A 112,478-nucleotide genomic window follows, 5' to 3' on the forward strand; every position below is an offset into this window, starting at 1 on the left:
TGGACCGGGACAGTGACAACGATGGGCTGTCAGATACCTTTGATAATCGATTACCGTCTGCATTGGGTTTAGATTCCGACCTGGATGGAATCGATGATGCCTGGGATATTGATGCTGTCGGGGGCCTTGATGATGATAACGATGGTATCGCAGATAGATTTAAGCCCCAGGATACAAATGAAAACGGTACATCAAATCAGAGAGATATCGATACAGATGGCGACACCATTCCTGACTCAGTCGAACAGTTGCTGGCGGATTTAGCTGGTATCGACGCTAATTTGAACGGAGTGGATGACGCAATCGATGTTCTGATAACCCTGGGGGAGGACGTTGATCAGGATGGAATAGATGATGATGCCGTTGCTGCAGGGACTATCAGCGATATGGGAGACGTTGATCAGGATGGGATCCTGAACTTTATGGATCTGGATAGCGATGGCGACTGTATCCCTGATCAGATTGAAGGCATCGACGATACGGACCGTGATGGGATCCCAAACTTTCTAGATCCGGACTCTGATAATGATGGAATTCCTGATGAGGATGAGAATGACGATGCCAACAATGATGGTATTAATGACAGGTTGCAAGTGTATCGTTATCCCCCGCATGAACTTAGAGTTGACTACGGCTCTGGCTCCTTGAATTGGTCCTGGGTAGTGGGAATATTTGTACTGATAGGGTGGAGACGGCGCCAAATAACGCTTCGATAACACGCAAAAACTAAATCAATTCTTTATCTATGGCATCGAGCCAAAGACTCTGTACCTGTTTCAAGGAAGAGGCTTTACCCAAAGAGCTAAATGGATTGAAAAAGCGGGTGAGCAGGCGCCAGTAAAAGCCCAGGGTATCGCCCTTGCGTCTCGGAATTATATGCACATGAACGTGAGCGATATGCTGACCTGACGCGGGTCCATTGTTGATGATGATATTGGTATCTGTGATATCCGGCATGACGCGGGTAATCACGGTGCTTAACTGGTTGGTGAGCGCCAACAGCTCGCGGCTTTCTTCCGGTGGAAGGCTACCCAGATGAGCCTGATGGCTGCGACTGATAATCAACAGATGCCCTGCGGTGATGGGATTGATATCCAGCACCACTTTAAAGCCTGAGCCGGTTAACAGCTCATGGTGAGGCAAATCATCACTGTTGATTTGGCACAGGATACAGGGCTTTTCAGATGTCATGGGTTTGATCCATCTCCCGGGCAATTGTCAGCAGGGCGTGGCGATCGGTTTTGCCATTGGCATTGAGGGGAAACTCTGCCAGACAAGATGCTCTGTCAGGGACCATGTAGTCCGGCAGTTGTTGGCGACAGCAATTCAATACCTCCAGTTCAGTTAACCCTGTATCCAGATAAAAGGCAATCAAGCCCAACACTTCTCCGTCTTCTCCCAGTGGATAAGGTGTCACAGTTATCCTGGCAATATCAGTAATTCTGGAAATTGCTGTTTCAATCTCCTGCAGTTCAACCCGGTAGCCCCTGATTTTGATTTGATGATCCATTCTGCCGTGGAAATGCAGGTCTCCAACTTTGTCTTTGTGTACCAGATCCCCTGTCAGGTACGCTGTGCATGGGTTCTGGTTTGCTGCCTGCAATTTGATAAAACTCTTTGCTGTGGTGGTGTCATCTTGCCAATAGCCGGTTGCAATCTGAGGGCCGATTAACGCCAGCTGCCCCGTTTCCCCATTTGCCACTGGCCGGTTATTGTCGTCGACAACCTCAACCCTGTTGGCACCGAAGGGTTTGCCGATAGGTACAATTTGAAGCTGACTGTGGGCCACCGGATTCACCCTCTGACGGGTGAAGGCAATGGTGGCTTCAGTCGGACCATACAAATTATCCATCAGAGTATTGGGCGCCAGCGTCAGCCAATCGAGCGCCAGGCGCGCAGGCAGAGCCTCGCCACACAGCAGGGTGTAACGCAGGGACGGCAGTGACAGCTGGTGGAACTGTTGTTTCAATACTGCCTGAGCATGACTTATCAGCGAGGGGACAGAGAACCAGACTGTCAGTCGGTGTTTGCGGGCGAAATGGATTGGCATTAAACGGGCGAACTCATCAGCAGCGTACAAGCATCCGCCGGAGGTCCAGCACACCAGTAAGTCATGGATGGACAGATCGAAGGTGAACTCGAAAAACTGACTGTGTCTGTCGTACTCGTTGAAGTCATAAAGTCTGTGGATATGGTTCAGATAGCTCAGCAGGTTCTGCTCAGATACAGGCACTCCCTTGGGTTGACCTGTGCTGCCGGAGGTAAACATCAGGTATGCAGGGCTGGCCTCAGGTGCAGGGCCTGAGCCTGAGTGGGAGGGGAAACCTGCTGCTGAGAGGCTGCTTCGGGTTATCAGGCTGTGATTCCCGGTATCCAGCTCAATATGTTCACTGCACATTATCTTAAGCTGTGTATCTATATGGGGCAGCAGACTCTTCAGCCTGTCGGCACACTCTGGGTCGACCAGCAGCATAGTACTGCCACTGCGTTGTACTATGCTGGCCAGTTTGCTGTCGGGGAAACTGTCATTGAGGGGGATGTATGTTGCACCCGATAGAAAGCAGGCCAGTATGGCGCTGAAACCTTCAAAGCTCTTTTTCGCCAGTACCAGTACGCCGTTTTCCGGTTGCATCCGCTGCAGTCTCGAGGCCGTGCTTTCTGCACTGGAAAACAGGTCGCTGTAACTGTAGTGACGACTGCTTGCCCACAGCGCTGGCCGCTCGGCATAGCGCTGGGCACAGAGTCGAAGCGCCTGGATCAGTTCTGACATAATATCGGCTCGTCGTGGGGCTGACTGCGTATGGCAAACTCCGCCAGCATCTCAGCGATTCCGGCATCATAGTATTGGGCGAAGTGGCCGGCGTCGCTGAGCATAACCAGCTCTCCTCTGGGCAGACGGTTGGCCAGCGCTCTGGCAAGTTCGGGATGAGTGACTTCATCCTGTTCACAGCCCAGTACCATCACCGGGGCCTTGATACCCCGGGTAAAGGCATCTTCCCGCTCGTTGAACATGGTGTGCATCATATTGGCATACCGATACAAAGACTCTGCATTGCGAAACGGCATACTGGTCATATAGAGCAGATGAGGATCTGTACTTGTGAGCACTGAATCGATGGCCTTTTCATCTGCTTTATCAGCATCGAGGTTGCCGTAGATTAACTGGCAATAGAACTCTGCCATTCGGCGGTTGGCGCTGATTTTGGGCAGCAGAGACTTAAGGTTCTCTTCAAATTGACTCACAGGCAGGTCTGGCTGACGAAGTGAAACGCCGCCATTGAGTAAGATTCCGCAGCTTAATCTGTGGGGATATTCATGCAGGGCTCGCAGACAGGTCTGGACGCCACTGCTCCACCCTGTGATAGCGGCCGTTGGCAGACTGAACTCATCCATAATGGCAATCACATCTTTGGCGTGGGTCAGTGAGTTGCATTTATCCGCTTCAAACTCTCTGGTCAGTGCCGGTACCCAGCGGGTATCCCAGGTGAGTACGAAGTGGGATTTGCTGAGTCTGCGTGCCAAAGGGGTAACAAAATCCACCGGCATACCATAGGCGTTGGCGATAATGATGGCGGGATTGTCCGGCGATCCCAGGCTGTGAACCGTCAGTACCTCATCATCCCAACTGCTGATTTGATGACGACGCATTTGTTGGCCTTTGGCCTGGGCGTCCAGCTCATCGGCGAACAGGCGAATAAAGTTCTCTATGCTGGACAATGTCATGGGTTTATGGGGAGGAAGCGCCCGGTCAAACCGTTTGATGGTGCCGTAATAGCCCTCATAAAAGCGGGTTTTACTGTCGAACAGAGATTCAAAGGATGAGACTTTCCCCTCACGCTCGACAACCAGTTCCATACAGTCGAGGCCATTGTGCTGCTCACACAGTTTGATGACATCAAACACCTTGATATCCCGGGAGTTCACCGAGTGATAAACCTGCTGATCACCAAAGTTGATTGATCTGAGATAGAGCAAATCCAGCACTACCTGATCCACAGGAATAAAGTTGCCTACAGCCTCTGGATGTCCGACTAATCTGAGCTTGCGCTTTACCTGAGACAGGGTGTCGCGCATCTGGTGCATTTCCTGGAACAGACCATAGAGACCAAAGCGGGTGCCGCCACTGCACTGGGTTAATTCGGGCCCCAGAATAATGGCGGGGCGAACTATGGTGCAGTCAATACCTCTGGCTTGGGTGTAGCTGCTGATCAGTTGCTCCGCTGCCCATTTACTCTGTTCGTAATAATTGGTGAATCCCAGGCTGTCACTGTGCAGTGCCTCCGGAATGATTCCGCTCTGCTTACCGGCTGTGTAGGCGGTGGAGATGTAAATAAAACGCCTGGCCGCGATTTGACTGCAGAGGGTGAGCAGATGCTCTGTGCCCCGGATATTGGTCGCGTCTATTTTGTCCTTGTCTTCCCAGCGAAAAGACAGGCTGGCAGCAAAGTGCCAAATTTCACCGATCCCGGCTTGCCTCAGGTTCTGCAACTGGGATGGCTCCAGACCCAGTCCGGGTTGTTTCAGATCCCCCCGCACGCAGATCAGGCGTTCATTCAGTATTGATTCGGGAATATCTGGCAGATTGTAGCTGTGGGCGCAGGCTGACAGGTTGGCACAGACTCTGGCTCGGGCCTGAGCATCATCTTCCCCTCTGGCAAGCACGTACACTTTGCCCTGGGTATGGAGTTTCCAATAGAGGTAATGGCCGCCGAGAAACCCTGTGGCACCGGTTATAAAAATGGCATCAGCCTTGTCATAAAGGGGAAGTTTCAGAATATCCAGCATACCCCTGGGTTGATTTGCATTGTCCATAATTCTGCTCACAGATTAAAAAAATGAGTTTTGACTGCAGCCAGAGAAGCGACCTTGGGTTGCAGCGTGTCATCAATGATGATTTCCAGGCCGGTGCTTTCTTCCAGCATCATTAGAAACTCCACGAAAATAAGGGAGTTAACGACCTTGTTCTCAATCAGATCCAGCTCGAGTGGGATATTGTCCTGCCACTTCACTTTTAATCTGAGCCACTCGCACAGCTCAGAAAATTTCTGCTCTTCTGTGTTCATTAGTCAGCCTTTAAATAATCAGGAAAGGGGGATGCTAAGACGTTCCATCAGGCGCTTGAAATTGCCCAGCAATTTGGTCTCATGGAAGTCGATTCGTGCAGGATCGCTCAGCAGGACATCACGGATCTGCATCCCTTTTTGAATACCAGCGTCGCGATAGGCTGCTGGGTTATAGAGCGCACCGATATTAATGGCGATCGACTTGTCCAGCTGCGCCGCCAGTAACCGGTCGCTGCCTTCCTCTGCCAGTGCGTCTGCTGCCAGGTGCTCCAGTACCTGTCTGCCGTAGGCTATATGGCGGGACTCATCACGGTAGTGTTCCTGATTGATCTCCCGGATAAAGGGATGGACTCTGTCATCTCTGGCGTTCTGAACGTTAAAGTAATGGCCAACTTCTTCGAAGATGAGGATCCGGGCAAACACCAGAAAATGGTCCTGAGCAGGAGTGAGGCTGGCTTTTTCCAGTTGGAATTTTTTGTTGGGGTAGACCTTTCCCGCGTAGTCCAGACAAAACTTGCGGAAGTACCACATGTGCTGGTTTTCTTCGTCGATAAGATGAAACAGATACTCTCTGGCCTCATCCAGCTTCACCTTATCCAGAATACGGCTTACCTCCTGAATGAGTTCCAGCTCGCCAGTGTAATTCAGGCTGAATGAATTAATACACTCCCAACGGGAGAGTTCCATCAACTCTTGTTGGCTGTAATTCTGAATTTGATCAGTCAGTGCAGGTGTGAGCAGTTCAGGCGATTGCCACCAGGTATCATGGGGGATAGAGTCGGGCCAATCAAAATGCGCAAAAGCCACATTATGTTTTTTAACTGATAATTTGGATAAATTATCCGCGCGCAACAGCAAGGTATTCATAACAAGTCCCTGTGAAAGACAAATCCGAATTAATTTACGCCCGGAATATGCCAATAGGCATTGAAATAAAATATTGCTGTTTGTTTTTTATTTGAACTTACCTGAGCTGGTTGGTGTTTTCAATCAAACGTTTAAATTTATTTTCAATCTGCACTTAATTGTTTGATTATTATTGGTTTGCATCTTCTTTGGGGGCGGCGTGGTTGGTTTTGGAATACTGGTTTATATTTTTATGGGTATTTAAAAATAAGTAGCTCTTTACTGTTAATCTATTTTTTAGTCTTAGTAGATAGTGATAATTAAATAATACAAGTCTGAAAAGCAAAAGGCCGGATAACCGGCCTTTTATTCAGTAGATATCATATCAGCTAATATCTTCTTCCCAGACAATGGACTGTTTTAATCCTGTAGTCAGAAAGTGCCCATATTTCTTTTCAAGTTGATCACGCTTTAACTTGAGCGTTGGCGTCAGCATTTCATTTTCTATGGTCCAGGGCTCGCGAGTCACGATAAGGTGATCCAGTTTTTGGTGGGATTCCAGCTCGGTGTTAACGGATGCCAGGGTTGCTGATAGTTGATTTTGCAGCTCCTGCCTGTTAGTGGATGCGCCTTCACCCAGCACAATCAGGGCGATAGGTTGCTTGCGACCCGAGCCCATTACACAAACCTGCTCTATGTCTGCGTCGCGTCCTAAACTGGACTCGATGGGAACGGGAGCGACATACTTCCCCTTGCTGGTTTTAAATTGCTCTTTGACTCTGCCAACAATTTTCCAGGCGCCATCGGCTGTGATTTCCCCTTTATCCCCGGTTTTAAACCAGCCGTCTTCAAATGCTTCGGCTGTGGCTTCCGGGTTGTTGTAGTAAGAGGTAAACACTGCGTCCCCCTTAATCAGTACTTCACCCGCTTCAGACAAGCGCATCTCCACGCAGCTTTGTGGCGTGCCGATAGTTCCCACATGGGCGAGTTCAAAGGGAATGTTGCAGCAGGAGAGGCCAGATGTTTCTGTCATGCCCCAACCTTCCCCTATGCTGATCCCCAAGCCATTGAACCAGTGCAGCACGTCAGGAGAGATGGGTGCGCTACCTGAGCCAAACAGGTCGGCTTCCTGAAGACCCAGTGCGGTTCGGATTTTTTTGGCGACCAACTTGCCGATCAGCGGCAGCTTGAGCAGGAGCTGCAGCTTTTTGTTGGGAACCCGGGACAGAATTTGCGACTGAAACTTGGTCCATAATCTGGGAACCGAGATAAAGCTGGTGGGCCTGGCGTATTGAACGTCTTCGATAAAGGTATCCAGCGACTCGGTAAAGTAAATCCCGCTGGGGCTGTAGACAGATGGCAGCTCTACTACACAACGCTCGGTGATGTGTGCCAGTGGCAGGTAGGACATGAATCTGCCCTCCTTACGGGTGACCAGTAAATTAGCGGCAGCTTTGGCGGAGGAAGCTACATTTTTCTGGGTCAGAAGTACGCCTTTCGCCAGACCTGTGCTGCCGGAGGTGTAGATAATGGAAAACAGGTCATCTGGTCCTGGGGTAGGGAGATCTTCAATGGGAGGATATTGCTCCAGCCACTCTAACCAGTTGGCTTTGCAAGGCAGAGTAGGGTAAGGGAAGGCGATGCTGAGAAGCTCCTGTGGCAATGCCTCTTCCAGAGCCTGAATATTATCCATTTTGCCCACAAAAATTGCCTTGGCACCACTGTGCTCAAGCACATAGCGGATATTATCGGCTCCGGCTGTAGGGTAAATCGGAACACTGATAAGGCCTGCCATCATGATGGCAAAATCACAGATAAACCACTCGGCGGAGTTTTTGCCTATGATGGCGACCTTGTCACCGGGTTGCAGTCCATTGGCATGCAAAGCGCTGGCTATTATGCGGGCCTGAGTATCGGCCTGTTTCCATGTGTAACTGGTCCATTGGCGGTTAACGGGTTGATTCAACCAAACTTTGTCAGGGTGGGACGCGACATTTTGCTGCATCTGTTCCAGAGGGAGACGATATTCCATATTTTTCTTCATCTGTTCGCTTGTTGGAATTCCGGATAAAGCATCAGGGCTTTGCAATGCCTGAAGGTTTACCTGTGAATGTCCGGTTTGGATTGAAGCTGGAACAGGGAGGTCAGCTGTCAGCCATTCCGGACATGGGTAAAGCGGCTATGAATCAAGCTCATAGCCGATACCCCTGCCGGGAACGTCAAACAGTTCAAACCGTGATGGACCCAGGCTTTCAGGAAGTGAGAAACCCGGGAAAATCATCTGTTGATAACTGTTATCGCAGCAGATTAATGCTTAAACCTAACGGCTCATGGGGAAATCTGCAATTTATCTCTGGTGCCTGAGTGCTGGCACGAGCGAGATTATTTTCCATCTTGCTCGTTATCCGCATCGGCCTCTGTGACTTCAGTGACCACTTTTTGCACCAGCTTTACCCGGCCACTTTTGACCAAAGCATCCCTCAGGACATATTCAATCTGGGCATTGACACTGCGCAGTTCGTCATCAGCCCAACGTTGCATGGCTGCCAGGACATCTGCGTTGATGCGCAGTGGATAGGCCTTTTTGCTACTCATAGGTACCTCAGTACAGGCTGCCGGCATTTACCACGGGCTGGGTGCTCTTATCGCCACACAGTACCACCAGTAGATTGCTGACCATCACGGCTTTACGCTCTTCATCCAGCTCTACCACGCCTTTATCGTGCAAACGTTCCAGTGCCATTTCTACCATGCCTACAGCCCCCTCAACTATCTTGGCGCGGGCTGCGATAATTGCCGTCGCCTGTTGACGTTGCAGCATGGCACTGGCGATCTCCTGCGCGTAGGCAAGGTGACTGATCCTGGCTTCATGGACGGTGACACCGGCGCGGCCAAGGCGATCCTGGATCTCCTCTTTCAACTTTTCAGAAATTTGCTGGGGGTGACTGCGCAGGGCGATACCATCTTCATCCTGGGGATCATAGGCATAGCTGCTGGCCATGTTTCTCAGTGCGGCTTCACTCTGAATGTTGACATAGCTTTCGTAACTGTCGACTTCAAACACAGCTTCGGCACTGTCTGTAACTGACCAGACTACAATACTGGCTATCTCGATAGGATTACCCAGATTGTCGTTAACCTTGATTTTGGCACTTTCAAAGTTGCGGATCCGCAGTGAGATGGTTTTGCGAATAAACAGAGGGATGGTCCAGCGTAGGCCGGTTTCACGCACTGAGCCGACATAGCTGCCAAACAGTGTCATCACCTTGGCCTGATTGGGTTGCACCATAAAGAAACCGGGCCAACATAAACCTGTAAGCACAGTACCCACAATGCCTGCCAGTTCACTGCCACTGTCGATCACCAGCAAAAAGCTGATGTGCAGGGCGATCAGTATGACAAAGATCAGATAACCGTTAAGGGAAAATCCACGTCGCTCTTGAATCATAACCAACTCCTGTTGATATCACTTTGATATCAAATTAGTGTCATGCGGTTAAAAGATCAACAGTTGGACATAAAATGTCACACTTTGATTGGGAGTTTGATAAGAAGAGAAGGTAATGGAAAATGCCGGTACCCCAAAAAGGCACCGGCTGAGCGGGAGTTAGTTACACAGGCTTTGGCTGCTTCCTTCATCCAGTGGCAGTGATGCTCCTGATATGGATGCAACACAGAACTGCACACTGACTTTGCCTTTCAGGGAAGAAGAGGTTGTCAGCACGGCGACACCATTGGCATCGGTTGTAGCTATTTGGCTCTCATTCCAGCTGCCGCTGAAGTTACCTGCAACAGTGACACCAACAATGGGTTGCTGCAGATTGTTAAGCACTGTGACCTGGCTTTGACCGAACTTCTGGCCACCACCGGCTCCAATCGCTTCAGTGACTACGTTGCTGACGTATATGCTGTCGGCTACCGCATCCGGGTCTGTCACTGTGACATTCTGGGTGATTTGTGCAGACGCGCCCTGATCGTCAGTCACTGTGAGGGTAACCTGATAGCTCCCCGCGGCGCTGTAATTGTGGCTGGCATTGATACCTGAGCCTGTTGCACCATCACCAAACTCCCATTGGAAACCGGTAACCGAGCCATCACTGTCGCTGCTTGAGCTGGCGTCAAAGCTACAGCCAAGTCCGTTACAGTCACTGGTAAAGTTTGCCACCGGTGCCTGATTTTCTCCGCTTTGCCCCAACTGCTTTATGTTATCAATTACATAGGTATCGGCAGTGAAGGCATTGGGATCAATCAGCAGGATAAAGCTGTTGACCTGATCATGACCTACCAGGCTGTCGATTCTGTCGGTTAAACGAAAGCGCAGTGTTTGCCAGCCATTGGCGTGTTCAACTTGTGCTTCATATTTGCTGTGGCGTCCATTGGGGTAGTTATCCGGCGTGGCGACACTGCTGTCTTCCAATTGGATCAGCAGGGTTTTTCCAACCAAGCTGGAATCAGTATTGTTGACGTCGATGGTGAAGGCTGAATCACCTGTTATCAGTTGCTCTACACCACTGATTGCATTGGTATCCGCTGCGATCACATCATACTGACTGGCACCATCACGGGTATAAACCAGAGTTCCATTCTGGATGCTGAAATCCCCATTGCTGGAGGTGTAGTTAAGCACTCTTTGCTGATCAAAGTCATCCAGCATAGTCTTGGTTGGCAATTGTGGTTCAACGAAGACACCTGTGGTCAGTTGACGGGTGCCACAACTGTTGGTGACGGAAACAGATACGTCACCGGACTGAGCATTACTGAAATCAATATCTACCCGGGAACCTGAGCCACTGATCACGGCACCCTGAGGTACCTGCCACTGATATTGCCCTCCGGTCCCTGTCTCACCGGCAACTTCAAAGCTGACAACTTCATTCGCGCTCACAATATTACTGCCGATCAGATAGGGTTGGCCTGAATCAAACACCCTGACATGGTCGACTTCCATGGATACCGGGAAGATACTGTCATCCGGAGTTCCTCCCCAGGTGCCACCTACGGCGAGGTTAAGGATAAGGTGGAAGTTATTTTCGTCGAAACGCCACCAGGCCGCGTTGCCTATGTCATCAGGGGTTTTCACCGAATACAGTAAATCGTCCAGATACCAGCGCATTTCACCTGGCTCCCACTCTACGGCAAAGGTATGGAAATCGTCTGACCATGGCCCTGGCTGGCTGAGAATATGTCCGCCGGAAAAGGCATTATTGGGCCAGGGCTCACCATAGTGGATTGTGCCGTGGGCAAACATGGAGGCCTGACCTGTTGATTCTACTATGTCTATCTCACCACTCATGGGCCAGCCTTCGGCTGGATCAGTCGGCAGCATCCAGAATGCAGGCCAGAGCCCCTGTCCTGCGGGCAGTTTGATTTTCGCTTCAAACCTTCCGTGCAGCCATTCGCCGCTGCCAGGCATGTTGGCGGTTCTCAATCGCGCCGACGAATATTTGCTGCCTCTGTTTCTTTGCTGTTTGGCGGTGATTGAGAGAACCCCATTACTGACAGTGGCATTTTCTGCCAGATACCACTGCTCTTCGTTGTTGCCCCAGCCACAGATACCTTCGGCGCAGCCATCACCGAGCATCGCCTCCCAACTATTGGTATCAAGGCTATTGCCGTTAAAATCGTCACTCCAGACCAGTTGTTGACACTGCTCTGCCTGAAGTTGAGTTGAAACTGCTGCCAGTACTGCCAAACCCGCCAACTTATACCTGGTATTGATCATAGACCCACCCCTTAGTGTAAGCGCTTACATTTTTTGGTTATAAAAATTCACAGCTGCGGATTAACCTACGCATCTATGTAAGCGCTTACAAGTGTTTTGTGATGGAGACAAAATCTATAGATGAAAAGAGGGGGGAGCCATCCCTGGGCTCCCTGTCGTTTACTCTTTGTTTTCAAGGCTTTTAAGCGCCTTGCCCTGGTCTTTGGTTAACGGGTAGATCTTGCTGATTTGGCAGGGGATACCTGGACTATTGCCGGGAGTAATAGAGTCAAACCTGGCCGACAGTGAAGTCGATGTCGATTGATCCGTTAAAATGGCGTTGGCAAAGTCGAGGCCTGGACAGCGGGCATTAAGCTCAATCAAATAGGGCTTGAACGGACTGGTACTAATGATCAGGAACCTGTCTCCCAGCGAAGACCAGCTGTCCAGCGTAAAAGTGGTGATACTGGGAATAGACTGAAGTTGCCACTCCTTCACTTTGGCTTCTACCTGATTTTTCCATTCATCATTGCTGAGACGATTGCTACAGGCCGTTGTCAACAAAGCCAAAATTGCCACAATTAGAAACTTTTTCATAAGCGCTCCTATGGGTTGGTGTTTGAAAAACACTCAGTCCAATCTGGAGCGCATTTGTCGAAGTGTCAACCAGCCTGGGCTGGGCAGTTTCAGTGGCTGCTTTTATCTGCCCTGGAGGCGTAGAGTACTGCCGCGGCTGCTATGACCATCAGCACAAAGGGCACCGGGGCTGCCAGCATTCCCAGGGAGTGAAACTCCAGCATAAAGGCCATGGCGATATGACCCACTAGTGTGATAACCAGGGCAATGGTTGTCAGGGTCAGTACGATTAACTCGGGTTTCATGCCAGCTCTCATTATCAAGCTCCTGTTAATGCTGTATTACTGAAATAAGATGTAATCAGTATGTAATTAAGAGCTGTTGATGTTTTGACCTGGCTCAATTTTTGAGCTGTGTATCTGTGGCAGGTGACAAAAGTTTGTTTCAGGCCAATTTTTAGCCTGTTTAATTTCAGGCACTTGGGTTTCATGGGAGAAATCCTCCCCGATACCCGTTTGCAGACTGAATATGAGCTTCTACACTTTGCTTATGGCCATCCTTTCGACCTGAACTGTTCGTCCTGGAGCAAATTCTATGGTGGGGGGATGGCCGGCAAACTTCCACCGGATATCGGCCAAAGTCAGTTATCCAGCTGAATCGGCACTGTCTGTACTTCTGACTCAGTATAATTCTCCCCTGTCATCCCCGCCTTACAGGGCGTCTGGCATCTGCTGCAGTTCAGTTTGTTTTTACAGGCCCACAGACAGGTATGCCACAGGAAGGTCTTAGTATCCCGGTCAAGGCAACGCAGATCGGCGGCGCATATCACGCCATCAGCGATCAGCTTTGCCAGCTTATCTTTATCTATTCCCACATAGGCTAAATGACTCATTACTGCTCCTCCTTACAGTTTACTTGATAATAGTTCTCAATTGCGTTTTGGTAAATCCTGTTGAAGGGCTTCTGTGATGACGAGCTGAATGAGCGGGTTGGAGTCTCCGGGCAAAGTTCCTGTAGGATGAGGTTTCAATTCAGCTTGATAGGCCCTTGGTGATAATGAGAACCGAGGACAACTGACAAGGAGAGAAGATGAAAAGTTACCTCGCAATTGTTCCACTATTGGCTGTACTCGCCGCTCCCACCAGTGCTCAGACTATGTCACGTGCTCAAACTATTTCACCTGCTCAGGAGTTTGGCGCCTGCATGACGGATTCATTGAGTGGCAAGGAGCGCAAAGAGCTGGCCAAATGGATTTACTTTGGTATGTCACACCACAGCACGATCAAGCAGTACTCCAATGCCACCGCTAAGGATACGGACAATTCGGATCGCTATGTTGGTCAATTGATTACACGGTTACTGACCAAGGATTGTCCTGAGGCTGCCAAACTCGCTTTTGAAACCGGCGGGGCTCAGGCCTTTGAAATGGCATTTGGGTTTGTTGGCGAAGTAGCCATGCAGGAGTTGATGACAGAGGCGAGTGTTGCCGAGGCGTTGGGGGCATTTGAAAAGTACCTGGATCAGGCTGAGTTCGGTCGGGTATTTAACTGATGATCAGGCTTATTGATTGAAGTTGAACTCTTTGAGCGCAAAGTAATCTGCTGTCGTTTGATGCTAATTTAGGTGTTTGCTCTGTACAAATAGTGAACTGATGTTAGCTTGGTGATTGGTCATTGTGTGGCGCGATGGCCAGATCAAGCTGATCCAGGAGCTAATTATGCAGAACAAATACCTGATGTCAGCCATGCTGGCAATGTCAGCGCTGGGGCTATCTTCAGCTCACAGCGCTCCGAACTTAAAAGGAAAGGAATTCCAGCTAACCAAACCTAAAGCGTCGAAATCAAAAGAAAAGAACGCTTATATCGTCGTATTTAAAACACCGGCTATCCTCAATACCCGTTCAGTCGGTGCCGTATCAGACTACGCCAGACTTCAGGCCAGAGTGCTTGAAAACCGTTATGGGGTCAGTTCATCCAGTGATTTCGGCGATATTCTTAATGGTGTTGAAATCAGAGCTTCTCCCCGAAAGGTTCGTAAACTGCGCAGGGATCCCAATGTGCGGTATATCGAACCGGTCAGAATCACCCGGGCGGCACCGGTTTCTGTTGCCTCGGCGACCTCCTCTTGGGGACTGGACAGGATAGATCAGCGTGACCGGCCTTTAGATGGTAATTATCACTACAATTTTGATGGCAGCGGCGTGACCGCGTATGTCATCGATACGGGTGTCATGAATTCGCACAATGACTTCGGTGGCAGGGCGACCAGTGGCTATGACTTTTATGACAATGACAGTGATGCTACTGACTGTCACGGTCACGGAACTCATGTTGCAGGAACCATTGGAGGCAGTACCTGGGGAGTCGCCAAAAATATCAATATTGTTGGCCTGAAGGTGCTCAGCTGTGGCGGCTATGGTACGACTACTCAGGTTATTCAGGCATTGAACTGGATAAGGAACAATCGCACCGGGCCTTCAGTGGCCAATATCAGTCTGCAGTTCAGGTCTTCACAGTCTTTGAATGATGCGGTTAATGCTGCGGTAGATGCGGGTATCAATGTGGTCGTGGCTGCCGGTAACTGGTCAACCAATGCATGCAATGTGTCGCCCGCAGGGGCAACCAAGGCGATTACCGTGGCGGCCAGTGATCGAAATGATACCCGTGCCAGTTGGTCCAACTATGGCAGTTGTATCGATATTTTTGCTCCGGGAGTGGATATCACCTCAGCCATGATAGGTTCCAATGACAGAACGGCAACCTGGAGTGGAACCTCAATGGCTTCCCCTCATGTGGCAGGGGCCGTGGCGCTGACTCTCAATGCTCACCCTGAACTGAATCCCGTTGAGCTGAGAGATGGGCTTATTGAACGGGCTTCGGAGAATAAGATTTCAAATCCCAATGGCTCCCTGAATCGCCTTCTCTACTCTCTGGAGGAGATCGTTTGCGCCGCCTGCCCACCTCCTCCCTGCACCAGTGATTGTCCACCTGGCGGCACCTATTCCAATGAAACGACGATGACATTGGAGACGAATTCAAGAATCTTTAGTTCTGTTCAGGTTCCCGGTGCGGAGGCTGTAAAGAAAATGGAAGTCAGGGTTGAACTGGAACATCAGGCCATTGATGACCTTGAACTGACACTGTTCAGCCCTGGCGGTAACCGCTATGTACTGCAGGATAGAGTGGGTAATGGTGGCGTTGCGTCAATGAGCAAAACCTATGTGGTGACTATCTCGGAAGGCTCAGATGTTGCCAATCAGGGGCAGTGGCGTCTGGAAGTTGCCAACCACAATGTGCAAACTCAGGGGCAGCTGAAGCGATGGCAGCTGACTTTGTTTGATGAATTCAGGATCCTGTACGGCAACCGCAGTGAATATCCGATTTCTGACGTGAACCCGGTTTGGGACAATTGGCTGGTCAGTCATGCTTCGGTGTGGGATATAGATCGCGGTGCCTATTCTGCGTTGGTGGAGGTGGCCGTTGACCACCCCAACCCAGATAATCTGGAGCTGGATTTAATTGGGCCTTCTGGCAGAGTATATCGGCTCAAACACAGTGGCCAGGCGTTTTATGGCGATGGGCCTACCCGTACCTTTCCAGTTGGCACAAGAGAGACCAGCCGGGCCGGGATCTGGCAGTTGAAAGTCAGAGATCCCGTCAACAATGAAGCCGGCACGCTCAAATCCTGGTTGTTGGAGTTTTAACGCGAGCTCTGCCTGCCTACGGCGATGCGGGCTCCTCCACCTATCAGCAGCCATAGGGCTCCAAAGCCGAGAAAGAAGTAACTTAACCCCCAAAGATGCAGAGTTGAACGTATCTTAGCGGTTGAGGGGGCGTCTTCTGCTGATGGGTCATAAAGCACCAGAACAGTTTCGCCCTCTTCATGGGATGGCGGCTTGGAGCTGGTATTGGATTTGAATATGTGTTGCTGGCCCGCCTCGTCCCGATACTCCACTACGGGGGCCATACTGCCTTCACCTGTGTCGACCAATTCGATAACGACTCCCTGCACCGGAACGGCTCTGTCGATAAATTCCTGGGTTTTTGTAAACAGATAAATGCCCAGCGCCATCAGTAAAATGCCTATCACAATAAATATATTCAGCATTCCGGTTACTTTCATTATCGATCCCTCTGGTGAAAAACAGCTGTTATGACACATCTTCTACGGTACGGACAATTACCCGTAAGTCTGGATTACCAACCTGATTTTCCAGCAAAACATCTTTTATGACAGTGGCTAAAAGGCAAGAGGTGGCCGGCTGCGCACTGCAAGAATCGCGGCCTGCGCTTTCAGGCGGCTAAAATTGTTATCAGGTGCACATTAAACAAACAATCACTTTAGCTTTGCGTCTGCTTAAGCCAAAGTGACTGGCGAAAGTTATCCCACTTGGAAGTCCCTATGGATCTACTTATTCTGCTGCTGTTAATCCTGCTCAATGGCGCCTTTGCCATGTCTGAAATAGCCCTGGTTTCAGCGAGAAAGGGCCGGCTTCAAAAGCTGGCGGATAAAGGTGATGCAGGAGCAGCCGCTGCTATGGCGCTGGGGCAGGAGCCAACCCGGTTTCTGTCAACGGTACAAATAGGTATTACAGCCATAGGACTGCTCAATGGTATCTATGGTGAAGCGGCATTGGCGGCTCCCCTCGCAGACCAAATGGTGCAGTGGGGCATGGCAGAAAAAACGGCATCCATGGCATCCACTGCCGTAGTGGTGTTGGGTATTACTTATCTGTCTATTGTCGTCGGTGAACTGGTTCCCAAGCGTCTGGCGCAGCTCAACCCTGAGTTCTTTGCCCGTTTGATGGCAAGGCCCCTGACCTTGTTGTCGACCCTGTCGAAACCCTTTGTCTCTCTGTTGGCCTGGTCTACAGATTTAGCCCTCAGAATATTGGGGAAAGGTGACGCCGCGCAGGAGGGGGTCACCGAAGAAGATATCTTTGCTCTGGTGAATGAAGGCTCCCAGGCCGGTGCAATTGATGCCGGAGAGCGAGATATGGTTCGCAATGTATTTCACCTGGATGACCGCAGGGTATCGTCTTTGATGACCCCGAGAAGCGAGATGCTGGCATTCGATATGAGTAAAGGGCTTGATGATAACTTCAGTAAACTGCTCTCCTGTGAACATGAACGTTTCCCTGTGATTGAAGGGGATATAGATAACCCCATTGGGGTGCTATCTGCCAAGCAGTTGCTGAGTTTTAAGTTGAACGGTGGTAATGACACCCGTGAACTTGGGGCTTTTGTCCGCAAGTCTGTCTTTATCCCTGAAAGCTGGACGGGTACTCAGCTGCTTGAGTTCTTCCGACACAGTGGTGAGCACTTGGTGTTTGTTGTGGATGAATATGGCGATCTGCAGGGGATAGTGACCCATAAGGATTTGCTAGAAGCCCTGGCCGGGGAGTTTAAAGATAAGTCATCGACCAGTGCATGGTCTGAGCGAAATGCTGATGGCAGTTGGACCATGAGCAGCATGATCCCGGTTTTGGTATTGAAGGACTTATTGGAGTTGGAGTCTTTACCCGATGAGCAGGAGCATGGATACCACACCCTGAGCGGCATGTTGATGTGGTGTTTCGGAGGCATGCCTGAGGTGGGGGATACCTATACCTGGCAAAACTGGCAGTTCACTATCCTGTCGCTGGAGGGAAATCGGCCTGATAAGATTGAGGTCAGGCCGACTCCTGTCAACATACCTGATTAACTTCCGGCTCTGCGCAGCGTCACGGTATTGCCCGTACCCGGAAGTTGATTTTGAGAAGCGGTTCTGAAGAAGGCTACTCGCTCAAGCAGGCTCTCAGCTTGTTCCTTCAGCGACTGACTGGCGACTGAGGCTTGCTCCACCATGGAGACATTCTGCTGCACCATACTGTCCATATTTGAAACCGCGGTGTTGATCTCATTGATCCCCTTCGCCTGTTCCTGGCTGCCTTCGTCTATGTTGTTGACCATGACAGTAATGTTTTCAACTGCAGCAACCAGCTGAGCGAAAGTTTCTCCGGAACGGGCGACCAATACGCTGCCGTTGTCGACTGCGTCGACGCTCTTGTTGATCAGTTCCTTGATCTCCTTGGCTGAGTTGGCGCTGCGCTGGGCAAGGTTACGGACCTCAGAGGCTACCACGGCAAATCCCCGTCCCAGCTCGCCCGCCCGGGCAGCTTCGACTGAAGCGTTCAAGGCCAGCAAATTGGTCTGGAACGCAATCTCATCAATCACAGCAATGATGTCAGCAATGCTCTTGCTGGAGGACTGAATATTGTCCATGGCCTGGATGGTATTACCCACAACCAATTGGCCCTCTTTGGCGCGTTTGGCTATTTCGTCAGACTCCCGGGTTGCTTCAGATGCCTGTCCGGCATTGCCTGACACCAGCTTGGTCAGACTTTCCATTGCCGCAGCAGTTTGTTGCAGACCAGCGGCCTGGGCTTCGGTTCTTTGACTCAGATCCGTGTTGGCCTGAGTGATCTCTCCGGACGCCTGCATAACATTCTCGGACGCTTCGCGGATTTGAGTCACCATGGTGGAAAGCTCATCCAGCAGGGTGTTCATAGAGATGGCCAGTTTGCCAAACTCGCCTTCCAGGTCAGTGGGGAGTTTGCAGGTAAGGTCGCCACGGGACATGGCCATGACAGAGTGCATAATGCTCTTCACCGCTTGCTTTTGAGCGGTAATATCAGAAGCATATTTTACGACTTTCAGCACTTTCCCCTGATTGTCCAGGATTGGATTATAAGAAGCCTGAATCCAGATTTCATTGCCCTGTTTATCCACCCGCATAAACTCGCCACTGGCGAACTTGCCCTTGCCCAAATCGGCCCAGAATTGCTTGTACTCATCGCTGTTCCGTTCGGTTTCGCTGACAAAGGTCCTGTGATGCTTACCTTTGATCTCATCGAGCCGGTAGCCCAGAGCGGCCAGGAAGTTATCGTTGGCGTCGAGTATGGTGCCATCCGGTGTAAATTCAATAACGGCCTGGGACCTGCCAATAGCCTTGATTTGACCTTCAAAGTCGGCATTTTTCAGCTTTTGGGCGGTAATGTCAGTGGCAAACTTGACCACTTTCACCACTCTGCCCTGGTTGTCCAGGATGGGATTGTAGGATGCCTGAATCCAGATATCCTGGCCCCGACTGTTAACTCTGCGAAATTCACCCTGTTGGAAGTTGCCGCTGGCCAGATCCTCCCAAAACTTCTGGTATTCGGGGGATGCGGCAGCTTCTGCGGGCATAAAGGTTCTGTGGTGTTTGCCTTTAATCTGCTCCATTGAGTAGCCCATGGCGCCAAGAAAATTGTCATTGGCGGTGAGGATCAGCCCCTCCGGGGTGAACTCAATCACCGCCTGAGAGCGATTGATGGCGTCGATTTTGCCCTGATAGTCGACGCTCTTCTGTTTTTGCTCTGTAATATCCGCAGCGAACTTGATCACTTTGACGACCTGTCCGTCGTCATTTTTGATGGGGTTATAGGAGGCCTGTATCCAGACATCTCTTCCCTGACTGTCTTTGCGGCGAAATTCACCGGAGAAATACTGGCCTCTGGCAAGGTTCGCCCAGAAGTTCTGGTAGTCGGGTTTGGCCGCATCTTCCGCTGGCATAAAGATTCTGTGGTGTTGCCCCTGAATCTCGGTCAGCTGATATCCCATAGTGCTGAGAAAATTGCTGTTGGCGGTAAGAATATTGCCCTTGGTATCAAACTCAATGACGGCCTGTGACTGGGAAATGGCGCCCAGTTGCCAACCCGCCTCCTGTTGGCTTTCCACCATCTGTGTTATATCGCTGACAAATTGGCGAACCCGGACAATATTGAGGTTATCGTCGACATCCGGGATCAGGCTGGATTGTACCCAGATGCAATTGCCATCAGGAGTTTGCCATTGCAGCAGATCCAGGTGAGCTTCACCTGGAACAAGGGATGCCCAGAGCTGTGACATAGCTTCCTGCTGGGGCTGGCTACTGAATGCGACAAAATTGCAGCGGTTTGATTGCGTGTCCCTGCCGGTAATCTGCTCAAATCCTCGGTTGGCTGAAATCAGGGTGCCATCCGGGGCATAGTGTGCCACACCAAAACAGGCGTTGACCGCGTCTTCAAGGCTGTCGTCCTGCTTTTCCTCTGCATAGCTTTTACGGGTGAGCACCCCCAGATAGTGGCCTTTTAATGGGTCGCTGCTGATATCCAGTTGGTATGAGGCATTGTTGCGGCTGACTTCAAAGGAGGCCGGCAATTTACGGGTCATTGCAATCCAGCTGGTGTCTTTTTGCGATTCAAGCTTGTCCAGCAGGGAAACGCCGCTCAGCTTGTCGGTACGGGTTTGCAGGTAGGACGCCATAAGGTCTGTGGTGGCGATAATGCGGCCCTGTGCATCAAGGCTACAAAGGGCAACAGATGACTGAATCTCAGTAGGTAATGATTTGATTTGTGATGTTAAATCCTGAGTTTTATTTCCAAACCACATCATGTTTGGCTCCTGTCCCTGATATAAATGAATTCACAAGCTTTCTGATGAGCGCAAGCACACGGCCATGTTCAATGCCGATGCCAACCTAAAGTGTAGTCAAGGCTGGAAAAAGAAAGGGCTGCAATTGCAGCCCTTTAAACAGAATTTTTGCCGATGGCGGCAGGTGGAGTTACAGCATTACTAGATAAGCAATAAAGATCAGGCTAAGGGCATAGATGATTGGGTGAACCTGACGTCCCTTGCCTGCCACAAGCATGGCGAAGGCATAGCTGATAAAGCCCATGGCCATGCCGTTGGCAGGGGAGAAGCTGAGAATAGTGAACATTATGGTGAAGAAGGCCGCGACACAGGACTCCTTTTGGTGCCATTGGATCTGGCCCAGGCGGCCCACCATGTAAATCCCCACTACTATCATGGCCGGTGCCACAATCGCGGTAGAGAACATGGAGAATACCGGGTAGCAGAACAGCGCCAGCAGGAATAAGGCTGCCGTGGCTACCGCTGCCAGTCCAGTTCTTGCCCCCTGAGCTGAAGCAATGCCTGACTCAGAGAAGCAGGTGATGGAGGTCGTACCCAGCACACTGCCAATCACTGTACCACCGGCGTCGGCAACCAGGGCTGCGCGGGCGTTGGGCACCTTACCGTCTTTGTCGATAATACCCGCGTCCTTGCCAACACCCACTATGGTGGACAGGCCATCAAAGAAGTCGACGATAAAGAAAATAATCACGATAAACAGCAGGTCAAACAGCTTGTCAGCGGTCAGAAACTCAAAGTTAAATACGGCTCCAAAGCTGGGGGCCATGCTTGGTGGTGCCGAGAACCACTGGTCCGGGATGGGCGCATAGTTGGTACCCAGTACTGCGTCACTGGCCAGAGTCAGCAAAATCGAGGTCATAAAGGCGATAAAGGTCGCCAGCTTAACATTGCGCACCATACAGCCCACTGCGACAAATAAGCTGATAAAGGCGATGGCCACCTGCGGGGTTTTGATATCCCCCATGCTCACCAGAATAATGGGATTGGAGACAATGATGCCGGCATTCTTCAACCCCAGGAACGCGATAAACAGGCCCAGAGATACGGTAATTGCCAGCTTGAGATCTTCGGGGATCGACTCGATCATCTGCTTGCGTATACGGGTCAGCGAAAAGATCAGGTAGATCACGCCGGAGAGAAAGATGCCAAACAGAGCTTCGTGCCACAGCAAAGCGACAGAACTGGACAGCAGCATACCTTTGAAAAAGCCATTCATACTCATGCCGGGAGCCAGCATCACAGGATAGTTACCCCAGATCCCCATAATCAGAGTCGCTATGGCTGCCGCGATGGCTGTGGCGGTAAATATCGCCCCCTTATCCATCCCGGGAATCCCACCCAATATGGCTGGGTTAACCGCCAGAATGTAGCTCATGGCCAGAAAAGTGATAAAGCCGGCGTAGAGCTCTGTGCCTACTTTGGCTTTGCGCTCGGTGAGTTTAAAGGTGGAGTCCAGAACCGGATTGGAGCCGGCGCGATTGAGGAGAGTTTCCAGTGCCACAGTAATGCCCATATCTGTCATTGATGGAGTAATTTATTGGCAGATAACACTGGAGTTCAGATCGAAAAACGATCTGAACAGGACTGTGCTGTAGTCACAAGATTAGGTCTTGTGGTAGAGACTTCTGGACCAGATTTCCAGGGTTATACAGCGCAATAAATTTTGTTGGCGCGGATTCTACCCTTGAGAAATTGTGAGGCAAGTCTCCCGAAAAAATGTGTGCTTTATGTCTGTTTTTTTACCCAAAACAATGATTTCACACTAGTGAACGCAGGCTGATTTTCCCCTGAATAGTGGCACATCTTATTGACTTGATTGTTTATTCCATTATTTATTTGTGGTTATTTGTTTCGCGTTCACCCTATACCTTGGTGTTATCTGTTGTTTCTGGGTGTTTTTCTGTGCAAAGATCTCTGTTGCTTAAATGTAAACAGGAGGCCGGATGACAATGTTTAAAAACACAATAAAAAGAATATCCCTGATGGCAGTGATTGGTGCGCTTGGATTTGCCGGTACCGCCAATGCCAACTCTTATATCTTGCCCAACACAGTTGTTGTGGATGCCAAGATTACCGGGACTGAATTGACTGAAGCCAATAATGGCCGGATTAAGGTGGTGGAGTACAACCGCGCTGACATCAATGTGAATTACTCATTTGACCCCAATTCTCATATGTTCACCGCTCCTCAGACAGGTTTGTACAGCATTGATGCCAGATACTCTCAACGTGCCTGTGGCTATAACTATCTACTAAGAATTGGCATCTCATTGCCCAATGCCGCCGCACCAGGTGGAAATAACGCTATTGGACCTGTGACATTCGCCGATATTGCCAATTATGGCTGCGCGATTCCTGGCATTGCTGCGGTTAACAGCATTATGGAGCTGGAGCAGGGGGATACTATCTTTATTCAGGCGCGTTACCAGCGTGCTCCCTATAGCATTGCGGCCTGGAACTACAACGATGAGTACCAGAACAGATTGCTTATCACCTATCTGGGTGGTCTGTTTCAATAACAAAAACAGGGCCATTTGGCCCTGTTTTTCTTTTATCTTACCCTTCTTCAATCCAGGCCTCTATTGCCCGGGAACCCGCTTGATGGCCAAGTTCATACGCTGCTTTAACATCTTCTGCAGTATTCCCCAGACGTTTTACTTTGAAGCCTTCCGGTGGGCAGATCTGAACTATGTTGACCCCGGCAGGCGGATTGGCTATCAGCTCCAGTGTTTTGTTGTAGCGGATATGCCGGGTTTGCATCAGGGGGATCAGTGCCGGGGCGTCTTTCAGCATTGGTTTCATCAGTCCCGGTATCGCTGGCGCACTCTTACGGTATGACGCTGGACGACTGCGCAGCACCATAATTTGAGTGGCGCCACGTCTGATAGCTTCGGCGACGGGAATGGCATCACTGACGCCGCCATCCACGTATCTGTACTGTCCCAGTTGGACGCCATTTCTGTAGGCGATAGGAACCGCGCTCGATGCTTTCATGGTTTCCGCCAGCTTGTCCGGTGACGGCGTGATATATTCACTCTCGCCAGTGTCCCTGCGGGTGACGCCGAGAAAGAAAGGACGTTTTTCCTGTGCCAGCACCTGTTTATCTATACCCAGATCTTTGAGGGTAATCTGCCACATCCAATCCAGATCCATCAGGTCTCCACCCAACAGAAATTTGCCCGGGGTTAGAAACTCTTTACGACAGCTGTAGTCGGCATACACCTTCAGGTTACGGCCCGGCATTTGTGCGAGGAAGGCGGCAAGATTACTGGCCCCGGCCGATACGCCCCAAAAGCTATCGAAGGGGTTGAAATCCTGATGCATGAAGTAATCCAGAATGCCACATGACCATATACCACGGGTGGCGCCTCCTTCGACAATCAATGCTGATTTCCCTACTGACTCCATTTAGTCCCTCTCCTTTGTCCCATTCTTGTTTGGCTGGATGGGTGTCTGTACAGGGATTGTATATCGGTGCTGATGAAAATGCTGCGCCCAATAACGTTAAACAGCACCGCACCTTGGTGCCTCACTCAAACTGGAGTTATCATCAGTGAGTATTTTAATAACTTTGAGTTATGGCTTGGCTGATGCTGAATATCCAATGGTTGACCACATTTAAAGTGCTGGTGGAGCAGAAGCACTTCACCCGTACGGCTGAACTCCTGTACATGACGCAACCCGGTGTCAGTCAGCATATTAAAAAGCTTGAGCAAGCCTGCGGCTACCCATTGTTAAACCGTATCAACAAAGGCTTTGAGCTGACAGAGCAGGGCCTGGCGGTATACCAATATGCTCTGTCTCTGGAGGAGCAGGAGGCCAGGTTACTGGACGCTCTGGGTGTGAATGACCCAGGCAAGGGCGATATTCGACTTGCCTGCTCAGGCTCACAGGCATTGGTGCTTTACCCCAGACTGCTGGAGCTACAGCAAGCCTGGCCCGGTTTGAATGTGATGGTGGAAGCTGCACCCAACCACAGAATATTCAGTAATATTATCGCCGGTGAGATGGATCTTGGCATAGTGACTCAGCAACCGGATCCCAATCAGTTCGACGTTATCCCCCTGGGGCGCGAGCCTCTGTGCATGGTGTTTCCCGCAGGTATCCCCCTGTCGTCTCCGTGGCAAAGTATGCAGAGATTAGGGCTGATTGAGCACCCGGATGTCAGGCACTATCTGGATATTTTTACCGGGCGTTGCGGTGAGCCTGAACTTCAACAGGCGGACCTCAGAGTGCTGCCAGTTTCCGGGTATATCAATCAGATCTCACAGATATTATTGCCGGTTTCACAGGGGCTGGGATTTACTTTGCTGCCTCTCGCTGCGGTAAAGGCGTTCAGTGACAGTGATAAATTGCAGCTGCTCGAGACCCCTAATGCGGTGGCGGAGTCACTTTATCTGGTGGTGAAACGACAGCGTCAGCTGCCCGCGAGATTTGATGCTGTGATAGAGCTGTTGCAAAACGAAAGAGTGATAGCAGACTGAACAAAGCTGCCACAAGGCGAAGAAAAAAACACGGCATCAGGCCGTGGTTTTTCAATTTTTATCGCTGTAACAACTCAGATAAAGAACTGCATGGAGAACTGCACATAGTTGGAGCTGCCCCTGATATCCTCAGGACGCCCAACAGTACTGCCATCATCTACGTCATAGCGTCCCACTTCCACACCCACCACCAACTCACGGGTCAGATTGCCGAACAGGTTGACCGCATACTGGCGACGATTGTTGTTCTCTATTTCCGTGGTGGTTTGACCGTAGAAAATGGATGAACGCAGGTTGTCGTTCCAGAAGTGACGATAAGCCACTGTGCCCCCCAGAGTGGTTTCAAGCTCGCCGTGGAAGATATCCAGTGCAGCACCGGTTCCGACATAACGACCCAGATTGCCGTAATGCAGTTGAATTCGAAGGTCATCCCTGCCGGGCATATTGAACTTACCCGCGATGGAGCCGCCCAGAGCAGCTTCATAGCTGTCTACCGGCTTCAGGCCTCTGACCAAAGCTGCCACTGACACATTGCCCCAGTCTCCACTGAAGTTGCGACGAACAATCAGGTCGGGGATGTAGTCATCCTCCTTCGGATAGCTTTCCAGCTGGTCGTCCTGATTGATGTATTTGCCATAGGTGGTTGGATTTTCCAGTGCGACCTGCCAGGCGTTGTTGTCGAATGAGTAACGCACCAATGCCTGACGAACCATGGCTTCACCGACCAAAGGACCGCCCAGGTTGGCTGATTCCGGGAAGGTGGAGGTGTTGACCATGGTGGACCAGGTCTGCCCCACCGTCAGGCCTTCATAGCTGATATAGGCGTGGCGCAGGCGGGGACTGTAGGAGTTGGACACTATGCTGTTGCCCTGTGCAGAGTTGGCAAAGTCGATCTCGATAAAGCCTTTAACCTCTCCTTTGGTCACTGTGGCGTTGAGCCGACTTTCCTGAGCGCTGAACTGGGTTTTCCTGGTCGTGTCGCCGGGAGGCATAATCCCATCGTAAATCTCTTTAAATGGCAGATCACCATCAGCGAATTTTACGTTGGTTTTGAGGAAGCCGCCGACACTGAAATCTGCAGCATAAGTCGGCGTCACCAACATGACCCCCAGGGGTAAAAGATATTTGACCTTCATAAACCATCCTTGTGTTATCGCCATTGTCTGGCTTTTTATCTGATGGAGAAGGCTAAGGGACTGAATATTAAAGTGTTGAGAGCTTGGTCACTGGGATGTGCCGGTGGAAACTTTATTCGTGAGTCCGGCTGTGAAATTTGTTTTTAATCGGTATCCATCTCAGTTGTTGTAGCGGTGCGACTAAGATCGCTGAATTCATTGAAAAAAACCTCCATTTGGGGTGCAACTATCCGACGGCAAAAAGGCAGCCCTGGGTATCGAAGAAACAGGTGTTGATAGCGCTCATCAGCTGCAATCAACTCACGGGTTGCTGCCACATGCAGATGCGATGCTTGTGGGTTTTGTTCGAGCAGACCTCTGGCCTCTGCGATTGTGTCGGGATTGTCGAAATAGATACCATGGGGGTAGCGACTTCTCAGGGCGTGAGCAGAGCCCTGACAGAACATGCATAAATGTACTCTCAGCAGTTCGGCAAGGGGAAGTTGCCGGGGATCCCAGTCGGCAGTAACCACTTCAAACTTGTCGGACTCATGCTGATACCAGCCGATGCGGGTATTGCTGATCCCTTTCATATGGTCCAGTACCGCTTGAAGGCACCAGTAGCAGGTTCCGGAAAGTGCGATTTTTGCGGGCATATGAGACTCCTTGGTGGGGAGTAAGCTGACCGGCCTGAGCCTGTAAAGATTTCAAAGGTTGTTTTGTAAGCTATGGGGCCGTGGTCGACGCCTGAGATTACGCAGTTGTCTGGCCTTGAGCAGACGCCCCGCTTTGACCATCAGGTGCACCATCAACAAGCCGCTGAAGGCACAGCAGAATAATCCCAGCGCAATGGCATTAACCTGGGTGGGGGAGTCAGCATAGAGATAGAGCCAAAGTGGCCAGCCGATGATTGACAGCAGAGTGAGTTGCAACATACAAGCCCTGCACCGTCCCAGCTTGCGTTTGAAGATATTGTCATTACAGGAGTTGCAGGGCATAAGATTATGTTTTTAGTAGTTATTAGTTTTGCCTGAGTCTAGCCTAATTTAACAGCGGATGCTCCGTTGGCAGCTTATGGCTGATCCACATCACCAGCCTGTGGCGCATATTGGGGCCATCTTCTTTATCTTCCGGCAGGGGGCCGATTAACTGGTCCTGCACCAACAGACGGTAGACACACTCCACCTTGTCTTTCTCAGAAAATCCCTTCTTGTTCGGGATGCTGAATCCCCGCTTGTGGGCATAGGCGAGGCCGATTTCCAGAGCCATCTTTAGCAGCTGAGCTTCATTCTTGTGTTTCTTCACTGGCGCTTCCCTCTTGATGACTGATATTCACAAGCTAGCGAATAATTCAGTCGAGGAGAAGTGTGCAGATCAATATGGGTACAACAATCCTGATTAACCTACAAATTGATTGGCTTATCTCCGTTAACCAAAGAACAGGTTGCGGATGCCGTTAACATATTTGGAGTGGCGGGATGGTCGCAACGGACAGCTTGAGATGATATCTGACAGCTGGGTCTCAAAGGTCTCATCGGCCTTCAGTTCAAGCAGGACATAGTCGCCCAGCGACCTGGCTTTTGAGAGATTGGCCCTGCGCTGATACCTCTGGTCAAACACCTGCATCTCTCTGTCCAGAGTCGCACGAATATGCCCATCAGCAGAGCAGAAGTACTCCCTTTGATAGCGGCAGATAAGGACTGGGTTTAACTCAGGCCCCCATAGCTGACGGCCGTTTTCATCCAGGGTGCGGTAACAGGTTTGCAGTACCCTGTGCCAGCTGAAGTCGGGCTGGGACAGGGGCAGGGAAGTGGGAAAGCTGACTTTATATCCTTTACCGGCTTCCCTGTGCTTAAACTCCAGGGTGGCGCGATCAGCAGCGGTTAACTCCTGATACCAGCGGATCCTGACTTTTCGTCTGTGGCTGATACCGCTGAGGTTTTCTTCAAACCTGTCCAGATCTGCAGTATCCAGATACAGGCTGTTGACGTATCTGGGGGCATGCTGGCACTTAAACAGAGCCGGGTGACTGCGCAGCCAAACCAGTACCTCTGACAGCCGATTGAGTGGGATAGGAATTTTTACCTCAAAGCGTCTGCTGTGTGTCATTGGGGCTTATCCGATTTCATCACTGTGCGGTACAACTCTTTGACATTCAGTTTCTTTGGCGGCACAGGGATGCCATCCAGCAAGAGCTGACTTTCCAGCGCGACTCTGGCCTTGTCCAGGCAGGAAAAACCGTCACACTCAAGAGTTTCAACCGCCATGGTTGCGGGGCCAAAGAAAGGTTTCTTGCTGTAACTCATCAGCCCATAGTGGGTGACAGAGCCTATCTCAATATTATCGGCCTGTATGTGGGATGCATCCTTGGAGACCAGCGCAAAGTTAACGTCATCAAAACGGCAGTGACTGACATCGAGACGGCTGTTTTCACCGGCTGAGATCGCCTTGTCACGGACTGTGTTAAAACTGATATCCCGGATGCTGAGATTGGAACCGCTGACATCGATACCATCGCCGCCTGAGCGTTTCCCTATATTACTGAAGCTGCCTCCCTCAATGGTGCCGGTGCAGAAATCACAGTCAAAGGCGTCAGACAGGGCATTGCTGATTTGCAGCTGCTTAATCTCCACCTGACTGTTGATAATATTGAGGGCGTCTTCAGAGCTGTTATCGGTAATGCTTAAATGGGCTATATCGAGCTTGGAGTTAACCAGATAGACAGCCCCTCTGGGGCGCCAGTTTCCCTGTTTGGGACTGGCAGCATGACTGACATTAAGGTGGCGTATTCTGGAGGAGCTTATTCCCTCTGTTCCCATCAGTGTCAGTCCCTGCCACCCCTGTTTGGGGTTGCTGGCGTTTAACTGCACAGGCTTGTTTCCGGTACCGGCTATATGCAATTCGCCAAATATCATGAGTCCGGCTCCGGGAGCGAAGGAGAGTGTGGTGCCTGCCGGGATAAGCAGCTTCCAGTCCGGCGGCGATACCAGATAGTCATCTATCTGCCAATTGCCGGGACGAATTTGCCAGGCGTTCTGTTGCGGCATGATGAAGTCCGGCAGCTTGTTGGCTGGCGCCTGCCCTCTGGGCAAAAAGTTCTGATTCAGGCTGTCTGACCATTCATAGGGAGCCATATTGCCGCCGACTTCAGCCGCAAACAGGGTCACAGTCGGGTACTTCAACGGAATAGCAAAGTTCAGGCTTTCACCGGGTGCCAATAAGGTGGGGAAGGTGACCGTATCACTGTCCAGTTCAGCTACTTCATTAAAACGGGTGCTTCCTGATAACTCCGCAATTTGCAGCGGCTTTGTCAGAGTGTTGGTTACGGTTAGCCGATATCCCTCAGGCGTCTTGGTAAATTGTGAGGCTCTGTCCCAGGGAATGACCGCATGAGTCCTGTCAAAGTGTTTATGCAGGGCCGGGTCCATGGCCTGAATTTCCGAGCACTCAGGTTTTTTGAAGCCAGTGTTCAAACAGGTTAACTGTGTTTGCAGTACCTTGAGGTCAAAGCTGCCCAACAGGGGGGCGCTGGTATGCAACTGACGTTTGAGTATCGTCTCGGTTTGCTGCAGGTGAGCCGTCAGTTTACCGGATATCAGGTCATGCTTCAGCTTGGCCAGAGAGGCCAGATAACTGGCGCGGACCTGGCTGTCAGCCAGCATTTGTCTGGACAGATGAAAGGACTGGCTGGGAGGACGCATTAACCAGATATGGGCGGCTGGCACGACGGCGACGTCACTCTGAATGGGCTCCAACCTGGCTGTATGGGGATTAAAATACCAGCGCCAATTGTTCCAGGTCAGGGCGTGCCAGGCGCCCCAGGCATCAACTGTCGCCAGATACTGACCAAGTCTAACGGTATCAAACACATCGCTGGCTGGGCGGGTACCAGCCAGAAAGTCACTGATCAGCCCAAGTGCCAGGGTCCGCTGACGCCTTAACGCCGGGTTCCCCATAATGGTGCCCTGTTGCAGCACTCTGGGCCTGAGTTTACGTACCAGCAGGCCCTCGTCATCCTGGTACTCGCCGTCCAGCTCCAGACGGGTGATCAGGCCTTCGGTACGGTTGTTTACCGCCAGCAACTCCTGACTGAACGCCTGCTCAAACAGCATCACCCCCCAGTCACTGCCGTTGACTATCACTCTGACAGGTTTATGGAAGGGGGCGATAACGTCGAAGCCGGCATATTTCATGGTTTCGCTGAATAGGGTTGGCCCCTGATGGATACGGACATCCGGGCTGACAATAGCAAATTTGCGGGAGGTGAAAATAGCCTGCTTCTTATCAAGTTGGACCCGGAATGACCAACGGTTTGGCCCCTTGATATGATCAAGCATATCCCCCTGCAACCTGACTTTGGCTTTGTAACTTTTGTTCAGGTATTGCAGGTTGGCTTTGACCGTTTGTCTTTGCTCTGGAATCACACCATCTGCCAGAGCCTGGTCACGATCGGCACTCAATTTCATCCACTCCTGATACTTGATGTCCAGCTGTAACAGAGGCAATTGGCTGTCGGCCCGCAACATATTGACCGGCGCTTTGAACCCGTCACTGACCAGCTGACGCACCTTATCGCCGCTGTTGTTGGACATGGCCATAAAGCCCTTTTGGATGAGGAAAGTTTTCACCCAGGCCGGGGATGGGGTGAGCGCTGCAACCAGCACCAGCAGTCCAAGTATCAGGGTGATTTTCTCCCATCGCCCCAGGCGCTTTTTACGACGATCCGGCAGTATCTCCATCACTACACCCCGGCAATATTGTGTTGCTCAAGCAGTGACAGGTTCAGTCCCTGATACTTGTCTTTAAGGGCCTGAAACAGATTATCTATCTGTCCTGGCTCCTTAACCGTGACAAAGAAGCAGGCCTCTATCTGACCATCATCATCGTCGTAACGACGTAACTCAATTCTGTCCATATGGTCAGCCAGCATGGATTTCAGCTCACCCAGTTGCATGCTTTCACTACCGCCATAGCTGAGGGTCAGAAAAATCCCTCTCTCTTCGTACTCTTTAATCGCCCTGCGTTTAACCCAGGTCACCAGCGCCAGTGTGACAAAACAGGCAAGTATTGCTGCCAGCGTTTGTCCTGCCCCCAGGGCTACCGCCACGCCAATGTTGAGAAAGAGATAAACCAGCTCTTCCGGCTCTTTAATCGGGGTTCTGAAGCGAACGATTGAGAGTGCACCAACCAGCCCAAGTGCCAGAGCCAATGATGCTTTTACTACCGTGATGATTAGAATCACGGTCAACATCAACAGGGGAAACAGGCGACTGAAATCCTGACGGTTGCAAAAGGCGCTGGCGTACTTTCTGAAGTGAGCCCCAATCAGCAGAGCCATTAGAAATCCGGTCAGCAGATTCAGTACCAGAGCGCCCAGATGGACGCTGGCGTATGGCAGGAACATAGCCCTGATATCACTGGGTAAAAATGCTGTCAGAACGGGATCGACTGTTTCCATCGTCACCTTCTCATTTGATGCTTGTTAAACCTGCTCCTCCTGCTGGATGAGCTCTCCCTGTCAAAACTCAAACTGACGTGTCGCCATATTTGCGCTTGCCACTCATAAGATTAGGTCAGCTTGGCGAAAATGCTAATTGGCCTGACGCCCCTTGGTCAGGGTTGGCTGGTGGCGTTGCAGAGCCATGAACTTCTTCTAAACTCATTAATGAAATCAATTATTTCTTAAGCGCTTACTGGGTCTGGTCAGGACGACCATGGAGGGATGGATGAAAGCAGGGAAAACCTGGTCTGCTGTGGTTTATGCCGGCCTGCTCTGTGTGTTACTGAGTGGCTGTTTGTATGAAGCTGCTGAGCCCGAAGCTGAGACGCCGACAGATGGTGGCGACGGCGGTGGTGAGGCTCCTGCACCGGAACCTGTGGAGTTGCCTGAGCTGGCCAGTTGTAATGGCCCCTGCAGTTGCGATGAGATGATCAGGCCTGCAAATGACACCGGTGTGACCTTCTCCGGCGTTTTCCCATCCGGGAACCTGGCGAGCTGCGCTGATACTGCCAACCCGCAGGATTGTGACTTTGGCCGGGACAGCAAAGCGGCACAGGGTGAGCTGAGTAAAACCGGCTCAGGGGCTGCCGGATTCGACTTTGTCAAAGTGTCTGCCAATGGCGATCTGCTGGATAAGGATGCGACATCCTGGCAGTGCGTGCTGGATGTGACCACAGGCTTAATGTGGGAGGTCAAGGCGGCTGATGATGCTCAGGGGCTGAGAGCCAGCAATCAAACCTACTCCTGGTCTGATAATACTCAGCCGGACTATACCAGCGTTAATCTGGGGGAATGCCAGCAGGAGAGCTGTGATACCCAACATATTATCGGCCTGACCAACACAGCAGGCCTTTGTGGTTTTAATGATTGGCGCTTGCCCAGCAAAACAGAGCTGCAGGATCTGGTGCATTACGGAAGCAAGCAACCCAGCATAGATACTGATCTCTTTCCAAATATTCAATCTGATATTTACTGGACCTCATCGCTGGACACAGACGATGTGGGTAGCGTGTGGTCGGTGCACTTTAATTTCGGCACAGTGGCCGGGGGCAGTAGCCGGGATCCTCACTATGTACTTCTGGTTCGCAATGCCAGTGTGCCAGAGCAGCCAGTCGCTGAGATCACCGAGCAGGAGCTGGATATCAGTCTCAGAAACCGGCTTGCTCCTTTGCAACGCTGCAGTGATGTTGGCGTTGTCAGCAGCCCCAACAGCCGCTTTAAACGGGATGATGCAGGTAATGTGTTTGACAGCTGGACAGGCTTGATTTGGCGGCGCTGTGTGGAAGGACTTAGCGGAGAGGTGTGCGATGAGGGCGAAGTGGTCCTGCTGGATTGGCAGCAGGCGATCAACCTGGCTGTCGATGCATCTGAAGCAGAGGGGCTGACAGGGGAGAGCCGCTGGCGTTTGCCCAGCATCAAGGAGTTACAACAAACGGTGGAAACTCATTGTGAGGAACCGCCGCTGAATCCATTCGCTTTTCCCAATATGCCGCTGGATCAGGTATGGAGCAGTACGCCCCATACAGGACTGGATGGACACAGCTATCAATATCAATACCAGAATGGAATTCTCTTTTATGCAGCAAGACAGCAAAGGCGGCAGCTGCATTTGGTCAGACAATGCCAACAGGGAGTGGGATTATGACAAAAACGCTAACGCTAATGGTATTTTTGCTGGGCACTCTGCTTTGCTCTCAGGCAAAGGCCGGGAGCATCGACTTCTATAACTACTATATTGGCCTGCAGCTGCAGGGAATCTCACTGGATGACCAGAGCGATCAGGGGCTGGATGACAGTGCCTGGACCGCAGGAGTCTTCTATAAAGCGAGATTAAAGGACTATTTTCAGTTCGCTGTCGGGGTTGATTACTTCTATACCGAAGATAAAGCGCCCTTTGAACAGGAGGTGAATGACAAGCTGTCGGATGAAACCCGCAGCGTCAGCTCTGATGTCACAGGCCTTTCCTGGTATCTGGAGGCTGGCGTGCAATACAAGTTTCCACCTGAGGACCGCTGGACTCTGGGCCTGCTTGCCGGGTACAGATACAGCAATATCAGCAGGGGCATCCTCGCCTGCAGCGGCTGTGAAGATCAGGAGTTACCTGATTTTAAAAACGCGGCGTATCTCAAACCGTTTGTTGAATACCAGTGGACCAAGTCGGTTATTACTCAGTTGTTCTTCACTCAATATGTTTCCGGTGACCAGTTTGAGAATGGGCTGGGGCTGCAGATTACCGTCTGGGCTATGTAGCGAAGGCGAAACCTAAAGCGACAAAACCCGGCTCAGGCCGGGTTTTGTGTTATCACCGCAGCTGTTATTGGTGGCCGGTTTTATGGTGCTCGCGGCTGTGTTCTTTATGGTCGTGCATCTTCACTTTGTGATGTTTGTGTTCATCATGTTCATGTCGGTCGTGATGGGTCTGCTGTGGGTGCTTGTGACCGACCGGGTCGCCACCGTGCTGGGTATGGGGATGACTCTGTTGGTGGTCCCGCATTTGGTGGTGGTCTTTGTTGTGTTTGTGTTCGTGACCGTCGTCGTAGCGGCGGGCCATTTTCTCATGTTCAAACTCGGCAGTATGTTGAACGCCGTGGTTATCTTGTTTGTGAGAACCTATGTGTTTATCAGTCATAACAGTGACTCCGAAAAAGTATCTGCACTCAGACTACTCCTACTGCCGGCAATGAATATGTTTCTGTTCCGGATTTAATTTTGCCTGCATATCCAGTGCATGATTCTCTTTGATGCTTGCCTGTAACTGACGATTGTTGGGAGGTGGAAGAGTTAAGACCAAAGTCTGAATCTTTAAATGTAAGTGAACACTAACTTGATTTAAGCGTTTGAACTCTTTTATATCTGGAGTCGGCAGAAGTTGAGAAGTTGCTGAACCCGTTTCCAACCTCACGGATACCAATATGAAAAGAGTCAGTTCATGGAGAGCGGCTGTTGTTACACAAGCCTTGTTCTCGATTCCACTCAGTGTATTTATCTCCCTGGCGCCTGCCGAGCAGGCTCACGCGTCTCAAGATGCTGTCGATAGCCTGGCCCAGGGGTGCTATCTCATTCAGTCTCCGACCAATGGTCAATTTATGAAGCGTTTCTACCAGGGCGGGCCGGTTGACAATGGCCTCAGCTATCGCTTCGAAAATGTGTCTCAGTCAGAGGCCAATCGTTTCTTCTTTAAACCCAGCAGTCGCTCCCACTTTATGATCACGGATGAGGATGGTCGCTATCTTGCCAGCCATCTTCCGGCTGAGGTCAGTGCCGGGCGTTATCCCGGAGAGTTCGCCGAATGGCAGGTCAGCGCCGGTGGCAATGATGCAGACCCGAGGTTCAGTTTTAAAGTCACTTCGCTTAACTACACCCTGAGGCATAACTATGGCTTTTGGGGACACTATCGCTATGGCGGGGTCTACTTTTATGATCTGCTGAATCTTGGGAACTGGAGCAGTGAGAGTGATTTCAGACTGGTTCCGGCGGATAACTGCACGCCATTCCCGGAAATTGAGGTGAATGTCGCAGGTAACACAGATGCCCTTAAAGGTGACAGCAATCAGCCGGTACGCGGACTTGCCGATCCCCATACTCATATTACTTCCTATGAGTTTATGGGGGGCAAGGTGATGCATGGCAAGCCATTCCACCGCTGGGGAGTGAGTCATGCCCTGAACGACAGCAAGGATATCCACGGCCCCGATGGCTCTCTGGATTTAATCGGTAATCTTTACGCTTATGGGGATGCTAATTATCGCTACGATACCCGCGGCTGGCCGGATTTTCCTTTCTGGCCTAACCATAAGCAGCTGACTCATTCAGGCTATTACCATAAGTGGATGGAGCGCGCCTGGCTGGGCGGCCTGAGGTTAATGGTAACTCACCTGGTGGAGAATGAGGTGCTGTGTACCGCACAGAAAACCATTAATCCGGCAGCCTGGATTAACCCCAATGACTGTAACACCATGAGCAGTATCCGATTGCAGATCCAAAGGCTCAGGGAGATGCAGGAGTATATTGATATTCAGGCTGGTGGCCCGGGCAAAGGCTTTTTCCGATTGGTGAGCAGCCCGGATGAGGCCAGAGTCGTTATCGCCGACGGCAAGCTGGCGGTGGTGATGGGGATTGAAGCTTCAGAGGTATTTAACTGCGGTATTAAAGACTCCTGCTCCATGGCGGATATTGAACGCCAGCTGATGGAGGTTTACGACGCAGGTGTCAGAGTCCTTTATCCTACTCACAAGTTTGATAACCAACTGGCGGGCTCCCGAGTTGAGAGTGGCTTTATCAATCTGGGGCAGGTGCTGAGCACTGGTCATTTCTTTGAAACCAAGGAGTGTGATGCACATACCCGTGGCAATTACTTTGAGTCCGGTTTCCCCCTGATTGGCAATGTACCTGTGCTTAGAGAGATACTCGATGGTATTGGTTACAACCCTGAATATGACGAAACCATTCAGCACTGTAATGTGCACAGCCTGACGGACAAAGGGGTCTATCTGGTGAATCGTATGATAGACATGGGCATGTTGATAGAACTTGACCATATGTCGGCAGATACCGCCACCCAGGTGATGGATATTGTGGAAGCCAGGCAATACTCCGGCGTGATTACTTCCCATAGCTGGATGAATTCAGCCAAAGACGGTGGTTTGCACAACAACACAGTGCGCCTCGCTCAGGCTGGAGGCTTTATGGGGCCCTATAACGCCAATGCCAATCGAATTGAGGGCAGTATCAACCGCTTCCTGGAAGCGATTGCAGAGACGCCTTATCTGGCGGGTGTGGGACTGGGAACCGACATGAGTGGTCTGGGTGGCCAGGCGGGCCCCAGAGACGATGCAGATACCGACCCTTTGACCTATCCATTTATCAGTGAGTTTGGCCTGGTGTTTGACCGTCAGCAGTCGGGAAATCGTACTTTCGACTTCAACCAGGATGGTATGGCGCACTACGGTATGCTGGCGGATCATCTGGAAGATCTGCGCAGACAGGCCCGCCCGCAAACCTATGAAGCGGTAATGAACTCGGCTGAAGCCTACCTGCAAATGTGGGAGCGTGCCAGTGGCCCTAGAGATATGGCCTATATTAATCCTCTTTAATCAATGGCCTGATTACTGATGAAAGCCCCCTAAAGGCCTCTTCGGAGGCCTTTGTCATCTGTATGCAAACTCGCTTTTTCAGGGGGAAAGCTGTTAAAATCAACGCTTCGTTTAGACCTTTGAGAACCAATCCGAGACTAAGATGGGAAGAGCGTATCAAAACCGCAAAGAATCCATGGCCAAGACAGCCGGTCAGAAGACCCGCCTGTACTCACGCTATGGCAAAGAGATCTATGTTTGCGCCAAGAACGGTGGTGTAGAGCCTGATGGTAACCTGGCACTGCGTCGCATGATCGACCGTGCAAAGAAGGACCAGGTACCGGCTCACGTTATTGAGCGTGCCATTGAAAAGGCCAAGGGCGGCGGCGGTGAAGATTACGAAGTAGCCCGTTATGAAGGATTTGGTCCAGGTAACTGCATGGTTATCGTTGACTGTCTGACCGACAACGTAAAGCGTACCTTTACCGAAGTGCGTCAGGCCTTTGTGAAGAATGATGCCAAGCTGGGCGGCCCGGGCACTGTTGCCCATATGTTTGATCATCAGTCTGTATTCGTGTTCAAAGGCGAAGATGATGAGGCCATTCTGGAGCTGCTGATGATGGCAGATGTAGATGTGACCGATGTTGAAGCTGAAGATGGCATGATCTCAGTATTCGCGCCTATTACCGAGTTCAACAATGTGCGCACTGCGCTGACTGAAGAAATGCCTGACATCCACTTTGAAGTGGAAGAGATCAGCTTCGTACCTCAGACCATGACTGAGGTGACAGGTGAAGATGTGGCGACCTTTGATAAGTTTATTGCGGCGTTGGAAGACTGCGACGACGTACAGAAGGTTTACCATAACGCTGAGATCAACGAGTAAGTTGTTGCTTTAAAACCTGTTGAAAGCCGCCTGCGGGCGGCTTTTCTGTGTCCTGACCCAAGAGATTAACTGCCATGACTATGAGTTCACTGGATAAGACGGATATCGCCATACTGCGTTTACTGCAAACTCAGGGGCGTATGGCCAATCAGGATCTGGCGGCCGCAGTCGGCCTTTCACCTTCCCCCTGTTCCCGTCGGGTTAAAGCGCTGGAAGAGGGAGGATATATTCAAAGTTATGCAGCCATTCTGGCTCCGGCGCATTTTGATTTGAATCTGACCGTGCATATTCAGGTGCGGATGGAGCGTCATACCCAGGAGATCCTGGCGGGATTTGAGCACCAGGTGCTGGAGTATCCCGAAGTGCTGGAGTGCAGCCTGTTAACCGGTTCCGAGTCTGATTACCTGCTGAAAGTCATGGTGAAGGATATGGATGCCTACCGAACCTTTTTGCTGGATAAGCTTACCAGCAATGCCCATATTGCCGGTGTGCACTCCAGTTTTGTGCTTAAACAGGTAAAAAGCCACTCGCCGCTGCCCATTCCGGGTCAGTAAGGCCTCCCCGGTTGCAGTTGTCGATAATAACGGCAGAGACAGATCGGCTTCACATTTTCTGATCTTGACCAGCTGTTGAAATTATTGCATCCGGGACGCTGCTGATTAAGGTCGGCGCAATAATATTTTGCAGTTAATCTTAAACCCAATCCATTAAATCCAAAATTTAACTTATTTAGATTTTTATTGCTCATTGAGTGTGGTTGTACGCAATAAAAATTCGTTGCCACCGATTTTCCTGTCGCTATGCTTGCCGCCTTTAAGTATTCGGAGGTTTCTATGGCGCAGGCCAGTTCAGCAGGGCATTTCAGCTCACGTATCGGATTTGTGTTTGCCGCCGCAGGCAGTGCGGTGGGAGTGGGCAGTATCTGGGGGTTCCCAACTCAAATTGCCAATAATGGTGGTGGTGCTTTCCTGCTGGTTTACCTGCTGCTGATGTGTCTGTTGGGGATGCCTATGTTGATGGCCGAGTTGATGATTGGCCGTCATGGTCAGAGCAACCCGGCTGATACCATGGCTGGCCTGGGCAGGGGGGCGGGTTCCCGCAAATTGGGTTGGTTGATTGGTGCTGTATCGATCGCTACTGCAGGATTGATCCTGACGTTTTACACCCTGTTGTCAGGCTGGTTTGTCAGCTTCTCACTGGCGTCTGCCATCCAATTACTGCCCGGCGTTGCTGCTGACAATGGTATGGTCAGCTGGCTGACCGACTTTTCCCTGTCCCGTAACCTGGTGTTTACTGCACTCTTTTGTGTGCTGACCTTTGCGGTTATCCGTCAGGGGGTTCAACAGGGCATTGAGAAGTGGTCCAAGCGTTTGATGCCATTATTAGTTGTCATGTTATTGACTGGCGTGGCTTATGTCATGACTCTGCCTGCGGCATCTGAGGGGCTGCGTTGGTTGTTTGTTCCTGACTTCAGTCAGATCAATGGTCAGGTGTTGATCAGTGCATTGGGCCAGACTTTCTTCTCTCTGAGCGTGGGAACCGGAGCCATGATGGTCTACGCCAGTTATCTGGGTAAAGAGCAGCATATTGGCAAGTTAACTGTGATGGTGACGGGCATGGCGACAGTAATCGCTGTGTTGGCGGCGGCCATGATAGTCCCGGCCATCTCAGTGGCTCAGCATCAGGGCGTCGAGGTATTTGATGCCAGTGGTGCCCTGAAGAATTCAGATACCTTGGTGTTTGATGTACTGCCTTCGCTTTTTGCTTCACTTGGGCCTGTGGTAGGCGCTCTGTTTGGCGCCGCCTTCTTTGGCCTGATGATTATTGCTGGCCTGACTTCAGCCATCTCTATTGCTGAAGTACCAGTCAACTATGCGGTGCAGAAGTGGCACTGGAGCCGCGACCGGGCTGTGGTTCAACTTGGTGGTGCATTGACCGCCGGTGCCTTGATGTTGGCAGTGGCCTTTGAACTCCTGTTCAGCCCCATGGTGGTGCTGACGACGCAGATCGCTCAGCCGCTGGTGGCCTTGGGGATTGCGGTTTATCTGGGCTGGATCTGGCGTCGTAAGGCCCTGGTTGAGGATATCCTGGCGCAGCAAGGTGTCACTGAGTATTCAACCGGGTGGAAGCTCTGGATCGCTTATGTTCAGTTTGTATGCCCGCTGCTGATTATCGCCATTGGCTTGTATCAGTTTGCATAACCCGAATATCAGATAAACAAAAAGGACGGCAATGCCGTCCTTTTGCTTTGTTTTACTGTCAGAATGTCCGGTTCATACGCTCGAAAAAGCCCAGCAGCAAGGCTCTTTCTTCTTCGCTGAAGTCAGCAGTCAGCTCAGAGGTCAACGCCTGATGTTGGTCACTGTGTGCCTGAAACAGCTTCTGACCTTCTGCTGTCAGCCCCACCAGAATAGAACGTCTGTCCTGTACATTGGGTATGCGCTCAACCAATTGGGCAGCTACCAACTTTTCTATCTGTACTGTCAGCGTACCTGTCGTCACCCCTATCTTTTCTGCCAGCTCTTTCATGCGCATGGCGCCGTGGAATCCCAGTGCTTCAAGAGTATGAGCGTGGGATAGACTGATCCCCTGCTCCCGGACTATGGCGTGTTCCCAGGAGGAGAGCTTTTCATAAAACTCGACGATGGCATGGTTCAGGCCTGACTCTACTTTATCTGAATTCAAAACTTTCCTCCGGGGCACTGTTCTGGCAGGCAGGTATGAGTCTCAACTGTGATATGGGCCAGCCAGGGGAGATCCGCAAGTAAGGCATGGTATTCCTCGCTGCGTTTAGGGTTGTGACTGACTAAAGACAGCATGACTGCATACTTATCGGCATTAACCCGCCAGAGGTGAAGGTCTGTGACCTTATGGTCGTCCACGCTTTCCAGCCTTTGCTGAACTGTCTCTCTGTGGTTTGAGTCCGGATCAGCATCGAGAAGCACTGGGCTGGTTTGCACTATCAGACCCCAGGCCCAGCGGCCGATAATCAGGGCGCCGACAATTCCCATCATGGGGTCGAGCCAGTTGAGGCCGAAGAATTTTGCCAGCAGCAGGGCGGCAATAGCCAGTAAAGAGGTGAGAGCATCGGCCAGAACATGCATGTAGGCTGCTCTGAGATTATGATCCTGGCTCTTCTCCTCAGAATGGCTGTGGTCATGCCCGTGACTGCACTCATGCTTATGGCTGTGGGAGTGAGCATGGCCGTGACTATGACCATGGTCATGGTGGTGATGGTCTTTCAGCAGCAGAGCGCTGACCAGGTTGACCACAAGACCGATAATGGCCACCAGAATCGACTGGTTATAGCCAATATCTGCCGGGTTAATCAGGCGGCCAATTGATTCGACTGCCATAAGCAAAGCGACCAGTCCCAGGGCGATGGCGCTGGTAAATCCGCCCAGCACACTGACCTTGCCTGTGCCGAAACTGAATGCGGGGTTATCGGCGTGCTTACGGGCGTAGTGATAGGTAAACAGGGTCAGCAGAAATGCTGCGGCATGGGTTCCCATATGCCAGCCATCGGCCAGCAATGCCATGGAGCCATAGACAGTACCGGCAACAATTTCAGCCACCATGGTGACAAGGGTCAGCAGCAGAACGATTTTGGTGTTCCGCTCTCCACTGTGGTTGAGGGCAGAAAAATTATGGGCATGCTGCCATCTGTCTATGGGATGGGGAGACTGACTCATAACGACTCCAATTTAATTTGATGTTCAAACTATTTGTTTTTCAAATTATTCGTATTTCCAAATAAAATCGCAAGCGATAACGCTGTTTTTTTGTATAATTTCGCCCGCGAAGTAGATTCAAGAGTATCCAAATCATGAAGCATGTTGAGTTGCAGCTGACGGCAGATGGCTCCCACACCCTGTTTAATGCCGAGATCAATGAAACCTACCATAACCCTAAAGGTGCAATTGCCGAGGCAAGGTACATCTTTATCCACGCCGGGATGGATGCCATGCTGGAGCGAACCAACAGCCTGTCGATACTGGAAGTGGGTTTTGGTACCGGACTCAATGCATTGCTGACCATGTTGCGCTTCAGAGAGTTCTTCAAGCTGCAGCATGTGCGTATCCGGTATGTCACCATAGAGCCCTATCCCCTGAGCCGGGAAATGATTGAGTCATTGAACTATAAGTCTCTGTTGCCCGAAGGGTCAGCCGAACGCTTTTTTGATGCCTTGCATGACGCTCCCTGGGATACAGATGTCGAAGTGCTGCCCTGGTTTGTACTGCACAAGAGAACAGGCAAATTAGAGGATTATCAGGCAGCTGAAAACTCAGTTAATTTGATCTATTTCGATGCTTTTGCGCCCAGTAAACAGGCTGAAGTGTGGGCTCGGGACAATTTGCAAAAGTGCCATCAGTTGCTGCAAACCGATGGCATGCTGGTGTCTTATTGTGCCAGTGGCCAATTCAAGCGTGACCTGAAGGCGGTGGGCTTTAGCGCAACCCCTTATCCCGGTGCGCTGGGAACGCGGGAGATGACCCGGGCTTTTAAAAAGCAAAAGCCGGATTGAATCCGGCTTTTTCAGTTTTCAGTGCATGGCTTTGCGACGCTTGTACCAGGGCAGAGCCTCGAGGGTACAGATAAGCAAACCGGCCCAGATCAGAGAGAAGCTGACCAGCTTGACCTCATCAAAGGCTTCGCCGAACAGCAGCACTGCCAGCAGGAACTGCACGCTGGGCTCAATATACTGCATCAGGCCGATATTGGTCAGGGTTGTGCGCATAATCGCCATGGCGAAAAAAACCAGAGGTGCCAAAGTCACAGGCGCTGCACCTATATACAGGGCGATATTCTGCCAGCTTGAACCCGACTGGCTTTGACCCGTGGCAAACAGGTAGATCAAGTAGACCAGTGCCAAAGGTGCCAGCCACATGGCTTCAATGGTTACCGAAGTCAGCGCATCGAAACGGATAAACTTCTTGGCCAGACCGTACAGGGCGAAGAAGCTTCCCATCAGCAGTGCCAGCACAGGCAGCTCACCGTAGGAAACCACCTGATAAACAATGCCTGACAGGCCCAGCAACACAGCAATGGCCTGACCATGTGTCAGTTTGTCTTTTAAGAAGAGCACGCCCAGCGCGATGGCAAACAAAGGGTTGATAAAGAACCCCAGACTGGCCGCCAGTACCTGACCATGGGTCAGGGCTATGGTAAATGCGCACCAGGAAACACACATGATACAACTGGCCAGTAATGCCATGATCATGGAACGTTTGTCAGCCAATACTGCTTGCCAGTTCAGCTTACGCCCCAGCAGCGCCAGAATAATCAGCATAACCGGGACAGAGAACAGGAGTCTGTATGCCAGCAGCTCATAGATATCTGCCCCTGGCAGATACTGGTAATACAAAGGCAGTATCCCCCACAGCAAAAATGAGAATGCCGCGAGCAGATTGCCCTTAGTTTGGGTCTTCATATTCGGAATAACAGGAAAATAGGGAGAGTGATAAATTATCCCACTCTTGCGTTCCGGTAAGAAGCACAATAGTCATTAATCCCTGTGATCGGGATCGTGATTTGAGTGAAATTTATACGCAGACCAATCCACCCTCGAAGCGTCTGGCTCAGGAAGATTGGCATGGGCGAGCTAAAGTCTATCGCCTCCGAGCAAACGTCTATCGGCGGCGACAGGGAAGGTTGTCAGCTGCCCTGGGTGCGGGGCAGACCGCGCTGCACCGTGACACAGTTACGGCCCTGATCTTTGGACTGGTACAACATATGATCCGCTTCGTTGAGTATCTGTTCCAGTTTCTGGTGTCTGGGGTTGAGCCCGGCAACACCTATGCTGACCGTCACATTCAATATGCCGTGAGCCGTAGTGACATTTATCGCTTCGGCATTGGCCCTTAGCCGTTCTGCTATCTGACCGGCCTGCTCCAGTGTGGCGTCCGGCAGGGCCAGCATAAACTCTTCGCCGCCAAAACGCCCGAGTATGTCACAGGGCCTGAGCTGAGCAGAGACAGACTCGACAAACCGCGATAACACCATATCTCCTGTCCCATGGCCATAGGTGTCATTGACCCGCTTGAAGTAATCCAGGTCCATCGCCAACACGGCAAAAGGCTGTTTGTGCTCTTTGGCATGTTCCAGCGCCTCCTGGGTTTTCTCAGAAAAGGCGCGACGATTATTGGTGCCCGTGAGGGGATCTGTCTGGGCCTGCTCCCTGAGTTGCTGCTCCAGTGCTTTGCGCTCACTGATATCATTGAAGACCTGGGTGACCATGGTTCGTCCGTCCAGGGTAATGGTATTGAATGCCATCTCTGCGGCGAAGACATCACCGGCATCGGGGCATAGATGCACATCCATCCTGCCGGGTTGAGGAGTACTCTGGCTCAGCTGTTCATCTATATGATCCAGATATTCACCCCTGTGGCTTTCTTCAACAAATTGTATTGGCTCTTGCCCGATTAACTCTGTCAGGCTTTGTCCAAGCCGTTCGATGGCATAGTTATTTATCATCACCAGCTGGTGGGCTTCGTCAGTAATCAAAATGCCGACAGGGGCTGAGTTCATCAGTTCCTGAAGCTGTTTATTGGCTTTCTGGGACTCCTCCAGTGCGGTGTTGTTCATTTGAGAGACCAGCTTATCCATGGTGATATCTTTGATAGCCACCATGACCTCACTCTCGTCCAGAGGGTAGAACCTGGCCTCCAGATACAGTTCTTTGGTACGGGTTTTTAGCAGCAGTTCGCGGCGACTACTGTAGTTTTGAGCTCTGACCTGATCCAAAGTAGAGGTAAACAAATGCAGGCTCTGCCCCAACTTCATGGCACTGATTTCCTCGCCGATAAGGCGATCTGAAAAGATCCGGGCAAGAGATTTTCCCACCCGGATATCGCGGATCTGATTAAACCCATCGAGCCAGATACAGGTGTCTGCCACCACGTCAGTCAGCACATTCAGTGACATCTCCTTGCTGTGCAGCATGGCCTGACATTCAGCCAGTTGCTGTTGTAGCCTGTCCAACTGTTTGTAGCTTTGCTCTACATAGGGTTGCAGGGGATTGATTTCACGGGGTAAGCCATTGGGAAATACCTGCGCTAGTTGTTGCTCGAGTAATTTATGCATCCTTGGAAACCGTGTTCAGCTTATTGTCAGCTTGATTGGATCAAAATCCTCATCAAATCAGAATATTGAATGCTCCCTCCGGGGATGCAAAACACTCCCGGAAGTTGGAGTAATCTGTTTAAGTGTAGTCAATGACGGGCGAACGCTTGCCACTGTATTGGGATATCCGTTATTGTCGTCGGCCTCCGGTGTTGCCGGATGTCACTTTTTTATTTGAGAGGTTAGGTTTATGAAGTTGAAACAAGCCGCATTAATGCTGGTATTGCCTGTAACTGTCAGTTTGGTGACTGGCTGTCAGACAACCAATCCCTATACCAATGAGCAGCAAACTGCCAAGTCCACCAATGGTGCATTGATCGGTGCCATTGCCGGGGCCGCAATTGGTGTAGCCTCATCAAGTAAAAGTGACAGAGGTAAAGGCGCTTTGATCGGTGCTGCGTCCGGTGCTGCTCTGGGTGGCGGTATCGGCTACTACATGGATGTGCAGGAAGCCAAGTTGCGTGAGCAGCTGCAGGCCACCGGTGTGAGTGTGACCCGTGATGGCAACAACATCATTTTGAATATGCCCAATGAAGTGACTTTTGGTGTGGATCAAAGCCACCTGAGCACGCCAGCCAAGCAGGTGCTGAACTCAGTTGGTCTGGTGGCCAAAGAGTATCCAAAGACACGCTTGAATATTCTGGGTTACACCGACAGCACAGGTTCTGAATCCTATAATCTGCGTCTGTCTCAGGTGCGTGCGGCCGAGGTAAGCAACTATCTGGCTCAGAATGGTGTTCAGGTAAACCGTCTGAGTGCATCAGGTATGGGTGAAGCCAACCCTATTGCTTCAAACGGCACAAAAGAGGGCCGTGCCCAGAACCGTCGGGTTGAGATTATTCTGACGCCAATTCAGGGCTAACCCTCAGCAAGCTCAATAAAAAGCGCCCAGTCAGGGCGCTTTTTTCTGCTCTATTCAAATTGTTTGAAGCTCAACACGGCTTCTGAACCCGCCCCGGCCTGGGATATCAGCTCAAATTGCCAGCCATATCTGTGACAAAGACTGTCCACAATCAGTAGACCGAGACCATGTCCGGATTGGTTATCTTCAGGTTTGTCGGGGTTGGAGCCGGGGTCCTGCACTCTTATCTCGCCTTTGGAGATCCGGATCTGGATCTCCCCCTGCTCAGAGGCATTGATGGCATTGTTGAGCAGGTTATTCAGCAGAATCCTTAATACTGCCGGTTCGGGAGTCACCTTTATCGGCTCAGGAAAATCCAGCTTCATGGTTAATTGGCGGGTTTCCGCTCTGGCCTGCAATGGCTCCATAATCTGTTGCACTTCATCCGCGACCAACTCACGGACATTGGTTTTTTGCAGTTTCTCGTGTTTTACCAGGCTCAACAGTGCATCAATCATATTTTGCATATCGTCCGCACTGCGCTTAATTCTCTGTCGCTGCTTTTGTTGAAATACTTCATCCTGATTGCATTCAAGCAGCTTAACCGCGCCCTGAATGACAGTGAGTGGGGTGCGCAGTTCATGACTGGCATAGCGGGCAAAAGCCTGCTCCTGCTTGAGCAATTTCTGGTTGGCTTCCCGGTACTGATTGATGCTGTCCGCCAGCAGTTGAAACTCCATAACCGCGCCCGAGGGAACTTTAAACTGCTGCTCTTTGCCCATTTTGAGCTGATTACTGAGTTGGAATACAGGTTGGATAAGGCGTTTGGACAGGCGGAAAATACCGAATATTTGCAGAGCGATAGTTAGTGCGATAACGGCCAGTAAAAAAGCGAGTAGCTTATGCCATTCCTGCCGGGTCAGCTCGACCGGGTCTGCTTTTTTGGTCAGGTAGAGTTGATGGATATGACCCTTGTACTCAAACTCACTGCGCGTAAAGAAGATTTCCGGGTCGTCGATATCAATAAGCTCACCGACAAAGCCAAGAGGATAGCCAATAATCAGACTGTACTCAGGCGGAACCTGCATACTATCCACATAGGCGATGGAATCAGGGCCAAAGCTCAGCGGAAACTTCGCTCCCTGGCGATACTGCTCTATGACATAGGGCTCCATCGCCTTGAGGTTGCGCAGGTTGATCTCGTCTTCCAGCCAAAAGTTAAGGGCAACGATCAGCCAGCCGGTCAAAAACCCAACTAACATTGCCACACTGGTGAAATAGATAATCAGTTTTAGCGTCAGAGTTTGTGCGCTGGAATTAAGCCGCTTCACTGGGAGCTATCCTCTTGTGTCTGGAGTCTGAAGCCCTGTTTGGGCACTGTCACCAACATGGGGTAGGCGAAGGGTTTATCCAATTGATTTCTCAGCTGATACATATGGCTTCTCAAAATATCCTTATCAGGCGCAGCCTCACCCCACAGCGAATCTACCAGATGTTCGCGCCGAACCATCGCCGGGTGTTGGCGCATCAGCAGTTCCAGTATTTGATAGCAGGTAGGGGTTAACACCAGTCGTTGTCCATTTCTTCGAACCTGATGACGGCGGGGATCCAATTCCAGCTCACCAATCTGAATGGTTTGCGCTGCCGTGGTGCCTCGGGCACGTCGCAACATGGCGCTTAACCTGGCTTCCAGTTCATCAAAGTCGAAAGGCTTACTCAAGTAATCATCGGTGCCGGATTTAAAGCCCTCCAGCAACTCCTGTTTACCGTCCAGTGCGGTCAGCATAAGCACCGGGGTCGCGATTCCTGACTCTCTCAGTTGGCGGCACACGCTGAGGCCATCCAGCTTTGGCAACATAAGGTCCAGAATTATCAGGTCAAATTCTCCACTGCTTGCCAGTTTCAGCCCCAACAAACCGTTGGCGGCGAAGTCCACTTCCGCTCCTTTGGCTTCAAGAAAGTCGCCGAGTATACCTGCCACATCATGATTATCTTCAACGACCAGGATTCGGGATTGCTGCATTGATTACTCCACTGAATGAAGCCGGATGTTAGCGCCGGAAATGTGAAAGAAATGTCGCTGACATTTCATCGACACCTGCTGGTTATGGTAGGTGAAAAAACAATGGCAAGGAAACTAAACCATGACCAACTCCTCATCTCAATTTGGCGTCGCAGAGCAGGGTGTTTGCCTGTCAGTGCTGGTGCCTATGTACAACGAAGCTGCCATGGTGCAGCCCCTGTTTGAACGTTTATTGCCGGTACTGCTGGGGCTGCGGGAGCGGTGCGAAATCGTGGTAGTGGATGATGGCAGTCAGGACAATACCTGGGATGAGTTGCAGGCCGCTACCGCCAACCAGCTCGAATTGAGATGCGTCCGGTTGAGCCGCAATTTTGGTAAAGAGGCCGCCATGAGTGCGGGGCTTAAATATTGCCGGGGTTTGGCGGTCATTATTCTGGATGCGGATCTGCAGGATCCCCCTGAGCTGATCCCGGATATGCTGGATGCCTGGCGTGAAGGTTACGACGTGGTCAATATGCGCCGCAGCAAACGCCTGGGTGAAACCTGGTTTAAACGCTTTTCAGCGCACTGCTTTTACCGGGTGATCAACTGGGTAGCCGATGCTGAGATCCCGGAGAATGTCGGGGATTTCAGGTTGCTCAGCAGACAGGTAGTGGACAGCATTAACAGTCTGCCGGAACGAAACCGCTTTATGAAAGGGCTGTTCAGTTGGCCGGGCTTTAAGCAGACCTGCATCGAGTTTGAACGGGACCCAAGACATACGGGCGACAGTAAATGGCCGTGGCGCAAGCTGTTCGGGCTGGCAATGGATGGCATCACCTCATTCAGTTTCAAGCCTCTGCGCTTTGCGACCTGGTGTGGTTTGCTGACGGCGCTGGCGGCATTTGGATACGGCGGATGGGTGGTGCTTAAGACCCTGGTTATGGGGGAAGTGGTTGCCGGTTACCCCTCGCTGATGGTGGTTCAACTGGCGCTGGCGGGCATTCAGTTATTGTCCCTGGGTTTGATTGGTGAGTATTTGGGGAGGGTGTTTGTCGAAGTTAAGCAAAGACCCCTGTATCTCATTGGTGAAGTGAGTGATACCGGTATGCATCACTCCAGGGAGAGCCACCCTGGTGAAGCAGAAGCCGAATCTCTGCCGCAGGCCAACCCAACAATAGCCAGACTGGAGATAGTTAAGTGATGTTGAAATCTGCTGTCTTCCGCATCTGGTGGTGCATTGCTTTACTGCTTGTGATTCGTTTGGTCTCTCTTGGCGCTTATCCTCTGATGGACACCACAGAGGCCAGGTATGGCGAAATGGTGCGGCTGATGTTGGATACCGGCAACTGGCTGACGCCGCAGTTTGATATTGGCGTGCCTTTCTGGGGCAAGCCTCCAATGTTTGTGTGGATGAGCGCTGCGGCCAGCGCGGTGCTGGGTGTTGGCGAGTTTGCACTGCGTTTACCGCATTTTCTGGCCGGTGTGGGAGTGTTGGGCTGCATTTACTGGCTGGCTGGTCAACTGAGTATTCGCCGGGAGCTAAGCCTACTGGTATTGGCGTCGACCGTGGTTTTTATTGTCTCAGCGGGTGCCATCATGACGGATATGGCTCTGACCTTTGGTCTGACACTGGCCATGCTGGGGTTTATCTCGGCCTGGCAGGCGAACGAAACTTCTCAGGAATCATCTCAAGCCAAAGGCAAGCTTTTTGGGTATCTGGGGTTTGTTGGATTAGCCATAGGTTTGCTGTCCAAGGGCCCATTGATACTGGTACTGATGGGAATTAGCGTGGTGCTGTTTCTAGTTTGGCAGTATGGCCCGATTTCCGGGTGGCAAAGACTTTGGCGTAATGTTCCCTGGTTTTCCGGTTTGCTGCTGATGCTGGCTATTGCTCTGCCCTGGTATTGGATGGCAGAGCAGGCGACACCGGGGTTTATCAATTACTTTATTGTTGGTGAACACTTCCTCAGGTTTGTTGATGGGGGCTGGCAGGGTGACCTGTATGGCTCAGCCCATGAAGAGGTTCGCGGGACTATCTGGCTGTTTTTCGTGATTGCCGCTATGCCCTGGAGCTTGTTACTACCTATGGCCTTGTGGCGTCTGTGGCAGGTTGAAGGAAGGCGGTTTAGCTGGCAGTCAAAAGTTCTTATCTGCTGGATGTTATCGCCATTGCTGCTGTTTACTCTGGCGGGCAACATCCTGCCTGCTTATGTACTCCCGGGTATTCCCGCCATGGCGCTGCTCATTGCCAGAGGCATGGCAGAGGAGCTTGACCTGTGGGCTAAGCGCCTGGCTCTGGGAGTATGTTTACTCCTGGTCGGCGCGGTTGCTGTGGTCAAGCTGCAGACAGCCAAAGATAAAAGTGAAAAATGGCTGCTGGCTCAACGAGAGCAGCCTTTGCCGACTTTCTATTGGCAGTCAGAACCGTTCTCGTCACGTTTTTACACCTCAGGTCAGGCCCAGTTACTGACCTCTGACGACCAGCTCAGAGCACTGTTTGCCAAACCAGGAACGGACAATACAGATGACTGGTACCTTGTCGCAGACAAGCAGGTGCTGGCGACGACTGAGTTGTTCCAGAGCTGCGATTTCGAAGCGGAGAATCGCAAGCGTGTACTTATGTTGTGTCAGAGGGAAGGAACGTGAAGTTGCCTGCTGAATTTGTCCGTTTTGTGCTGGTGGGTGGCCTTGTTTTTTGTTTGGATATGCTGATTTGCCTGCTACTTTGGCAAGTACTGGGATGGCCTGTTGTGGCTGCGAGAGTGGCGGCGTTTGCACTGGCGGCTTTGGCGCAGTGGACTGGCCATCGTTGGTTCAGCTTCAGAGACAGGCAGCAACAAAGCCGGGGAGCGCAGTTGCTGCAAAGCCTGTTACTGGCGAGCAGTGCGGCTTTGGTTAATCTCGGTCTGTTCAGCCTGCTAATTATGTTGCTGCCTGATGAATTGCTTTATTGGGCACTGTCTATGGCGATTGGCGTGTTGGCCGGCATGCTGCTTAATTGGGTGGGCGCTAACAGCTGGGTGTTTGCAAGGGTTGAAGCCGATACTGGCTATGTGCGATAAAAATGGAAACGGCAGCTCAGGGCTGCCGTTTTATTTTCACGATTACATTGCGTGGTTCATTAAGAATAAGGTTGCCAGTCCCAGGAAGGCAAACAGACCAATGACGTCTGTGACTGTGGTCAGTACCATGCCTCCGGCGAGAGCGGGATCGATATTAAAGCGTTTGAGGATGAGAGGGATGCTGGCACCGGCAAGGCCTGCGACCGTCATATTGATTAGCATGGCGCCACCAATCAAACCGCCCAGCGCCATATCGCCCTTCCAGGCCCAGACAGCCAGAAATACCAGGATTGACCACATCATCCCATTGAGGAAACCAATGGCCAGCTCTTTGCCGATAAGCCAGCGGGAGTTACTTTGGCCCACATGACCCAGAGCGATACCGCGAATCACCAAAGCCAGTGTCTGGTTACCGGCGACGCCACCCATGCTGGGCACAATCGTCATCAGTACGGCAATGGTCGCAAACTTTTCCAGCGTGCCTTCAAACATATTACTGACCGATGCGGCCAGCAGTGCAGCAAACAGGTTGATAGTCAGCCAGACGGAGCGACGCAGGGTACTTTTGACCACAGGGCCAAAGGTGTCTTCGTCATCATCCATACCCGCCATACCCATCATTGAGTGTTCGGCATCTTCACGAATAACGTCTACCACGTCATCAATGGTGATACGGCCAAGCAGTTTACCCTCTTCATCCACCACGGGGGCGGATACCCAGTCGTGGCGTTCGAACAGTTGAGACACTTCGGTATCTGACATGTTGACCGGGATGCCTTCCAGCTCGGCATCCATAATTTCACGTACCGATGCATTGGGATTACAGGTCAGCAGATCGGTAATGCGAATACCGCCCAGCAGGTGGTCACGCTTGTCGACAACATAGAGAGTATCAGTCGCTTCGGGCAGTTCCCCCCTTAATCTGAGGTAGCGCAGGATCACATCGATATTGACGTCTGGCCTCAGGGTCACGGTATCCGTATTCATGATACCGCCGGCGGTTTCCTCGGGGTAAGACAGTGCCTGTTCAACCCGGGATCTGTCCTGGGCACTCATGGATTGCAGTACCTGGCGGAACATGGCATCGGGTAGGCTTCGCAGAATATAGGCCAGGTCGTCTGTGTCCATGCCCGCCGTGGCTTTGGCCAGGCGCTCCGGGGTCATCAGACGGATCAGGTGGTCTTTCATATCCTCAGGCAGTTCTTCGAGGATCTCACCGGCCTGCTCCTGATCAATAAGCTGCCACAGGATCTGACGGGTTTGCGGGGGCGATGACTCCAGCACGTGGGCGATATCAGACGCCGCCATGTCGTGCAGCATATTACGTACGTGCACAAACATACCACTGCCAAGGGCATGGTTTAGCTGATTAAGACGCTGTTCGGTCAGATCATTATCCAGAACTTCGATCGGCATGTGATTCCCCCTGATACCGATTCCTTTGACAGAGATTTTTTCTGGTCTGGCAGAAGCCAGCCATGGGCCGGGAGCCCGGAAAGGCTATGCATAATAGCTCAGATGTTGAAATTATACAGAAAAAATCGCTGTGTCAGGCTTATCTGACAGCTTGGGTTCAGCTTGAGAGCTTGATTGGAGGGTTATTTATCTTCTTCAAATCTGGCATTAATCAAGGCGCAGATAGCATCCAGTGCGGCTTCGGCGTCATCGCCTTCGGCGCTGAGTGAGATGGTTTTGCCTTTGCCTGATTCCAGCATCAGCAGACCAAGCACACTGGCAGCACTTGCGGATTTCTCGCCATTTGAAAGGGTGACACTGGCATCAAACTGGTTCGCCAGAATTGCCAACTTGGTGGCAGCTCTGGCGTGTAATCCCAGTTTATTGCAGATGGTGACCTGACGCTCAAGCTTCATCTTGAGCCAGTTCTCTGTGACGAACTTTCACTGTGTGGTGACTTTGGCTTAAACGTTTGGCCAGCTGTTCGGCGATAAACACAGATCTGTGCTGACCGCCGGTACAGCCGATGGCTATGGTCAGATAGCTGCGATTGTTGCGCTCCAGATGAGGCAACCAGGTCTCCAGCAGGTTTTCAATCTGCCAGATAAATTTGTTCACCAGAGTCTGACGGTTCAGGAAGTCCTGCACCGGCTGATCCAAACCGGTCAAAGGTCGCAGGTCCGGCTCCCAGTGCGGGTTTGGCAGGAAGCGAACATCAAACATAAAATCCGCTTCGGTAGGCATACCATGCTTGAAACCGAAAGACTCGAAGGTGATAACCAACTCTTTCTCAACATGCCCCATCAGAATCTGTCTGACCTTATCACTCAGGTCATAAACATTCAGGGAGGAGGTATCGATAAAGTGGTCCATCATCTTGGACAGGGGCATCAGCAACTGACCTTCCAGCTTAATCGCTTCCTGCAGCGAGGAGTGATTGCGGGAAAGTGGGTGTAAACGCCGGGTTTCACTGTAGCGCTTCAGCAGGATTTCATCGGTTGAGTGCAGATAAAAACTGGTAATTTCAGTGTCTTTCAGCGAGGCAAGCTGCTGCTCCAGTATCTTGTCCTGATCTTTCAGGTTACGCACATCAACGCTGATAGCGACTTGATCTGTAGTGCTTTGCAGCTGCTCAAGCAGTGTCGCAATCATGGACAGTGGCAGATTGTCGACACAGTAGTAGCCGAGATCTTCCAGTGCCCTGAGGGCGACAGATTTTCCTGAGCCACTGCGGCCCGATACGATAACCAGTTTCATGCTGTGATAACCCGAAAGAGTTCTGCGTCGTCCTGTGCTTTACGCAGCTGTTTGACGATCTGTTTGTCACTGAGTTTTTCCGCCATAGCAGACAAAGTCGCCAAATGCTCCTGACACTGCTCCGACGGTACCAATAGCGCAAACAGCAGGTCTACTGGCTGATTATCTATGGCATCGAAGGGAACAGGCTCTGTGCATTTAACCAGAACTGCTATGGGGTGCTCTATACTGGAAAGTCTGCCATGGGGGATGGCAATACCGTTTCCGATTCCTGTGCTGCCTACTTTCTCTCTGGCCAGCAAGCTTTCAAAAACTTCCTGTGAGGAAAGGGTAGGGTACTGAGCGGCAATCAGGTTACTTACCAGCTCGAGTACCTTTTTTTTACTGCCCGGAGTGGCACAGGATGCGCACTCCGGCTGCAGGATGGTACGAAGTTCCATCGTTAGTGTTTTGTCAGCTTCTCTTTGTGTTTAATCACCTGACGATCAAGTTTATCGATCAGGGCGTCGATGGCGGCATACATATCGCTATGCTCAGAAGTTGCGAAGACTTCGCCGCCATTTAAATTCAGTTTTGCTTCTGCAATTTGTTGCAGTTTTTCAACGTTCAGCACAACGTGCACATTATTGATCTGTTCAAAATGGCGTTCAAGCTTGGTGAATTTGTTCTCAACATATTCACGCAATGAATCGGTGATCTCGATATGGTGTCCAGTCAGGTTGATTTGCATAGATAGCTACCTCCTTTGTTCCGGGTAGGGTTATAAACTCTTACGCTGGTTGGAAGGCGGAATCAGCATCGCCTCTCGATACTTGGCGATAGTCCGTCTGGCAACGTTTATTCCCTGTTCTGCCAGAAGCTGGGCCATTTTGCTGTCGCTCAACGGCTTCTTCTGGTTTTCTGCCGCCACCAGTTTCTTGATAAAGGCGCGGATGGCAGTGGACGAGCATTCTCCTCCATCTTCAGTACCGACATGACTGGAGAAGAAGTACTTCAATTCGAAAATCCCTCTGGGGGTGTGCATGTATTTTTGGGTGGTTACCCTGGAAATTGTCGATTCATGCATTTCGACAGCTTCGGCGATATCGTTGAGCACCATAGGCTTCATGGCCTCTTCACCGAATTCAAAAAAGCCCTGTTGGAACTGTACAATACAATTGGCCACTTTCAACAGTGTATCGTTGCGGCTCTCCAGGCTTTTAATAAACCATTTGGCTTCCTGCAGATGACCGCGAATAAACTGGCTGTCCGACTGGTTGCGGGTGCTGCGGGCCATGGCGGCATAATGCTGGTTTACATTCAGTTTGGGCATGCAGTCGGGGTTGAGTTCTACCACCCAGCGGCCACTTTTTTTAGCGACCGAGACATCGGGAATCACGTACTCATCATTCTCGCGGCTAACCAGCAATCCAGGTCTTGGATTCAATGTCTGGATAAGGTTGATCGCCTCTCTCAGGTCATCTTCTTTCAGTCGGGTTTTGCGCATCAGGGTACGAAAATCCCGGTTGGCGATGAGCTCCAGGTGCTCTTTAATCAGCAGTCGGGCATTGTCGATATGGGGGGTGTCCGGTGCGAAGTGATGCAACTGTATCAGCAGGCACTCGCTTAGGTCCCGCGCAGCCACACCAACAGGGTCGAAGTGCTGAATACGTTTGAGTACAGCTTCAACTTCGTCCAGCTCAATTTCGTCATCACCCAGAGCTTCCAGCACCTCTTCAGTGCTTTGTGTCAGATAACCGCGTTCATCGATGGCTTCGATAATGGCGGTGGCGATGGCGTAATCATTTTCGGAGAAAGGGGTAAGGTTCTTTTGCCATTCCAGGTGCTCGTACAGGCCTTCGCTGGTTTCTCCCTGAAAAGGCATATCGTCATCGCGCATGGCGGGGCCAGAGGAGACCGGTGCTGCGGTAAAGACCTCATCCCAGGTGGTGTCCATGGGCAGATCTTCCGGCATGGATTCCTGGGTGACGGCATCGGAGGTTTCAACGCTGGAGCTGTCCTGCGCTGTGGCTGAGTAATCTTCCTGGTCGAATTCGGCGGTGTTGTCTGTAGGGTTATCCTCTGACTCGGAGTCGTACTGCTCCTCGTCCATCTCCAGTAACGGATTGGATTCCAGTGCCTGCTGGATCTCCTGTTGGAGTTCCAGTGATGACAACTGCAACAGACGAATCGCCTGCTGCAGCTGAGGCGTCATAGTTAACTGCTGACCCAGTTTAAGCTGGAGTGACGCTTTCATGTTTACCGCAAATCCCTGTTTAGAATATTTTTAGTGGAAATTCTCGAGAGCCGGATTGTCCATTGGCCTGGGAAAGGTGCGTTTCCTTTGTACCTGATATTCAGGCCGCACCTTTCGGGGGCATTCACAGAGGCATACGCCTTAACTATAGCCTGAATTGTTCGCCCAAGTACACTGCACGCACCTGCTGGTTATCCAGGATCTCTGCCGGGGTACCTTCGGCGATCAAATTGCCGTGGCTGACGATGTAGGCATGCTCACACACGTCCAGGGTTTCCCGTACGTTATGGTCAGTGATCAGGACGCCCAGACCACGGCTTTTAAGCTGTTCAATAATCTTTTTGATGTCTATTACCGAGATAGGGTCAACACCGGCAAAAGGTTCATCCAGCAGAATGAACTTGGGGTTGGCGGCCAGGGCTCTGGCGATCTCTACCCGGCGTCTTTCACCACCAGACAGTGCCATCCCCATGGAATCACGGATATGAGTGATGTTGAACTCTTCCAGCAGGTGCTCTAACTGTTCTTCCCGCTGCTCATTGCTGAGGGCTTTACGGGTTTGCAGTACGGCCATAATGTTATCGCGAACAGACAGCTTACGGAAAATACTGGCTTCCTGAGGCAGATAACCGATACCTTTGCGGGCTCGCATGTGCATGGGATCAAGCGTCAGGTCATCATCATTGATATAGATAGCGCCCTTATCACTTTTCACCAGGCCGACAACCATATAGAAGGTTGTGGTCTTGCCCGCGCCATTGGGGCCCAGCAGGCCAACAACCTGACCGGTTTTGACCTCCAGGCTGACATCTTTTACCACCTGACGGTTTTTGTAACTTTTTGCCAGGTGTTCGGCTTTCAGCGTCAGTTCGCTCATGACTCTGGTTGCTCTTTATCTTGCTGTTGTTCGTCAGACTTCTGCCGCTCTTGCTTCACATCGTTCTGGAAGTTTTCAGGCTTAATAACAGTATGAACTCTGTCATCCGGGTTCTGGTTGCCTTCAGCTTTCATCTGTTGCAGCTGAATGTCATACACAATCCGGGGAGCGGTCACTTTACTGCCGTCCTGTTCAATTTCGGCTGCGCCTACAAGGGTCAGTACCCGCTTACTGATGTTGTAGCGGATCTCATTGGCACTGGCCGTCGCAGGGCGGTCATTGTCCAGTGTCTGGGTGTAAGTGGCAGGCTTGCCAGTGGCGATAAGAATCGTTTCGCCATCGCCCTGGCTGGCACTGAGTTCATCCGCGAGAATCTTGATGCTGCCCTGGGTAACTACTACCGGGCCGTTATAAACAACGCGCTTGTTCTTGATATCGGCTTCCTGGCTGCGGGCCGCAATGTGAACTTCCTTGGTGAGGTCGTCGGTAGCAGCAACAGCACCCAGGCTCAGGGTGCAGAGTAAGGCTGCGATAAGTCTGTTAGTTTGGTTCATAAATTCCTGTTACCTGATTCAGCAGCTCTACAGTCTGCGCATTCAGATCGGCATAGAGGCCTGTGCCTTCCACTTTGAAGTTCATTCCATCCACCTGAATCACCCGGTCGGAGCGCATGATCATGGTGTTTAGATCCAGCTGTAAGTAACTGGTTCTCAACTGCTGCAGCGGTTCATTCGGCGTTATGGCGTCGATGATAACATTATTCTGCAGGGTGACTATGTTGTCCTCTTTATCCAGTGCACCTTCGATGGCTGAAATGCGCCAATGGGCGGCGCCATCATCCGGATAAAGCAGGTACACAGGCTGAGTAAAGCGTGTCAGGTTATTGGCTTCAAAGTGCTCCATATGCTCAGCCGACACCCGGCTTTCCACATCACCTTTTTCGTTGTAGCTGACGCTTTTAAGGTTGTCTGCTACGAAATCTGGCTGGACTATGCCAGAATCTGTACTGGACTGCTGCTCACTTTTCTTCAGCTGCACCTGCCAGTAAAGACCCAGCGCAATGGAAAAGAACAGCACAATGGCCAGCGTAATGCGGTTCATATGCTCATCCCGTGGGCAGCGTCGAACTTATCCTGACTCATCAACAACAGGTCGGTCAGCTCCCTGACCGCACCAAAACCGCCGGATACATGAGTAATCATATCGGCATGTTGTTTTACATAGGGGTGGCCATCCGCCACGCAAACCGCCAGTCCCACCTGCTGCATTACCGGCAGATCAACCATATCGTCACCTATATAGGCAACCTGATCTGAGGTCAGATCATATTTGGCCAGCAGTTCGTTAAAAGGTTCCAGTTTGTCGTCTACACCCTGATAGATGTCACTGACGCCCAGGGCTGTCATTCTATCTTCTACCAATTGGGACTTGCGTCCTGTGATGATGGCGATATGGAAATCCGTGGACAGCAAAGAGCGAATGCCAAAGCCATCCCGGGTGTGGAACGCCTTGAGCTCTTCGCCGCTGTTGCTCAGATAGATTCGGCCGTCGGAGAAGACTCCGTCGACATCACAGATAAGCAGTTTGATTTTAGTGGCCTTTTGCCATACTTCGTCGGCCACCGGGCCGTACAAGCCTTGTCGCATATTCAGATTACTCCAGCCTTGACCATATCCAGCATGTTCAGTGCACCTACTGGGCGCTGCTGCTCATCGATGATTATCAGGCCATTGATATTCTTTTCGTCCATCACTTTCAGCGCCTGGGCGGCGAGGACATTGCTGCCAAGCGTAACACAGTTCCTGGTCATCACCTGAGCGATCGGGGTGTTGTGCAGATCGACTCTGGCATCGATCACCCGACGCAGATCGCCATCGGTAAATATACCCGCAAGCTTGCCATCATCGGCGATCACGGCTGTCATGCCCAGGCCTTTGCGGGTGATCTCATACAGGGCGTCAGTGATATGCATGGAGTCAGGTACCTGCGGCAGTTCGTCACCTGAGTGCATCACGTCAGCGACTTTCAGCAGCAACTTACGACCCAGGGCGCCGCCTGGGTGGGACAGGGCAAAGTCATCTTTGGTAAAGCCTTTGGCTTGCAGCAGAGCCACTGCCAGCGCGTCGCCCAGTACCAAAGTCGCTGTGGTGCTTGAGGTAGGAGCAAGTCCCAGCGGACAGGCCTCTTCCGGTACACCGATACACAGGTGCAGTTGGGCCAACTTTGCCATATTGGAAGCTGGCTTGCCTGTCACGGCTATCATCTTGATACCCCGACGTTTAATCACAGGCATCAGGGTCAGAATCTCAGAAGACTCTCCCGAGTTGGAGATAGCCAAAACCACATCGTTGTCTGAAATCATCCCCAGGTCGCCATGGCTGGCTTCACCCGGGTGGACAAAAAATGATGAGGTTCCCGTGCTGGCCAGAGTCGCGGCAATCTTATTGCCTATATGGCCTGACTTGCCCATCCCCATGACGATCACCTTGCCGGTGCAACTGAGGATCATGTCGCAGGCATCGGCAAACTCGTCGCTGTCGATAAACTGGTACAGATTGTCCAGTGCCGCTTTCTCGATATCTATTACCCGGCTACCCCATTGGCGCCAATTCTGTCTGTTTTTCATTTTGTTTTTCCGGCTGGTGTCAGGCACTTTGGAACAGCAATATCTGGTAAGCCACAAAGCTTACCAGCAGCAGAGCACCGTGCCAGCGTTGCAGTTCACGTTTGCGACCTGTTGTCAGCACCAGAATAGCCAGTGCGCTGCTGCTGGCCAGAACCATATAAAAGTCACGGGTGCTGGCCTGGGAATCTATGGCCGCCGGTGCAATCAAACCCGGGATAGCCAAAACTGCCAGTATATTAAACAGGTTGGAACCTACAATATTGCCGATGGCAAGATCGTCCTCTTTTTTAAGCACGCCGGCGACGCAGGCCGCCAACTCTGGCAGTGAGGTACCCACAGCAATAATCGTCAGACCGATAATCAGATCCGACAAGCCAAACGCCTTGGCAATGCCTACGGCGCCATCCACCATAAGGTCGGCAGAAAACGGCAGAAGTACAATACCCACCAGGACCCAGAACACGGCATTCCGGGTGGGGACATCTTTGGGCACTTCGTCATCCGCCTCAGTCTCAAGCGGATCTCTTTGTTTGTTGTTCAGCGCATGCCAAATCAGATATCCCATCACGCTGAAAAACACAGCCAGCAGTAGCAAACCGTCGTTACGGGACAAAAAGCCATCATGGATAAGGTAACCGGCCAATACAGTGGCTGCCAGCATCAAGGGAATTTCCCGCATCAGGGTCTGGGAGCTCACGGAAATACTGCCAAGCAGCGCGGTAACACCGAGAATCAAAGTAATATTGGCCACGTTGGAGCCAAGCACATTACCGATAGCAGTATCTGTCATGCCGTTCATTGCGGCGGTTCCGGCAACAAACATTTCCGGGGCGCTGCTGCCCATGGCGACAATGGTCAGGCCGATAAGCATAGGGGGCAGGCCCAGATTGCGGGCGAATGCCGCAGCGCCATAGACAAATTTGTCTGCGCTCCATACCAGCAGGGCCAATCCAGTGGCCAATAAAAAAATGTTAAATAACATGTCCAGGTCAGGTGCTGAATGAGTTCTGGGGCGCATTGTCGCTGGATTTGCGTGAAATTTAAAGTATTGTCGCTGCAGAGCCTTGATTCAGTTGTGTATACTGCAGGGTTTCCGTACAATTTTACCCTTTACTATGCGCCGGGTGGCAGTGATCTATGCCATGAAAATAGCGGCCTTGGCGTGCATTTTTGTTGAAAACCGGATACCTGCATGACGCAACATTCCACACCTCTGGTGGAGGTCCGAAATCTCGGATTCCGGCGAGGGTCAAGAGTCATTTATGACGATATCAGTCTGACGATTCCAAGAGGCAAGGTAACTGCCATCATGGGACCCAGTGGTATCGGTAAGACAACGCTGCTTAAGTTAATCGGCGGGCAACTTGTGCCCGACAGCGGCGAGGTTCTGTTTGACGGCCAGAATGTGCACAGTGCCAGCCGCAGCCAGTTATTTGAGATGCGCAAGCGTATGAGCATGCTGTTTCAAAGCGGTGCGCTCTTTACCGATATGAATGTGTTCGACAATGTGGCGTTTGCCCTGCGGGAACATACACAGTTGTCGGAAGAGATTATTCGTACTCTGGTGTTGATGAAGCTCGAGGCCGTAGGTTTGCGTGGTGCTGCGGACCTGATGCCCAACGAACTGTCTGGCGGTATGCAGCGCAGGGCCGCTCTGGCCCGTGCCATAGCTCTTGAGCCGGAAATGGTGATGTACGATGAGCCTTTTGCTGGTCAGGACCCGATTTCCATGGGGGTGTTGGTGAAGCTCATTCGCGAACTTTCCCATGCCCTGAATCTGACTTCAGTCGTGGTATCCCATGATGTCGCTGAAGTGATGAGCATTGCTGACTATGTCTATGTGATTGCCGAGAAACAGGTGATTGCCCGTGGGACGCCGGATGAACTCCGGGGCGCCACAGATAATGCTCAGCTGATGCAATTTCTTCGGGGTGAGCCCGATGGCCCTGTGCCATTTCACTTTCCCGCAAAGGACTTTTCTGAGGAGTTGGCCAATGGGGCTGGTTGATCGTATTGCCTCCCTGGGGCGCAGCGCCATAGATATGGTGGCGGGATTGGGTCGGGCCGGACTCATGTTATGGGGGGCTGTATTCCGTGTTCCCCGCATTCGCAAAGGTACTCCGCTGCTGGTGAAGCAGATCTATGTGGTTGGCGTGCAGTCCATGGTGATTGTGCTGGTATCTGGCCTGTTTATCGGCATGGTTCTGGCACTGCAGGGGTACACCATCCTGGTGGACTTTGGTACCGAAGAGAGTCTTGGTCCTATGGTAGCGCTGAGCCTGCTTCGTGAGCTTGGACCCGTAGTGACAGCTCTGCTGTTTGCCGGTCGTGCGGGCAGTGCCCTGACCGCCGAAATTGGTCTGATGAAAAGTACCGAGCAGCTGTCCAGTCTGGAGATGATGGCAATCGACCCTCTCAGACAGGTTATCGCCCCCCGATTCTGGGCCGGCGTTATCAGTATGCCGCTGCTGGCACTGATGTTTACAGCCGTGGGGATTTTTGGTGGACATCTGGTAGGCGTGGAGTGGAAAGGAATCGATCACGGTTCTTTCTGGTCTATTTTGCAGGCTTCGGTCGAATGGCGTCAGGACATAGTGAATTGCCTGATTAAGAGTACTGCGTTTGCAGTGGTGGTGACCTGGATAGCGCTGTACCGTGGATATCAGGTGATCCCCAACCCGGAAGGTATCAGTCGGGCAACGACTCAGACTGTGGTTCAGTCCAGTCTGGCCGTATTGGCATTGGATTTTCTGCTGACTGCCATCATGTTTGGCTAACAGCATTCAGAGTTTCAGGAACAACAGGTAACAGCACATGTTGACAAGGAAAATAGAGATCTTGGTGGGCAGCTTTCTGCTGGCAGGTTTAGCGGCGTTTCTGCTGTTGGTGTTCAAGGTCGCCAATGTCGACGTACAATCGTCAGACAGTAGCTACCAGTTAAAAGCAACCTTCTCCAATATTGGCGGTCTGAAAGTAAGGTCCCCGGTAAAAGTGGGTGGCGTGGTGGTAGGCCGTGTCAGTGACATCGAACTGGATCCCACTCTGCTGGAACCGGTTGTCACCATGACAATCGACAAGCGTTTTAACCAGTTCCCCGAAACCTCCAGTCTGGCCATTCTGACTTCCGGCCTGCTGGGTGAGCAGTTTCTGGGTTTAACTCCGGGCTTTGTTGATGACGATATCGCCATGCTCAAGGATGGTGATGTGATTTCCGATACCCATGGAGCCCTGGTATTGGAAGATTTGATTGGACAGTTTTTATATAGCATGGGCGAAGACAAGTAGGAGAATGAATCCATGTGGAAGCGTGTGATAACAGGTATTATGGGGCTGGTGTTTATGGCCGGCTCTTACACTGTGATGGCCGACGATAAGGTCAACACTGCAGATCCTTACGCCATGATGGAAACTGTCGCCAACCAGACATTCGACAGATTCAAGGCGGATAAGGCCAAAATCGAAGCTGATAAGAACTACCTGAAAGTGGTGGTCGAAGAAGAGTTGATGTCGCACGTGGATTATCGCTATGCGGGCCTGAAAGCCATGGGGCGTCATGTCCGTGCAGCAACCAAAGAGCAGCGTCAGCAGTTTGTGGAAGCTTTCCGAGCCTACTTGATTACCACCTATGCTGATGCGCTCGGCAGCTATACAGATCAAACCGTGGAGTTTGGTCCTTCGCGCCCTGTGGGGAGTGCCAAGGATGTGCGGGTGTATGTGAAGATTCTCGACGCCAGCCGTCCGGAAATAAATGTCGAGTTCCGCCTGCGCAAGCAGAAAGATGACAGTTGGAAGGCCTATGACCTGAAGGCTGAAGGTATCAGTATTCTGCGTTCCAAAACCGAAGAGTTTGATGGTCTGATCCGTCAGCATGGTCTGGACAAGTTTATTGAGATGCTGAATGAAAAAGCATCCGAGCCGGTAAAAGTTGATGAGAAAGCGGCGGCATGATTGAGTTCAACGCCGAAGCCAATACCTGCAGAGTCAGTGGTACTTTGGATCAGCAGGACGTCGTCAGCCTGTGGCCAGACCGGCATAAGCTGCTGAGCCCTCAGATTGACAGGCTGGACCTGTCGGCTTTGAGTTACAGTGACAGCGCAGGCATCGCATTTTTACTGGCATTGTGGCGACTGCACCGGCAGTCTGGCCACACTCTCACTCTTACGGCGCCCTCCGAGCAGGTCGCCCGACTGATTGCCCTATATGATTTACAAGCCTGCTTTGAATAGCGGGTACAAGCTCTTAAGGTAACCAATTCATGGATTGTAAAGAGATCGAAACCCTGTTGATTCAGGCTTTGTCACTGGATGAAGCCCATGTAACTTCCGATGGCAGCCACTTCAAGGTTGTTGCTGTTGGAGAATGCTTTGATGGCATGAGTCGTATCAAGCAGCAACAAGCAGTTTATGCCCCGCTGATGGAACACATTACCAGTGGCGCACTGCATGCCGTAACCATTAAAACTTTCACGCCGACTCAATGGAAACGCGAAAAAGTTTTCAACATGCCAATGTAGAGAGGCGATGTGGATAAATTAACTATTGAGGCCAATGGCGCGCTGTGTGGCGACGTGGTTATCTCCGGTGCCAAGAATGCCGCCTTGCCTATCCTGATGGCCGGTGTGCTGGCTGAAACTGAATTTGTGGTAACCAATGTGCCGCAGTTGCGTGATGTAAACACCAGCTGTGAACTGATCCGTTGTCTGGGTGCAAACGTGACCCAGTCCGGTGACGGCGAAATCCGCATCGATACCAGCACACTGAACCACTACTGTGCGCCTTATGAGCTGGTGAAAACCATGCGCGCCTCCATTCTGGTGCTGGGACCTTTGCTGGCCCGTTATGGTGAAGCCGATGTTTCTCTGCCAGGTGGCTGTGCCATCGGTGCCCGCCCGGTTAACCTGCATCTGCATGGTTTGGAGCAAATGGGTGCCAACATAGAGGTGAAAGAGGGCTACATCAAAGCCCGCGTTGATGGTCGTCTGAAGGGCGCCCACATCTTTATGGATATGGTTAGTGTCGGTGCTACTGAAAACCTGCTGATGGCTGCTGCTCTGGCTGATGGTGAGACCATTATCGATAACGCAGCCTGTGAGCCTGAAGTTGTCGACCTGGCAAACTGCTTGATTGCTATGGGCGCCAAAATTGAAGGTGTTGGCACCTCAACCATCAAGATTCAGGGCGTTGAGAAGCTTAATGGCTGTCACTACCGTGTGATGCCTGACCGTATCGAAACCGGGACCTTCCTGGTTGCCGGTGCGGTAACCCGTGGCAAAATCCGCTGTCTGAGTGCTGACCCATCTTCTCTGGATGCGGTACTGGCCAAGCTGGAAGATGCAGGTGCGAAAATCATCACAGGTAACGATTGGATCGAGCTGGACATGCAAGGCCAGCGGCCAAAGGCGGTGAATATTAAAACCGCACCTTATCCAGCCTTCCCAACCGATATGCAGGCGCAGTTCTGTGTGTTGAACGTGCTGGCTGAAGGCACGGGTACCATCACCGAGACCATCTTTGAAAACCGCTTTATGCACGTACCTGAACTGATGCGTATGGGGGCTGAGATGGAGCTGGAAGGTAATACCTGTATTATCCGCGGTGTTGAGCGTTTGAGTGGTGCCCAGGTGATGGCAACTGACCTGCGTGCTTCCGCCAGTCTGGTGATTGCCGGTTTGATGGCAGATGGTCAGACTCTGGTGGACCGCATCTACCACCTGGATCGTGGCTATGAACATATCGAAGATAAGTTCAAAGGGCTGAACGGTAGGGTAGAAAGGGTTAAATAATCCTGTTTTCGAACTGTAAGGGCATTGGTTATTACCAGTGCCCTTTTTGTTTGGGTGCTGCTTTAGACTCAAATCGGTATTGGGGGGCTGTGGAGGACTGATTTGTAACTTGGAGGATTTGGCAGTAGTCTGAAATCAAGTTCGTCGCAGATTAACAAATCTGTAACGGGCATTATCAGGAAGATCAGAGGAGGATTTATGCTGAGACTGATTTGGATACTGGTACTGCTGATGTTGGCCGCATTGACCTTTTCATCCGGTTGGATATTTTCTTCCATCGGACTCTTAATACTGGCCATTGCCACCGAAGTGGGGTTTCGCACCAAAGTACAATGGTACTCCCACCAACACTGACCCACTCAGGTGCACCAAGTCTAATACAAGTAAGAATATAAAGAAGAAACTGAGGTATGAGGCAAGCCTGATTGGCTTGCCTCAATTGTTTTATCAGTTGTAATTAATCGGCTTCTCGCCAATGGTGACAGGTAACTGTAAGGTTTCGCCTTTGCGGATAATCGTCAGGTTGATCTCTGTACCTGGCTTGGTCTCAGCGATTCTGTCCATCAACATTTCAACGCTGGGAACATCTTCATTATTGAACTGAATAATCACATCTCTGGGCTGCAGGCCGGCTTTGGCGGCGGGACCGTTGCGGTCTACACCTGTCACCAGCACGCCCCGAAGATCAGGCAGGTTCAGAATCTGCGCCATAACAGGCACGACAGGTTCACCTGAGATACCCAGAGCACCGCGAATCACGCGGCCATCTTTAATCAGCTTACCCATAATGCTGTGGGCCAGTTTGATTGGGATGGCAAAGTTGATACCGTGGCCGCCACCTTCGCCACCAATCTGGAATGCAGCGGTATTGATACCTATCAGCGAGCCCCGGGTGTTGATCAGCGCACCACCCGAGTTACCGGCATTAATAGCGGCATCGGTTTGCAGGAAGTCCTGATAACCTGAGGAGAGACCGTTACGACCCGTGGCGCTGATAATGCCCTGGGTGATGGTTTGTCCCAGGTTATAAGGATTGCCAATAGCCAACACCACATCGCCAACCTGAGCCGGGCTGTTAAGGCTCAGGGGAACCACTGGCAGATTATCTCCTTCGATTTTGATCACAGCTAAATCTGTCTCAGGATCTGAGCCCACGACTTCAGAGGTGAACTTACGACCATCTTGCAGCGCAACCACAATCTCATCGGCCTTCTTAATGACGTGATAGTTGGTGAGGATATAGCCCTCTTTGCTCATGAGTACGCCGGACCCTAGTCCCTGTAATGAACCAGAATTCAGTGGTCTTTGTCTGTCGATACTCAGGCTGTAGATATTCACTACCGCAGGCGCGGCGCGACGAACGGCACTGGCAAAGGAGAGATCGCTGCGTGATTCCTGAGAAAAATTGAGGAACTTACCCAGTTTGGTGTCGGGCTGCGTGAGGTGATTCAGCAGCAAAAACACTCCCGCCATAAACAGGCCAAAGAAGACGGCTTTGGATAAGTAAGCTAGGGTACCTTTTAAGGTCATTGAAGAGGCCTGCAGCGGAAAAAAGTCTTGTTAGATTAGCACGTTTAACATTAAGAAACATCGGGAGCCGAGGCCCCCGATCTTACTTGTTCCTAAGGCTTAGCCCCTTAACATCAGGTACATGGCCACATCGTCCCGAACTATTTTCAGGGCGACGGTACCGTTGGCATCTTTAAGGTAATCGGTCAGAGCTTTAAGGTTAGCCACCTTGCTGCGATTAATGCCGACAATCACATCGCCCTTAAGCAGCCCGGACTGGGCTGCGGGGGAGTTGGGAGTGACTTCAGTAATCTCGACACCTTTTCCTGCATTTTCCAGTGTCGCTCCCTGAAGCATAGGGTGAGCGCCACCGGCAGATGCCAGTTTGGATTGGTTTTGAGCACCCAGAGTAACTTTTACCGTCTTCTCATCTCCGTCTCTCACCAGGCCAAGCTTAACCTTGGCGCCAGCCCCAAGGGTCGCGATTTTCGCTCTCAGTTCCTGAAAAGATTTGATCTTCTTGCCATTTACACTGGTGATGATGTCACCGGCCTTAAGACCACCGTCATCAGCAGCACTGTCAGGCACCACTTCGTTGACGAAGGCGCCATGCTGGGTTTCCAGACCAAATGCCTTTGCCAGCTTGCTGTCCAGGTCCTGACCGGATATTCCCAGTACACCACGGCGAACTTCACCATGCTCAAGGATTTGATCAACCAGGCTGTGCATCATGTTGGCGGGGATAGCAAAGCCAATGCCCACGTTACCGCCTCCCGGGGCTACAATCGCGGTATTGATGCCAATAAGCTCACCGTTAAGGTTTACCAGGGCGCCCCCCGAGTTACCTGAGTTAATAGCAGCATCAGTTTGGATAAAGTTCTCCAGCATCTCTATCCCCAGGCCGCTGCGACCCAGAGCACTGACGATGCCTGACGTCACTGTTTGGCCCAACCCAAAGGGATTACCAATAGCAACGGCAAAGTCACCCACCCGAAGTGCATCGGAGTCGGCAGACTTGACCGCGGTCAAACCGTCGGCTTCGATCTGCAGCAGGGCAATATCTGAGTCTTCGTCACGCCCCACCAGTTTGGCAGTAAACTCACGACCATCATGAAGACCTATCAGAATTTCATCTGCGTTATCAATAACGTGATTATTGGTGACTATATAGCCTTCGTCGGCGTCAATGATCACCCCTGAACCCAGCCCACGGAAGGGACGCTCTCGTACCTGTTCCTGCGGTGCATTGGGGCCGAAGAAATAGCGGAACATGTCCGGTACTCTCTGGCGGGAGACATGGGTTCCGGATACGGCAACGGATACGACAGCCGGGGTAGTGCGTTCAAGCATGGGCGCCAGACTGGGGAGCTGTTGCCCTTCCACTGACATGGGCAAGGCCGCGGTAGCTGTGGCAGGCATCAGGCTGAGACTGGTGCTGAGGATAGCGGCTGAAAGTAATGTAATCTTTGTTTTCATAAATAGTTGGCTCCTCAAAAGGGGTCAATATTCAAACGCAATTATTCAATTTCACCTGGAGTATGGGTTTCCAGGTCCCTGTGTATCCTTCGACTTGGCTTTCATGGCTAAGTTTCTATTTCATTAGCAGAAAGTCGTAACTTTGTGTGTCAGGACACAATTCCTTTTGCGGTCTCATCTTTGGCTGAGTGAGACTCCTGCTCAAGCTGTGGCAGCGGTTTGCTCTCATCACCCAGATGCAGGTGACGGACTGATTCGTTCCACTGTTGATTAACCTTATTCACCTGCTCGGCCAGCAGAGATAGTTGCTCTCCCTGTTCCTGATACAAGTCCGCCACCGATTGCTTATACTGGCTCAATTCCAGCATCGCCTGTTCGGCCTTTTTTTCATTATCCTTACCCGAATCATTACGGGCAATAAGGGTTCGGGCTACATAACCCAATACCAGGCCCAAAATGAATGCGGCCAGCGCCAGTGTCCAATCCATAAAAATCTCCTGTCAACCTCCGACTGCGGGCAGTGACCCCAAAGTGGCAGGCGTGATACTATTTTTATACTCATATATGGACAATTTGACAGGAATTCAAGTGGATCGACTAACTCCCTGGGAGCATTATCAGGCGGACCTCAAACGTGACGACTTCAGTCATGACCCGGCACAGGAAAATGCCGTCAGAGCCTTGCAGAGGTTGTATGACGATCTGACCAGGCCCAGTGAGACTCAGTCGGTGCTGACACGCTTTAAGCAGGTGTTGGGATTCGCTAAGCCTGAGCCGGTTGTTGGTCTTTACCTTTGGGGTGGTGTTGGGCGCGGTAAAACCTACCTGATGGACACCTTCTATGATGCCCTGCCTTTTGACAACAAACTCAGAGCTCACTTTCATCGCTTTATGCACAGGGTGCATGGTGAACTGGAGTTGCTGAAAGGGACTCAGGATCCGCTGCCGAAAATCGCTACCAAGATGGCTGCACAATATAAGGTTATCTGTTTCGACGAGTTTTTTGTGTCAGACATTACCGATGCCATGCTGCTGGGCACCTTGTTTGAAGCCCTGTTTGCCGAAGGGGTCGTACTGGTGGCCACCTCTAATATTATCCCGGATGAGCTCTACCGTAATGGTCTGCAGCGGGCCAGGTTCCTGCCGGCCATTGCATTGATCAACAAGCACTGTGAGGTGATCAATGTGGACTCAGGAGTGGATTATCGACTCAGAACGCTTGAGCAGGCAGAGATCTATCACTTCCCTCTGGATGAGCAGGCCGATTGCAATCTGCTTAAGTATTTCGACCAGTTGGCGCCAGAGTCTGAAGTATCGACTGAACCACTGGAGATAGAAGGACGACACTTCCCTATCCGACAGCAGGCTCAGGGGGTGCTGCTGGCAGATTTTCGTGCTCTGTGTGATGGCCCGAGAAGTCAGCGGGACTATATGGAGCTGGCGCGGCTTTACCATACTGTACTGCTCAGCGGTGTTGAGCAGATGGGCGCGGCACAAACCGGAGATGACATTGCCCGGCGATTTCTTGCGCTGGTAGACGAATTTTATGAGCGCAATGTCAAACTCATTATTTCATCAGAGGTTTCTCTGGAAGCGCTGTATACCAATGGCCAGCTGGAGTTTGAGTTCCGCCGTTGCCGATCCCGCCTCACAGAGATGCAATCTCATGACTATTTGGCACTTGAACATTTGCCATAAATCACTAGACTGCGCGATCCCGGATCAATGTCCTAGAGATCCGGGATCTCCGACAGTGAAATTGACTTGATTCCACTGGGCTGGCTCCTTCTGCAAGCCAGGCGGGCCAAGGTGTGGATATTGAGTTAACAAGTGCTAAAAAAACAGGTGATTTTTAGCTCAGTGTTGGCTATAATCCGCCACCTGCCCACGTTACTACCACCGATAAGGTGGAATTTGTAAAGCTTGCTTCTTTGCTCGAAGGGGCACAGAACGGCATTTTTCGTGTTATTTGCATTTGGCAGATAACAGGTGAGACAGAATTTAACTTTGGGTTTTTCTAAATGAAAACTACTTTTACTGCTAAGCCAGAATCTGTATCTCGTGACTGGTATGTTGTTGACGCTGAGGGCAAGACCCTGGGTCGTATCGCCACTGAAATCGCACTGCGTCTGCGTGGCAAGCACAAGGCTGAGTACACTCCACACGTGGATACCGGTGATTACATCATCGTTATCAATGCTGAGAAAGTAACTGTTACTGGCAACAAGGCCAAGGGCAAGACTTACTACTCGCACTCAGGCTTCCCAGGTGGCATCAAGCAAATCAGCTTCGAGAAGCTGCAAGCTCACAAGCCAGAAATGATCATCGAGAAAGCAGTTAAGGGTATGCTGCCAAAAGGTCCTCTGGGCCGCGCCATGTTCCGTAAGCTGAAAGTTTACGCTGGTGCCGAGCACAACCACGCTGCACAACAACCTCAAGTTCTTGATATCTAATACGGGATAAAGCAAATGGCTGCAACTCAGTACTACGGCACTGGCCGTCGCAAAACCTCTACCGCTCGCGTATTCGCGAAAACTGGTACTGGTAACATCATCGTGAACAAGCGTCCTCTGGACGTTTACTTCGGTCGTGAAACTGCTCGCATGGTTGTTCGTCAGCCACTGGAGCTGGTTGAAATGACTGAAAAGCTGGACATCTATGTAACTGTTAAGGGCGGTGGTATCACCGGTCAAGCAGGTGCTATCCGTCACGGTATCACCCGTGCTCTGATGCAACTGGATGAAGCTCTGCGTCCTTCTCTGCGCGCTGCTGGTTTCGTTACCCGTGACGCTCGTCAGGTTGAACGTAAGAAAGTTGGTCTGCGTAAAGCACGTCGTAAGCCACAGTTCTCCAAGCGTTAATTTTCGCTTCACGAGTATTTTCAAAAAACCCAGCATTATGCTGGGTTTTTTATTGGCTTTTTGATACCAAAACAGAGCTTTTGATAGTAAATTTCGTTCAACCACTGAAAACACCTGGTAGGAAAGTGATATGACCTTTGAGGTATGGATGCTGGCATTGGCGTTAGTTTTGCTGATAGAGGGCGCTGGGCCGCTGTTTTTTCCAAAAAGATGGCAGGCGTATATGGCTGAACTAGCCAAGTCAGATCAAAACCTTATTCGCCGCATTGGGGGATCTTTAGTCACCGCTGGAGTGGTACTGATGATTATTTTTTCATAAATTTATTGGCTCTTGGTCCCTTAAATCTGTTAAGATTCTGCTTTAACCGCAACCTTGCAGCAAACAATGGGCAAAAACGTAGTTGTTCTCGGCACTCAATGGGGTGACGAGGGAAAAGGTAAGATTGTCGACCTTCTCACCGAACAGGCAAAATATGTAGTTCGCTACCAGGGCGGCCACAACGCTGGTCACACTCTGGTTATCGATGGTGAAAAAACCGTTCTTCATCTCATCCCGTCCGGCATCCTGCGTGATAATGTAAAATGCATTATCGGTAACGGCGTAGTGCTGGCTCCAGATGCGCTGATGAAAGAGATCAACATGCTCAAAGAGCGTGGCGTTCCTGTAGAAGAACGTCTGTTGATTTCTGAAGCGTGTCCTCTGATCCTGCCATTCCACTGTGCACTGGATATTGCTCGTGAAGCCGCCCGTGGTAATAACGCTATCGGTACTACCGGTCGCGGTATCGGCCCTGCTTACGAAGACAAGATCTCCCGTCGTGGTCTGCGTGTTGGTGACCTGTTCAACGCTGAACTGTTCGCTGAGAAGCTGAAAGAAGTGATGAAGTATCACAACTTCATGCTGACAGAGTTCTACGGTGCTGAAGCGGTTGACTACCAGAAGACTCTGGAAGATGCGCTGGCGATTGCTGACTATCTGAAGAGCATGTGCGTAGACGTAACTGAGATGCTGGATCAGGCTCGTAAGGCCGGTGAAAACATCCTGTTCGAAGGTGCACAGGGTACTTTGCTGGATATCGACCACGGTACTTATCCGTTCGTGACCTCTTCCAACACAACTGCAGGTGGCGTTGCTACCGGTAGTGGTTTTGGCCCACGTCATATCGACTATGTTTGCGGCATCATCAAAGCTTACACCACTCGTGTAGGTGCGGGCCCATTCCCAACTGAGTTGGATAACGAAATCGGCGAATACCTGGGTACCAAAGGCCATGAATTTGGTGCAACCACTGGTCGTAAGCGTCGTCCAGGCTGGTTGGATGCAGTGGCTATGCGCCGCGCGGTTCAGATCAACAGCGTAAGCGGCTTCTGCCTGACCAAGCTGGACGTTCTGGATGGTCTGGAAGAAGTTAAGATCTGTGTGGGTTACCAGTACCCAGATGGTACTGTTGCGACCACTACTCCAATGGCAGCTGAAGGTTATGAGCAGGTAACTCCTGTTTACGAATCTATGCCTGGTTGGAGCGATAACACCTTTGGTGCGACTTCTCTGGAACAACTGCCTCAGGCTGCTATCAACTATATCAAGCGCATTGAAGAGCTGCTTGAAACGCCAGTTGATATTATCTCTACCGGTCCGGATCGGAATGAAACCATGATTTTGGTTAATCCATTCAACTGATGAGATGAAAAAAGGCCGCCCAGCGGCCTTTTTTAATAGCTATACCCCGACGGTTATTTACCGTTAGCCCGGAACGACATGGTGCCCTGGGTAATCCCGAAAATTGCCCCCTTCAGAATTGGGTTATACTGCCGATGAAGTGGTATTCAATCTTCTGGGAATAAACAAGATGAAACGGATTCTGATATCGCTCTTACCTCTGATGATGCCGGTGTTTGCCCATGCCGACTCAATTGCAGTGGATATATACAGTCAGGAGCGATTACGGGATCTCATTAAACAGGACAGATACCTGGAGCAGGTCAAAGCCGATGACTGCCAGTTGGTGCAGGATATCGAAGCAAGGGCTTTGGTGCTAAAGCAGCCCCTCTATCAATATCTCTGGGGGGAGATGCTGAATTACGGTGTATGTGTCCCGGCGAATCCATCCTCGGGGATGGAGCAATTACAAAAGGCTGCCGAGCAGGGCAGCCCTGAGGCCATGGTACTATTGGCCGAGTATTATCAGGACGGTCGGTTTGTCGTACAGAACAAAGACAGGGCCGTTCAATATGTGCTTCCGGCTGCCGCCAATGGTCATCAGACCGCCCGCATGATGCTGGCTCGTTTGATGGCTCAGGGGTATGGCAGTCCAAGAGATTATGAGTTGGCCTATCACTGGCTGTTTAACGAAGTGTTCAGTGATGAGGCAACCAAATTGGAAGCGTTGACTTTATTACAGGGATTAGAGGCCAAGATGCCGGCAAGTGTGGTGAAAAGAGCCCGCAAAGCATCATTGAATGGCCGTTGATCCCGCCCTCCAAGGAGGGATCAATCTATGTGGAAAGTGAATGATAAAAGACCCTCATTTTGAGCGTGAACAAACCAAATACGAAAACCCAATTCCCAGCCGTGAGTACATATTGGAGTACTTACGCTCACAAACCTCACCTCTGACCCGGGATAAAATCGCCCAGGCCCTGAAAATTACCGACGAAGAGCAGCTTGAAGCCCTGCGCCGCAGATTGCGTGCCATGGAGCGTGATGGCGAGTTGGTGTTTACCCGTGGCCAGTGTTATGGCCTGCCAGAACGCATGGATCTTATCCCTGGCACTGTATTGGGCCATAGAGATGGTTTCGGCTTTTTCCGCCCCGACGAAGGCGGCGATGACCTGTATATCTCCAGCCGCGACATGCAGCTGTATTTCCATGGCGATAAAGTGCTGGCCCAGAAGGCTGGCAGTGATCGCAAGGGACGCCGGGATGCCCGCATTGTACGCCTGATCCAGGAACGCAGCGCGGCGCTGGTAGGGCGTTTCTATGTAGATTTCGGTATGAGTTTTGTGGTGGCTGATGACAAGCGTATCACCCAGGAGATCCTGGTGGACAGTGCCGATCGCAATGGCGCCCGTCATGGTGATGTTGTGGTGGTTGAACTGACCCGACGTCCCGGCCGATACGTGAAAGCTGCCGGTAAGGTGACCGAAGTGCTGGGTAAGCAGATGGCGCCGGGAATGGAGATAGAAATCGCCCTGCGCAATTATGATCTGCCCCATGAATGGTCTGCGGTGATCGAGAAAAAGCTGCGACGCATTCCAGACGAAGTGACCGAAGCGGACAAGAAAGACAGAATTGATCTGCGCAGTTTGCCGCTGGTAACCATCGATGGTGAAGATGCCCGCGACTTTGATGATGCCGTGTATGCCGAGCGTAAGAAAAGCGGCGGCTGGCGTTTGTGGGTGGCGATTGCCGATGTGAGCCATTATGTACGCACCGGCTCTGCCTTGGACGTTGAAGCCAGATCCCGCGGTAACTCCGTGTACTTCCCGTCGCAGGTTATTCCCATGCTGCCGGAGAAACTGTCCAACGGCCTGTGTTCTCTGAACCCAGGCGTAGACCGTCTGTGTATGGTGGCTGAAATGACCATTTCTGCCAAAGGAGGTCTGTCCGGTTACAAGTTCTATCCCGCGGTCATGCACTCTCATGCCCGTTTCACCTATACCCAGGTGGCGGCTATGTTGGAAGGTGAGCCAGGCCTGCCTGAGCACGAGGCCCTGCTGCCAAATCTTAAGGTGTTGCAGGAGCTGTATCTGACTCTGGACGAGCAACGTGCCCAACGCGGCGCTATCGGCTTTGAGACGGTAGAAACTCAATTCATCTTTAACGAGCAGCGCAAGATCGACAAAATCGTGCCGAGAATGCGCAACCAGGCACACAAAATCATCGAAGAGTGTATGATTCTTGCCAACGTGGCTTCGGCCAGGTTTGTGAAGAAGAATAAAGGTGAAGTCCTGTACCGGGTGCACGAAGCTCCATCTGAGCAGAAGCTGACTCAGTTTAAAGAGTTTCTGTCCGAGCGTGGTCTGAGCCTGGGGGGCGGCCTTGAGCCCCAGCCTATCGACTTCCAGCTGTTAATGGAGTCCATTGCAGACAGACCGGATGCAGAGCTGATCCAGGTGATGTTGCTGCGCTCCATGCGTCAGGCAATTTATACCGCAGATAATGAAGGTCACTTTGGTCTGGCGTTGGAAGCCTATTCTCACTTTACTTCGCCCATCCGTCGTTATCCGGATCTGGTACTGCACAGGGTGATTCGTTACCTGCTTGCCAAAGAGCGTGGCGACAGCGACGAGAAGTGGACTAAAGATGGCGGTTATCACTATCAGCTGGACGAGCTGGATCAGTTGGGTGAAGAATGCTCCAACACCGAGCGCCGTGCTGATGAAGCTACCCGTGATGTCAGCGATTGGCTCAAGTGTGAGTTTATGCAGGACCATGTGGGCGACACCTTCGATGCGGTAATTGCATCGGTCACCAGCTTTGGTCTGTTTGTTCGCCTTAACGATCTGTTTATCGATGGTCTGGTACATATCTCCAGTCTGGGCAGCGACTATTACCAGTTTGACCCTATGCGTCAGCGCTTGATTGGTGAAGCCTCAGGCCAGATCTATCAGGTGGGTGACCCGGTTACGGTAAAAGTGGCAGCGGTAAACCTGGATGACAGGCAGATCGACCTGCTGATGGTTGGTGACGAAGGTGGTCGCCGCAAAGGCCGAGGTCGTCGTCCTTTGACCGCCAGAGAAAGAGTTAATCTTGAAGGCGCCAAACAGCGGCGTGGTGATCGGGAAGCACCAAAAGAGGATGCTCCCCGACGTGGTGGCAGCAAAAAGGGCAGCGTGCGTGAAGAGCTGCGAGGTGCCACCAAGCCTGCCAAAAAAGCCAAGAAGAGTTCAGTGAAAAAGCGCACTTCCAAAAGCGGGCCGAAAAAGCCAGCGAAGAAGAGCGGTAAGAGAAAGTAACAGATGAAAAAGCAAGAGTTTATTTTCGGTATCCACGCAGTGGAATCAGTGCTGAAGCACAGCCCAGAGCGGATCCTGGAGCTGTTTTTAATGCAGGGACGTTTGGATGAGCGTGTAGCGCCTTTGATCCAGCTGGCCCGTGAATATGGCATCTCTATGCCTCAGACCTCCCGCAAAGTGCTGGATGAGAAAGCCGGCAGTACTCAGCATCAGGGGGTTGTTGCCCGGGTGAAACCGGCCAAGGCGCTGACTGAACATGATTTGGATGACTTGCTGGACAAACAGGACACGCCATTTTTGCTGATCCTGGATGGCGTAACTGACCCTCATAACCTGGGTGCCTGTTTGCGTAACGCAGATGCCGCTGGTGTGCATGGCATTATCGTGCCCAAAGACAACTCAGTCAGCCTGACCGCAACTGTGAGTAAGGTCGCCTGCGGTGCTGCTGAGACTGTACCTCTGTTTCAGGTGACTAACCTGGCTCGCACCATGCGTCACCTGCAGGAGAAAGGCGTGTGGATTATTGGTACTGCCGGTGAAGCCGATTGCGACCTGTATCAGGCGCAACTGAAAGGCCCTCTGGCAATAGCCATGGGCGCTGAAGGTAAGGGACTGCGTCGCCTTAGCCGCGAATGTTGCGATACTCTGGTGTCTATTCCCATGGCTGGCAGTGTATCCAGCCTGAACGTGTCAGTGGCCACAGGTATTTGTCTGTTTGAGGCTGTGCGTCAGCGACTGGGCTGATCCGACCGGTCGATAAAAAAGGTGCCTTCGGGCACCTTTTTTGGTTTTATAGGCTCTAATTGACTCTGGATTGGAATAACCATGTCTGACGGCTCTCTGAACCTGGAAACCTCACCCGAAGTCCTGCTGGCGCAGTTGGCAGGGGCCTTCCGTGGTGAAGTTTATGGTATCGCTTTTTTTACTCATATGCTGACCCATTATCAGGGATATACAGATGAAGCGGCTCAGCGGCCTGCGTTGGAGTTGTTGCTGAAGGTCGAGCAGATTACTGCGGCCATTATGGCTGCTCACCTGCCGACGCTTGAGGTGCCCTGTGATTTGGATGATCCCCTAATGCGGGCTCAGGGGATTAAAGATGCTGATGTCTGGCTCAATCTTGCCTGGCCTGAGTTGATAGACACCCTGGTCGACTGGGTTGCGCCTTATCAACAGCAGTATCGGGATCAGTCTGAGCGTGCAGGTGGGTTCTGGCCTCTGTTTTATCTGGTCGATAAGCATGAGACGGCGATCTTTGATTATTTGCAGGCTGAGCAGCAGGGAGACAAAAACGCCACAGCTGTGCTGCAGCGTTTTATTGATGCTTACCCAAACTCTGGGCTTGAATAGGGCCAACAGCCCCCAGTTTACTGGAAGGTATAAAGCAGGTTAAAGGTTGAGATGGTGTCGGTTTGCTTGGTGCCAACCGGGACTATCTCTGTGTATTTGATGTTGAAGCCTACTTTAAATGCCCAGTTCAGGAAGATGGTGTTCTTGTACGACATATCCAGAGACACAGTATTGTTGTTATCTCCCACTTCTGTGGTGATATCGGCAGTCAGGCTGGTGTACTCATGAATCCTTTGTTCGAACTTGGCTGCCAATCGCAGAATCAGATCTTTTTCGGCGATAGGGTCAGGTTGTTCATCATTCTCCTGAGGCAGGTTATATCGGTAACCCGGACCGACTTCCAGGCTCAACTTGGTATCCTCGTCTGAGATAGCGTCAAAACCATAACCGGAAGAAACAGTGAAGATCTCGGTATAGGAACCAAATTGGTCCCAGGTGAAGTCACCCCGCCCATACACATATCCACCATTGAGTTTGTAGTTTGACTGCAGCTGCAGATCATACTTCTCTGATGTGGTTTTTTCAGAATCAGACGCAAAATAGGCCTTCAGTGTACCTTCCTGTCTGGCATTACTGGTGTCATACACCAATTTGGTACGGCCGTTAAAACTGGTTGATTCAGTGTTACCCGTATTGAGCTGAAATCCGGTTTCCACTTCGGCTTTGAAGTCACTTGGGGGTTCCTGATAATCGGGGGGAACCAGTGCCATCGCCGGAGCGGCCAGCAGTGTTAAAGTCAGTAGAGAATAAGCAAGTCTTGGCATTGTTGTTCTTGTTCTGTCGGAATGCTTGGTGAATCAGATTTGACGCCCTACATCATACAAAGAATGCGGTGTAGCGCAAGGCTGTAGCGGCCTGTCACTGGGGCTGAGTTATTGAATGTTCACCAGCTTCTTGTAAAACAAAGATTTTGTTCCACACTTCCTGATGTTTTTTACCTGCTTAGATAATAGTGGGAGTGACGGATGTGGGAATCTGCGGGGAAAATGCTGCAGGCTATTGAGTTTCCTGTCGGGTTTATGTACTATCACGCGCCTTAATCAGTCACTTTCTCGTTCCTTGCCTCCATTTGGTCTGACTGAGCCAATACCGAGGCTACAAACCCGTAAGGAGCAATAAATGCGTCATTACGAAATCGTATTCATGGTTCACCCAGATCAGAGTGAACAAGTACCAGGTATGATTGAACGTTACACTGGTATCATCACTGAAGCGAATGGCACCATTCACCGTATGGAAGACTGGGGTCGTCGTCAACTGGCTTACCCAATTCAAGACCTGCACAAGGCTCACTACATTCTGATGAACGTAGAAGCTACTGCTGAGTCTATCGAAGAGCTGGAGACTGCTTTCCGTTTCAACGACGCTGTTCTGCGTAGCATGGTTATGCGCACTAAAGCTGCCATCACTGAAGCTTCTCCAATGGCTAAGGCAAAAGACGAGCGTGATTCACGTCGTGCAGCTGCCGCTGAAAAAGCTACTGAAGAAGTTAAAGAAAACGCTGAAGAATCTGCTGAGTAAGTTTATCTGTGACCACCAATCGCCTGGTGCTGTCTGGGCACATTCTTAGGTCCAGACAATTTGACAGTCCTGCGGGTATCGCGCATTGCGTACTCACAATTGAGCATAGGTCTCAACGCTTCGAAGCAGACATGCTGAGGAATGTGTACTGTCAGATTCAGGTGGTATTGAGTGGTGATCGCTTTAAAGGCGTAACAGACAAACTGAAAGCCGGTGTGGAAGTTGAAGTTGAAGGGTTTATTGCCCTGCAGCAGAGTCGAAACGGTCAAAACCGTTTGATTGTCCACGCTGAAAATGTCGAATTGAAAACTTAGGAGACTGTCAAAATGGCACGTTATTTCCGTCGTCGCAAGTTCTGCCGTTTCACCGCTGAAGGTGTTACTGAGATCGATTACAAAGATGTTGCTACTCTGAAGAACTACATCACTGAGAGTGGCAAGATCGTTCCTAGCCGCATCACTGGTACTTCTGCAAAGTATCAGCGTCAGCTGGCTCGCGCTATCAAGCGTGCTCGTTATCTGTCACTGCTGCCATACACTGATCTGCATCAGTAATCGGCACTGTTCTAGCTAGAGGAATTGATAATGAACGTTATTCTGCTTGATAAAATCGCTAACCTGGGCAACCTGGGTGACCAAGTTTCTGTTAAAGCTGGCTACGCTCGTAACTACCTGCTGCCTAAAGGCAAAGCAGTTGTAGCTAACGCTGCTAACACTGAAGTGTTCGAAGCTCGCCGCGCTGAACTGGAAGCCAAAATGGCTGCTGAACTGGGTGCTGCCAACGAGCGCGCTGAGAAGATCGCTGCTCTGGAAGCTGTTGTAATCGCTTCTAAAGCTGGTGACGAAGGCAAACTGTTTGGTTCTGTAGGTACTCGCGACATCGCTGATGCAGTTACTGCTGCTGGCGTTGAGCTGAGCAAAGCTGAAGTTCGTCTGCCACACGGTGCTCTGCGCACTACTGGTGAGTTCGAAGTTGAAGTTGCCCTGCACACTGAAGTTAAAGCTATCGTTAAAGTTTCTGTTGTTGCAGAAGCCTAATTACGATTGGTTTTGAAAAACACCGCCGACCGGCGGTGTTTTTTTATGTCTGAAATTTGAATCAGGCTATAAAAAACCAGCCCGCAGGCTGGTTTTGTCATTTGGGGGGCTTAGTCCCTGACCAGATCCAGCTCTTCAATCAGGTTCTGAGCGTTATCCACCTTGTCCATCATCCAGAGTACGTAGCGGATATCTACGTGCACTGCGCGGGTGATGGTGGGGTTAAAGAACCAGTCCTTGGTAATGGCTTCATAGGTGGAATCAAAGTTAAGACCTACAAGCTCGCCTTTACCGTTGAAAACCGGTGAGCCCGAGTTGCCACCTGTCGTATCCACGCTGGAGAGGAAGTTAACCGGCACTGAGTTGAACTCCTCCGGCTTATCCAGGCAGGAGAACAGGCGACAAATCAAGCCGCGGCCATCCGCGTACACAGACTCTACCTTATGCTCATCCATATCGCCTTTGGCAATGGCATCCAGGACCTTTTGCGGTGCATTGAAAGGCTCTACACCTGTATGCTTGGCGGTGATACCTTCAAGGCGAGTAAAGGGCTGTTTGTACAGGGCGTCACGGGACTGATAGCCATCCACCATGCCATAGGTGATACGCAGAGTGCCGTTGGCATCCGGATATACCGGCCAATCATTGGCTTTATAGTAATCGATCACTGCGGCCATATAGTCAGGGCGTGCCATGGACAGTCTGCCTGCCAGTTCTTTTTCCGCTTTCTCCAGCGCCATGTTTTCATCGTACAGGGCGACAGCCAAACGGATAAAAGGATCGGCGCTGTTTTCGAAATCTTGCGGTGACTTATCCATCCACTGCAGACGTGTGTCGGCGTCGGTTAATCCCGTCAGTGAGTACATACCAGCGATCTTGTCTTGCAGTGAAGCGTGGTTGTCGTAGGTCAGCAGTTCATCCAGTACCGCGACTTTATGGGATTGGCCCTGATAAGCCTGGATATCCTGCAACCACAGGGTTTTATCCACTGATTGCTCGAAGCTGCGATTAATACGCTTGAGGCTGGCCTCAAACAGCTTCATATCCCGCTCTTGATAACCAGACTCCCGCTGCGCATCCGGTTTCTGCTTCTCTTTCGCCAGTCGATACAGACGATTGGCAGCATTCAGCAAGGTGCTGGACTGGGCATTCTTGAAGTAGAAGCTGGTTTGAATAGCCTCCTGGTTTTCAGCAATCAGGGTCTCGAGTTCCTGTACCAGCTTAGGGTTCATTGCCGGGCTCTGTTTGAGCCAATCGACAAAGGCATCTTCTCTGGATTGCTTGATACCGGCAATGTCAGTGGCACGGAAGCCGTCCAGCAGACCATTCAGTTTCTTCATACGGTTGGCATTACCCGCCAGGGTACCTGCGTACTTGATACTGATATCTTCATTGTCGGCACCCATGGCTTCAATGGTATCTATTTGACGCTGGTATCTGTCGGCCAGAACCGGATACAGCCAATCAGAGGCAAACTCCAGCTCTGACGTCAGGCGGTAGCGGCTGGTTGAGCCCGGGTAGCCCGCGACAAACACGCCGTCACCGGCTTTGACGCCATCAGCATTTACCTTGAGGTAGCTCTTGGGCACATAGGGGACGTTGTCTTCTGAGTAAGGAGCAGGTTTGCCATCTTTGCCCACATAGGCGCGCAGGAAGGTGAAGTCACCACTGTGGCGGGGGAACTCAAAGTTATCGATATCACCGCCATAGCCGCCAACGCTTTCCGGTGGTGCGTATACCAGGCGCACGTCGCGGATGATCAACTGTTTGATCAGATAATATTCCAGGCCATTGTGGAAGCTGCGAACCGAGCAGCGATAGTTGTCATCGGCCTCGCACTCTTTGATCAAGGCTTTCTTGTTGGCTTCAATGGCTTCATAGCGGGCCAGGGGCTCTGTTGGCAGGTTGGCGGTGACTTTAGCGGTAACGTCAGTGACGGCTTCAGTCACATAGAGGCGCTCATTCGGACCTGCGCTGGGCTCCTTATCCAAAGTGCTTGCCAGGAAGCCAAGCTCCAGATAATTGTGTTCAGGTTTCGTGTTGTACTGGATGGCGCGGTAGGCACAGTGATGATTGGTGACAACTAAGCCTTTAGGAGACACAAAACTGGCGGTACAATACCCCAGTCCTACTACCGCATTCATCGGATACTGACTCAGGTCAGCCAGTTGCTGTGCCGGGATATCTATCCCTCTCTGCTTCAGTTTGTCTGCAATGGCAGGCATTTGGTAGGGTTGCCATTGTCCCTCATCGGCGAGGGCGGCGCCGGATGACAGCATCAGGGCTGCGACCAATGCGTTACGCATGTTCATTCCTTATTGTTGATTTTTATGTCAGTTTTGTAGGGCAAACGGAAAGTTTTTTGTAATCCACAGGTGTAAGGCCTGTGGGTTTATATCATATTTGTAATGCTGTTGTAATCGGGAGCGTCAATGTCTCAGCAAGGTGCATTTAAGGCCAAAAAGAAACCCAGGGATCCTCAGGTTGAAGCCCTGAAGCTGCCTCCACATTCGCTGGAGGCGGAGCAGTCTGTGTTGGGTGGTCTGATGTTGGACACTGAAGCATGGGATAAGGTCGCAGAGGCTATCGTCCGGGAAGACTTCTATTCCCGCTCCCACAGAATGATCTTCTCCTCCATGGAGAAACTGGTTGAATCTGGTCAGCCTATCGATTTGGTGACAGTGTCTGAGCAGCTGGAGCTGGAAAACGAGCTGGAAGATGCCGGTGGCTTTGCCTATTTGGGTGAGATTGCCAAGAACACCCCAAGTGCCGGCAACATTGTTTCCTACGCAGAAATCGTGCGCGAGCGTGCGGTCGTCCGCGAGCTGATCCGGGTTGCCCAGGAGATCGCTGACTCAGGTTATAACCCGGAAGGCCGCGACTCGAGCGCTTTGCTCGACTTTGCTGAAACCAAGGTATTTAAGATTGCTGAGCAAAGAGCCAACAGTGCCGAAAGCGGTCCTGAAGGTATTAAGTCGATTCTGGAAAAGACAGTCGACCGTATTGAGCAGCTGTATAACAACCCACACAATGGTGTGACCGGAGTATCCAGTGGCTTCCAGGACCTGGATGGTATGACTGCCGGTTTCCAGTCCGGTGACCTGATTATCGTGGCGGCCCGTCCTTCCATGGGTAAAACCACCTTCGCCATGAACCTGTGTGAGCAGGCTGCCATGAATGAAGACAAGCCTGTGCTTATCTTCAGTCTTGAGATGCCCTCGGAACAGATCATGATGCGTATGCTGGCCTCTCTGGGCCGGGTTGACCAAACCAAGATCCGTACCGGTCAGTTGGATGACGACGACTGGGCCCGCGTTTCCTCCACCATGGGACTCATGCTGGAGCAGGGCAAGATGTATATCGATGACAGCTCTGGTCTGACGCCAACAGAAGTGCGCAGCCGTGCCCGTCGTATTGCCCGCGAGTACGGCGGCCTGTCTATGATCATGGTCGACTACTTGCAGCTGATGCAGGTGCCGGCTCTGGCAGATAACCGTACTTTGGAGATTGCCGAAATCTCCCGCTCTCTCAAGGCGCTGGCCAAAGAGCTGGAAATTCCAGTGATTGCTCTGTCCCAGCTTAACCGCTCGCTTGAACAACGCGCCGATAAACGTCCGGTAAACTCGGATCTCCGTGAATCCGGCTCTATCGAGCAGGATGCCGACCTCATCATGTTTATTTATCGTGATGAGGTGTATAACGATGACTCTTCTGACAAGGGAACGGCTGAAATCATTATCGGTAAGCAGCGTAACGGCCCAATTGGTCGTGTGCGTTTGACCTTCCAGGGTCACTTCTCCCGCTTCGACAACTATGCCGGTCCTCTGGTATTTGAAGAAGATTAATCGCTGCAAAGCCCAATCATTTATTACAGGGTGCGTTTTTGAAACCTTTTCCCCGAGCCGAGATCCGTCTTGGCGCACTGACCCATAACCTGAGCAGACTTAAAGTCCTGGCTCCGGCAAGCAAGGTGCTTGCTGTGGTTAAAGCCAATGCCTATGGTCATGGGCTGCTTAATGTCGCTGGCCACCTGGATGGTAAAGCTGACGGCTTCGGCCTTGCCCGACTTGAAGAGGCGCTGGCGCTGCGTGAAGGCGGTGTTAAGGCCAAACTGCTTTTGTTGGAGGGCTTCTTTCGGGCCGAAGATCTGCCCTTGCTGGTGACTCATGGCATCGACACCGTTGTACACCACGAGTCTCAGCTGGAGATGCTGGAGCAGGCACAACTGGATAAGCCGGTCACAGTGTGGATGAAAGTAGACTCGGGTATGCACAGGCTTGGCTTTGTGGCTGAGCAGTTTGAATCTGTGTATCAGCGTCTGTTGGCTTGTCCAAATGTGGCTAAACCTGTGCATCTGATGACACATTTTTCCCGCGCTGATGAGCCAGAGCAGGATTACACAGGGTATCAGCTCAAGGTGTTCGATACGCTGACGTCAGGCTTGATTGGCGAGCGCTCTATTGCCAATTCCGCCGGTGCTCTGTTCTGGCCGGACAGTCGCAGAGACTGGATCCGTCCGGGCATAGCCCTTTACGGTATCTCTCCTGTGACCGGCGACCTGGGTACCAACCATGGTTTGAAACCTGCGATGGATCTCAAGTCGCGCCTGATCTCAGTTCGGGAGCACAAATCTGGTCAGCCCGTGGGCTATGGCGGATACTGGCATGCGGACCGCGATACCCGTCTGGGCGTAGTCGCTATTGGCTATGGTGATGGTTACCCGCGCAATGCGCCGGAAGGCACACCTGTTTGGATCAATGGCCGCAGGGTACCTGTGGTGGGCCGGGTGTCCATGGATATGCTGACTGTGGATTTGGGCCCGGATGCCACTGATGTTGTGGGCGATGATGTGCTGCTGTGGGGCGAAGCTCTACCGGTAGAGGAGGTCGCTGAACATATTGGCACTATTGCCTATGAGTTAATGACCAAGCTAACCCCCAGAGTGGCAGTGTGTCTTGAACTCTGATTAAGCTGCCAGTCAGGCAGCGACAGATAGAATCATGAAACGGCAGAGAGTCTCTGCCGTTTTTTTGTGTGTGGAAGTTGGAAATAATGATAATAAAAACCAGAGTTCTCTTAACCGTGTTGGCGTTTGTCAGCGCGGGAGTCGTGGCTGGGCAGTCGTCCCAGTCCAAAATGCCTGAGCCGGAATTTGCGGCCGTTCCCTTTGTTTTCTCCAGTGAGAATCTGAGCACAGCCTTTGGTGGTGCAGCTGTCCTTAAGCATGCCGGTCAGCCGCAGGCCAGCCTGTTTGGTTTTGGTTTGTATACCACCAATGAGAGTTGGGTGGGGTACCTGGGCGTTAACAACTACCAATTGCCCGGACTGGAGCAATGGCTGTTCAGTGGCGAATACTATCAGGGCCTGTTTCAGGAAGGGGTTTACTACTTACCGGATGCCGTTGGCAATGATGCCAAAACCATTACCCGGGGCGAAGAGCGATTTGCCAAGTTTCATGCTGAGTATGTGTTGCCAATAGGCTGGGGAAGCCAGGGCGCTGTGGCATCGATGCGGCCACGTCAGGACGTTAGCTGGAATCCGCTGGAGTCGGGAACGACTAGTATCCGCTTTACGCCTTTTATGCAGTCCCGACACCTACAGCAAACTGACTCATTGCCCCAATATGCCAGAGGTGTAGAGCTGCTGCTGGACTGGGACAACAGGGATAATGGCCGTAACAGTACCCAGGGTGGACAAACCATGTTGAAGCTGCGTCACGGCGTTGAAGCTGACGGCAGTCAGGATTGGAATACCTGGGAGTTTGAGCAGAGCCTGTTCTTCTCTGTGGGTAAGAATGACCTGTTCCGGCAACAGATTATTGCGGCCAACTTCTATTTGGCTGATACGCCGGGCTGGAATAGCCAGACTGACGGCGAATATCACAGGCCGCCGGACTTTGCCGGTATCTCTCTTGGCGGTTTTGAACGGCTGAGGGGCTACAGCGCAAGGCGCTTTAACGGTCGCAGCGCAGTGCTTTACACTCTGGAGTATCGTGTACAGCCTCACTGGCAACCCCTGCAGGAACTGCCTGTATTCAATCTTTATGATGTGCCCTGGTGGCAATGGGTGGTATTTGCCGAAGCGGGCAAGGTTGCCGATCATTTCTCTGCTTCGGCTTTACATGAAGAGATGGAATGGTCTGTTGGGGCCGGCGCCCGGTTTGAGGTCGAAAGCGTCGTGGTAAGGGCAGAGTTTGGAGTTAGCGCCGAGTCCAGCCAGTTCTGGGTGATGGTCAGTCAGCCCTTCTAAACAGGCTATTCTTCGAAGCAGATCTCTATAAAGGCTCTGCCGTAGAGGCTATTGAAGGGAATGATAATCTTCTTGCCGCTGCTGACATGGGAAATATGATGCTCTGGGCCGGCCACCACAACCGGGGTGGCCATATCAAATTCAAAACCTTGCTCTCCAAGAGACTTCTTCGCGCCGCCTGACACCATATTGGTGAGCTCGCCCACCATATCCGTCACCTCTTCGTCGATTGAGTTGGGGGCCTCTCCCAGCATATTTTCCATCACTTTGAGTGCCAGTCGCTTCTCAAAGGTCAAAGACAGAGAGCCTTTCGCCTGCTCGCCTACCATGCCTATCAACCCTGATACATCCCCTTTGGCCAATTCATCCTCTTTCAGCATAGGTTTTCCCGGCGTCAGGGTGATGGTGGCCATAGTGCCGATAACATTAAGAAAAGAATCAAGAAATGGATTGATAAATTGAACGTTCATAGAGCGTGAAATTTCCCCTTTCCGGATCCAGGCATTAGTCCTGAACCTGCAGCAACGAGTATTGATAAGCTTAGGCGAAAATATTCAAACTTACTGAATAGTTTCAAAACCTCATGGGGCCTATGTCGTGACATGGCACTGAGCCCCTGTGGCAGTGTATAATTCCGCCTTTGTTCCGACACCCAGTGTCCTGTCCAACCCAAGGTTTACCTGAATGTCTGTTTCTGAACTGAGTCAGTCCCAAAAGATTACAGCGACCAATCGCCGCTTTTCTGTTGCTCCAATGCTGGATTGGACTGATCGTCATTACCGTTACTTTGCCCGACTCATGTCTTCTGAGGCGTTGCTGTATACCGAAATGGTAACTACTGGGGCAATTCTGCACGGTAAGGGGGACTACCTGGCTTATAACAGTGAAGAACACCCATTGGCTTTGCAGCTGGGCGGTTCAAACCCCGCAGACCTGGCGGCCTGTGCCAAAAAAGCGCAGGAGTACGGCTATGATGAGGTCAACCTGAATGTGGGCTGTCCCTCAGATCGGGTGCAAAACGGCATGTTCGGTGCCTGTTTGATGGGCGAGGCTGCGTTGGTGGCAAACTGTGTCGATGCAATGCGTCAGGTGGTAGATATTCCGGTCACTGTGAAAACCCGTATTGGTATCGATGATCAGGACAGCTATGAGTTCCTGACCCAATTTATCGATACCGTTAAAGGTGTTGGCTGTGACACCTTTATTGTGCATGCGCGTAAAGCCTGGCTGCAGGGGTTGAGTCCAAAAGAAAACCGTGAGATCCCACCGCTGGATTATCCTCGTGTGTATCAGTTGAAGCAGGATTACCCGGATCTGCATATTTCCATCAATGGTGGTGTTACCAGTATTGAGCAGGCCCAGGAACATCTGCTGCACCTGGATGGAGTCATGGTGGGACGTGAGGCATATCAGAATCCCTATATTCTGTCCCGGGTGGACAACGAGCTCTGTGGTCACTCTCTGCCTGTATTGAGCAGGGAGGAGGTTATCGGGAAAATGATTCCTTATATCGAGAAACATCTGGCTGATGGCGGGCGTTTGAACCATATCACCCGTCATATCATAGGCTTGTACCAGGGACTGCCGGGGTCGAGAGCCTGGCGACGTCACCTGAGTGAAAATGCTCATAAGCCAGGTGCGACGGTACAGGTAGTGCTGGATGCGCTGGAAAAGATGCAGCAGCAAGCGGCTTTGCAGGCCGTATAATCGTCAGCGTTATCTGTTGGTGAAAAATACAACATCTGTAGTGTTTTTCACCAACTGCCGATTTACCTTCTCCTTTCAGTTTTTTCCTTACCCCTCCTTTTAAAAGTAGATAAGTTTTTATAAAACAGTATCTTGTATTTATTTTTTAAAAGTTGGCACAAGCCTTGAAATACCCTCTGTGTCATTCAACACAATCAGAGGGATTTATTATGTTTACCACTCAATTCAAATCTATCATCGTTGCCGCTGCCCTGACTTCAACTGCAACTATGGCAACCACTTCAGAAGCACAGGCTGTTGAGCTGTCAGACCTTACCGGTCAGATTGAACAGGTCATCAGCACTCAGACTCAACAAATGCTGCAATCTGCACGTCAGGAACTGGTTTTATCTCTGCGTCTGCAGGTAGCTGAAGCGATGACTGACCTTGAAGGCCAGGTAGCTGCTACCAAGTCCGAAGAAGACACAGAAGAGGCTGTCATCCTGACAACTCAGAAGCCGGAGTAACAGATGTGGATCTCAATGCAGACCATAGCACTGCTTTGGTTACTTCCGGTCATCAGCTTTGTTATCGCGGCCTTCCTGGTATGTCACTGGCAGGCACCATGGCGAAGACATCTGTAAGGTACAGGGCATGAAGTTAAAGAAGAACAATCATAAGTGGATTGTCATAATGACGGCATTGGTGCTTTGCACCTGGTGGGGAATCTCAGACAGTCATTGGACGTGGACAATCCACCTGGATCAGGATTGGCAGCTTGGTGGATACCTGGGGCAGAGCGTTATACTGCTGGCAGGCATAGCACTGGCGTTACTGCTGGCCCTGGTCATCGCCGTCAGCATGACGCTGATAGTCCCTTGCCTGGCGATATTGGCCACCCTGGCTATTTTATATTGGGGATTATCCCTGCTCTGGCTTCCCCTGGTATTGGTACTTGCTGTATTGGTATTAGCTGCCCATACTGAGCAGCAAAGTCACTAAGCCACTATTGGCTCTTTCCTAAAAAGGCCTGAAATCTTTCTCTGGCTTCTTCACTCTTTAACTGACTGCTGAAATGTTCCAATTCGAGGTACATCTGATGCTGCAGCTTATTTCGATTTACCTTCATCAGTTTTTTAGTCAACTGCACGGCACTGGCCGGTTTGTCAGCGAGTTTGAGGCTCACTGCCAGGGCATGTTCAAACAACTCCCTCTGAGCAATGACACCATTGATCATGCCCAACTGTTTGGCTGTGTTGGCGTCGAATGGTTCGCCCAACAACAAAAGTTCTGCAGCTTTCTGATAACCCACCAATTGCGGCAACAGCATGCTGGCACCGGCCTCCGGGACCAAAGCCAGATTAACAAAGGGAAGTTGGAACTGGGCGCTTTCGTCTGCATAGACAAGGTCGCAGTGCAGCAACAAAGTGGTACCTATACCTACAGCAGCACCACTGACGGCGGCGACCATGGGCTTTTTCAGCTCAAGCAGACAAAACAGAAAACGGACCGCGGGGTGGGTTGCACCCAGCTCACCATTGGAGAGGAAATCCTTAATGTCGTTTCCAGAAGTAAAACAGTGGTTTTCACCACAAATCAGAAAAGCCCTGATGCCGTTGTCTGCCTCACCTTCGATAAGGTATTCTGTCAACTGCCGATACATATCAAGCGTCAGAGCATTGCGCTTGTCCGGCCGATTAAAGCGGATGATGCGAACACCTTTGTCATCCTTTACCTCGATATTGCTCATGGGTTGATCCTTGTATCGACTTTGGGCTCTCAATGGAGTTTATGACATTGAAGTTAATATTCAAACAGCTGTTTGGTGCCATTTTGGCCTGTTTTTCGGCCTTTTCACTGGCGCAAGAGGTGCAGGTTGACGATGGATTTGTCAGAGCCATGCCTCCCACGGTTCCAAACAGCGCCGCCTATATGACCCTGAAAAACCCGGGTAAAGCCAAAGTTTTGGTGGGTGTCCGGACCCAGGCCGCACAAGAAGCCCAGCTGCATACCCTGATAGAAGAGCAGGGTATGGTAAAGATGCGCCAGGTGTCAGAGTTCAGCTTGCCTGCAGAGGGCGAGTTAGTGCTGGCTCCATCGGGCGACCATATTATGTTGTTGGGGCTGACCCAGCCATTGAAAGAGGGTGAAGAGGTTGGGCTGACACTGATTTTTGCCGATGAAAGTGAACAGCTTATCTCCCTGCCGGTTCGTAAGGGGGCCAGCCAGAATCATCACCATCATCACCATCACTGAGGAAAACCAAGATGAAAATTGCCTGGAAACCGGTGGCCGGTGTACTGGTCGGTGTCGCACTGCTGCTTTATATCGTCAGCATCTGGTGGAGTATTGAGCCGGATGCACTGGAGCCACAAACCCTGACCAATAACTCGGGTAAGCCTGTTGTCGGTTACGCTACCACTACCGCGCTGATTGACACAATGGATACCCTGATGAATAAGCCCGGAGGCTGGCAATCCAATGATGTCATGCCGCCGACACTCTTCATGGATAATATGAAAGCATTTGAGTTCGGAGCCCTTGAGCAGGCCAGAGATTTAGCCTTGGTTATGCGTAAAGAGTTCAGCCGTTCTCAGTCTCAAAGTGCGGCAGATAAGGACCTGCTGGATGCTCATTCCAAGCTGAATATCGACCACACCAGTTGGTTGGTGCCAAAAGCTGAAAGTGAATACGCGGATGCGGTCGTCTTATTGGAGATGTACAGAGCCAGGATTGCTGATCCCGCCAATACAGACGCCCAGTTTTATGCCCGTGCAGATAATCTGAATGAGTGGCTGAAAGAGGTGCAAAAGCGTCTTGGCAGTATGTCACAACAGTTGTCAGCCAGCGTAGGGCAGGAGCGAATTAACACAGATTTGGCAGGCGACTCAGCTGCCCGTCAATCGACCCCAGGTTTGTCTCAGCAGTCGGTGAAGACCAGTTGGTGGAAGATTGATGATGTGTTCTACGAAGCCCGGGGCGCGTCCTGGGCTCTGTTGAATTTTATGAAGGCGATTGAAGTAGATTTCGCCGATGTACTGGAAAAGAAGAACGCCGAGGTTAGTTTGCGGCAGATTATCCGTGAGCTGGAAGCGACCCAGCAACCGGTATGGAGCCCAATGATCCTCAATGGCAGTGGATTTGGTTTGGTAGCCAATCACTCTTTGGTGATGGCGAACTACATCTCCCGAGCCAATGCGGCGGTAATTGACTTAACTAACTTGTTATCTCAGGGATAATTATGAAAAAGACATGGTTGGCTGGCTCCGTGCTGATGGGGCTGATGGCGTCGTCTGCTCAGGCAGATACTCTGCTGGGTTTTAAGCTGGGAGCTGATTTCTGGGCTGCTGATACTTCCGGCACTTTTGCCCAAAGTGGTAATCCACAACAGGAGTTTGATTATGACTCTTCTACTCAGGGCAGCATCTGGGTATCGCTTGAACACCCAATCCCTTTTGTGCCTAATGTGGCAATTCGTGAAAACCGTTTGAAGGAAAACGGCTCCATGACAGGGGCTGATTTCACTTTTGGTGGCAAGCAGTTCACTGGGGATGTGTTTTCAGAAGCTGATTTGAGCAACACTGACTTTATCCTTTACTACGAGCTGCTGGACAATGATCTGGTGTCTCTGGACGTGGGTGGCGCATACAAGCAGATGCATGGCAGCTACATGGTCAGCATGAACAACCTGCCTACCGAGATCGATCTGGATGATGGTGTAGTGATGGGTTATGCCAGCGCTATGGTTGGCATTCCAGGTCTTGGTCTGTTCGGTTTTGCCGATGTGATGGCTGGTCTGGATGAGTCCAAGGTGTATGACTATCAGCTGGGCCTCGGCTGGCAGTTTGACGGCATTGCGCTGGACACCAGGGTTCGCGCCGGTTATCGCGAGTTTAACTTCGATGCCAACAACTTCTCCGGCCTGACTTCCAATATGAAGTTTGATGGCTTCTTTGCCGGTGTGGAAATCGATTTTTAATTGTCGGTTTTCAGACATAAAAAAACCGCCCTGGAGGCGGTTTTTTTGTACTTGCTAAACCTGGGTTATGGCTGCTGAGATGCAGCGGCTTCGGTCAGACCCTGGTTAATCATAACGACATCTTCTTCGGTCAGTGTGCCGGCAGCCTGCTTCAGTGCCATTACTGACTGGATGTAAGCATAGCGGGCATCAGACAGCTGACGCTTGGAGTTGTACAGGTTACGGGTGCTGTTCAGTACATCAACAATGGTACGGGTACCTACTTCAAAACCAGCCTGGGTTGCTTTCAGTGCACTCTCGGAGGAGATTACAGTCTGCTCATAGGCTTTAATAGAGCTGATAGATGCAGCTACATTGTTGAAGTTATTGCGGATATCCTTGGATACGCCTCTGTGTGTCTGTTCCAGTTTCTCACTGGCAGCCACATAGTCATACTGGGCCTGATTAACCTGAGAGCTGACTTTGAAGCCCTGAAAAATTGGGATGCTCACATTCAGCGCTACATTACCAGTGCCCACATCGTTCAGATTGTCACTGCGCTCAAACTGAGAAGTGTAACCTGCCTGCAGACCTACAGATGGCATGTGTCCGGCTTTGGCCAGCGCGATCTGCTCATTGGCGATATCTTTGGCGATACGCTGCACCAACAGATCCAGTGAGCTGTCTTCCGCTAATTTCAGCCACTCTGATGAGCTGGCAGGAGCCGGCATGCTGGCTGAGAAGCGCTGAGTGTCCAGTACTGCCAGCTGGTCATATGGCAGACCAGTGATCTCCTGCAGTGCCTGATAGCTGTTTTGTACTGTGTTTTCAGCCTGAATTTCCTGAGCTCGGGCCAGGTCATACTGAGCCTGAGCTTCGTGAACATCGGTAATTGCTGTCAGACCCACGGCAAAACGCTGCTTGGTCTGTTCCAGCTGGCGGCCAATGGCGGCAACCTCTGCCTTTTGGAATTCCAATGCGTCCTGAGCACTCAGTACATCGAAATAGGCTGTGGTCACACGGATAATCAGTCCCTGCAGAGAGGAAGCGTAACTGGCGTCAGCTTGAGAAGCGGCCAGTTCAGCCAGATCCAGGCCAACCCAGGCGCTGTGATCGTAAATCAGCTGGTTAAGTGTCAGGCTGCCGTTGAAACCATCAGAGTCGAAGACACCACGGGTATCATTGTTCTGATCTGTCCAGGATTTGCCGTAACCAACGCTGGCACTCAAACTGGGTAACAGGGGAGCACGGGTTTCTTCAATCTTTTCGTACAGGGAATTACGTTGAGCCTGAGCCTGCAGCACTACAGGGTCGTTGGTCAGAGCCTGCTGATAGATCTGCAGCAGGTCTTCTGCATGTACCGCAGAGCTCGCTGCGGCAAGTGTCATTGCGGCGCAAAGAGAACGAATTCTGAATTTCATTGGCTGTCCTTTCTTAAGACAAAATCCCCGTGGGAGGGGATACAAATTGGTAGAATGGAGTGAGGCAGGCATGTCAAAAATATACCAGCCGGTTCGCGCTTCCCGACGCTTCCCAATACTGTGTAAAGTTAATTGTTTAGATACTAAGAAATCAACCGAATTCAAGTCAAATTTCAAGTGTAACCAATTTTATTTTACCGGACAGTGTAACCGGATTGATATTATTGGCAAAAAAGCCCTGAGATTCCGAGCCGGAAACAGGGATAACAGCTGGCAAATATTGCTTCGAACCGGAATGAACAGGCGTGGAGAAAACTCATGAGTAACAAGCTGTTTGGCAGGGATGATGTTGAGATCATTGAGACAAAGCCACTGTATCAGGGCTTTTTCAAAATGAACCTGTACCGTTTTCGCCATCGTTTATTTGCCGGAGGCTGGAGCGATGTTGTCAGCCGGGAGGTGTTTGAGCGGGGCCATGCTGTGGTGGTACTGCCCTATGACCCTGTACAAGACAAGGTGGTATTGATTGAGCAGCTGAGATTTCCTGCGCTGGAAACCTGTGATAATCCCTGGTTGCTGGAGCTGGTAGCAGGCATGATTGAAGAGGGAGAGACCCCTGAAGATGTCGCTCGTCGGGAACTGATCGAGGAAGTGGGAATCGAAGCCCTGTCTTTGCAGCCCATTAACAGCTATCTGGCAAGCCCCGGCGGCAGTACCGAAAGGTTCTATGGTTACCTTGCCACTGTGGATGCCGATAAAGCCCGTGGCCTGCATGGTCTGGACGAAGAGCATGAGGATATTCGCGTGGTAGTGATGGACAGGCAGGATGCGTATAATGCTCTGCAGGCGGGAAGAATAGATAATGCTTCCACCCTGATCGGTTTGCAGTGGTTACAATTAAACTATCAAAATTTGTTAGTCAGTAAGAGTGAGTAGAGTTATCGAGACGCCAAGATATCAGCCAAATGTGTCCTCCTTTTTATCTCTGTGTGGACGCAACTATGCCCATATCGTTAACCTGTTGCCCGAAGATGGTGGCCAGGGAGACAAATGGCGGGTAGAGGGTGGTTTCGGCATTCTGGATTTGGCGCTGCTGGAAAACACTCCTTACACCCAGTTGTTGGAGATCTCCCGGCCATCTGAGGTGTGTAAAATCATTCCTGCTCCAAGAATTCTTGTCAGGGTCTACCACGACGCTAAATTAGCAGAAGTGTTAAGTGGCCAGCAGATTTCAAATTTTAAGGCAGTGTATGATTATCCCAATATGCGTATGTATCAGCGCGATGAGAAGTACCAGGTCAATGTTTTCCTGGAGGAGCTGTTAAAGATTGGCCGACAGGCAACCCGGGTTTGCCTGTCCTGACGTTCGGGATGATTAATGCTGCAAGAGGCTATCTCTTATTCCATTGCTGCCGGTGAAAGTGTGCGTTTGGTTCAGGTAACTGATCCACACCTGTTCGCCGATGATGAAGGTCAACTGTTGGGGGTGAATACCGCCAACAGCCTTAATGCTGTGGTTGATACTATTGCCGCTTGCCGCTACCCCGCCCATTTTCTGTTGGCGACGGGGGACATCAGTCAGGATTACTCTCCTCAGTCTTATCGTAATTTCGTCAAGGCGATTGAGCCGTTAAATCTGCCTTGCCATTACCTGCCCGGTAATCATGATGATCCCAGAGTCATGCACCTGAATATGCAGGGGGAGCAGATATATGGTCATCAACGTATTCTGGCCGGTGACTGGCAGATTATTCTGTTGGATTCCACCGTATACGGTAAACCGGGCGGGCATCTTGTTGAGTCTGAGTTTAACTTGATTGAGCAAGCGGTGGCAGCCTGTCCTGAGCATCACACTCTGCTGGTGATGCACCATAATCCGATTTTGGCGGGGTGCGCCTGGCTGGACCAGCATTGCCTGGCCAATGGTGATGAGTTTATGCAGCGAATGGCTGAAATTCCTCAGGTCAAAGGTGTGCTTTGGGGGCATATCCATCAGCAGCTGGATCAGATCTATTCCGGGCGCAATCACGACATTCAGCTGATGGCGACGCCATCCACCTGCATTCAATTTAAACCTCAGTCTGATTATTTCGCTCTGGATGCGCTGCAGCCGGGCTATCGTTTGCTGGAGTTACGAGCGGATGGTAGCATGCTCTCCAATGTATTTAGGGTACCGGGTGAGCGATTCTCTCCCGATAAGGACGCCAGCGGTTATTGATTTTACCCGGGTTTAAACCGGGTTGAGTTACCAGCCGACCGCAGCGTGAGGACTTATGCTGCTATATATCCACGGATTCAACAGTTCTCCCCAGTCTGACAAGGGACGGCAGACGGCTGACTATATTCAGCAACATTTCCCCCATGTACACCTGATTGCGCCGCAGTTACCCACTGAGCCTGTAGCGGCCATGGCTTTGCTGGAACAATTGACCTGTGATGCCAAAGCCAGGGGGGAGCCTCTGTGTTATGTTGGTTCATCGCTGGGGGGATACTTTGCCAGTTATCTGGCTGAAAAGTATGGTGGTCGGGCTGTGTTGATCAACCCGGCAGTCAAGCCCTATGAGCTGTTTGCTGAGTTTATCGGTAGCCAGCACAACCCTTACACCGGCGAGACGTACCAGGTTCTTCCTCAACATCAGGCACAGTTGCAGGCGCTGGATACCAGTGTGATTCGGCATCCGGATCGGTTTTTTGTATTATTGCAAAGCGGTGACGAAGTGCTTGATTATCGTCAGGCAGTCAGCAAGTATCATTGCTGCAGTATGTGTCTCGAGGCTGGCGGAGACCATAGTTTTATCGGCTACGCCTCGCACTTATCAGATATCTGCCAGTTTCTGGCGCTGTCTGAATATAATAACGCAGGGCAAAGACTCTGAATTTTAATACTAATTTGTGTGCGCTATGACAAACCAATACACCTCTGATGCGATTGAAGTGTTAAATGGCCTTGAGCCGGTTAAACGCCGCCCTGGCATGTACACGGACACCACCCGCCCCAACCATTTGGGTCAGGAGGTGATAGATAACAGCGTGGATGAGGCGCTTGCGGGCCATGCCAGCAAGATTGAAGTGATCCTCCACGATGACAACTCTCTGGAAGTGATCGACGATGGTCGGGGTATGCCGGTGGATATTCACCCTGAAGAGGGGATTCCCGGGGTAGAACTGATCCTGACCAAGCTGCACGCCGGTGGTAAGTTTTCCAATAAGAACTACCAGTTCTCGGGTGGTTTGCATGGTGTAGGTATCTCTGTGGTAAACGCCCTGTCGACCCGGGTTGAAGTGACAGTACGCCGCGATGCCAAGGTATTCGATATTGCGTTTGAGCACGGCGAACGGGTCGAAGCACTGCGGGAAACCGGAACCTGTGGTCGACGCAACACGGGAACCCGGGTGCGATTCTGGCCCGATGCCAGCTATTTCGATTCTGCCAACTTTTCCATTGGCAAACTCACCTATTTGCTGAAGGCCAAAGCGGTACTTTGCCCAGGCCTGCGTATCAAGTTCGTCAACAAGCAGACCAATGAAACCCAGGAGTGGTTTTATGAAGATGGTCTGACCGACTATCTGAGAAGCTCCCTGAAGGATGCGCTGGCTTTGCCGGAAGAGCCTTTCGTTGGCAGTTTTGCTGGTGCGATTGAGGCTGTTGACTGGGCGATTACCTGGTTGCCTGAAGGTGGTGAGTACCTCGGGGAAAGCTACGTTAACCTTATCCCAACGCCTTTGGGCGGAACCCATGTGAATGGCTTTCGTCAGGGATTGCTCGAGTCTATGCGGGAGTTCTGTGAATTCCGCAATCTGACCCCAAGAGGCGTGAAACTCTCAGCCGAAGATATTTGGGATAAAGCCAGTTTTATCCTGTCGGTTAAGATGCAAGACCCTCAGTTTGCCGGTCAGACTAAAGAGAAGTTGTCCAGCCGACAGTGTGCGGCTTTTGTATCCGGTATTGTCAGAGATGCATTTTCCCTTTGGTTGAACTCAAACACTGCTCAGGCCGAAGCACTGGCAGAGTTGTGTATCAGTAACGCCCAGCGACGTTTACGTTCGGCCAAGAAGATCGCCCGCAAAAAGGTGACCTCTGGCCCTGCATTGCCAGGCAAATTGACCGACTGTACAGGTCAGGACCCTGCCCGCGCAGAACTTTTCCTGGTGGAGGGTGACTCGGCAGGAGGCAGTGCCAAACAGGCTCGTGACCGCGAGTTCCAGGCTATCATGCCGCTGCGGGGTAAGATTTTGAACACCTGGGAGGTGGATGCGTCTCAGGTGCTGGGTTCTCAGGAGGTACATGATATCTCCGTGGCTATCGGTTGCGATCCGGACAGCGAGGATATTGCTGAGCTGAGATACCACAAGATCTGTATTCTCGCCGATGCTGACTCAGATGGACTGCATATTGCCACGCTCCTGTGCGCGCTTTTCCTGCGTCACTTCCGTGCTTTGGTTGAGCAAGGTCATGTCTATATCGCCATGCCACCTCTGTTCCGAATCGATATCGGTAAAGAGGTGTATTACGCCCTGGATGAGCAGGAAAAGACTGGGGTGCTGGACAGGATTGTTGCCGAAGGCAAAAAAGGCAAAGTTCAGGTCACCCGATTTAAAGGTTTGGGTGAAATGAACCCGCTTCAGCTCAGAGAGACCACCATGGACCCCAATACCCGTCGCCTGGTTCAGCTGACCATAGATGATGCTGAAGAGACGCTGGCACTGATGGACATGTTGCTGGCCAAGAAGCGCTCAGCAGATCGCAAGACCTGGCTGGAGAGCAAAGGGGACCTGGCGGTTATCTAATCTGCCAAACCCAAAGGATGTAAGGGCCCGAAATGAAACCGAAAGGAAATATCACAAGATGTGTCGGTTTGCTGTCATTGCTTATCGCCAACCTGAGTATAAGTGCCCAGGCCTCGGTGATGCTCACTGTCAGCAAAGGCTTTGGAATGAGTCTTTATGCTTCGGGCCTTGGCGATGTCAAACAGATGGCATTGGGCGATAAGGGCACTCTGTTTGTCGGCACTGGTGATACAGGTCATCTGATGGCGCTGGTTGATGAAAACCAGGACGGCAGGGTTGACCGGCGTTATGTGCTGGACCGTCATATGAAGCGGCCTGAGGCCCTGGCGTTTTATCAGGGCGATCTGTATGTGGCCGAGGATGATAAAATCCTCAAGTTTCTGGATATTGAGACCAGACTCAAGCGACCAGGACGCCCCAAAGTGGTTTACTCCGGGCTGCCGCCAGTTGAGAAAGGTGCCACGCGCTCCATGGCATTTGGGCCCGATGGCCGGCTTTATCTGGCGCTGGGTGTTCCCTGCAATGTATGTGATGCCAGAGCGCCCTACGGCAGTATTTTAGCCATAGACCCTGACACAGGTAATGCTGAGCAGGTTGCGACAGGCGTTCGTCGGGTGCTGGGGATGGACTGGTCTCCGGATAAGCAGGAGCTTTGGTTCGGCGACAATAGTCGTGAATGGATGGGAGACAATCTGCCTGCTGATGAGATCAACAGGTTGGCAAATCCCGGCGAACATTTTGGCTTTCCCTATATGCATGGCGAAAGCACCCGGGAGCCAAGTTTCAAGCAGCCATCTCAATTGAATATTCGAAAGCCTGAGTATGAGCTGCCAGCTCATGTTTCTCCGGCGGGTGTACATTTTTATCGGGGCGAGTCATTTCCGGTCAAGTTCAGACAGCAGTTGTTTGTGGCTGAGCATGGCTCTACCAATCGCTCAAGCAAAGTAGGGTATCAGGTGGTGGTGTTGTCTCTGGACGGTAACAGAGTCACTGAACGTACCACTCTGGTGAGTTTTCTGGATGGAGAGTTTCCGGTTGCCAGACCCTATGCCTTAGTAACGGCGCCGGATGGTGCCTTATATATTTCCGACGACCTGAAAGGCAATATTTACCGCCTTTATTACAAGGGTTTGGAAGCAGAATAACAGGAATTGAAATAATGAGTGATTCAATAGATTTGAGTCTGGATGGTGTAGAGCAGATGCCATTGCGGCGCTTCACCGAAGACGCATATCTGAATTATTCCATGTACGTCATCATGGACCGGGCTTTGCCTCATATCGGTGACGGCCTGAAGCCGGTACAGCGCCGTATTATTTATGCCATGAGCGAACTGGGTCTCAGTGCGCAGGCTAAATATAAGAAGTCGGCCCGTACTGTAGGTGACGTGCTGGGTAAATATCACCCCCATGGTGACAGTGCCTGTTATGAAGCCATGGTATTGATGGCGCAGCCATTCTCTTATCGCTATCCGTTGGTTGACGGTCAGGGGAACTGGGGTGCGCCTGACGATCCCAAGTCATTTGCGGCGATGCGTTATACCGAAGCCAAGCTGTCCAGGTTTGCCGATGTATTGCTCGGAGAGCTGGGACAGGGGACCGTCGATTGGGGCGCCAACTTTGACGGCACCATGAAGGAGCCATTGGTACTGCCTGCCCGACTGCCACATATTGTGATTAATGGCATTACCGGTATTGCCGTAGGTATGGCGACAGATATTCCGCCTCACAATGTTCGCGAACTGGCATCTGCCTGTATCGAGTTGTTGGAAAACCCGAAAGCGGATTTGCCCCGCCTGATGGAGTTTGTGCCGGGGCCTGATTACCCGACAGAAGCAGAAATCGTGACCCCAGCGGCTGATATTACCAAGATTTATCAGTCCGGCCGTGGCAGCATTAAAATGCGTGCTGTTTACAGTGTCGAGAATGGTGAGATCGTCATTACAGCTCTGCCTCATCAGACTGGTGCTGCAAAGATTCTTGAGCAGATTGCTGCCCAGATGCAGGCCAAAAAGTTGCCTATGGTGACAGACCTGCGTGATGAGTCGGATCATGAGAATCCGGTCAGATTGGTCGTGGTTCCTCGCTCCAATCGCATTGACTGCGATCAGCTGATGGCACATCTGTTTGCCACTACAGATCTGGAAAAGAGCTTCCGGGTTAACCTCAATGTATTGGGACTGGATGGACGTCCAAAGGTCAAAGGTCTGCGTGAGCTGTTGACCGAATGGCTGGAGTTCCGCTTAACAACAGTCAAGCGCCGACTGGCATTTCGCCTGGATAAAGTGCTGGCCCGACTGCATATTCTTGATGCTTTGATGATCGCCTTCCTCAACATTGATGAAGTGATAGAGATCATCCGTTTCCACGACGAACCCAAGGCTGAACTGATTGCCCGTTTTGGTCTGACAGATAAACAGGCCGAAGCGATTCTTGAACTTAAGCTGCGCCACCTGGCGAAGCTGGAAGAGATGAAGATCAAGGGCGAGCAAAGTGAGCTGGAAGCTGAACGTGAGAAGCTTGAGCAGTTGCTTGGTTCTGAACGTCGTCTGAAGACACTGATCAAGAAAGAGCTGACCAAAGATGCTGAGCAATTTGGTGATGACAGACGCTCTCCTTTGATTGAGCGCGGAGAGTCCAAGGCGCTGACTGAACAGGAACTGATCCCTGCAGAAGCGGTAACTGTAGTGCTGTCAGACAAGGGCTGGGTGCGTTGTGCCAAGGGCCATGATATTGATGCCGAAGGCCTGTCTTACAAAGCCGGTGACAAATATCTTTGCAGTGCCCAGGGACGAAGTAATCAACCCTCGGTATTCCTTGATTCCTCCGGGCGCGCGTTTGCCACAGAAACCCATACGCTGCCGTCTGCCAGAAGTCAGGGCGAGCCTATTACGACCCGCTTCAATTTAGCGCCAGGCGCCTTGATGGAGCATGTGGTATTGGGTGATGAGTCACAACATTATCTGTTGGCCAGTGACGCTGGATATGGCTTTATCTGTAGCTTTGGCGACATGGTATCCCGTAACAAGGCGGGTAAAGCCCTGCTGAGTTTACCGGCCAATGCCAAGGCGCTGCCGCCTGCAAAAGTGGATATGGGAGCCAATCCATCGATTCTGGCTGTAACCAACGAAGGCCGTATGCTGGTGTTTGGTGTTGATGCTCTGCCTCAACTGAGTAAAGGCAAAGGTAACAAAATCATAGGTATTCCTTCCGAAAGGGCTAAAAACCGTGAAGAGCTGCTGCTGCATTTGCAACTGGTGCCGGAAGGAAGTGCTGTTACTTTGTGGGCAGGCAAGCGTAAGCTGACACTCAAGGCATCAGATCTTGAGCACTATCGCGGAGAGAGGGGACGCCGAGGTGCCAAGTTGCCACGGGGTCTGCAAAGAGTCGACAAGGTTGAACTGGGAGAATCTCTCGGCGGCCTGTAAACCCAAACAAAAAACCGACATCCAGTGTGTCGGTTTTTTTATGCCTGTGTAGCTATTACCGAGTGGACTGGTCCCTGCTCACAGTAAGACCGTCAGCAGAAGGGTCAGGCTACTTCGTAATAATTGGCTTTGGCATTCGCCTCGGCCTTTATCATCTGCCCCGTTTGTTTAAGGCATTTACCGCAGGAACCACCCATACCCAATTTCAGGCGCAGCTCAGCCATACTGGTAACACCTTCGGCCAGCGCCTGTTTGACCTGACTCTCTGTCACCCCATGACAAACACATACATACATCAGTGAATAACTCCTGCTTAAATACGAGGAGAAGTGTAATTGAGAATTGTTATCACGTCTAATATCAGGTAGTTCTAATTAATTGATACTTATTTATCCGGCGTTATAAAAAAGTGTGATCTACACTTAAATCTGCCGGGCGGTGCCACAAACTGAAGTTTGTCCGGAACAAATGCCTTTTTCAGGGCGCTGGCTCAGCGCTCTTTATGAAATTGAGTTGCTTTCGGGAGCGAGTATGAGAAACAACCAACCTGTTACCCAAAGAGAGAATGATTATCCTTCGGATTGGATACTGCTCTCGACAACTGATACCAAAAGTATCATCAAATATGCCAATGACTCCTTTTGCCAGGTGGCAGGATATAAGTTGTCTGACCTTGAAGGGAATCCCCATAACATGGTTCGGCACCCGGATATGCCACCGGCGGCCTTTGCTGATATGTGGAGCACCATCAAGAAAGGTAATCCCTGGAAAGGTTTGGTGAAAAACCGGTGTGCCAATGGCGACCACTACTGGGTGGATGCTTTTGTCACACCTATCTCTGAAGGTGGCTCGGTCGTTGAGTATCAATCTGTCAGGGTAAAGCCGAAGCGGGAGCAGGTGACACGTGCAGAAGCTGCTTATAAAGAGCTGAATGAAAAGGGTTCTGTCGCGGCTTTGAAGCGTCGTATCAGCACCCAGACCAAGCTGACTGCTGTCAGTATTGTGGCACTGCTTCCCATGTTGTTTCTTGCTGCCCAAACCGGTGTCGCGGGCTGGCTGGCATTTATTGTCAGTGCTGCTGTGCTGTTTGGCGGTGGCTTTGCGGTTATGTCCCATTTTCGAAATATGGTTGCCAAGGCGAGAGATATCTATGACAGCCCGCTGATGACCTATTTGTATACAGGGCGCAACGATGATGTGGCGGATATTGAGTTGGCAATGCAGATGCAGGCTTCTGAGCTTAAGGCCCTGCTGGGAAGGGCATTGGATTCATGTGAGCAATCCAGTGAGAATGCCGTATCTTCCAGTGCGATGAGTGAGGATGTACAGGGCAATAGTGCTTCCCAGCAAGCGGAAATGGATCAGGTTGCAACTGCGATGCAGGAAATGACGGCGACCCTGTCAGATATGGCATCCAATTGTTCAGATGCGGCGACCGCTTCCGAACAGGCTTCGGGAGAAGCGGTTAACGGTGATCAGATAGTGGCACAGACCGTCTGTGCCATTGAGTCCATGTCGGGGCAATTGAAGGAAACCGCTACCTTTGTCGCAGATCTTGAAGAGCACAGCAGAGGCATTGGCACCGTTCTGGATGTTATTCAAAGTATTGCAGAGCAAACCAATCTGTTGGCATTGAATGCGGCGATTGAAGCAGCCAGAGCCGGTGAGCAGGGACGTGGTTTTGCTGTAGTAGCAGATGAGGTGAGGGCGCTGGCACAGCGAACCCATGAGTCCACCACTGAGATCCAAGGCATTATCAATTTGCTGCAGCAGGGTACCGACAAAGCGGTCAGAAGTATGCAGCATGGTGTGGATGCTGCTTCAAACTGTGTAGACAAAGCCAATGAGGCTGGTGAAGCCCTGAGGGTGATCCGTGAAGCGGTGGCCTCCATTACCGATATGACTCACCATATTGCCAGTGCAGTTGAAGAGCAGTCCAGCGTCTCCAATGAAGTGAATCGTAACGTGGTGAATGTTTCCCAGTTGACGACTGCCAGCAATAAGTTGGGCCAGGAGATGGTGGTACTTAACCGCGGCGTGCTGGATAAGATCAGTTCACAGAAAGTCTTGGTCGAGCAGTTCCTTGAGCGAAGCCTCAAGCACTAATCAAGCCTCCAGGAAACGAACCGGCGCTACAGCGCCGGTTTTTTATGGCTGAATGGCTCTAGATCAATCTTCTATGGGGGTTGGTATAAGTGGACTTGAACCATTGCAGGAATCAATCTGGCTAATTGTCGTGCCGGATGTTAGCGGTTAAGGCAGGCAATTAGGTATCTACGACATTTACCTCATTCTTCACAGACAAAAAAGCCGGTGTATCTGCACCGGCTTTCTGGCACTTTACTACTTCTCAATACCCCTGTTGGAAACAAACCTGGTGGGTCAGGCTTTGCCCAGTAAGGTAGCGCTTATAGTTCAGGAAGAAGATCTCCATCACCTGTTCAGGGAAACTGGGTGCAGCAATATGTGGGGTAATTGTCGCATTTGGTCTGGCCCAGATGGGATGGTCGTAGGGCAGGGGTTCCTGATTAAACACATCCAAAATAGCCTGCTGATCCGGCTGGCGTGACAGCTGAGCGTCAAGCGCTTCCAAATCCATGACGTCGCCTCTGCCAAGGTTAAACAAGGCGGCATTGGGTTTAATCAAGGCCAGAACATCTGCATTAAGGATACCCCGGGTCTGGGGTGTACTTGGTAATACGTTGGCGATAGCGTCTGCCTGGGCGATAAAGTCCGGCAGGTCATCCATATTGCCCACCCGGTCAAAGCCTTCAACAGGTGTTCCGCAGCGATTGATACCGGATACCAGCATGCCAAAGTGCTTCGCTGTAGTGGCGATATGGCGGGCAATCGAACCGGTTCCAAGCAGCAACAGGTGTTGCCCCTGCAGAGTTTTGTAACTTCCGGGACGCCAGACCCTTTGTTCCTGCTGTTGGCGATACTTGGCGTGCTGGCGTTTATGAGCCAGCAGATATCCAAACAGATATTCGCTCATCAGTGGCCCAAATATGCCTTTAATATTGGTCAGTAAGTAATCCTGCCGCAGGCGTGGTCGCATTAAAGCATCAACGCCCGCATAGGTAGATTGCAACCATTTAAGTTTGGAGGCATGTCCGAGAAGTGGAGCCGCCAGAGCAGGCTCGGCCAACCAGATGTCAGCTTCTTTAATGTTGCTTGGTTCTTCTCCAAGCAGAATTAAACCCGAAGGAGCGCTGTTTTCCAGTATGCTGCGATACTGATCGTTGTCTCTGGTTAACAGCAACAACTTGTGTTCCATAGTAATTTCCGTAAGTTCCGATTACAGAGATGGACCGGTGACCACCTTTGAATATTGCAAGGGGTCACTCTTCTAATAATGGCAAAGATCCGCCCGCTTGCTGCAGTTATGGCTTTAGGTTGTAGTGGGGGCGTACTTTTTTATTAGTATCATGCATTAGACTGATGTTGCCATAGCTATGGCGAAATGATTAATTTTTCTACTGTAAAATCTGCTGGGCACGGTCAGGAAAGTTGGTAAATATGCCATCTACACCCATTTGCTGCATCCATAGTATGTCCTGCTCCCGGTCGACTGTGTACACATAGACCTTGAGTCCCCGGCTATGGGCATCGGATACCATCTCTTCGGTGATAAAGTTGATATCCAGGTGAATAGAGAATGCGCCCAGCTTATCGCCACAAGCTGCAAAATCCAGCGGTACACCTTCTACCAATGGCGCGACCAGGGCTTCGGGCAAGGCCTGTTTCACCTCAAGCAGGTATCTGTGATTGAATGATGAGATAAGCAGTTGCTGTCTGGTGTACCCCAGCTCACTGAGCAAGCGCGGATAAAGCGCTATCAGTGGCTCTGCAGTGTTTGCTCCCTTCAGTTCAATGTTGACCAGTGGTCTTGGCTGCATTGCGGCCATAAGTTGCCAAAGGGTGGGAATGGGTTCCCCAACCAGACTAACCTTTGCTATAGCTGCTTTACTGTGATCTGAAATCAGTCCCCTTCCGTTTGATTTGGGGTCCAGCCAGCGGTCGTGAAAAACATAGAGTTCATCCTCAACCAGATGGATATCCAACTCAACGGCGCTTGCTCCCATATCGAGTGCCAATTGCATGGCTTTAACTGTATTTTCAGGGGCGTAGCCACTGGCTCCCCGGTGGGCAAATATCAACATAACAAGTTACCTGTAATCAGCGTATCAGCCCCTGTCCCGAATCGCGTTGCTGCGGGCTGAGGTGGATCTCCAGCTGAGGATAAGCCAACTCAAGGTTGTTTTCTTTCAGCTTCTTGCTGATGAGTTTATGCAGCGCATGGCGAAGTGGCCAGCGGGCATTCATATCTCTGGCGTAGGCTCTGACCTCATAGTCTTGAGTATGCTGACCAAAACCGGCAAACCAAACCTCAGGTTCTGGTATCTCCAGTGCTTCGTTGCACTCTTTCACTGCCTGGTACAGTGAGGCCTCTACTTTGGCCGGGTCTGAATCCCTGGATACCGCGACATTAATAATGACCCGGGTGATAGGGTCTGACAGGGACCAGTTAATCAACTGCTCGGTAATAAAGGCTTTATTGGGAACAATAATCTCTTTGCGGTCCCAGTCGATAATGGTGGTAGCGCGGATTTGAATCTTGCTGACAGTACCGGTCAGATCCCGAATAGTCACTGTATCGCCAATTCTTACCGGCTTTTCAAACAGAATAATCAAACCGGAAATAAAGTTGGCGAAGATCTCCTGCAGACCAAAGCCCAGACCAACCGACAGAGCGGCAATCAGCCACTGCAGCTTGTTCCACTCCATTCCAAGAGTTGAGAATCCCACCAGGGTGCCGAACAGCACCACCAGGTAGCGACTGACTGTAGTAATCGCAAAGCCTGTGCCCGGAGACAGTTCCAGCCGTTGCAAGATCATCAGTTCCAGCAAGCCAGGCAGGTTGGTGGCAATCATCAGTGAGAAGGCAAAGATAATCAGCCCGAAAAATACCGACTTCAGGGTTACAGGAACCTGCTGCTCAATACCGTTGATGCTGGTATTGCTGGTCCACAGGGTTACACCGTCAAGGAATGAGAACAGCGCTGTGTGGGTTTGACTCCACAGGCCGATCAAACTCGCCAGCAGAGCAAGTAACAGCAGTGAACGAACCAATCCCAGTGACTGACTGGATATGGTCTCCAGATCTACGACAGGCTCTTCGTAGGTATCCAGCTGGTCACTGTTTGGGGTCTCGCCCTTCTCACGTTGTGCCAGGATCTCTGCGCGTCGGGCTTTAGCACGGTCGAATGCGATTCGACGACGTTCTATCAGCATCCAGCGCCGGATAAGCTGATAGATAAGCAGGAAACTAAGACCCAGAACCAAAGACAATTGCAACTGCAGCAACATCTGGAAGGCGGTGAAGTAGTAACCCAGGAGTGCCAGTACGGCACTGACTAAAGGTACCAGCAGCAATGTCAGCCAAAGTACTCTGTGAAGCAGCTTCTTGTTCTTGCCATCTTCATCGCCACTTTGACGGAATCGACGTGAGATGGTCAATGCGTCCTTGTACAGCATAAACAGCTGAATACAGAAGATGATAAATGCACCCCGGCCCAGACTGTTACGTATGGGTGATGAGTCCAGCACTTCGGTAAAGCCCATCAGACCCAGCAGCGGAGTGGCTAACCAGACAAAGCGATGCAGTCTGGCGCTGACATCCTGCATGACCTGAGGCGGGCGTCCGAAGTGGGCAATAAGCACCCCTTTGTCCTGTGCCAGCAGAGTATAGAAGCGGTACAGCAACTGCAGACAGCCCATGGCCACAATGCCCATGCCTACTGCCTGAACAAAGTTGTGAGAAGCGCCATAAAAGATCAGGCCGGCAGCGATAATCGGCATAGGCCAGATCAATGAATACCCGGCAGAGACCAGCAGCGCCTTGAAGGTATAAATAAAGTTGTCCTGGGTCACATTGCCCACATTGGCGGCGTAGCCATTGAGGGTGTTGGTATATTTGGGGGCCAACAGGTCCTGAACCATCAGGCAAAGTACCAGCAGGATAATCCACCAAGCCCACAGGTGCTGTTGTTCATCCAATGCTTTTGGCAGCTGTTGCCAGGGGGCCTGCTCTGCCAGCCAAACTGTCGATCTGTGCAGCTCGGTGAGCCACAGCTTGCCGATGGCATTGGCGTTCGGTACCCAGAACAGATGTTCATTGAGGGTACTTTTCAGGGTTTCATATTGTTGGGTCAGCTGTTCATAGCTGAGTTTGAGCTTAGCCAGCTCCGCCAGATAAAGATCGAATGCCTCCAGCAAACGTCCAATCAGTACCTGCTGAGAGTTCAATAACTTTTGCTGTTCGGGAGTAATATCTATTTCGCTGAGATCCTGTTGGTTGAGGACCTGCAGCTGCTCTACGTGGTAGCGTGCCAGACGGGTATCGGCGATCTCCCCCTGCAGTTTTTCAGGGCTGGGGGGCTTGGGCAGGGCCTGCAACATCTGCAGAAAACGGTCACCAAAAGCTGAGTTTACTTTTACCCAGGTGATCTGCTCCTGAATATTGGTCAGTTGCTTGGCCTGCTGCTGGTATTGGGTTTCGGCTTTCGCCTGGGCTTTCAGTGTCTGATTAATGTCACTGGTCAGCGCTTTAAGCTGATCTCCCAGCTCAAGATTAACCTTGTTGATCTCGATGGCAATGGGGTCTGTCAGTTGGTCATCAGCGACAATATTGCTGGCCAGAGTGGCATCAGTATTGGATTGTTGCCTTGCACTGATAGCCTGATTCAGGGTTTCGATCTGCAGTTCCTGTTGATGCAACTGGGCTCTAACCAACTGTAACTGCATTTGTGCCATTTCCAGCCGTGCCGGGCTGCTGTCCAGCTCAGCTTCCAGGGTGAGGAGTTGCTGCTGGTATAGTTGTCTCTGAGCGTGTTGCAGGGCACCGGCGGGAGAGTCCGCGGGTAACAGGCTTGTTCTTTGATTCTGCAGGGCGGTGTCTCTGGCATCCCGGATAAGCCCTGGCAACTGTTTTTGCCGCTCAAGCTGGGTGTTTATTTGCTTACCCAGCAGGGACTCACTCTCTTTTAACTCCGAAAGACGCAGATGCGCCAAAGAGGCCTGCTGACGCAGAGCCACCTCTCTTTCTACCGGCAGAGGCTGTTGAGTTTGTCTTTGCTGTTCCGCCAGATTGAGCCGTTGGGATGATAACTCCATCAGGGAGCGGTTATAGCTGTCCGCCGCCTGTTTCAACAGGGCGATTTTCTCCTGCAACTGAGCCAGTTTCTGTTCCTGAGTCAGCTCCTGAGTTTGATTGCTGTTCATGCCAAGGCGCTTGTCGAGGCCAAGCGTCGGATTGGCTTGGGCCAAAGCAGGGAGTAAACACAGCAGCAGGAGGAGTATTCTAGTCATGGGAGTGGTGAAAGGCCGTATCGTTCGAGAAGGATCTTAACTAAGTTACCTGCTGAATGATACGGGGTATATGGTTATTTCAACGCGTTTTTTGAGCGATGACTCTGGGCAGTTTCAAACAGGGCCGTGGCGACGATAAGGGTGCCGCCGATAAAGGTTGTCAGCTGTAGCTTCTCGCCCAGAAACAGATAGGCGAGCAGTGCACCGTAAAAGGGTTGCAGGCAGGCGACCAAGCCTACGGTTTTTGCTTTGAGGTGGCCAAGTGCCGAGGTGAACAGCGCATGGGGCATAGCGGTAAATACAACTCCCAGCAGCAGGAACAGCCACCAGATGTTGGCAGACAGTTGCGCCGGGTTGACCTCGAGAAATGGCAACAGCATCAAGGCCGCAACCAGTGTTTGGTAAAACATGGCGTGGAACCCTGAATAACCGCTGAATCTGTATTTGTGCAGCAAGTTACGGGCGGTAAACAGCATGGCAGACAAGATCCCCAGCATAATGCCCAGAGTGACCTTATTGCCTAAGCTGGCTTCAGGGATCAGCAGGTAGACGCCGAAAAGTACTACCAGGCCGCTGGCTACATCCTGAATGGCTGGCTTGTCACCGTGCAGCAATGGTTCAATCAGTACGGTCATTACCGGATAACAGAAGAAGGCGATCATACCTATTGCCACCGATGATAACTGCATGGCGCCAAAGTAAGTAACCCAGTGCAGTCCCACCAGAACGCCAAGTAAAACGGCAATTCCATAATCTCGCAGGCTTTTGAGTCTGATTGGCTTTCTACTGGCTTTAACCAGCAGCGCCAGAGCGACAGCTGCAATAGCGGCACGGATCATGGTGATGTCCAGCGCATTTAACGGCAGCAGGCGGGAGAACAGGGCGGTGCCACCAAACAGCAGTGTGGCGAGGTGAAGTTGCAGCAGCCCCTGATGGGGCGCTGCAGTATGAAGATCAGTCGCGGATCTTGGCAAAAGGGCGTCCCATCCGTGTGACGGCTTCAGGCGTAACGCCATCGGCAAATGCTTCCAGTGCATTTTCAGCGAACAGCATGACTACAGTGCTGCCAAGTTTAAAGCGACCCATTTCGGCGCCTTTTTCCAGAGTGATAGCTTCAGGGCCTTCGGTTGGGTAATCCCAGGTGAACACCTGCTTGCCTGTTGGCGGGGTGACTGTACCTGCCCAGACAGTTTCGATACTGGCGACTATGGTCGCGCCGACCAGCACCATGGCCATTGGGCCAATCTCTGTTTCGAAAATCGCGACTACACGCTCGTTGCGGGCAAATAGCCCAGGAACATTTTGTGCGGTTAACGGGTTTACTGAAAACAGTTCGCCCGGCACATAGGTCATTTTCGATAAGGTGCCTTTAATGGGCATATGGATTCTGTGGTAATCCTTGGGTGCCAGATAAATCGTTGCGAAGTCACCGCCTGCAAAGCGTTTGGCATCATCTTCCTGATTCCCCAACAGGGCCAGAGAAGTAAAATGGTGACCTTTAGCCTGAAATATACGACCTTCTTCTATTGGTCCGCATTGGCTGACAGCACCATCTACCGGGTGCACAATCATCTCTTCATCATCGCACAGCGGACGCACCCCGGCTTTCAACTCGCGGGTGAAGAAGTCATTGAATGTCTTATAAGCTTTCGGCTCGCTTTGGGCTGCCTCGCTCATATCGATTTTATACTGCTTGATAAACCACTTGATCACATTGGTGGTCAGTGCGCCCGCTTCCGCCGCGGCAAGTTTGCCCACCAGACGGGACAGCAGGTGTTTGGGCATTACATATTGCAAAGCCACTTTCAATTTATCCAAGGTTAGTTCCTCAACAAGGTTGATTATTCTCGCTCGTCCATACCGGGACGGAAATGGCGAGCGTGCCTTTGTTCGTCCAGGCTGGCGATTATTCTGTGATAGTTCTGGAATCTGTCCTGCGCAATTTTGCCTGCTTCCACTGCATCCCGTAAAGCGCAGCCTGGGTCATCCCCATGTTTGCAGTCACGGAACTTACAGGAACCAAGGTAATCTCTGAACTCGACAAAGCACCAACCGACTCTCTCAGCTGGCAAATGCCACAGGGCAAACTCCCGCACCCCAGGTGAGTCGATCAGATCGCCTCCAGAGGGGAAATGCAGCAGTTTGGCTGTCGTTGTTGTGTGTTGACCAAGGCCAGATACGCCAGAGATTTCGCCGGTCAGCAGTTCGGCATCCGGCATCAGTGCATTGATTAATGATGACTTGCCCACGCCTGACTGACCGGCAAACACACTCACCTTATCTTGCAGCAGGTTCTTCAGGTCTTCGATGCCTTCACCGGTTTTCGAACTGACCTGATAGACCTGATAACCGATATCTCTGTACCTTTGCAGCGCGGCCTCAATCTCGGGTCGACTTTGGTCATCCAGCAGATCTACCTTATTAAGGACGATAACCGGCGGGATCTCAGTATCTTCAGAGGCAACCAGATAGCGGTCGATAATCTGAGTCGTAAAGCTGGGCAGTACAGACGAAACGATCAGGATTTGATCAATGTTGGCAGCGATGATTTTGACGCCGTCATAAAGGTCAGGTCGACTCAGTTGAGATGTACGTGGGTGTACAGCCTCAATGACGCCTGCCACGACAGCTTGCGTATCTTTATTCAGACGTACGACGACCTTGTCGCCGCAGACCAGACTGCCAATTGTACGTCGCATATTGCAACGGGTGATCTGACCATCCTGGGTTTCAATATCAGCATGTTGGCCATATCGGGAGATCACTGTTCCAAGCTGTTCGGCTTCAAGTGAACTATCCTGTATGTCAAGAGACTGATTTTGTTGATCAGCTTTTTGCAATCGTTTTTGATGGTTGGCGCGCATCCGGCGCAACTGACCACGACTAAGGGGTTTCTTTTTACTCACAGATGCGTCTCATCTACAAAGATGATTTTGTGTCGTTTAAAAAAGCAGTATGATACACGGTCTTGAAGAAAAAAGCCTGAGTTTGGGGCGAAACGAGGAAGATAGGCAGATCTATGACTGCAGATGTAAAGAACCTGATTTGGATTGACCTTGAGATGACTGGCCTGGAGCCGGAAACCGACCGTATTCTCGAGATCGCGACCATGGTGACTGACGAGAACCTGAATGTATTGGCTCAGGGACCGGTTATTGCAGTTCACCAATCCGATGATGTCCTTGCTGGCATGGATGACTGGAACCAGAAGCATCATGGTGAGTCAGGCCTTATCGACCGAGTGCGTGCCAGCGAACACTCTGAGCAGCGCGCCATGGAGGAAACCCTGGCGTTCTTGCGTGAACATGTACCTGCGGGCAAATCACCTATGTGTGGTAACAGCGTGGGTCAGGACAGACGCTTCCTTAATAAATACATGCGTGAACTTGAAGATCACTTCCATTATCGCAACCTTGATGTGAGCACCATTAAGGAACTGGTACGTCGCTGGCAACCTGAATTGCTGGACGGTTTTGTGAAGCAAAATACCCACCAGGCGCTGCAGGATATCAAAGAGTCTATCGGTGAAATGAGCTATTACCGTGAGACAATATTCAAAATTTAACCGCTTGGAAGATTATTCCGAATGTAGGGGTTGCAGGGATAGCAAATTTGCATATAATGCAGCCTCACTTCTACGGCGGTCCCTGTTTCAGTTGTACTTCCGATAGCAAGAATGCGACATTAGCTCAGTTGGTAGAGCGATACCTTGCCAAGGTATAGGTCATCGGTTCGAACCCGATATGTCGCTCCAAATTCTGACCTCACAGTCATAAAACGTGAATGCGACATTAGCTCAGTTGGGAAAGTGAGGGAACGATACCTTCTTTCTTGCCAATAGTGTGAAGTCCTTAAAAACTGTGATGC

General features: G+C 51.2%; 114 protein-coding genes, 2 tRNA genes and 1 riboswitch (2 of these 117 only partly in view). Of the genes, 59 read left to right on the forward strand and 57 right to left on the reverse strand.

What is annotated here, in order from left to right; translation table 11 throughout:
• Window positions 1-716, forward strand: the 3' end of a protein-coding gene (locus ACFOE0_RS01285; RefSeq protein WP_248936607.1) for a tandem-95 repeat protein. The gene continues 4,561 nt to the left of window position 1, outside the view; only the last 716 of its 5,277 coding nucleotides appear in the window; the start codon falls outside the window, past its left edge; the stop codon is at window positions 714-716.
• 10 nt (window positions 717-726) lie between these two features.
• On the opposite strand, the gene ACFOE0_RS01290 is transcribed toward ACFOE0_RS01285, so the two are convergent.
• The 6 genes from ACFOE0_RS01290 to ACFOE0_RS01315 all read right to left on the reverse strand — a co-directional run bounded on the left by ACFOE0_RS01290 (window position 727) and on the right by ACFOE0_RS01315 (window position 7,941).
• Window positions 727-1,191: an HIT family protein gene (locus ACFOE0_RS01290; RefSeq protein WP_248936608.1), complete on the reverse strand. Its 465-nt coding sequence runs from the start codon at window positions 1,189-1,191 to the stop codon at window positions 727-729.
• A complete protein-coding gene (locus ACFOE0_RS01295; RefSeq protein ID WP_248936609.1) occupies window positions 1,181-2,770 on the reverse strand; it encodes an amino acid adenylation domain-containing protein in 1,590 nt (529 codons plus the stop codon). The genes ACFOE0_RS01290 and ACFOE0_RS01295 overlap by 11 nt, the downstream gene beginning before the upstream one ends.
• On the reverse strand, window positions 2,758-4,812 hold the full coding sequence (locus ACFOE0_RS01300; protein ID WP_248936610.1) for an alpha/beta fold hydrolase: 2,055 nt from the start codon (window positions 4,810-4,812) through the stop codon (window positions 2,758-2,760). The genes ACFOE0_RS01295 and ACFOE0_RS01300 overlap by 13 nt, the downstream gene beginning before the upstream one ends.
• An 8-nt stretch (window positions 4,813-4,820) precedes the next feature.
• On the reverse strand, window positions 4,821-5,063 hold the full coding sequence (locus tag ACFOE0_RS01305; RefSeq protein WP_248936611.1) for a hypothetical protein: 243 nt from the start codon (window positions 5,061-5,063) through the stop codon (window positions 4,821-4,823).
• 18 nt (window positions 5,064-5,081) lie between these two features.
• On the reverse strand, window positions 5,082-5,930 hold the full coding sequence (locus ACFOE0_RS01310; RefSeq protein ID WP_283106479.1) for a diiron oxygenase: 849 nt from the start codon (window positions 5,928-5,930) through the stop codon (window positions 5,082-5,084).
• A 364-nt stretch (window positions 5,931-6,294) separates the two neighbouring features.
• On the reverse strand, window positions 6,295-7,941 hold the full coding sequence (locus tag ACFOE0_RS01315) for an AMP-binding protein (protein WP_248936613.1): 1,647 nt from the start codon (window positions 7,939-7,941) through the stop codon (window positions 6,295-6,297).
• Window positions 7,942-7,997: 56 nt separating this feature from the next.
• On the opposite strand from ACFOE0_RS01315, the gene ACFOE0_RS01320 reads away from it, so the two are divergent.
• The gene (locus ACFOE0_RS01320; RefSeq protein WP_248936614.1) at window positions 7,998-8,273 is read left to right on the forward strand and encodes a hypothetical protein; all 276 of its coding nucleotides are present in this window, start codon (window positions 7,998-8,000) and stop codon (window positions 8,271-8,273) included.
• A gap of 18 nt (window positions 8,274-8,291) precedes the next feature.
• Here ACFOE0_RS01320 and ACFOE0_RS01325 read toward each other — a convergent pair whose 3' ends face one another.
• The 6 genes from ACFOE0_RS01325 to ACFOE0_RS01350 form a co-directional block, all read right to left on the reverse strand.
• Window positions 8,292-8,504 carry a hypothetical protein gene (locus tag ACFOE0_RS01325; RefSeq protein WP_248936615.1) on the reverse strand — a complete coding sequence of 71 codons (213 nt, stop codon included), beginning with the start codon at window positions 8,502-8,504 and terminating at the stop codon, window positions 8,292-8,294.
• A gap of 7 nt (window positions 8,505-8,511) precedes the next feature.
• Window positions 8,512-9,357 (reverse strand): SPFH domain-containing protein, encoded by an 846-nt coding sequence (locus tag ACFOE0_RS01330; RefSeq protein WP_248936616.1) that lies wholly within the window; start codon window positions 9,355-9,357, stop codon window positions 8,512-8,514.
• Between the two features lie 159 nt (window positions 9,358-9,516).
• Window positions 9,517-11,631, reverse strand: coding sequence for a PKD domain-containing protein (locus ACFOE0_RS01335; protein WP_248936617.1), 2,115 nt, complete (start codon window positions 11,629-11,631; stop codon window positions 9,517-9,519).
• A 159-nt stretch (window positions 11,632-11,790) separates the two neighbouring features.
• A complete protein-coding gene (locus ACFOE0_RS01340; protein ID WP_248936618.1) occupies window positions 11,791-12,207 on the reverse strand; it encodes a DUF6491 family protein in 417 nt (138 codons plus the stop codon).
• Between the two features lie 89 nt (window positions 12,208-12,296).
• The gene (locus tag ACFOE0_RS01345; RefSeq protein WP_248936619.1) at window positions 12,297-12,491 is read right to left on the reverse strand and encodes a hypothetical protein; all 195 of its coding nucleotides are present in this window, start codon (window positions 12,489-12,491) and stop codon (window positions 12,297-12,299) included.
• A 335-nt stretch (window positions 12,492-12,826) separates the two neighbouring features.
• Window positions 12,827-13,078 carry a hypothetical protein gene (locus ACFOE0_RS01350; RefSeq protein WP_248936620.1) on the reverse strand — a complete coding sequence of 84 codons (252 nt, stop codon included), beginning with the start codon at window positions 13,076-13,078 and terminating at the stop codon, window positions 12,827-12,829.
• A gap of 197 nt (window positions 13,079-13,275) precedes the next feature.
• On the opposite strand from ACFOE0_RS01350, the gene ACFOE0_RS01355 reads away from it, so the two are divergent.
• Together ACFOE0_RS01355 and ACFOE0_RS01360 are read left to right on the forward strand one after the other, a co-directional pair.
• A complete protein-coding gene (locus tag ACFOE0_RS01355; RefSeq protein WP_248936621.1) occupies window positions 13,276-13,737 on the forward strand; it encodes a hypothetical protein in 462 nt (153 codons plus the stop codon).
• A gap of 166 nt (window positions 13,738-13,903) precedes the next feature.
• Window positions 13,904-15,889, forward strand: coding sequence for a S8 family serine peptidase (locus tag ACFOE0_RS01360; RefSeq protein ID WP_248936622.1), 1,986 nt, complete (start codon window positions 13,904-13,906; stop codon window positions 15,887-15,889).
• On the opposite strand, the gene ACFOE0_RS01365 is transcribed toward ACFOE0_RS01360, so the two are convergent.
• Complete coding sequence (locus tag ACFOE0_RS01365; protein ID WP_248936623.1) at window positions 15,886-16,308, reverse strand: DUF3592 domain-containing protein; 423 nt, start codon at window positions 16,306-16,308, stop codon at window positions 15,886-15,888. The two genes, ACFOE0_RS01360 and ACFOE0_RS01365, sit on opposite strands and share 4 nt — an antisense overlap.
• Window positions 16,309-16,587: 279 nt before the next feature.
• Here ACFOE0_RS01365 and ACFOE0_RS01370 point away from each other — a divergent pair, with 279 nt between their 5' ends.
• Window positions 16,588-17,889: a hemolysin family protein gene (locus ACFOE0_RS01370; protein WP_248936624.1), complete on the forward strand. Its 1,302-nt coding sequence runs from the start codon at window positions 16,588-16,590 to the stop codon at window positions 17,887-17,889.
• Here ACFOE0_RS01370 and ACFOE0_RS01375 read toward each other — a convergent pair.
• Window positions 17,886-20,639: a methyl-accepting chemotaxis protein gene (locus ACFOE0_RS01375; RefSeq protein ID WP_248936625.1), complete on the reverse strand. Its 2,754-nt coding sequence runs from the start codon at window positions 20,637-20,639 to the stop codon at window positions 17,886-17,888. The genes ACFOE0_RS01370 and ACFOE0_RS01375 overlap by 4 nt on opposite strands.
• A gap of 169 nt (window positions 20,640-20,808) precedes the next feature.
• Complete coding sequence (locus ACFOE0_RS01380; RefSeq protein ID WP_248936626.1) at window positions 20,809-22,179, reverse strand: NCS2 family permease; 1,371 nt, start codon at window positions 22,177-22,179, stop codon at window positions 20,809-20,811.
• A gap of 71 nt (window positions 22,180-22,250) precedes the next feature.
• Window positions 22,251-22,350: riboswitch (purine riboswitch) on the reverse strand.
• Between the two features lie 271 nt (window positions 22,351-22,621).
• Between ACFOE0_RS01380 and ACFOE0_RS01385 the strand changes: the two genes are divergently transcribed.
• Complete coding sequence (locus ACFOE0_RS01385) at window positions 22,622-23,197, forward strand: hypothetical protein (RefSeq protein ID WP_248936627.1); 576 nt, start codon at window positions 22,622-22,624, stop codon at window positions 23,195-23,197.
• A gap of 37 nt (window positions 23,198-23,234) precedes the next feature.
• Here ACFOE0_RS01385 and ACFOE0_RS01390 read toward each other — a convergent pair whose 3' ends face one another.
• Window positions 23,235-24,086 (reverse strand): patatin-like phospholipase family protein, encoded by an 852-nt coding sequence (locus ACFOE0_RS01390; protein ID WP_248936628.1) that lies wholly within the window; start codon window positions 24,084-24,086, stop codon window positions 23,235-23,237.
• A 182-nt stretch (window positions 24,087-24,268) separates the two neighbouring features.
• Here ACFOE0_RS01390 and ACFOE0_RS01395 point away from each other — a divergent pair, with 182 nt between their 5' ends.
• Window positions 24,269-25,162 carry a LysR family transcriptional regulator gene (locus ACFOE0_RS01395; RefSeq protein ID WP_248936629.1) on the forward strand — a complete coding sequence of 298 codons (894 nt, stop codon included), beginning with the start codon at window positions 24,269-24,271 and terminating at the stop codon, window positions 25,160-25,162.
• A 74-nt stretch (window positions 25,163-25,236) separates the two neighbouring features.
• Here ACFOE0_RS01395 and ACFOE0_RS01400 read toward each other — a convergent pair whose 3' ends face one another.
• From ACFOE0_RS01400 to ACFOE0_RS01430, 7 genes are all read right to left on the reverse strand, one after another.
• Entirely contained in the window at window positions 25,237-26,298 is a 1,062-nt protein-coding gene (locus ACFOE0_RS01400; protein WP_248936630.1) for a DcaP family trimeric outer membrane transporter, read from the reverse strand.
• Between the two features lie 143 nt (window positions 26,299-26,441).
• A complete protein-coding gene (locus ACFOE0_RS01405; protein WP_248936631.1) occupies window positions 26,442-26,933 on the reverse strand; it encodes a peptide-methionine (S)-S-oxide reductase in 492 nt (163 codons plus the stop codon).
• Between the two features lie 51 nt (window positions 26,934-26,984).
• A complete protein-coding gene (locus ACFOE0_RS01410; protein ID WP_248936632.1) occupies window positions 26,985-27,275 on the reverse strand; it encodes a DUF3624 domain-containing protein in 291 nt (96 codons plus the stop codon).
• A gap of 43 nt (window positions 27,276-27,318) precedes the next feature.
• Window positions 27,319-27,582: a DUF5062 family protein gene (locus tag ACFOE0_RS01415; RefSeq protein ID WP_248936633.1), complete on the reverse strand. Its 264-nt coding sequence runs from the start codon at window positions 27,580-27,582 to the stop codon at window positions 27,319-27,321.
• A 123-nt stretch (window positions 27,583-27,705) separates the two neighbouring features.
• The gene (locus tag ACFOE0_RS01420) at window positions 27,706-28,386 is read right to left on the reverse strand and encodes a polyphosphate polymerase domain-containing protein (RefSeq protein WP_248936634.1); all 681 of its coding nucleotides are present in this window, start codon (window positions 28,384-28,386) and stop codon (window positions 27,706-27,708) included.
• Window positions 28,383-31,016 (reverse strand): hypothetical protein, encoded by a 2,634-nt coding sequence (locus ACFOE0_RS01425; RefSeq protein ID WP_248936635.1) that lies wholly within the window; start codon window positions 31,014-31,016, stop codon window positions 28,383-28,385. Before ACFOE0_RS01425 ends, ACFOE0_RS01420 begins: the two co-directional genes overlap by 4 nt.
• Before the next feature lie 2 nt (window positions 31,017-31,018).
• Window positions 31,019-31,735, reverse strand: a complete 717-nt coding sequence (locus ACFOE0_RS01430; RefSeq protein ID WP_248936636.1) for a DUF4956 domain-containing protein — start codon at window positions 31,733-31,735, stop codon at window positions 31,019-31,021.
• 268 nt (window positions 31,736-32,003) lie between these two features.
• Between ACFOE0_RS01430 and ACFOE0_RS01435 the strand changes: the two genes are divergently transcribed.
• A complete protein-coding gene (locus ACFOE0_RS01435; protein ID WP_248936637.1) occupies window positions 32,004-33,422 on the forward strand; it encodes an Lcl C-terminal domain-containing protein in 1,419 nt (472 codons plus the stop codon).
• Entirely contained in the window at window positions 33,419-34,027 is a 609-nt protein-coding gene (locus tag ACFOE0_RS01440; protein ID WP_248936638.1) for an outer membrane beta-barrel protein, read from the forward strand. Before ACFOE0_RS01435 ends, ACFOE0_RS01440 begins: the two co-directional genes overlap by 4 nt.
• 64 nt (window positions 34,028-34,091) lie before the next feature.
• Here ACFOE0_RS01440 and ACFOE0_RS01445 read toward each other — a convergent pair whose 3' ends face one another.
• The gene (locus ACFOE0_RS01445; protein WP_248936639.1) at window positions 34,092-34,406 is read right to left on the reverse strand and encodes a cation diffusion facilitator family transporter; all 315 of its coding nucleotides are present in this window, start codon (window positions 34,404-34,406) and stop codon (window positions 34,092-34,094) included.
• Between the two features lie 283 nt (window positions 34,407-34,689).
• Here ACFOE0_RS01445 and ACFOE0_RS01450 point away from each other — a divergent pair, with 283 nt between their 5' ends.
• From ACFOE0_RS01450 to ACFOE0_RS01465, 4 genes are all read left to right on the forward strand, one after another.
• Entirely contained in the window at window positions 34,690-36,870 is a 2,181-nt protein-coding gene (locus ACFOE0_RS01450) for a membrane dipeptidase (protein WP_248936640.1), read from the forward strand.
• 142 nt (window positions 36,871-37,012) lie between these two features.
• A complete protein-coding gene (locus tag ACFOE0_RS01455; RefSeq protein ID WP_248936641.1) occupies window positions 37,013-37,735 on the forward strand; it encodes a YebC/PmpR family DNA-binding transcriptional regulator in 723 nt (240 codons plus the stop codon).
• 74 nt (window positions 37,736-37,809) lie between these two features.
• Window positions 37,810-38,289, forward strand: a complete 480-nt coding sequence (locus ACFOE0_RS01460; protein ID WP_248936642.1) for an Lrp/AsnC family transcriptional regulator — start codon at window positions 37,810-37,812, stop codon at window positions 38,287-38,289.
• A 279-nt stretch (window positions 38,290-38,568) separates the two neighbouring features.
• Window positions 38,569-39,936 carry a sodium-dependent transporter gene (locus ACFOE0_RS01465; RefSeq protein WP_248936643.1) on the forward strand — a complete coding sequence of 456 codons (1,368 nt, stop codon included), beginning with the start codon at window positions 38,569-38,571 and terminating at the stop codon, window positions 39,934-39,936.
• A 58-nt stretch (window positions 39,937-39,994) separates the two neighbouring features.
• Here ACFOE0_RS01465 and ACFOE0_RS01470 read toward each other — a convergent pair whose 3' ends face one another.
• Window positions 39,995-40,420 carry a MarR family winged helix-turn-helix transcriptional regulator gene (locus tag ACFOE0_RS01470; RefSeq protein ID WP_248936644.1) on the reverse strand — a complete coding sequence of 142 codons (426 nt, stop codon included), beginning with the start codon at window positions 40,418-40,420 and terminating at the stop codon, window positions 39,995-39,997.
• Window positions 40,417-41,427 carry a CDF family Co(II)/Ni(II) efflux transporter DmeF gene (gene dmeF / locus ACFOE0_RS01475; protein ID WP_248936645.1) on the reverse strand — a complete coding sequence of 337 codons (1,011 nt, stop codon included), beginning with the start codon at window positions 41,425-41,427 and terminating at the stop codon, window positions 40,417-40,419. Before dmeF ends, ACFOE0_RS01470 begins: the two co-directional genes overlap by 4 nt.
• Before the next feature lie 134 nt (window positions 41,428-41,561).
• On the opposite strand from dmeF, the gene mnmD reads away from it, so the two are divergent.
• On the forward strand, window positions 41,562-42,260 hold the full coding sequence (gene mnmD, locus ACFOE0_RS01480) for a tRNA (5-methylaminomethyl-2-thiouridine)(34)-methyltransferase MnmD (RefSeq protein ID WP_248936646.1): 699 nt from the start codon (window positions 41,562-41,564) through the stop codon (window positions 42,258-42,260).
• An 18-nt stretch (window positions 42,261-42,278) separates the two neighbouring features.
• Here the strand turns inward: mnmD and rarD are convergent, their stop codons facing one another.
• Window positions 42,279-43,166, reverse strand: a complete 888-nt coding sequence (rarD, locus tag ACFOE0_RS01485) for an EamA family transporter RarD (RefSeq protein ID WP_248936647.1) — start codon at window positions 43,164-43,166, stop codon at window positions 42,279-42,281.
• A 224-nt stretch (window positions 43,167-43,390) separates the two neighbouring features.
• Window positions 43,391-44,818 (reverse strand): sensor domain-containing diguanylate cyclase, encoded by a 1,428-nt coding sequence (locus tag ACFOE0_RS01490; RefSeq protein ID WP_248936648.1) that lies wholly within the window; start codon window positions 44,816-44,818, stop codon window positions 43,391-43,393.
• A 229-nt stretch (window positions 44,819-45,047) separates the two neighbouring features.
• On the opposite strand from ACFOE0_RS01490, the gene ACFOE0_RS01495 reads away from it, so the two are divergent.
• Window positions 45,048-45,719, forward strand: a complete 672-nt coding sequence (locus ACFOE0_RS01495; protein WP_248936649.1) for an OmpA family protein — start codon at window positions 45,048-45,050, stop codon at window positions 45,717-45,719.
• A gap of 50 nt (window positions 45,720-45,769) precedes the next feature.
• On the opposite strand, the gene ACFOE0_RS01500 is transcribed toward ACFOE0_RS01495, so the two are convergent.
• Together ACFOE0_RS01500 and ACFOE0_RS01505 are read right to left on the reverse strand one after the other, a co-directional pair.
• Window positions 45,770-47,029 carry a sensor histidine kinase gene (locus tag ACFOE0_RS01500; protein WP_248936650.1) on the reverse strand — a complete coding sequence of 420 codons (1,260 nt, stop codon included), beginning with the start codon at window positions 47,027-47,029 and terminating at the stop codon, window positions 45,770-45,772.
• Window positions 47,026-47,721: a response regulator transcription factor gene (locus tag ACFOE0_RS01505; protein WP_248936651.1), complete on the reverse strand. Its 696-nt coding sequence runs from the start codon at window positions 47,719-47,721 to the stop codon at window positions 47,026-47,028. The genes ACFOE0_RS01500 and ACFOE0_RS01505 overlap by 4 nt, the downstream gene beginning before the upstream one ends.
• A gap of 121 nt (window positions 47,722-47,842) precedes the next feature.
• Between ACFOE0_RS01505 and ACFOE0_RS01510 the strand changes: the two genes are divergently transcribed.
• The 3 genes from ACFOE0_RS01510 to ACFOE0_RS01520 are packed head-to-tail and all read left to right on the forward strand — an operon-like array spanning window position 47,843 to window position 50,765.
• Window positions 47,843-48,904, forward strand: coding sequence for a glycosyltransferase family 2 protein (locus tag ACFOE0_RS01510; RefSeq protein WP_248936652.1), 1,062 nt, complete (start codon window positions 47,843-47,845; stop codon window positions 48,902-48,904).
• On the forward strand, window positions 48,904-50,349 hold the full coding sequence (locus ACFOE0_RS01515; RefSeq protein WP_248936653.1) for an ArnT family glycosyltransferase: 1,446 nt from the start codon (window positions 48,904-48,906) through the stop codon (window positions 50,347-50,349). Before ACFOE0_RS01510 ends, ACFOE0_RS01515 begins: the two co-directional genes overlap by 1 nt.
• Entirely contained in the window at window positions 50,346-50,765 is a 420-nt protein-coding gene (locus tag ACFOE0_RS01520) for a GtrA family protein (protein ID WP_248936654.1), read from the forward strand. Before ACFOE0_RS01515 ends, ACFOE0_RS01520 begins: the two co-directional genes overlap by 4 nt.
• 42 nt (window positions 50,766-50,807) lie before the next feature.
• On the opposite strand, the gene mgtE is transcribed toward ACFOE0_RS01520, so the two are convergent.
• The 12 genes from mgtE to ACFOE0_RS01580 form a co-directional block, all read right to left on the reverse strand.
• Window positions 50,808-52,181 (reverse strand): magnesium transporter, encoded by a 1,374-nt coding sequence (gene mgtE, locus ACFOE0_RS01525; protein WP_248936655.1) that lies wholly within the window; start codon window positions 52,179-52,181, stop codon window positions 50,808-50,810.
• 182 nt (window positions 52,182-52,363) lie between these two features.
• Entirely contained in the window at window positions 52,364-52,636 is a 273-nt protein-coding gene (locus ACFOE0_RS01530; RefSeq protein ID WP_248936656.1) for an HPr family phosphocarrier protein, read from the reverse strand.
• Window positions 52,626-53,477, reverse strand: a complete 852-nt coding sequence (rapZ, locus tag ACFOE0_RS01535; protein ID WP_248936657.1) for an RNase adapter RapZ — start codon at window positions 53,475-53,477, stop codon at window positions 52,626-52,628. The genes ACFOE0_RS01530 and rapZ overlap by 11 nt, the downstream gene beginning before the upstream one ends.
• A complete protein-coding gene (ptsN, locus tag ACFOE0_RS01540) occupies window positions 53,474-53,917 on the reverse strand; it encodes a PTS IIA-like nitrogen regulatory protein PtsN (protein WP_115137194.1) in 444 nt (147 codons plus the stop codon). Before ptsN ends, rapZ begins: the two co-directional genes overlap by 4 nt.
• Before the next feature lie 2 nt (window positions 53,918-53,919).
• Window positions 53,920-54,207, reverse strand: a complete 288-nt coding sequence (gene hpf, locus ACFOE0_RS01545; protein ID WP_248936658.1) for a ribosome hibernation promoting factor — start codon at window positions 54,205-54,207, stop codon at window positions 53,920-53,922.
• 30 nt (window positions 54,208-54,237) lie between these two features.
• The gene (locus tag ACFOE0_RS01550) at window positions 54,238-55,713 is read right to left on the reverse strand and encodes an RNA polymerase factor sigma-54 (protein WP_248936659.1); all 1,476 of its coding nucleotides are present in this window, start codon (window positions 55,711-55,713) and stop codon (window positions 54,238-54,240) included.
• A gap of 145 nt (window positions 55,714-55,858) precedes the next feature.
• Window positions 55,859-56,590 (reverse strand): LPS export ABC transporter ATP-binding protein, encoded by a 732-nt coding sequence (gene lptB / locus ACFOE0_RS01555; protein WP_115137191.1) that lies wholly within the window; start codon window positions 56,588-56,590, stop codon window positions 55,859-55,861.
• Window positions 56,587-57,144: a lipopolysaccharide transport periplasmic protein LptA gene (lptA, locus tag ACFOE0_RS01560; RefSeq protein ID WP_248936660.1), complete on the reverse strand. Its 558-nt coding sequence runs from the start codon at window positions 57,142-57,144 to the stop codon at window positions 56,587-56,589. The genes lptB and lptA overlap by 4 nt, the downstream gene beginning before the upstream one ends.
• Window positions 57,131-57,691: an LPS export ABC transporter periplasmic protein LptC gene (gene lptC, locus ACFOE0_RS01565; protein WP_248936661.1), complete on the reverse strand. Its 561-nt coding sequence runs from the start codon at window positions 57,689-57,691 to the stop codon at window positions 57,131-57,133. Before lptC ends, lptA begins: the two co-directional genes overlap by 14 nt.
• The gene (kdsC, locus tag ACFOE0_RS01570; protein WP_248936662.1) at window positions 57,688-58,236 is read right to left on the reverse strand and encodes a 3-deoxy-manno-octulosonate-8-phosphatase KdsC; all 549 of its coding nucleotides are present in this window, start codon (window positions 58,234-58,236) and stop codon (window positions 57,688-57,690) included. Before kdsC ends, lptC begins: the two co-directional genes overlap by 4 nt.
• Before the next feature lie 2 nt (window positions 58,237-58,238).
• Window positions 58,239-59,216 (reverse strand): KpsF/GutQ family sugar-phosphate isomerase, encoded by a 978-nt coding sequence (locus ACFOE0_RS01575; RefSeq protein ID WP_115137187.1) that lies wholly within the window; start codon window positions 59,214-59,216, stop codon window positions 58,239-58,241.
• Window positions 59,217-59,235: 19 nt separating this feature from the next.
• Window positions 59,236-60,198: a calcium/sodium antiporter gene (locus ACFOE0_RS01580; RefSeq protein ID WP_248936663.1), complete on the reverse strand. Its 963-nt coding sequence runs from the start codon at window positions 60,196-60,198 to the stop codon at window positions 59,236-59,238.
• 210 nt (window positions 60,199-60,408) lie between these two features.
• Here ACFOE0_RS01580 and mlaF point away from each other — a divergent pair, with 210 nt between their 5' ends.
• The 8 genes from mlaF to ACFOE0_RS01620 all read left to right on the forward strand — a co-directional run bounded on the left by mlaF (window position 60,409) and on the right by ACFOE0_RS01620 (window position 65,352).
• Window positions 60,409-61,224, forward strand: coding sequence for a phospholipid ABC transporter ATP-binding protein MlaF (gene mlaF / locus ACFOE0_RS01585; protein ID WP_248936664.1), 816 nt, complete (start codon window positions 60,409-60,411; stop codon window positions 61,222-61,224).
• Window positions 61,211-61,993: a lipid asymmetry maintenance ABC transporter permease subunit MlaE gene (gene mlaE, locus ACFOE0_RS01590; protein ID WP_248936665.1), complete on the forward strand. Its 783-nt coding sequence runs from the start codon at window positions 61,211-61,213 to the stop codon at window positions 61,991-61,993. Before mlaF ends, mlaE begins: the two co-directional genes overlap by 14 nt.
• Window positions 61,994-62,030: 37 nt before the next feature.
• A complete protein-coding gene (gene mlaD / locus ACFOE0_RS01595) occupies window positions 62,031-62,501 on the forward strand; it encodes an outer membrane lipid asymmetry maintenance protein MlaD (RefSeq protein WP_115137184.1) in 471 nt (156 codons plus the stop codon).
• 12 nt (window positions 62,502-62,513) lie between these two features.
• On the forward strand, window positions 62,514-63,164 hold the full coding sequence (locus ACFOE0_RS01600; RefSeq protein ID WP_248936666.1) for an MlaC/ttg2D family ABC transporter substrate-binding protein: 651 nt from the start codon (window positions 62,514-62,516) through the stop codon (window positions 63,162-63,164).
• On the forward strand, window positions 63,161-63,442 hold the full coding sequence (locus tag ACFOE0_RS01605; protein ID WP_248936667.1) for an STAS domain-containing protein: 282 nt from the start codon (window positions 63,161-63,163) through the stop codon (window positions 63,440-63,442). Before ACFOE0_RS01600 ends, ACFOE0_RS01605 begins: the two co-directional genes overlap by 4 nt.
• 29 nt (window positions 63,443-63,471) lie before the next feature.
• Window positions 63,472-63,729, forward strand: a complete 258-nt coding sequence (locus ACFOE0_RS01610; RefSeq protein ID WP_115137181.1) for a BolA family protein — start codon at window positions 63,472-63,474, stop codon at window positions 63,727-63,729.
• Window positions 63,730-63,738: 9 nt separating this feature from the next.
• Entirely contained in the window at window positions 63,739-64,998 is a 1,260-nt protein-coding gene (gene murA / locus ACFOE0_RS01615) for a UDP-N-acetylglucosamine 1-carboxyvinyltransferase (RefSeq protein ID WP_248936668.1), read from the forward strand.
• A 198-nt stretch (window positions 64,999-65,196) separates the two neighbouring features.
• Window positions 65,197-65,352, forward strand: a complete 156-nt coding sequence (locus ACFOE0_RS01620; RefSeq protein WP_162807186.1) for a hypothetical protein — start codon at window positions 65,197-65,199, stop codon at window positions 65,350-65,352.
• A gap of 93 nt (window positions 65,353-65,445) precedes the next feature.
• Here ACFOE0_RS01620 and degS read toward each other — a convergent pair whose 3' ends face one another.
• The 3 genes from degS to ACFOE0_RS01635 all read right to left on the reverse strand — a co-directional run bounded on the left by degS (window position 65,446) and on the right by ACFOE0_RS01635 (window position 68,471).
• Window positions 65,446-66,528: an outer membrane-stress sensor serine endopeptidase DegS gene (gene degS, locus ACFOE0_RS01625; protein ID WP_248936669.1), complete on the reverse strand. Its 1,083-nt coding sequence runs from the start codon at window positions 66,526-66,528 to the stop codon at window positions 65,446-65,448.
• Window positions 66,529-66,627: 99 nt separating this feature from the next.
• Window positions 66,628-67,983 carry a DegQ family serine endoprotease gene (locus tag ACFOE0_RS01630; RefSeq protein ID WP_248936670.1) on the reverse strand — a complete coding sequence of 452 codons (1,356 nt, stop codon included), beginning with the start codon at window positions 67,981-67,983 and terminating at the stop codon, window positions 66,628-66,630.
• 149 nt (window positions 67,984-68,132) lie between these two features.
• Entirely contained in the window at window positions 68,133-68,471 is a 339-nt protein-coding gene (locus ACFOE0_RS01635; protein WP_248936671.1) for a ZapG family protein, read from the reverse strand.
• Between the two features lie 100 nt (window positions 68,472-68,571).
• On the opposite strand from ACFOE0_RS01635, the gene zapE reads away from it, so the two are divergent.
• From zapE to ACFOE0_RS01680, 9 genes are all read left to right on the forward strand, one after another.
• The gene (zapE, locus tag ACFOE0_RS01640; RefSeq protein ID WP_248936672.1) at window positions 68,572-69,681 is read left to right on the forward strand and encodes a cell division protein ZapE; all 1,110 of its coding nucleotides are present in this window, start codon (window positions 68,572-68,574) and stop codon (window positions 69,679-69,681) included.
• A gap of 323 nt (window positions 69,682-70,004) precedes the next feature.
• Window positions 70,005-70,436: a 50S ribosomal protein L13 gene (gene rplM / locus ACFOE0_RS01645; RefSeq protein WP_115137176.1), complete on the forward strand. Its 432-nt coding sequence runs from the start codon at window positions 70,005-70,007 to the stop codon at window positions 70,434-70,436.
• Window positions 70,437-70,451: 15 nt separating this feature from the next.
• Complete coding sequence (gene rpsI, locus ACFOE0_RS01650; protein ID WP_115137175.1) at window positions 70,452-70,844, forward strand: 30S ribosomal protein S9; 393 nt, start codon at window positions 70,452-70,454, stop codon at window positions 70,842-70,844.
• A gap of 130 nt (window positions 70,845-70,974) precedes the next feature.
• Window positions 70,975-71,163 carry a DUF2065 domain-containing protein gene (locus ACFOE0_RS01655; protein WP_248936673.1) on the forward strand — a complete coding sequence of 63 codons (189 nt, stop codon included), beginning with the start codon at window positions 70,975-70,977 and terminating at the stop codon, window positions 71,161-71,163.
• A 66-nt stretch (window positions 71,164-71,229) separates the two neighbouring features.
• The gene (locus tag ACFOE0_RS01660) at window positions 71,230-72,525 is read left to right on the forward strand and encodes an adenylosuccinate synthase (protein WP_115137173.1); all 1,296 of its coding nucleotides are present in this window, start codon (window positions 71,230-71,232) and stop codon (window positions 72,523-72,525) included.
• 169 nt (window positions 72,526-72,694) lie between these two features.
• On the forward strand, window positions 72,695-73,315 hold the full coding sequence (locus ACFOE0_RS01665; protein WP_248936674.1) for a tetratricopeptide repeat protein: 621 nt from the start codon (window positions 72,695-72,697) through the stop codon (window positions 73,313-73,315).
• Between the two features lie 40 nt (window positions 73,316-73,355).
• The gene (gene rnr / locus ACFOE0_RS01670) at window positions 73,356-75,803 is read left to right on the forward strand and encodes a ribonuclease R (protein ID WP_248936675.1); all 2,448 of its coding nucleotides are present in this window, start codon (window positions 73,356-73,358) and stop codon (window positions 75,801-75,803) included.
• Between the two features lie 3 nt (window positions 75,804-75,806).
• Window positions 75,807-76,547 (forward strand): 23S rRNA (guanosine(2251)-2'-O)-methyltransferase RlmB, encoded by a 741-nt coding sequence (gene rlmB, locus ACFOE0_RS01675; protein WP_248936676.1) that lies wholly within the window; start codon window positions 75,807-75,809, stop codon window positions 76,545-76,547.
• Between the two features lie 81 nt (window positions 76,548-76,628).
• On the forward strand, window positions 76,629-77,153 hold the full coding sequence (locus tag ACFOE0_RS01680; RefSeq protein WP_248936677.1) for a hypothetical protein: 525 nt from the start codon (window positions 76,629-76,631) through the stop codon (window positions 77,151-77,153).
• 17 nt (window positions 77,154-77,170) lie between these two features.
• Here ACFOE0_RS01680 and ACFOE0_RS01685 read toward each other — a convergent pair whose 3' ends face one another.
• Window positions 77,171-77,917, reverse strand: a complete 747-nt coding sequence (locus ACFOE0_RS01685; protein ID WP_248936678.1) for a DUF481 domain-containing protein — start codon at window positions 77,915-77,917, stop codon at window positions 77,171-77,173.
• A gap of 355 nt (window positions 77,918-78,272) precedes the next feature.
• On the opposite strand from ACFOE0_RS01685, the gene rpsF reads away from it, so the two are divergent.
• Genes rpsF through rplI form a run of 4 tightly spaced genes read left to right on the forward strand, consistent with a single transcriptional unit; the run spans window position 78,273 to window position 79,711 of the window.
• Window positions 78,273-78,674, forward strand: coding sequence for a 30S ribosomal protein S6 (gene rpsF / locus ACFOE0_RS01690; protein ID WP_115137168.1), 402 nt, complete (start codon window positions 78,273-78,275; stop codon window positions 78,672-78,674).
• Between the two features lie 8 nt (window positions 78,675-78,682).
• Complete coding sequence (priB, locus tag ACFOE0_RS01695) at window positions 78,683-78,988, forward strand: primosomal replication protein N (protein ID WP_248936679.1); 306 nt, start codon at window positions 78,683-78,685, stop codon at window positions 78,986-78,988.
• Between the two features lie 12 nt (window positions 78,989-79,000).
• The gene (rpsR, locus tag ACFOE0_RS01700; protein WP_025821562.1) at window positions 79,001-79,228 is read left to right on the forward strand and encodes a 30S ribosomal protein S18; all 228 of its coding nucleotides are present in this window, start codon (window positions 79,001-79,003) and stop codon (window positions 79,226-79,228) included.
• Window positions 79,229-79,258: 30 nt separating this feature from the next.
• Complete coding sequence (gene rplI / locus ACFOE0_RS01705) at window positions 79,259-79,711, forward strand: 50S ribosomal protein L9 (RefSeq protein WP_248936680.1); 453 nt, start codon at window positions 79,259-79,261, stop codon at window positions 79,709-79,711.
• Between the two features lie 110 nt (window positions 79,712-79,821).
• On the opposite strand, the gene ACFOE0_RS01710 is transcribed toward rplI, so the two are convergent.
• Window positions 79,822-82,017 carry a S46 family peptidase gene (locus ACFOE0_RS01710; protein ID WP_248936681.1) on the reverse strand — a complete coding sequence of 732 codons (2,196 nt, stop codon included), beginning with the start codon at window positions 82,015-82,017 and terminating at the stop codon, window positions 79,822-79,824.
• A gap of 126 nt (window positions 82,018-82,143) precedes the next feature.
• Here ACFOE0_RS01710 and dnaB point away from each other — a divergent pair, with 126 nt between their 5' ends.
• From dnaB to ACFOE0_RS01725, 3 genes are all read left to right on the forward strand, one after another.
• Window positions 82,144-83,556, forward strand: coding sequence for a replicative DNA helicase (dnaB, locus tag ACFOE0_RS01715; RefSeq protein WP_115137164.1), 1,413 nt, complete (start codon window positions 82,144-82,146; stop codon window positions 83,554-83,556).
• A 38-nt stretch (window positions 83,557-83,594) separates the two neighbouring features.
• Window positions 83,595-84,677, forward strand: coding sequence for an alanine racemase (alr, locus tag ACFOE0_RS01720; RefSeq protein ID WP_115137163.1), 1,083 nt, complete (start codon window positions 83,595-83,597; stop codon window positions 84,675-84,677).
• Between the two features lie 86 nt (window positions 84,678-84,763).
• Window positions 84,764-85,960 (forward strand): hypothetical protein, encoded by a 1,197-nt coding sequence (locus ACFOE0_RS01725; protein ID WP_248936682.1) that lies wholly within the window; start codon window positions 84,764-84,766, stop codon window positions 85,958-85,960.
• Window positions 85,961-85,965: 5 nt separating this feature from the next.
• Here ACFOE0_RS01725 and ACFOE0_RS01730 read toward each other — a convergent pair whose 3' ends face one another.
• On the reverse strand, window positions 85,966-86,430 hold the full coding sequence (locus ACFOE0_RS01730) for a chemotaxis protein CheX (RefSeq protein WP_248936683.1): 465 nt from the start codon (window positions 86,428-86,430) through the stop codon (window positions 85,966-85,968).
• A gap of 214 nt (window positions 86,431-86,644) precedes the next feature.
• Between ACFOE0_RS01730 and dusA the strand changes: the two genes are divergently transcribed.
• From dusA to ACFOE0_RS01745, 3 genes are all read left to right on the forward strand, one after another.
• Window positions 86,645-87,667 (forward strand): tRNA dihydrouridine(20/20a) synthase DusA, encoded by a 1,023-nt coding sequence (gene dusA, locus ACFOE0_RS01735; protein ID WP_248936684.1) that lies wholly within the window; start codon window positions 86,645-86,647, stop codon window positions 87,665-87,667.
• A gap of 209 nt (window positions 87,668-87,876) precedes the next feature.
• Complete coding sequence (locus ACFOE0_RS01740; RefSeq protein WP_248936685.1) at window positions 87,877-88,173, forward strand: hypothetical protein; 297 nt, start codon at window positions 87,877-87,879, stop codon at window positions 88,171-88,173.
• Between the two features lie 127 nt (window positions 88,174-88,300).
• Window positions 88,301-88,648: a hypothetical protein gene (locus ACFOE0_RS01745; protein ID WP_115137158.1), complete on the forward strand. Its 348-nt coding sequence runs from the start codon at window positions 88,301-88,303 to the stop codon at window positions 88,646-88,648.
• A 4-nt stretch (window positions 88,649-88,652) separates the two neighbouring features.
• Here ACFOE0_RS01745 and ACFOE0_RS01750 read toward each other — a convergent pair whose 3' ends face one another.
• A complete protein-coding gene (locus ACFOE0_RS01750; RefSeq protein ID WP_248936686.1) occupies window positions 88,653-89,396 on the reverse strand; it encodes an enoyl-CoA hydratase in 744 nt (247 codons plus the stop codon).
• Window positions 89,397-89,428: 32 nt separating this feature from the next.
• On the opposite strand from ACFOE0_RS01750, the gene ACFOE0_RS01755 reads away from it, so the two are divergent.
• Genes ACFOE0_RS01755 through ACFOE0_RS01765 form a run of 3 tightly spaced genes read left to right on the forward strand, consistent with a single transcriptional unit; the run spans window position 89,429 to window position 91,625 of the window.
• Complete coding sequence (locus tag ACFOE0_RS01755; RefSeq protein WP_248936687.1) at window positions 89,429-89,902, forward strand: copper chaperone PCu(A)C; 474 nt, start codon at window positions 89,429-89,431, stop codon at window positions 89,900-89,902.
• Window positions 89,903-89,913: 11 nt separating this feature from the next.
• Entirely contained in the window at window positions 89,914-90,885 is a 972-nt protein-coding gene (locus ACFOE0_RS01760) for a DUF2333 family protein (protein ID WP_248936688.1), read from the forward strand.
• Window positions 90,886-90,887: 2 nt separating this feature from the next.
• A complete protein-coding gene (locus tag ACFOE0_RS01765; protein ID WP_115137154.1) occupies window positions 90,888-91,625 on the forward strand; it encodes a TIGR04219 family outer membrane beta-barrel protein in 738 nt (245 codons plus the stop codon).
• A gap of 65 nt (window positions 91,626-91,690) precedes the next feature.
• On the opposite strand, the gene tolC is transcribed toward ACFOE0_RS01765, so the two are convergent.
• Window positions 91,691-93,025, reverse strand: coding sequence for an outer membrane channel protein TolC (gene tolC, locus ACFOE0_RS01770; protein WP_248936689.1), 1,335 nt, complete (start codon window positions 93,023-93,025; stop codon window positions 91,691-91,693).
• Between the two features lie 318 nt (window positions 93,026-93,343).
• Here tolC and nudF point away from each other — a divergent pair, with 318 nt between their 5' ends.
• The 7 genes from nudF to parC are packed head-to-tail and all read left to right on the forward strand — an operon-like array spanning window position 93,344 to window position 101,240.
• A complete protein-coding gene (gene nudF, locus ACFOE0_RS01775) occupies window positions 93,344-93,961 on the forward strand; it encodes an ADP-ribose diphosphatase (RefSeq protein WP_248936690.1) in 618 nt (205 codons plus the stop codon).
• Window positions 93,954-94,388 (forward strand): DUF1249 domain-containing protein, encoded by a 435-nt coding sequence (locus tag ACFOE0_RS01780; protein ID WP_248936691.1) that lies wholly within the window; start codon window positions 93,954-93,956, stop codon window positions 94,386-94,388. Before nudF ends, ACFOE0_RS01780 begins: the two co-directional genes overlap by 8 nt.
• A 15-nt stretch (window positions 94,389-94,403) precedes the next feature.
• Window positions 94,404-95,243 carry a 3',5'-cyclic-AMP phosphodiesterase gene (gene cpdA / locus ACFOE0_RS01785; RefSeq protein WP_248936692.1) on the forward strand — a complete coding sequence of 280 codons (840 nt, stop codon included), beginning with the start codon at window positions 94,404-94,406 and terminating at the stop codon, window positions 95,241-95,243.
• A 55-nt stretch (window positions 95,244-95,298) separates the two neighbouring features.
• The gene (locus tag ACFOE0_RS01790; protein WP_248936693.1) at window positions 95,299-95,901 is read left to right on the forward strand and encodes a YqiA/YcfP family alpha/beta fold hydrolase; all 603 of its coding nucleotides are present in this window, start codon (window positions 95,299-95,301) and stop codon (window positions 95,899-95,901) included.
• Between the two features lie 25 nt (window positions 95,902-95,926).
• The gene (gene parE, locus ACFOE0_RS01795) at window positions 95,927-97,813 is read left to right on the forward strand and encodes a DNA topoisomerase IV subunit B (protein WP_248936694.1); all 1,887 of its coding nucleotides are present in this window, start codon (window positions 95,927-95,929) and stop codon (window positions 97,811-97,813) included.
• Between the two features lie 32 nt (window positions 97,814-97,845).
• Entirely contained in the window at window positions 97,846-98,958 is a 1,113-nt protein-coding gene (locus ACFOE0_RS01800) for a PQQ-dependent sugar dehydrogenase (protein ID WP_380711277.1), read from the forward strand.
• A 14-nt stretch (window positions 98,959-98,972) separates the two neighbouring features.
• Window positions 98,973-101,240, forward strand: a complete 2,268-nt coding sequence (gene parC, locus ACFOE0_RS01805; RefSeq protein WP_248936695.1) for a DNA topoisomerase IV subunit A — start codon at window positions 98,973-98,975, stop codon at window positions 101,238-101,240.
• A gap of 104 nt (window positions 101,241-101,344) precedes the next feature.
• On the opposite strand, the gene ACFOE0_RS01810 is transcribed toward parC, so the two are convergent.
• On the reverse strand, window positions 101,345-101,536 hold the full coding sequence (locus tag ACFOE0_RS01810) for a (2Fe-2S)-binding protein (RefSeq protein ID WP_248936696.1): 192 nt from the start codon (window positions 101,534-101,536) through the stop codon (window positions 101,345-101,347).
• A gap of 235 nt (window positions 101,537-101,771) precedes the next feature.
• Here ACFOE0_RS01810 and ACFOE0_RS01815 point away from each other — a divergent pair, with 235 nt between their 5' ends.
• A complete protein-coding gene (locus ACFOE0_RS01815) occupies window positions 101,772-103,346 on the forward strand; it encodes a methyl-accepting chemotaxis protein (RefSeq protein ID WP_248936697.1) in 1,575 nt (524 codons plus the stop codon).
• 244 nt (window positions 103,347-103,590) lie between these two features.
• Here ACFOE0_RS01815 and ACFOE0_RS01820 read toward each other — a convergent pair whose 3' ends face one another.
• The 6 genes from ACFOE0_RS01820 to rsgA form a co-directional block, all read right to left on the reverse strand.
• A complete protein-coding gene (locus ACFOE0_RS01820) occupies window positions 103,591-104,517 on the reverse strand; it encodes a D-2-hydroxyacid dehydrogenase (RefSeq protein ID WP_248936698.1) in 927 nt (308 codons plus the stop codon).
• Between the two features lie 199 nt (window positions 104,518-104,716).
• Complete coding sequence (locus tag ACFOE0_RS01825; protein ID WP_248936699.1) at window positions 104,717-105,403, reverse strand: glycerophosphodiester phosphodiesterase; 687 nt, start codon at window positions 105,401-105,403, stop codon at window positions 104,717-104,719.
• 16 nt (window positions 105,404-105,419) lie between these two features.
• Window positions 105,420-108,611, reverse strand: coding sequence for a mechanosensitive ion channel domain-containing protein (locus ACFOE0_RS01830; RefSeq protein WP_248936700.1), 3,192 nt, complete (start codon window positions 108,609-108,611; stop codon window positions 105,420-105,422).
• Between the two features lie 74 nt (window positions 108,612-108,685).
• Window positions 108,686-109,585 carry a DMT family transporter gene (locus ACFOE0_RS01835; protein WP_248936701.1) on the reverse strand — a complete coding sequence of 300 codons (900 nt, stop codon included), beginning with the start codon at window positions 109,583-109,585 and terminating at the stop codon, window positions 108,686-108,688.
• Window positions 109,566-110,429, reverse strand: a complete 864-nt coding sequence (asd, locus tag ACFOE0_RS01840) for an archaetidylserine decarboxylase (RefSeq protein ID WP_248936702.1) — start codon at window positions 110,427-110,429, stop codon at window positions 109,566-109,568. The genes ACFOE0_RS01835 and asd overlap by 20 nt, the downstream gene beginning before the upstream one ends.
• 23 nt (window positions 110,430-110,452) lie before the next feature.
• Complete coding sequence (gene rsgA / locus ACFOE0_RS01845) at window positions 110,453-111,517, reverse strand: small ribosomal subunit biogenesis GTPase RsgA (RefSeq protein WP_248936703.1); 1,065 nt, start codon at window positions 111,515-111,517, stop codon at window positions 110,453-110,455.
• 113 nt (window positions 111,518-111,630) lie between these two features.
• On the opposite strand from rsgA, the gene orn reads away from it, so the two are divergent.
• From orn to ACFOE0_RS01860, 3 genes are all read left to right on the forward strand, one after another.
• On the forward strand, window positions 111,631-112,176 hold the full coding sequence (gene orn, locus ACFOE0_RS01850; protein ID WP_248936704.1) for an oligoribonuclease: 546 nt from the start codon (window positions 111,631-111,633) through the stop codon (window positions 112,174-112,176).
• A 113-nt stretch (window positions 112,177-112,289) separates the two neighbouring features.
• Window positions 112,290-112,365: transfer RNA gene (locus ACFOE0_RS01855), tRNA-Gly, on the forward strand.
• A gap of 111 nt (window positions 112,366-112,476) precedes the next feature.
• Window positions 112,477-112,478 (forward strand) — tRNA-Gly (locus ACFOE0_RS01860); it runs 74 nt beyond the window's last position.

The organism is Shewanella submarina (assembly GCF_042646185.1).
Taxonomy (GTDB): domain Bacteria; phylum Pseudomonadota; class Gammaproteobacteria; order Enterobacterales; family Shewanellaceae; genus Shewanella; species Shewanella corallii.

Bases quoted from the DNA above. Each gene is read 5' to 3' on its own strand.
- dusA (WP_248936684.1), top strand. From the start codon at position 86,645: ATGTCTGTTTCTGAACTGAGTCAGTCCCAAAAGATTACAGCGACCAAT.
- ACFOE0_RS01685 (WP_248936678.1), bottom strand. From the start codon at position 77,917: ATGCCAAGACTTGCTTATTCTCTACTGACTTTAACACTGCTGGCCGCT.
- ACFOE0_RS01730 (WP_248936683.1), bottom strand. From the start codon at position 86,430: ATGAACGTTCAATTTATCAATCCATTTCTTGATTCTTTTCTTAATGTT.
- ACFOE0_RS01460 (WP_248936642.1), top strand. From the start codon at position 37,810: ATGACTATGAGTTCACTGGATAAGACGGATATCGCCATACTGCGTTTA.
- ACFOE0_RS01305 (WP_248936611.1), bottom strand. From the start codon at position 5,063: ATGAACACAGAAGAGCAGAAATTTTCTGAGCTGTGCGAGTGGCTCAGA.
- ACFOE0_RS01430 (WP_248936636.1), bottom strand. From the start codon at position 31,735: ATGGAAACAGTCGATCCCGTTCTGACAGCATTTTTACCCAGTGATATC.
- ACFOE0_RS01340 (WP_248936618.1), bottom strand. From the start codon at position 12,207: ATGAAAAAGTTTCTAATTGTGGCAATTTTGGCTTTGTTGACAACGGCC.
- ACFOE0_RS01575 (WP_115137187.1), bottom strand. From the start codon at position 59,216: ATGAAAAACAGACAGAATTGGCGCCAATGGGGTAGCCGGGTAATAGAT.
- ACFOE0_RS01810 (WP_248936696.1), bottom strand. From the start codon at position 101,536: ATGTATGTATGTGTTTGTCATGGGGTGACAGAGAGTCAGGTCAAACAG.
- ACFOE0_RS01760 (WP_248936688.1), top strand. From the start codon at position 89,914: ATGAAAATTGCCTGGAAACCGGTGGCCGGTGTACTGGTCGGTGTCGCA.
- rlmB (WP_248936676.1), top strand. From the start codon at position 75,807: ATGAAAAAGCAAGAGTTTATTTTCGGTATCCACGCAGTGGAATCAGTG.
- ACFOE0_RS01330 (WP_248936616.1), bottom strand. From the start codon at position 9,357: ATGATTCAAGAGCGACGTGGATTTTCCCTTAACGGTTATCTGATCTTT.
- ACFOE0_RS01600 (WP_248936666.1), top strand. From the start codon at position 62,514: ATGTGGAAGCGTGTGATAACAGGTATTATGGGGCTGGTGTTTATGGCC.
- tolC (WP_248936689.1), bottom strand. From the start codon at position 93,025: ATGAAATTCAGAATTCGTTCTCTTTGCGCCGCAATGACACTTGCCGCA.
- ACFOE0_RS01345 (WP_248936619.1), bottom strand. From the start codon at position 12,491: ATGAAACCCGAGTTAATCGTACTGACCCTGACAACCATTGCCCTGGTT.
- ACFOE0_RS01740 (WP_248936685.1), top strand. From the start codon at position 87,877: ATGTTTACCACTCAATTCAAATCTATCATCGTTGCCGCTGCCCTGACT.
- ACFOE0_RS01400 (WP_248936630.1), bottom strand. From the start codon at position 26,298: ATGAAGGTCAAATATCTTTTACCCCTGGGGGTCATGTTGGTGACGCCG.
- ACFOE0_RS01290 (WP_248936608.1), bottom strand. From the start codon at position 1,191: ATGACATCTGAAAAGCCCTGTATCCTGTGCCAAATCAACAGTGATGAT.
- ACFOE0_RS01370 (WP_248936624.1), top strand. From the start codon at position 16,588: ATGGATCTACTTATTCTGCTGCTGTTAATCCTGCTCAATGGCGCCTTT.
- ACFOE0_RS01530 (WP_248936656.1), bottom strand. From the start codon at position 52,636: ATGAAGCTTGAGCGTCAGGTCACCATCTGCAATAAACTGGGATTACAC.
- mnmD (WP_248936646.1), top strand. From the start codon at position 41,562: ATGAAGCATGTTGAGTTGCAGCTGACGGCAGATGGCTCCCACACCCTG.
- ACFOE0_RS01820 (WP_248936698.1), bottom strand. From the start codon at position 104,517: ATGGAACACAAGTTGTTGCTGTTAACCAGAGACAACGATCAGTATCGC.
- ACFOE0_RS01550 (WP_248936659.1), bottom strand. From the start codon at position 55,713: ATGAAAGCGTCACTCCAGCTTAAACTGGGTCAGCAGTTAACTATGACG.
- rnr (WP_248936675.1), top strand. From the start codon at position 73,356: ATGATAAAAGACCCTCATTTTGAGCGTGAACAAACCAAATACGAAAAC.
- ACFOE0_RS01385 (WP_248936627.1), top strand. From the start codon at position 22,622: ATGACAATGTTTAAAAACACAATAAAAAGAATATCCCTGATGGCAGTG.
- ptsN (WP_115137194.1), bottom strand. From the start codon at position 53,917: ATGGAACTTCGTACCATCCTGCAGCCGGAGTGCGCATCCTGTGCCACT.
- hpf (WP_248936658.1), bottom strand. From the start codon at position 54,207: ATGCAAATCAACCTGACTGGACACCATATCGAGATCACCGATTCATTG.
- parC (WP_248936695.1), top strand. From the start codon at position 98,973: ATGAGTGATTCAATAGATTTGAGTCTGGATGGTGTAGAGCAGATGCCA.
- ACFOE0_RS01465 (WP_248936643.1), top strand. From the start codon at position 38,569: ATGGCGCAGGCCAGTTCAGCAGGGCATTTCAGCTCACGTATCGGATTT.
- ACFOE0_RS01295 (WP_248936609.1), bottom strand. From the start codon at position 2,770: ATGTCAGAACTGATCCAGGCGCTTCGACTCTGTGCCCAGCGCTATGCC.
- ACFOE0_RS01515 (WP_248936653.1), top strand. From the start codon at position 48,904: ATGTTGAAATCTGCTGTCTTCCGCATCTGGTGGTGCATTGCTTTACTG.
- ACFOE0_RS01830 (WP_248936700.1), bottom strand. From the start codon at position 108,611: ATGACTAGAATACTCCTCCTGCTGCTGTGTTTACTCCCTGCTTTGGCC.
- orn (WP_248936704.1), top strand. From the start codon at position 111,631: ATGACTGCAGATGTAAAGAACCTGATTTGGATTGACCTTGAGATGACT.
- ACFOE0_RS01680 (WP_248936677.1), top strand. From the start codon at position 76,629: ATGTCTGACGGCTCTCTGAACCTGGAAACCTCACCCGAAGTCCTGCTG.
- ACFOE0_RS01495 (WP_248936649.1), top strand. From the start codon at position 45,048: ATGAAGTTGAAACAAGCCGCATTAATGCTGGTATTGCCTGTAACTGTC.
- ACFOE0_RS01750 (WP_248936686.1), bottom strand. From the start codon at position 89,396: ATGAGCAATATCGAGGTAAAGGATGACAAAGGTGTTCGCATCATCCGC.
- ACFOE0_RS01815 (WP_248936697.1), top strand. From the start codon at position 101,772: ATGAGAAACAACCAACCTGTTACCCAAAGAGAGAATGATTATCCTTCG.
- ACFOE0_RS01745 (WP_115137158.1), top strand. From the start codon at position 88,301: ATGAAGTTAAAGAAGAACAATCATAAGTGGATTGTCATAATGACGGCA.
- ACFOE0_RS01790 (WP_248936693.1), top strand. From the start codon at position 95,299: ATGCTGCTATATATCCACGGATTCAACAGTTCTCCCCAGTCTGACAAG.
- rapZ (WP_248936657.1), bottom strand. From the start codon at position 53,477: ATGAAACTGGTTATCGTATCGGGCCGCAGTGGCTCAGGAAAATCTGTC.
- ACFOE0_RS01605 (WP_248936667.1), top strand. From the start codon at position 63,161: ATGATTGAGTTCAACGCCGAAGCCAATACCTGCAGAGTCAGTGGTACT.
- ACFOE0_RS01435 (WP_248936637.1), top strand. From the start codon at position 32,004: ATGAAAGCAGGGAAAACCTGGTCTGCTGTGGTTTATGCCGGCCTGCTC.
- ACFOE0_RS01490 (WP_248936648.1), bottom strand. From the start codon at position 44,818: ATGCATAAATTACTCGAGCAACAACTAGCGCAGGTATTTCCCAATGGC.
- ACFOE0_RS01580 (WP_248936663.1), bottom strand. From the start codon at position 60,198: ATGTTATTTAACATTTTTTTATTGGCCACTGGATTGGCCCTGCTGGTA.
- ACFOE0_RS01360 (WP_248936622.1), top strand. From the start codon at position 13,904: ATGCAGAACAAATACCTGATGTCAGCCATGCTGGCAATGTCAGCGCTG.
- ACFOE0_RS01660 (WP_115137173.1), top strand. From the start codon at position 71,230: ATGGGCAAAAACGTAGTTGTTCTCGGCACTCAATGGGGTGACGAGGGA.
- kdsC (WP_248936662.1), bottom strand. From the start codon at position 58,236: ATGCGACAAGGCTTGTACGGCCCGGTGGCCGACGAAGTATGGCAAAAG.
- degS (WP_248936669.1), bottom strand. From the start codon at position 66,528: ATGACCTTAAAAGGTACCCTAGCTTACTTATCCAAAGCCGTCTTCTTT.
- ACFOE0_RS01335 (WP_248936617.1), bottom strand. From the start codon at position 11,631: ATGATCAATACCAGGTATAAGTTGGCGGGTTTGGCAGTACTGGCAGCA.
- lptA (WP_248936660.1), bottom strand. From the start codon at position 57,144: ATGAACCAAACTAACAGACTTATCGCAGCCTTACTCTGCACCCTGAGC.
- ACFOE0_RS01610 (WP_115137181.1), top strand. From the start codon at position 63,472: ATGGATTGTAAAGAGATCGAAACCCTGTTGATTCAGGCTTTGTCACTG.
- mlaF (WP_248936664.1), top strand. From the start codon at position 60,409: ATGACGCAACATTCCACACCTCTGGTGGAGGTCCGAAATCTCGGATTC.
- mgtE (WP_248936655.1), bottom strand. From the start codon at position 52,181: ATGCCGATCGAAGTTCTGGATAATGATCTGACCGAACAGCGTCTTAAT.
- rarD (WP_248936647.1), bottom strand. From the start codon at position 43,166: ATGAAGACCCAAACTAAGGGCAATCTGCTCGCGGCATTCTCATTTTTG.
- ACFOE0_RS01445 (WP_248936639.1), bottom strand. From the start codon at position 34,406: ATGACTGATAAACACATAGGTTCTCACAAACAAGATAACCACGGCGTT.
- ACFOE0_RS01365 (WP_248936623.1), bottom strand. From the start codon at position 16,308: ATGAAAGTAACCGGAATGCTGAATATATTTATTGTGATAGGCATTTTA.
- ACFOE0_RS01755 (WP_248936687.1), top strand. From the start codon at position 89,429: ATGGAGTTTATGACATTGAAGTTAATATTCAAACAGCTGTTTGGTGCC.
- ACFOE0_RS01710 (WP_248936681.1), bottom strand. From the start codon at position 82,017: ATGCGTAACGCATTGGTCGCAGCCCTGATGCTGTCATCCGGCGCCGCC.
- ACFOE0_RS01390 (WP_248936628.1), bottom strand. From the start codon at position 24,086: ATGGAGTCAGTAGGGAAATCAGCATTGATTGTCGAAGGAGGCGCCACC.
- ACFOE0_RS01800 (WP_380711277.1), top strand. From the start codon at position 97,846: ATGAAACCGAAAGGAAATATCACAAGATGTGTCGGTTTGCTGTCATTG.
- ACFOE0_RS01725 (WP_248936682.1), top strand. From the start codon at position 84,764: ATGATAATAAAAACCAGAGTTCTCTTAACCGTGTTGGCGTTTGTCAGC.
- rpsI (WP_115137175.1), top strand. From the start codon at position 70,452: ATGGCTGCAACTCAGTACTACGGCACTGGCCGTCGCAAAACCTCTACC.
- ACFOE0_RS01320 (WP_248936614.1), top strand. From the start codon at position 7,998: ATGCCTGAAGGTTTACCTGTGAATGTCCGGTTTGGATTGAAGCTGGAA.
- parE (WP_248936694.1), top strand. From the start codon at position 95,927: ATGACAAACCAATACACCTCTGATGCGATTGAAGTGTTAAATGGCCTT.
- ACFOE0_RS01655 (WP_248936673.1), top strand. From the start codon at position 70,975: ATGACCTTTGAGGTATGGATGCTGGCATTGGCGTTAGTTTTGCTGATA.
- lptB (WP_115137191.1), bottom strand. From the start codon at position 56,590: ATGAGCGAACTGACGCTGAAAGCCGAACACCTGGCAAAAAGTTACAAA.
- ACFOE0_RS01425 (WP_248936635.1), bottom strand. From the start codon at position 31,016: ATGGAGATACTGCCGGATCGTCGTAAAAAGCGCCTGGGGCGATGGGAG.
- ACFOE0_RS01510 (WP_248936652.1), top strand. From the start codon at position 47,843: ATGACCAACTCCTCATCTCAATTTGGCGTCGCAGAGCAGGGTGTTTGC.
- ACFOE0_RS01440 (WP_248936638.1), top strand. From the start codon at position 33,419: ATGACAAAAACGCTAACGCTAATGGTATTTTTGCTGGGCACTCTGCTT.
- ACFOE0_RS01315 (WP_248936613.1), bottom strand. From the start codon at position 7,941: ATGGAATATCGTCTCCCTCTGGAACAGATGCAGCAAAATGTCGCGTCC.
- dnaB (WP_115137164.1), top strand. From the start codon at position 82,144: ATGTCTCAGCAAGGTGCATTTAAGGCCAAAAAGAAACCCAGGGATCCT.
- ACFOE0_RS01450 (WP_248936640.1), top strand. From the start codon at position 34,690: ATGAAAAGAGTCAGTTCATGGAGAGCGGCTGTTGTTACACAAGCCTTG.
- dmeF (WP_248936645.1), bottom strand. From the start codon at position 41,427: ATGAGTCAGTCTCCCCATCCCATAGACAGATGGCAGCATGCCCATAAT.
- ACFOE0_RS01455 (WP_248936641.1), top strand. From the start codon at position 37,013: ATGGGAAGAGCGTATCAAAACCGCAAAGAATCCATGGCCAAGACAGCC.
- ACFOE0_RS01825 (WP_248936699.1), bottom strand. From the start codon at position 105,403: ATGTTGATATTTGCCCACCGGGGAGCCAGTGGCTACGCCCCTGAAAAT.
- ACFOE0_RS01375 (WP_248936625.1), bottom strand. From the start codon at position 20,639: ATGATGTGGTTTGGAAATAAAACTCAGGATTTAACATCACAAATCAAA.
- ACFOE0_RS01355 (WP_248936621.1), top strand. From the start codon at position 13,276: ATGAAAAGTTACCTCGCAATTGTTCCACTATTGGCTGTACTCGCCGCT.
- rplI (WP_248936680.1), top strand. From the start codon at position 79,259: ATGAACGTTATTCTGCTTGATAAAATCGCTAACCTGGGCAACCTGGGT.
- ACFOE0_RS01620 (WP_162807186.1), top strand. From the start codon at position 65,197: ATGCTGAGACTGATTTGGATACTGGTACTGCTGATGTTGGCCGCATTG.
- mlaE (WP_248936665.1), top strand. From the start codon at position 61,211: ATGGGGCTGGTTGATCGTATTGCCTCCCTGGGGCGCAGCGCCATAGAT.
- rplM (WP_115137176.1), top strand. From the start codon at position 70,005: ATGAAAACTACTTTTACTGCTAAGCCAGAATCTGTATCTCGTGACTGG.
- ACFOE0_RS01420 (WP_248936634.1), bottom strand. From the start codon at position 28,386: ATGACACACAGCAGACGCTTTGAGGTAAAAATTCCTATCCCACTCAAT.
- cpdA (WP_248936692.1), top strand. From the start codon at position 94,404: ATGCTGCAAGAGGCTATCTCTTATTCCATTGCTGCCGGTGAAAGTGTG.
- lptC (WP_248936661.1), bottom strand. From the start codon at position 57,691: ATGAACCGCATTACGCTGGCCATTGTGCTGTTCTTTTCCATTGCGCTG.
- mlaD (WP_115137184.1), top strand. From the start codon at position 62,031: ATGTTGACAAGGAAAATAGAGATCTTGGTGGGCAGCTTTCTGCTGGCA.
- ACFOE0_RS01505 (WP_248936651.1), bottom strand. From the start codon at position 47,721: ATGCAGCAATCCCGAATCCTGGTCGTTGAAGATAATCATGATGTGGCA.
- ACFOE0_RS01630 (WP_248936670.1), bottom strand. From the start codon at position 67,983: ATGAAAACAAAGATTACATTACTTTCAGCCGCTATCCTCAGCACCAGT.
- ACFOE0_RS01325 (WP_248936615.1), bottom strand. From the start codon at position 8,504: ATGAGTAGCAAAAAGGCCTATCCACTGCGCATCAACGCAGATGTCCTG.
- ACFOE0_RS01310 (WP_283106479.1), bottom strand. From the start codon at position 5,930: ATGAATACCTTGCTGTTGCGCGCGGATAATTTATCCAAATTATCAGTT.
- ACFOE0_RS01765 (WP_115137154.1), top strand. From the start codon at position 90,888: ATGAAAAAGACATGGTTGGCTGGCTCCGTGCTGATGGGGCTGATGGCG.
- nudF (WP_248936690.1), top strand. From the start codon at position 93,344: ATGAGTAACAAGCTGTTTGGCAGGGATGATGTTGAGATCATTGAGACA.
- ACFOE0_RS01405 (WP_248936631.1), bottom strand. From the start codon at position 26,933: ATGCCCGCAAAAATCGCACTTTCCGGAACCTGCTACTGGTGCCTTCAA.
- ACFOE0_RS01350 (WP_248936620.1), bottom strand. From the start codon at position 13,078: ATGAGTCATTTAGCCTATGTGGGAATAGATAAAGATAAGCTGGCAAAG.
- ACFOE0_RS01410 (WP_248936632.1), bottom strand. From the start codon at position 27,275: ATGCCCTGCAACTCCTGTAATGACAATATCTTCAAACGCAAGCTGGGA.
- rpsF (WP_115137168.1), top strand. From the start codon at position 78,273: ATGCGTCATTACGAAATCGTATTCATGGTTCACCCAGATCAGAGTGAA.
- ACFOE0_RS01665 (WP_248936674.1), top strand. From the start codon at position 72,695: ATGAAACGGATTCTGATATCGCTCTTACCTCTGATGATGCCGGTGTTT.
- ACFOE0_RS01395 (WP_248936629.1), top strand. From the start codon at position 24,269: ATGCTGAATATCCAATGGTTGACCACATTTAAAGTGCTGGTGGAGCAG.
- ACFOE0_RS01635 (WP_248936671.1), bottom strand. From the start codon at position 68,471: ATGGATTGGACACTGGCGCTGGCCGCATTCATTTTGGGCCTGGTATTG.
- ACFOE0_RS01300 (WP_248936610.1), bottom strand. From the start codon at position 4,812: ATGGACAATGCAAATCAACCCAGGGGTATGCTGGATATTCTGAAACTT.
- rpsR (WP_025821562.1), top strand. From the start codon at position 79,001: ATGGCACGTTATTTCCGTCGTCGCAAGTTCTGCCGTTTCACCGCTGAA.